This is a genomic window from Cryobacterium sp. HLT2-28 (assembly GCF_004402495.1).
Classification (GTDB): Bacteria; Actinomycetota; Actinomycetes; order Actinomycetales; family Microbacteriaceae; genus Cryobacterium; species Cryobacterium mannosilyticum.
On the sequence record NZ_SOFH01000008.1, the window covers coordinates 112,930 to 228,272 of the forward strand.

General features: G+C 67.9%; 102 protein-coding genes and 2 tRNA genes (2 of these 104 only partly in view). 43 read left to right on the forward strand and 61 right to left on the reverse strand.

The features are described 5' to 3' along the window. A protein-coding gene (locus E3O48_RS03600) for a PAC2 family protein (protein WP_241982382.1) crosses the window boundary here: on the forward strand, window positions 1-921 show its 3' portion. Its footprint begins 33 nt before the window's first position; only the last 921 of its 954 coding nucleotides appear in the window; the start codon falls outside the window, past its left edge; the stop codon is at window positions 919-921. 73 nt (window positions 922-994) lie between these two features. Here the strand turns inward: E3O48_RS03600 and mshC are convergent, their stop codons facing one another. The 3 genes from mshC to E3O48_RS03615 are packed head-to-tail and all read right to left on the reverse strand — an operon-like array spanning window position 995 to window position 4,490. Next, the gene (mshC, locus tag E3O48_RS03605; protein ID WP_134537342.1) at window positions 995-2,278 is read right to left on the reverse strand and encodes a cysteine--1-D-myo-inosityl 2-amino-2-deoxy-alpha-D-glucopyranoside ligase; all 1,284 of its coding nucleotides are present in this window, start codon (window positions 2,276-2,278) and stop codon (window positions 995-997) included. 13 nt (window positions 2,279-2,291) lie between these two features. Then, window positions 2,292-3,146 carry an undecaprenyl-diphosphate phosphatase gene (locus tag E3O48_RS03610; protein ID WP_134537343.1) on the reverse strand — a complete coding sequence of 285 codons (855 nt, stop codon included), beginning with the start codon at window positions 3,144-3,146 and terminating at the stop codon, window positions 2,292-2,294. A gap of 18 nt (window positions 3,147-3,164) precedes the next feature. Then, the gene (locus E3O48_RS03615; protein ID WP_134537344.1) at window positions 3,165-4,490 is read right to left on the reverse strand and encodes a M20/M25/M40 family metallo-hydrolase; all 1,326 of its coding nucleotides are present in this window, start codon (window positions 4,488-4,490) and stop codon (window positions 3,165-3,167) included. Between the two features lie 116 nt (window positions 4,491-4,606). On the opposite strand from E3O48_RS03615, the gene E3O48_RS03620 reads away from it, so the two are divergent. From E3O48_RS03620 to E3O48_RS03650, 7 genes are all read left to right on the forward strand, one after another. Beyond that, a tRNA-Leu gene (locus E3O48_RS03620) sits at window positions 4,607-4,689 on the forward strand. Window positions 4,690-4,903: 214 nt separating this feature from the next. After that, window positions 4,904-5,665: an SDR family oxidoreductase gene (locus E3O48_RS03625; RefSeq protein WP_134537345.1), complete on the forward strand. Its 762-nt coding sequence runs from the start codon at window positions 4,904-4,906 to the stop codon at window positions 5,663-5,665. A gap of 117 nt (window positions 5,666-5,782) precedes the next feature. Next, entirely contained in the window at window positions 5,783-6,760 is a 978-nt protein-coding gene (locus tag E3O48_RS03630; RefSeq protein WP_134537346.1) for a DUF2332 domain-containing protein, read from the forward strand. Between the two features lie 163 nt (window positions 6,761-6,923). Then, window positions 6,924-7,391, forward strand: coding sequence for a nitroreductase family deazaflavin-dependent oxidoreductase (locus tag E3O48_RS03635; RefSeq protein ID WP_198413022.1), 468 nt, complete (start codon window positions 6,924-6,926; stop codon window positions 7,389-7,391). Window positions 7,392-7,494: 103 nt separating this feature from the next. Beyond that, the gene (locus E3O48_RS03640; protein WP_134537347.1) at window positions 7,495-8,499 is read left to right on the forward strand and encodes an NYN domain-containing protein; all 1,005 of its coding nucleotides are present in this window, start codon (window positions 7,495-7,497) and stop codon (window positions 8,497-8,499) included. Window positions 8,500-8,583: 84 nt separating this feature from the next. Then, entirely contained in the window at window positions 8,584-9,555 is a 972-nt protein-coding gene (locus E3O48_RS03645) for a metalloregulator ArsR/SmtB family transcription factor (protein WP_134537348.1), read from the forward strand. An 86-nt stretch (window positions 9,556-9,641) separates the two neighbouring features. Further along, entirely contained in the window at window positions 9,642-10,058 is a 417-nt protein-coding gene (locus E3O48_RS03650) for an arsenate reductase ArsC (protein ID WP_134537349.1), read from the forward strand. 45 nt (window positions 10,059-10,103) lie between these two features. On the opposite strand, the gene E3O48_RS03655 is transcribed toward E3O48_RS03650, so the two are convergent. From E3O48_RS03655 to E3O48_RS03665, 3 genes are all read right to left on the reverse strand, one after another. Further along, window positions 10,104-10,913, reverse strand: a complete 810-nt coding sequence (locus tag E3O48_RS03655) for a hypothetical protein (RefSeq protein WP_134537350.1) — start codon at window positions 10,911-10,913, stop codon at window positions 10,104-10,106. Continuing rightward, entirely contained in the window at window positions 10,910-11,560 is a 651-nt protein-coding gene (locus E3O48_RS03660; RefSeq protein ID WP_134537351.1) for a SatD family protein, read from the reverse strand. The genes E3O48_RS03655 and E3O48_RS03660 overlap by 4 nt, the downstream gene beginning before the upstream one ends. A gap of 168 nt (window positions 11,561-11,728) precedes the next feature. Beyond that, window positions 11,729-12,547 (reverse strand): bacteriorhodopsin-like, encoded by an 819-nt coding sequence (locus tag E3O48_RS03665; RefSeq protein ID WP_174774745.1) that lies wholly within the window; start codon window positions 12,545-12,547, stop codon window positions 11,729-11,731. Between the two features lie 217 nt (window positions 12,548-12,764). Between E3O48_RS03665 and E3O48_RS03670 the strand changes: the two genes are divergently transcribed. Continuing rightward, on the forward strand, window positions 12,765-13,550 hold the full coding sequence (locus tag E3O48_RS03670; RefSeq protein ID WP_134537352.1) for a GNAT family N-acetyltransferase: 786 nt from the start codon (window positions 12,765-12,767) through the stop codon (window positions 13,548-13,550). Between the two features lie 140 nt (window positions 13,551-13,690). Here E3O48_RS03670 and E3O48_RS03675 read toward each other — a convergent pair whose 3' ends face one another. Together E3O48_RS03675 and E3O48_RS03680 are read right to left on the reverse strand one after the other, a co-directional pair. Continuing rightward, the gene (locus E3O48_RS03675) at window positions 13,691-15,028 is read right to left on the reverse strand and encodes a class I SAM-dependent methyltransferase (protein WP_134506513.1); all 1,338 of its coding nucleotides are present in this window, start codon (window positions 15,026-15,028) and stop codon (window positions 13,691-13,693) included. Beyond that, complete coding sequence (locus E3O48_RS03680; protein ID WP_134537353.1) at window positions 15,025-16,401, reverse strand: FAD-binding oxidoreductase; 1,377 nt, start codon at window positions 16,399-16,401, stop codon at window positions 15,025-15,027. Before E3O48_RS03680 ends, E3O48_RS03675 begins: the two co-directional genes overlap by 4 nt. A 231-nt stretch (window positions 16,402-16,632) precedes the next feature. On the opposite strand from E3O48_RS03680, the gene E3O48_RS03685 reads away from it, so the two are divergent. The 3 genes from E3O48_RS03685 to E3O48_RS03690 all read left to right on the forward strand — a co-directional run bounded on the left by E3O48_RS03685 (window position 16,633) and on the right by E3O48_RS03690 (window position 20,479). Beyond that, complete coding sequence (locus E3O48_RS03685) at window positions 16,633-18,249, forward strand: isocitrate lyase (protein WP_134506517.1); 1,617 nt, start codon at window positions 16,633-16,635, stop codon at window positions 18,247-18,249. 232 nt (window positions 18,250-18,481) lie between these two features. Continuing rightward, window positions 18,482-18,637: a hypothetical protein gene (locus E3O48_RS17535; RefSeq protein ID WP_166788605.1), complete on the forward strand. Its 156-nt coding sequence runs from the start codon at window positions 18,482-18,484 to the stop codon at window positions 18,635-18,637. Window positions 18,638-19,108: 471 nt separating this feature from the next. After that, on the forward strand, window positions 19,109-20,479 hold the full coding sequence (locus E3O48_RS03690; protein WP_134537416.1) for an MFS transporter: 1,371 nt from the start codon (window positions 19,109-19,111) through the stop codon (window positions 20,477-20,479). Here the strand turns inward: E3O48_RS03690 and E3O48_RS03695 are convergent. Next, a complete protein-coding gene (locus E3O48_RS03695) occupies window positions 20,476-22,782 on the reverse strand; it encodes an MMPL family transporter (protein WP_134537354.1) in 2,307 nt (768 codons plus the stop codon). The two genes, E3O48_RS03690 and E3O48_RS03695, sit on opposite strands and share 4 nt — an antisense overlap. Before the next feature lie 289 nt (window positions 22,783-23,071). Between E3O48_RS03695 and E3O48_RS03700 the strand changes: the two genes are divergently transcribed. After that, complete coding sequence (locus tag E3O48_RS03700) at window positions 23,072-25,591, forward strand: FAD-dependent oxidoreductase (protein ID WP_134537355.1); 2,520 nt, start codon at window positions 23,072-23,074, stop codon at window positions 25,589-25,591. An 81-nt stretch (window positions 25,592-25,672) separates the two neighbouring features. Here E3O48_RS03700 and E3O48_RS03705 read toward each other — a convergent pair whose 3' ends face one another. Beyond that, a complete protein-coding gene (locus E3O48_RS03705) occupies window positions 25,673-26,035 on the reverse strand; it encodes a hypothetical protein (RefSeq protein WP_134506523.1) in 363 nt (120 codons plus the stop codon). A gap of 58 nt (window positions 26,036-26,093) precedes the next feature. Here E3O48_RS03705 and E3O48_RS03710 point away from each other — a divergent pair, with 58 nt between their 5' ends. Both E3O48_RS03710 and E3O48_RS03715 read left to right on the forward strand, forming a co-directional pair. After that, the gene (locus E3O48_RS03710; protein ID WP_134506525.1) at window positions 26,094-26,306 is read left to right on the forward strand and encodes a hypothetical protein; all 213 of its coding nucleotides are present in this window, start codon (window positions 26,094-26,096) and stop codon (window positions 26,304-26,306) included. A 22-nt stretch (window positions 26,307-26,328) separates the two neighbouring features. Next, window positions 26,329-27,204, forward strand: a complete 876-nt coding sequence (locus E3O48_RS03715) for a hypothetical protein (RefSeq protein WP_134537356.1) — start codon at window positions 26,329-26,331, stop codon at window positions 27,202-27,204. Here the strand turns inward: E3O48_RS03715 and E3O48_RS03720 are convergent. Then, a complete protein-coding gene (locus E3O48_RS03720; RefSeq protein ID WP_134537357.1) occupies window positions 27,201-28,136 on the reverse strand; it encodes a DnaJ domain-containing protein in 936 nt (311 codons plus the stop codon). The two genes, E3O48_RS03715 and E3O48_RS03720, sit on opposite strands and share 4 nt — an antisense overlap. A gap of 132 nt (window positions 28,137-28,268) precedes the next feature. Here E3O48_RS03720 and E3O48_RS03725 point away from each other — a divergent pair, with 132 nt between their 5' ends. After that, entirely contained in the window at window positions 28,269-28,916 is a 648-nt protein-coding gene (locus E3O48_RS03725) for a DUF1345 domain-containing protein (RefSeq protein ID WP_241982383.1), read from the forward strand. Window positions 28,917-28,919: 3 nt separating this feature from the next. Here the strand turns inward: E3O48_RS03725 and E3O48_RS03730 are convergent, their stop codons facing one another. The 3 genes from E3O48_RS03730 to E3O48_RS03735 all read right to left on the reverse strand — a co-directional run bounded on the left by E3O48_RS03730 (window position 28,920) and on the right by E3O48_RS03735 (window position 30,744). Then, window positions 28,920-29,765, reverse strand: coding sequence for an SMP-30/gluconolactonase/LRE family protein (locus E3O48_RS03730; RefSeq protein WP_134537358.1), 846 nt, complete (start codon window positions 29,763-29,765; stop codon window positions 28,920-28,922). A 6-nt stretch (window positions 29,766-29,771) separates the two neighbouring features. Continuing rightward, window positions 29,772-29,936 (reverse strand): hypothetical protein, encoded by a 165-nt coding sequence (locus E3O48_RS17540; RefSeq protein WP_166788606.1) that lies wholly within the window; start codon window positions 29,934-29,936, stop codon window positions 29,772-29,774. Between the two features lie 94 nt (window positions 29,937-30,030). Continuing rightward, a complete protein-coding gene (locus tag E3O48_RS03735) occupies window positions 30,031-30,744 on the reverse strand; it encodes an SOS response-associated peptidase (protein ID WP_134537359.1) in 714 nt (237 codons plus the stop codon). Window positions 30,745-30,882: 138 nt separating this feature from the next. Between E3O48_RS03735 and E3O48_RS03740 the strand changes: the two genes are divergently transcribed. The 6 genes from E3O48_RS03740 (at window position 30,883) to E3O48_RS03765 (ending at window position 38,914) form a co-directional block, all read left to right on the forward strand. Beyond that, complete coding sequence (locus E3O48_RS03740; RefSeq protein WP_174774746.1) at window positions 30,883-31,686, forward strand: slipin family protein; 804 nt, start codon at window positions 30,883-30,885, stop codon at window positions 31,684-31,686. A gap of 31 nt (window positions 31,687-31,717) precedes the next feature. Next, window positions 31,718-32,458: a hypothetical protein gene (locus E3O48_RS03745; RefSeq protein WP_134537360.1), complete on the forward strand. Its 741-nt coding sequence runs from the start codon at window positions 31,718-31,720 to the stop codon at window positions 32,456-32,458. A gap of 2 nt (window positions 32,459-32,460) precedes the next feature. Beyond that, a complete protein-coding gene (locus tag E3O48_RS03750; RefSeq protein ID WP_241982384.1) occupies window positions 32,461-34,053 on the forward strand; it encodes a DNA polymerase Y family protein in 1,593 nt (530 codons plus the stop codon). 60 nt (window positions 34,054-34,113) lie between these two features. Beyond that, window positions 34,114-37,539 (forward strand): error-prone DNA polymerase, encoded by a 3,426-nt coding sequence (locus E3O48_RS03755; protein WP_134537361.1) that lies wholly within the window; start codon window positions 34,114-34,116, stop codon window positions 37,537-37,539. A 71-nt stretch (window positions 37,540-37,610) separates the two neighbouring features. Then, window positions 37,611-38,462, forward strand: a complete 852-nt coding sequence (locus E3O48_RS03760) for a DUF3097 domain-containing protein (protein ID WP_134537362.1) — start codon at window positions 37,611-37,613, stop codon at window positions 38,460-38,462. Window positions 38,463-38,710: 248 nt separating this feature from the next. Then, on the forward strand, window positions 38,711-38,914 hold the full coding sequence (locus tag E3O48_RS03765) for a cold-shock protein (protein ID WP_035840308.1): 204 nt from the start codon (window positions 38,711-38,713) through the stop codon (window positions 38,912-38,914). 152 nt (window positions 38,915-39,066) lie between these two features. On the opposite strand, the gene E3O48_RS03770 is transcribed toward E3O48_RS03765, so the two are convergent. After that, window positions 39,067-39,546: an Lrp/AsnC family transcriptional regulator gene (locus tag E3O48_RS03770; protein ID WP_134506540.1), complete on the reverse strand. Its 480-nt coding sequence runs from the start codon at window positions 39,544-39,546 to the stop codon at window positions 39,067-39,069. A gap of 118 nt (window positions 39,547-39,664) precedes the next feature. On the opposite strand from E3O48_RS03770, the gene E3O48_RS03775 reads away from it, so the two are divergent. After that, the gene (locus tag E3O48_RS03775; RefSeq protein WP_241982385.1) at window positions 39,665-40,879 is read left to right on the forward strand and encodes a PLP-dependent aspartate aminotransferase family protein; all 1,215 of its coding nucleotides are present in this window, start codon (window positions 39,665-39,667) and stop codon (window positions 40,877-40,879) included. Window positions 40,880-40,901: 22 nt separating this feature from the next. Here the strand turns inward: E3O48_RS03775 and E3O48_RS03780 are convergent, their stop codons facing one another. Next, a complete protein-coding gene (locus tag E3O48_RS03780; protein ID WP_134506544.1) occupies window positions 40,902-42,716 on the reverse strand; it encodes a DEAD/DEAH box helicase in 1,815 nt (604 codons plus the stop codon). A 57-nt stretch (window positions 42,717-42,773) separates the two neighbouring features. Here E3O48_RS03780 and E3O48_RS03785 point away from each other — a divergent pair, with 57 nt between their 5' ends. After that, entirely contained in the window at window positions 42,774-43,235 is a 462-nt protein-coding gene (locus E3O48_RS03785; protein WP_134537364.1) for an SGNH/GDSL hydrolase family protein, read from the forward strand. Between the two features lie 20 nt (window positions 43,236-43,255). Here E3O48_RS03785 and E3O48_RS03790 read toward each other — a convergent pair whose 3' ends face one another. After that, the gene (locus tag E3O48_RS03790; RefSeq protein WP_134537365.1) at window positions 43,256-44,494 is read right to left on the reverse strand and encodes a D-alanyl-D-alanine carboxypeptidase family protein; all 1,239 of its coding nucleotides are present in this window, start codon (window positions 44,492-44,494) and stop codon (window positions 43,256-43,258) included. Further along, a complete protein-coding gene (locus tag E3O48_RS03795) occupies window positions 44,485-45,324 on the reverse strand; it encodes an RNA methyltransferase (protein WP_134537366.1) in 840 nt (279 codons plus the stop codon). The genes E3O48_RS03790 and E3O48_RS03795 overlap by 10 nt, the downstream gene beginning before the upstream one ends. 117 nt (window positions 45,325-45,441) lie before the next feature. Here E3O48_RS03795 and E3O48_RS03800 point away from each other — a divergent pair, with 117 nt between their 5' ends. Continuing rightward, on the forward strand, window positions 45,442-46,293 hold the full coding sequence (locus E3O48_RS03800) for a Sir2 family NAD-dependent protein deacetylase (RefSeq protein WP_134537367.1): 852 nt from the start codon (window positions 45,442-45,444) through the stop codon (window positions 46,291-46,293). Window positions 46,294-46,326: 33 nt separating this feature from the next. After that, on the forward strand, window positions 46,327-46,926 hold the full coding sequence (locus E3O48_RS03805) for a histidine phosphatase family protein (protein WP_134537368.1): 600 nt from the start codon (window positions 46,327-46,329) through the stop codon (window positions 46,924-46,926). On the opposite strand, the gene E3O48_RS03810 is transcribed toward E3O48_RS03805, so the two are convergent. Beyond that, a complete protein-coding gene (locus tag E3O48_RS03810) occupies window positions 46,914-48,011 on the reverse strand; it encodes a glycosyltransferase family 1 protein (protein WP_134537369.1) in 1,098 nt (365 codons plus the stop codon). The genes E3O48_RS03805 and E3O48_RS03810 overlap by 13 nt on opposite strands. Beyond that, window positions 48,008-48,907, reverse strand: a complete 900-nt coding sequence (locus E3O48_RS03815; protein WP_134506566.1) for an alpha/beta fold hydrolase — start codon at window positions 48,905-48,907, stop codon at window positions 48,008-48,010. The genes E3O48_RS03810 and E3O48_RS03815 overlap by 4 nt, the downstream gene beginning before the upstream one ends. 109 nt (window positions 48,908-49,016) lie before the next feature. Here E3O48_RS03815 and treS point away from each other — a divergent pair, with 109 nt between their 5' ends. Both treS and E3O48_RS03825 read left to right on the forward strand, forming a co-directional pair. Beyond that, complete coding sequence (gene treS, locus E3O48_RS03820) at window positions 49,017-50,714, forward strand: maltose alpha-D-glucosyltransferase (RefSeq protein WP_134537370.1); 1,698 nt, start codon at window positions 49,017-49,019, stop codon at window positions 50,712-50,714. 70 nt (window positions 50,715-50,784) lie between these two features. Further along, on the forward strand, window positions 50,785-51,471 hold the full coding sequence (locus E3O48_RS03825; protein ID WP_134506570.1) for a 3'-5' exonuclease: 687 nt from the start codon (window positions 50,785-50,787) through the stop codon (window positions 51,469-51,471). A gap of 109 nt (window positions 51,472-51,580) precedes the next feature. On the opposite strand, the gene E3O48_RS03830 is transcribed toward E3O48_RS03825, so the two are convergent. The 3 genes from E3O48_RS03830 to glgA all read right to left on the reverse strand — a co-directional run bounded on the left by E3O48_RS03830 (window position 51,581) and on the right by glgA (window position 54,004). After that, entirely contained in the window at window positions 51,581-51,832 is a 252-nt protein-coding gene (locus tag E3O48_RS03830) for a type B 50S ribosomal protein L31 (protein WP_134506572.1), read from the reverse strand. A gap of 157 nt (window positions 51,833-51,989) precedes the next feature. Beyond that, window positions 51,990-52,772, reverse strand: a complete 783-nt coding sequence (locus E3O48_RS03835) for an ABC transporter ATP-binding protein (protein WP_134506574.1) — start codon at window positions 52,770-52,772, stop codon at window positions 51,990-51,992. Window positions 52,773-52,822: 50 nt separating this feature from the next. Further along, complete coding sequence (glgA, locus tag E3O48_RS03840; protein ID WP_134537371.1) at window positions 52,823-54,004, reverse strand: glycogen synthase; 1,182 nt, start codon at window positions 54,002-54,004, stop codon at window positions 52,823-52,825. An 80-nt stretch (window positions 54,005-54,084) separates the two neighbouring features. On the opposite strand from glgA, the gene glgC reads away from it, so the two are divergent. Beyond that, window positions 54,085-55,329: a glucose-1-phosphate adenylyltransferase gene (gene glgC, locus E3O48_RS03845; protein ID WP_134506578.1), complete on the forward strand. Its 1,245-nt coding sequence runs from the start codon at window positions 54,085-54,087 to the stop codon at window positions 55,327-55,329. Next, the gene (gene serB / locus E3O48_RS03850; RefSeq protein ID WP_134537372.1) at window positions 55,326-55,973 is read left to right on the forward strand and encodes a phosphoserine phosphatase SerB; all 648 of its coding nucleotides are present in this window, start codon (window positions 55,326-55,328) and stop codon (window positions 55,971-55,973) included. The genes glgC and serB overlap by 4 nt, the downstream gene beginning before the upstream one ends. Here serB and fabG read toward each other — a convergent pair. Further along, entirely contained in the window at window positions 55,970-56,680 is a 711-nt protein-coding gene (gene fabG / locus E3O48_RS03855; protein ID WP_134537373.1) for a 3-oxoacyl-ACP reductase FabG, read from the reverse strand. The genes serB and fabG overlap by 4 nt on opposite strands. Before the next feature lie 125 nt (window positions 56,681-56,805). On the opposite strand from fabG, the gene E3O48_RS03860 reads away from it, so the two are divergent. Genes E3O48_RS03860 through E3O48_RS03870 form a run of 3 tightly spaced genes read left to right on the forward strand, consistent with a single transcriptional unit; the run spans window position 56,806 to window position 58,159 of the window. Next, the gene (locus E3O48_RS03860; RefSeq protein ID WP_241974483.1) at window positions 56,806-57,096 is read left to right on the forward strand and encodes a DUF3099 domain-containing protein; all 291 of its coding nucleotides are present in this window, start codon (window positions 56,806-56,808) and stop codon (window positions 57,094-57,096) included. After that, entirely contained in the window at window positions 57,093-57,320 is a 228-nt protein-coding gene (locus E3O48_RS03865) for a hypothetical protein (RefSeq protein ID WP_134537374.1), read from the forward strand. The genes E3O48_RS03860 and E3O48_RS03865 overlap by 4 nt, the downstream gene beginning before the upstream one ends. Next, window positions 57,317-58,159, forward strand: a complete 843-nt coding sequence (locus E3O48_RS03870; protein ID WP_134537375.1) for an SURF1 family protein — start codon at window positions 57,317-57,319, stop codon at window positions 58,157-58,159. The genes E3O48_RS03865 and E3O48_RS03870 overlap by 4 nt, the downstream gene beginning before the upstream one ends. A gap of 65 nt (window positions 58,160-58,224) precedes the next feature. On the opposite strand, the gene E3O48_RS03875 is transcribed toward E3O48_RS03870, so the two are convergent. From E3O48_RS03875 to sufB, 7 genes are all read right to left on the reverse strand, one after another. After that, window positions 58,225-59,823 carry an ABC-F family ATP-binding cassette domain-containing protein gene (locus E3O48_RS03875; protein WP_134506588.1) on the reverse strand — a complete coding sequence of 533 codons (1,599 nt, stop codon included), beginning with the start codon at window positions 59,821-59,823 and terminating at the stop codon, window positions 58,225-58,227. 95 nt (window positions 59,824-59,918) lie between these two features. After that, window positions 59,919-60,545, reverse strand: coding sequence for a TetR/AcrR family transcriptional regulator (locus E3O48_RS03880; protein ID WP_134537376.1), 627 nt, complete (start codon window positions 60,543-60,545; stop codon window positions 59,919-59,921). A 173-nt stretch (window positions 60,546-60,718) separates the two neighbouring features. Then, window positions 60,719-61,048 carry a metal-sulfur cluster assembly factor gene (locus tag E3O48_RS03885; RefSeq protein WP_134506592.1) on the reverse strand — a complete coding sequence of 110 codons (330 nt, stop codon included), beginning with the start codon at window positions 61,046-61,048 and terminating at the stop codon, window positions 60,719-60,721. 4 nt (window positions 61,049-61,052) lie between these two features. Then, entirely contained in the window at window positions 61,053-61,817 is a 765-nt protein-coding gene (sufC, locus tag E3O48_RS03890) for a Fe-S cluster assembly ATPase SufC (RefSeq protein WP_134506594.1), read from the reverse strand. 83 nt (window positions 61,818-61,900) lie between these two features. After that, on the reverse strand, window positions 61,901-62,227 hold the full coding sequence (locus E3O48_RS03895; RefSeq protein ID WP_134506595.1) for a non-heme iron oxygenase ferredoxin subunit: 327 nt from the start codon (window positions 62,225-62,227) through the stop codon (window positions 61,901-61,903). 2 nt (window positions 62,228-62,229) lie between these two features. Continuing rightward, a complete protein-coding gene (sufD, locus tag E3O48_RS03900; RefSeq protein WP_134537377.1) occupies window positions 62,230-63,399 on the reverse strand; it encodes a Fe-S cluster assembly protein SufD in 1,170 nt (389 codons plus the stop codon). Window positions 63,400-63,480: 81 nt separating this feature from the next. Then, window positions 63,481-64,899: a Fe-S cluster assembly protein SufB gene (gene sufB / locus E3O48_RS03905; protein ID WP_134506599.1), complete on the reverse strand. Its 1,419-nt coding sequence runs from the start codon at window positions 64,897-64,899 to the stop codon at window positions 63,481-63,483. A gap of 268 nt (window positions 64,900-65,167) precedes the next feature. Between sufB and E3O48_RS03910 the strand changes: the two genes are divergently transcribed. Continuing rightward, on the forward strand, window positions 65,168-66,109 hold the full coding sequence (locus tag E3O48_RS03910) for a heme A synthase (protein ID WP_134537378.1): 942 nt from the start codon (window positions 65,168-65,170) through the stop codon (window positions 66,107-66,109). Here the strand turns inward: E3O48_RS03910 and E3O48_RS03915 are convergent. Genes E3O48_RS03915 through E3O48_RS03935 form a run of 5 tightly spaced genes read right to left on the reverse strand, consistent with a single transcriptional unit; the run spans window position 66,106 to window position 70,753 of the window. Beyond that, the gene (locus E3O48_RS03915; RefSeq protein ID WP_134537379.1) at window positions 66,106-67,098 is read right to left on the reverse strand and encodes a glycine betaine ABC transporter substrate-binding protein; all 993 of its coding nucleotides are present in this window, start codon (window positions 67,096-67,098) and stop codon (window positions 66,106-66,108) included. The genes E3O48_RS03910 and E3O48_RS03915 overlap by 4 nt on opposite strands. A gap of 44 nt (window positions 67,099-67,142) precedes the next feature. Beyond that, window positions 67,143-67,889 carry an ABC transporter permease gene (locus E3O48_RS03920; protein WP_134537380.1) on the reverse strand — a complete coding sequence of 249 codons (747 nt, stop codon included), beginning with the start codon at window positions 67,887-67,889 and terminating at the stop codon, window positions 67,143-67,145. Then, complete coding sequence (locus E3O48_RS03925; RefSeq protein WP_241974485.1) at window positions 67,886-69,190, reverse strand: ATP-binding cassette domain-containing protein; 1,305 nt, start codon at window positions 69,188-69,190, stop codon at window positions 67,886-67,888. The genes E3O48_RS03920 and E3O48_RS03925 overlap by 4 nt, the downstream gene beginning before the upstream one ends. Next, window positions 69,183-69,824 (reverse strand): ABC transporter permease, encoded by a 642-nt coding sequence (locus E3O48_RS03930; RefSeq protein WP_134537381.1) that lies wholly within the window; start codon window positions 69,822-69,824, stop codon window positions 69,183-69,185. The genes E3O48_RS03925 and E3O48_RS03930 overlap by 8 nt, the downstream gene beginning before the upstream one ends. Before the next feature lie 8 nt (window positions 69,825-69,832). After that, window positions 69,833-70,753 carry a heme o synthase gene (locus E3O48_RS03935; protein ID WP_134537382.1) on the reverse strand — a complete coding sequence of 307 codons (921 nt, stop codon included), beginning with the start codon at window positions 70,751-70,753 and terminating at the stop codon, window positions 69,833-69,835. A gap of 298 nt (window positions 70,754-71,051) precedes the next feature. Here E3O48_RS03935 and tkt point away from each other — a divergent pair, with 298 nt between their 5' ends. Genes tkt through pgl form a run of 6 tightly spaced genes read left to right on the forward strand, consistent with a single transcriptional unit; the run spans window position 71,052 to window position 79,275 of the window. After that, on the forward strand, window positions 71,052-73,145 hold the full coding sequence (tkt, locus tag E3O48_RS03940) for a transketolase (RefSeq protein WP_134537383.1): 2,094 nt from the start codon (window positions 71,052-71,054) through the stop codon (window positions 73,143-73,145). Window positions 73,146-73,203: 58 nt separating this feature from the next. Beyond that, window positions 73,204-74,337 carry a transaldolase gene (gene tal / locus E3O48_RS03945; RefSeq protein ID WP_134506612.1) on the forward strand — a complete coding sequence of 378 codons (1,134 nt, stop codon included), beginning with the start codon at window positions 73,204-73,206 and terminating at the stop codon, window positions 74,335-74,337. Continuing rightward, window positions 74,334-75,941 (forward strand): glucose-6-phosphate isomerase, encoded by a 1,608-nt coding sequence (locus E3O48_RS03950; protein WP_134537384.1) that lies wholly within the window; start codon window positions 74,334-74,336, stop codon window positions 75,939-75,941. Before tal ends, E3O48_RS03950 begins: the two co-directional genes overlap by 4 nt. 60 nt (window positions 75,942-76,001) lie before the next feature. Beyond that, window positions 76,002-77,543: a glucose-6-phosphate dehydrogenase gene (gene zwf / locus E3O48_RS03955; protein WP_134506616.1), complete on the forward strand. Its 1,542-nt coding sequence runs from the start codon at window positions 76,002-76,004 to the stop codon at window positions 77,541-77,543. After that, entirely contained in the window at window positions 77,540-78,508 is a 969-nt protein-coding gene (locus E3O48_RS03960) for a glucose-6-phosphate dehydrogenase assembly protein OpcA (protein ID WP_134506618.1), read from the forward strand. The genes zwf and E3O48_RS03960 overlap by 4 nt, the downstream gene beginning before the upstream one ends. Further along, complete coding sequence (gene pgl, locus E3O48_RS03965; protein WP_134537385.1) at window positions 78,505-79,275, forward strand: 6-phosphogluconolactonase; 771 nt, start codon at window positions 78,505-78,507, stop codon at window positions 79,273-79,275. Before E3O48_RS03960 ends, pgl begins: the two co-directional genes overlap by 4 nt. 118 nt (window positions 79,276-79,393) lie before the next feature. Here pgl and E3O48_RS03970 read toward each other — a convergent pair whose 3' ends face one another. The 17 genes from E3O48_RS03970 to E3O48_RS04050 form a co-directional block, all read right to left on the reverse strand. Next, window positions 79,394-79,762 carry an RNA polymerase-binding protein RbpA gene (locus E3O48_RS03970; RefSeq protein WP_134506622.1) on the reverse strand — a complete coding sequence of 123 codons (369 nt, stop codon included), beginning with the start codon at window positions 79,760-79,762 and terminating at the stop codon, window positions 79,394-79,396. 118 nt (window positions 79,763-79,880) lie between these two features. After that, window positions 79,881-80,132 carry a preprotein translocase subunit SecG gene (gene secG / locus E3O48_RS03975; RefSeq protein WP_134506624.1) on the reverse strand — a complete coding sequence of 84 codons (252 nt, stop codon included), beginning with the start codon at window positions 80,130-80,132 and terminating at the stop codon, window positions 79,881-79,883. 130 nt (window positions 80,133-80,262) lie between these two features. Beyond that, window positions 80,263-81,063: a triose-phosphate isomerase gene (tpiA, locus tag E3O48_RS03980; RefSeq protein WP_134537386.1), complete on the reverse strand. Its 801-nt coding sequence runs from the start codon at window positions 81,061-81,063 to the stop codon at window positions 80,263-80,265. Next, complete coding sequence (gene pgk / locus E3O48_RS03985) at window positions 81,054-82,268, reverse strand: phosphoglycerate kinase (RefSeq protein WP_134537387.1); 1,215 nt, start codon at window positions 82,266-82,268, stop codon at window positions 81,054-81,056. The genes tpiA and pgk overlap by 10 nt, the downstream gene beginning before the upstream one ends. A 12-nt stretch (window positions 82,269-82,280) precedes the next feature. Continuing rightward, window positions 82,281-83,285 (reverse strand): type I glyceraldehyde-3-phosphate dehydrogenase, encoded by a 1,005-nt coding sequence (gene gap, locus E3O48_RS03990; protein ID WP_134537388.1) that lies wholly within the window; start codon window positions 83,283-83,285, stop codon window positions 82,281-82,283. An 86-nt stretch (window positions 83,286-83,371) separates the two neighbouring features. Further along, window positions 83,372-83,998, reverse strand: a complete 627-nt coding sequence (locus tag E3O48_RS03995; RefSeq protein ID WP_134506632.1) for a superoxide dismutase — start codon at window positions 83,996-83,998, stop codon at window positions 83,372-83,374. 105 nt (window positions 83,999-84,103) lie between these two features. Then, window positions 84,104-85,084 carry a DNA-binding protein WhiA gene (gene whiA, locus E3O48_RS04000; RefSeq protein WP_134506923.1) on the reverse strand — a complete coding sequence of 327 codons (981 nt, stop codon included), beginning with the start codon at window positions 85,082-85,084 and terminating at the stop codon, window positions 84,104-84,106. Between the two features lie 91 nt (window positions 85,085-85,175). Beyond that, window positions 85,176-86,051: an RNase adapter RapZ gene (rapZ, locus tag E3O48_RS04005; protein ID WP_134506634.1), complete on the reverse strand. Its 876-nt coding sequence runs from the start codon at window positions 86,049-86,051 to the stop codon at window positions 85,176-85,178. 65 nt (window positions 86,052-86,116) lie between these two features. Beyond that, window positions 86,117-87,991, reverse strand: coding sequence for an excinuclease ABC subunit UvrC (gene uvrC / locus E3O48_RS04010; RefSeq protein WP_134537389.1), 1,875 nt, complete (start codon window positions 87,989-87,991; stop codon window positions 86,117-86,119). Window positions 87,992-88,010: 19 nt separating this feature from the next. Continuing rightward, complete coding sequence (gene uvrA, locus E3O48_RS04015; protein WP_134537390.1) at window positions 88,011-90,878, reverse strand: excinuclease ABC subunit UvrA; 2,868 nt, start codon at window positions 90,876-90,878, stop codon at window positions 88,011-88,013. A gap of 133 nt (window positions 90,879-91,011) precedes the next feature. After that, window positions 91,012-93,075 carry an excinuclease ABC subunit UvrB gene (uvrB, locus tag E3O48_RS04020; protein WP_134537391.1) on the reverse strand — a complete coding sequence of 688 codons (2,064 nt, stop codon included), beginning with the start codon at window positions 93,073-93,075 and terminating at the stop codon, window positions 91,012-91,014. Window positions 93,076-93,084: 9 nt separating this feature from the next. Continuing rightward, window positions 93,085-93,711, reverse strand: a complete 627-nt coding sequence (gene coaE / locus E3O48_RS04025) for a dephospho-CoA kinase (RefSeq protein WP_134537392.1) — start codon at window positions 93,709-93,711, stop codon at window positions 93,085-93,087. Window positions 93,712-93,945: 234 nt separating this feature from the next. Then, the gene (rpsA, locus tag E3O48_RS04030) at window positions 93,946-95,403 is read right to left on the reverse strand and encodes a 30S ribosomal protein S1 (RefSeq protein WP_134506644.1); all 1,458 of its coding nucleotides are present in this window, start codon (window positions 95,401-95,403) and stop codon (window positions 93,946-93,948) included. 195 nt (window positions 95,404-95,598) lie between these two features. After that, window positions 95,599-97,275 (reverse strand): DUF885 domain-containing protein, encoded by a 1,677-nt coding sequence (locus E3O48_RS04035; protein WP_134537393.1) that lies wholly within the window; start codon window positions 97,273-97,275, stop codon window positions 95,599-95,601. Between the two features lie 9 nt (window positions 97,276-97,284). Beyond that, window positions 97,285-98,640, reverse strand: a complete 1,356-nt coding sequence (locus E3O48_RS04040) for a cell wall metabolism sensor histidine kinase WalK (RefSeq protein ID WP_134537394.1) — start codon at window positions 98,638-98,640, stop codon at window positions 97,285-97,287. 9 nt (window positions 98,641-98,649) lie between these two features. Continuing rightward, the gene (locus E3O48_RS04045; RefSeq protein WP_134537395.1) at window positions 98,650-99,348 is read right to left on the reverse strand and encodes a response regulator transcription factor; all 699 of its coding nucleotides are present in this window, start codon (window positions 99,346-99,348) and stop codon (window positions 98,650-98,652) included. A 71-nt stretch (window positions 99,349-99,419) separates the two neighbouring features. Further along, window positions 99,420-99,752: a PepSY domain-containing protein gene (locus tag E3O48_RS04050; protein WP_198413023.1), complete on the reverse strand. Its 333-nt coding sequence runs from the start codon at window positions 99,750-99,752 to the stop codon at window positions 99,420-99,422. A 211-nt stretch (window positions 99,753-99,963) separates the two neighbouring features. Between E3O48_RS04050 and E3O48_RS04055 the strand changes: the two genes are divergently transcribed. Next, entirely contained in the window at window positions 99,964-100,788 is an 825-nt protein-coding gene (locus E3O48_RS04055; protein ID WP_134537396.1) for a hypothetical protein, read from the forward strand. A 15-nt stretch (window positions 100,789-100,803) separates the two neighbouring features. Here the strand turns inward: E3O48_RS04055 and polA are convergent, their stop codons facing one another. Beyond that, entirely contained in the window at window positions 100,804-103,485 is a 2,682-nt protein-coding gene (gene polA, locus E3O48_RS04060) for a DNA polymerase I (RefSeq protein WP_134537397.1), read from the reverse strand. Window positions 103,486-103,542: 57 nt separating this feature from the next. Here polA and E3O48_RS04065 point away from each other — a divergent pair, with 57 nt between their 5' ends. Then, entirely contained in the window at window positions 103,543-103,968 is a 426-nt protein-coding gene (locus E3O48_RS04065; RefSeq protein ID WP_134537398.1) for a hotdog fold thioesterase, read from the forward strand. A gap of 67 nt (window positions 103,969-104,035) precedes the next feature. Here the strand turns inward: E3O48_RS04065 and E3O48_RS04070 are convergent, their stop codons facing one another. Then, complete coding sequence (locus tag E3O48_RS04070; RefSeq protein WP_134506658.1) at window positions 104,036-104,641, reverse strand: ANTAR domain-containing response regulator; 606 nt, start codon at window positions 104,639-104,641, stop codon at window positions 104,036-104,038. 38 nt (window positions 104,642-104,679) lie between these two features. On the opposite strand from E3O48_RS04070, the gene E3O48_RS04075 reads away from it, so the two are divergent. After that, window positions 104,680-104,765 (forward strand) — tRNA-Leu (locus E3O48_RS04075). A gap of 204 nt (window positions 104,766-104,969) precedes the next feature. Here E3O48_RS04075 and pyk read toward each other — a convergent pair. The 6 genes from pyk to trpB all read right to left on the reverse strand — a co-directional run. Further along, window positions 104,970-106,415 (reverse strand): pyruvate kinase, encoded by a 1,446-nt coding sequence (pyk, locus tag E3O48_RS04080; protein ID WP_134537399.1) that lies wholly within the window; start codon window positions 106,413-106,415, stop codon window positions 104,970-104,972. Between the two features lie 111 nt (window positions 106,416-106,526). Continuing rightward, window positions 106,527-107,984: a glutamate synthase subunit beta gene (locus tag E3O48_RS04085; protein ID WP_134537400.1), complete on the reverse strand. Its 1,458-nt coding sequence runs from the start codon at window positions 107,982-107,984 to the stop codon at window positions 106,527-106,529. Further along, window positions 107,977-112,554: a glutamate synthase large subunit gene (gene gltB / locus E3O48_RS04090; RefSeq protein WP_134537401.1), complete on the reverse strand. Its 4,578-nt coding sequence runs from the start codon at window positions 112,552-112,554 to the stop codon at window positions 107,977-107,979. The genes E3O48_RS04085 and gltB overlap by 8 nt, the downstream gene beginning before the upstream one ends. A gap of 116 nt (window positions 112,555-112,670) precedes the next feature. Further along, a complete protein-coding gene (gene lgt / locus E3O48_RS04095; protein ID WP_370249104.1) occupies window positions 112,671-113,642 on the reverse strand; it encodes a prolipoprotein diacylglyceryl transferase in 972 nt (323 codons plus the stop codon). 111 nt (window positions 113,643-113,753) lie between these two features. Continuing rightward, on the reverse strand, window positions 113,754-114,563 hold the full coding sequence (gene trpA / locus E3O48_RS04100) for a tryptophan synthase subunit alpha (RefSeq protein ID WP_134537402.1): 810 nt from the start codon (window positions 114,561-114,563) through the stop codon (window positions 113,754-113,756). After that, a protein-coding gene (gene trpB, locus E3O48_RS04105) for a tryptophan synthase subunit beta (RefSeq protein WP_134506668.1) crosses the window boundary here: on the reverse strand, window positions 114,560-115,343 show its 3' portion. 428 nt of this gene lie beyond the right edge of the window; the window shows 784 of its 1,212 coding nt (coding positions 429-1,212); its start codon lies off the right edge, out of view; its stop codon occupies window positions 114,560-114,562. The genes trpA and trpB overlap by 4 nt, the downstream gene beginning before the upstream one ends.

Below are 115,343 nucleotides of genomic sequence, written 5' to 3' on the forward strand. Positions count from 1 at the left end.
CTCCTAGTGGTGGCGTTCGAGGGCTGGAACGACGCGGGCGAGGCCGCCACCGGCGCGGTGGGCACCCTGAAGGGCCTGCTCGACGTGTCCCCCCTCGCGGAGATCGACCCCGAGACCTACTTCGACTACCAGTTCAACCGTCCGACCATCTCCACCGGCGAGGACGGCATCCGGGTGCTCGAGTGGCCGAGCGCGATCATGTACGGGCCGACCAGCCCCGGTGAGTCAGCCGTACCGCTGGCCGTCGATGCCCAGTTGCGGGTGAGCGGCACGAACGCCGGGAACATCTACCTGCTCCTCGGCACGGAGCCCTCGCGCAGTTGGAAGAGCTTCGCGTCGGAGATCCTGGACGCGGCCCTGGCCGCGGACGTGGGCGGGATCGTGTTCCTCGGCGCGATGCTCGCGGACGTGCCGCACACCCGGCCGATCTCGATCTTCGTGTCCAGTGACAACCCGCAGGTTCGGGCCGAGCTGCAGATCGAACGCAGCTCCTACGAGGGCCCGGTCGGCATCCTCAGTGTGCTCGCGATCGCCGCCGAGGCGTTGGGCATCCCCACCCTGTCGATCTGGGCATCCGTGCCGCACTACGTGCACAATGCGCCGTCGCCCAAGGCCATACTGGCCCTGATCGACAAGCTCGAGGAGATCATCGATGTGGTCATCCCGCGGGGTGACCTCGTCAACGAGGCCGCGGAGTGGCAGAGCGGGATCGATGTGCTCGCGGGCGAGGACGAGGAGATGGCGGCGTACATCGCCCAGCTGGAGCAGGCCAGGGACACCGTCGATTCCCCGGAGGCCAGCGGCGAGGCGATCGCCCAGGAGTTCGAGAAGTACCTCCGCAAACGCGGCGACGGACGGGACGGCCGCGCGGATGGTCGAGCCGACGGACGGCCGGGCCCCGAGGGACCCCGCCAGCCCTGAGCCGACGGCTGCCGGGCGGAGCCGGGGCGAGCCTGCAGGGCCAGGCCGGAGAAGTCAGGCCGGTGAAGTCAGGCTAGAGTGCCACGCCGAGCAGCGCGTCCACGGCCAGGGCCACCGATGCCGGATTGTCGACGGCCTCGGCGGCCGCGGCGGCGTCGAGCACAGCGAGGGCACCCGGGGTGTCGAGGTCGGCGACCAGCGCAGCACGGAGCTCGTCGATGACCGCGCGGGCATCCACCGGACCGGGTCGGGCTCCACTGCCGAAGGCGGCGGTCCACTTCGTCAGCCGGGTGGCCGCGGCGTCCAGGTGCGCGTCGGTCCATTCCCAGTCGCTGCGATAGTGCTGGGCGAGCAGGGCGAGCCGGATGGCCCGCGGGTCGACTCCGGCGGCTCGGAGCCGGGAGACGAGCACCAGATTGCCGAGGGACTTGCTCATCTTCTCGCCCTGGTAGGCGACCATTCCCGTGTGGCTGTACACCCCGGCGAGCGGATGCCCGGAGAGCGCCGCAGCGTGCCCGGCGCTCATGTCGTGGTGCGGGAAGACCAGATCGCTGCCGCCGCCCTGCACCGTGAAGTCCGTGCCGAGTTCCTTGAGCGCGATCACGGAGCATTCGATGTGCCAGCCGGGCCGCCCTGCGCCGACCGACGACGGCCAGGACGGTTCGCCGGCCCGCGCGGCGCGCCAGAGCAGCGGGTCGAGCGGGTCTCGTTTGCCCGGGCGCTCGGGGTCTCCCCCACGCTCCGCCGACAGGGCGAGCATCTCGGGCCGGGCCAGGTTGCTCTCCTCGCCGAGGGTCCACGGTGCCAGGCGTTCCGCCGCCGCGATGTCGAAGTAGATGTCCGAACCGGCGGATCCGATCGTGCCGAACCTGGTGGTGTCGACAATGGAATCGCTGGTGGGTACCGCGTAGGCGATCCCGGCATCCCACAGCTGCGCCACGGCCGCCGCGATCTCATCGATCACTTCGGTGACGGCGACGTAGTCGTTCGGCGGGATGATCGCCAGCGCCTCCATGTCGGCGCGGAAGAGTTCGACCTGGGACGCGGCGAGTTCGCGCCAGTCGACGCCGGTCGCGGTCGCGCGTTCGAGCAGCGGGTCGTCGACGTCGGTGACGTTCTGGGCGTAGTGCACCCGGTAGCCGGCGTCGAGCCAGACCCGCTGAAGCGTGTCGAAGGCCAGGTAGGTCGCCGCATGGCCGAGGTGGGTCGCGTCGTACGGGGTGATGCCGCAGACGTAGAGCCGGGCCGCAGCGGACGGTTTCGCTTCCACGAGGGTCTCCGTGGCCGTGTCGTACAGCCACGGTGCGCCCGACTGGCCGGGGAGTTGCGGGATCTCGGGTCGTTGCCAGGCGCGCATTGAACCAGCCTAACTAGGCGGCGATGGTGTTGGTGGCCAGCAGGCCGAACAGGACGAGGCCGAGCGCGATCCGGTAGATCACGAACGGGAGGAAGCTGCGCTTGGAGATGTAGTTCATGAAGAACCCGATCACGAACAGGGCGACGACGAAGGCGATGACCGTGGCGACAAGGGTTTCGAACGGGCCGAAGATCTCGGGGGTGCAATTGGTCGCGGCGGGGAGGCAGGGCTTCGCGATCGACTTGTACATCTGGTAGAAACCACTGCCCAGGACCGCGGGGATGGCGAGCAGGAAGGCATACCGGGCGGCGGCGCGCCGCTCGTAGCCCATGAACAGCCCGGCGGTGATCGTGCCGCCGGAGCGGGACACCCCGGGGATGAGTGCGAGGGCCTGGGCGAAACCGTAGACGACGCCGTGGCGGACGGTGATGTCCTTGAGCCGGCGCTTCTTGGCGCCGACGTAGTCGGCGATGCCGAGCAGGATGCCGAAGACGATCAGCACGGTCGCGGTGATCCAGAGGTTGCGGAGCGAGGACTCGATCTGGTCCTGGAAGAGCAGCCCGAGAACGATGATCGGCAGGGAGCCGAAGATGATCAGCCAGCCCATCCGGGCATCCGGGTCTGTGCGCGGCACCTTGCCGAGGAGTGAGCGGAACCACTGGCCGATGATGCGCACGATGTCGCGCCAGAAGAAGAGCACGACGGCGGCCTCGGTGCCGATCTGGATGATCGCGGTGAACCGCGACCCCGGGTCGGCCCCGGTGCCGAGGAACTCGCCCACGATGCGGATGTGGGCGCTCGAGGAGACCGGGAGGAACTCGGTCAGCCCCTGGACGAGGCCGAGGATGATCGCGTTGATGAGATTCACGTGCCGCTCGCTTCGCTGTCAGTAGTTCGAAAGCAGATCGGTCAGGACCTGCCTGCCAAACACTAACGCGTCGAGCGGGACCCGCTCGTCGACTCCGTGGAACATGGCCGGAAAATCAAGATCTGCTGGGAGTTTCAGCGGGGCGAACCCGTAGCCTTTGATGCCCAGTGTGCTGAGCGCTTTGTTGTCGGTTCCCGCGGAGAGCAGGTACGGCAGCACGGGCGCGCCCGGGTCGTGCCGACCGAGCGTATCGACGACGGCGTCGACCAGCGGTCCGCCGAACTCGGTTTCCAGGCCGATGTCGCGGTGCATGATGACGATTTCGATGTCGGGCCCCACGAGCTCGGCCACCTCGGCCAGCACCTTGTCCTCGTCGCCGGGGAGGGTGCGGATGTCGATGAGCGCCTCCGCCCGGTCGGGGATGACGTTGTGCTTATAGCCGGCGTGCAGAACAGTTGGATTCGTCGTGGTGCGCAGGCTGGCCTGGATGAAGCCGGACGCCGTGCCGGTGGCCAGGGCCAGTTCGTCGGGGCCGACGCGCTGCGGGTCGACGCCGAGCACCCTGGCCAGTTCGGCCAGCAGCGCGCTGGTGGTGTCGGTGAGCCGGATCGGCCATTCGCGCCTGCCCACCCTGGCCACGGCCTCGGCCAGCCGGGTGACCGCGTTGGCGTGGATCAGGCGGGATCCGTGGGCCGCCTCGCCGCGCGCGATGAGCTTGATCCAGATGAGAGCTTTCTCACCCGTTTGCAGCAGATAGGCGCGCTGGCCGCCGAGGGTGATCGAGTAACCGCCGACCTCGCTGATCGCCTCTGTTGCCCCCGTGAAGAGTTCCGGATGCGTGTCGACCAGGTAGTGCGAACCGAGCACTCCCCCGGCCTCCTCGTCGGCGAAGAAGGCCACGACCAGGTCCCGGGCCGGCTGCCGGCCCGAACCGAGGATGTCCTGCAGTGCGGCGAGGATCATCGCGTCCATGTTCTTCATGTCCACGGCTCCGCGGCCCCAGAGCAGGCCGTCCTTGATGACGCCCTCGAACGGGTCCACCGACCACGCCTCAGGGTCGGCGGGGACGACGTCGAGATGACCGTGCACCACGAGGGCCCCCCGGCTCGAATCGCGACCGGGAACACGGGCGACGACACTCGTGCGGCCTGGTTCGGAGTCGAACAGCTGCGGGGCGAGGCCGAGGGCGCGGAGGTTGGCGGCGACGTACTCCGCGGCATCAGTCTCGCCGTTGGAACGGCCCTCCCCGTAGTTGGTCGTGTCGAAACGGATGAGGTCGCGGGCGATCTCGGCCGTCAGGTCCAGACGGGCGTCAGCCGGGGTGTTCTCAGCGGAGGAAAGCATGGCCTTCACGCTACCGGGCCGTGCCCGATACCGGGGACGGCGGGCGCGGCCTGAGGTCCCTGAAATCCGTGCTAGATTATCTATTCGGCGGCCGGACAACGGCAGCCGAAGCACCAGCCCGGGTGGCGGAATGGCAGACGCGCTAGCTTGAGGTGCTAGTGCCCTTATGGGCGTGGGGGTTCAAGTCCCCCCTCGGGCACAGAGAGAGGTCCGGAGTATTCCGGACTTCCGTTTGGGAAATAGGCCGGACAACCGATATCGGTTGTCCGGCCTTTTTTTGCCCAAAACCAGGTGCCGAGACCCCTCGCGATCACCGAGTGCCACTCGTGTTCCATGATGAACGCCCGGGCAGGTGTGTTCCGCGGCGTTCGAGGTTCGAATCCTGGCATCGGGTATGAGCGCATACTGGCGGGATGCACACGGAACCAGGGGCACGCGGTCTAGCAGTCATTACCGGCGGGAGTCGTGGAATCGGTTCCGCCACCGCGATTGCGGCGGCACACGCCGGCTGGTCAGTGCTCCTCACCTATCAATACGATGAGCAAGCAGCCGTCAAAGTCGTCGAGACGATTCACGCCAGAGGCGGTCTCGCGTCCTTCATCCGCGCAGACATGGCGAACGAGCACGACATAGCGGCGATATTCGAGGCCGCAGACAGGCTCGGCACGGTCACGGCGTTCGTCGCCAACGCCGGACTCGCAGCCTCGCAGTCGAGAGTCGATGAGCTCACCGCTTCACGCATAAGAGAACTACTCGCGGTCAACGTAGTGGGCCCCGTCCTAGGCTGCGGCCATGCAGTGCGGCGGATGTCCACTCTTCATGGCGGTGCGGGTGGCAGCATCGTCTTGGTCTCCTCAACGGCCAGTCGGCTGGGGGCACCAGGTGAGTACGTGGACTACGCCGCATCGAAAGGGGCAATCGACACTCTCGGCATTGGTTTGTCACGTGAAGTCGCAGATGAGGGCGTCCGCGTGAACGTCGTTCGGCCCGGAGTCATCGACACGGAAATGCACGGACGAAACGGTCGCCCGGACCGGGCGACGGACATGGCCCACACCATTCCGATGAAGCGAGCCGGACATCCTGCGGAAGTCGCTGCTGCGATCGTCTGGCTACTCGGCGACGACGCAAGCTACTGCACCGGAAGCATTCTGGACATAGCGGGAGGCCGCTAGACCAGGTGCGGATTGCTTCTGTCAGTCGCTCTCGTAGAGATCCCGATCAAAGGGTGACTTCTGACCTTTGATTCGGGTGGGAATGGCGGCGGTCCCTCTCCCGCTAGCCTTGGGGGCATGGATGCTGTTGCCGACTACTACGGTCGCTTTGCGGCGCTCGAAGCCCGCGGCAGCTCAGCCATCTTCGAAGACTGGGCTCTGGGAATTGCCGGGGACGTGGAGGTTCGATCCCTCATCGCACACCTGCCCCGACCCAAGCAGCAAGCCAATCTCGTCTTCGCCGCCTCCCGATCCAAGGGGGCACCCCTTGCCGAATATGACGTGTTCCGGGAGTGGTTGCTGTCGAGGTGGGCCGAGGTGGTTCCAGTGGTTCTGGCTCGGTCGACCCAAACGAATGAGGCCGCCAGGTGTGCGACCCTGCTCCCGCATATTGCCTCCATCAGCGGCCCGGTTGCCCTGCTCGAGGTGGGTGCTTCAGCCGGCCTGTGTCTTTACCCCGATCGCTACAGCTACCGGTATCACTCCGCCGGCACCCTTCACAAGGTCGACCCGAAGGATGGCCCGAGCTCCGTCGTCCTCGACTGCGACCTGAGAGGAGCGCTTGACGTGCCAATCCGATTGCCGGATGTGTTCTGGCGAGGTGGAGTGGACCTCAACCCGATCGATGTCACCGATATCGACAGCCTTAACTGGCTCGAAGCATTGGTCTGGCCCGAACATGATGAGCGCCGAGCTCGACTCCGTGCGGCGGCGCGAATCGTTGCCCAGGATCCTCCTCTGCTGGTGGCCGGTGATTTGAACGCCGAGGTGGCCAACCGTGCGGCACAGGCACCTGACGACGCCACCCTCGTGGTCTTCCACAGTGCGGTCCTGGCCTACCTCGAGGTGGAGGACCGCGACCGCTTCGTCGACCAGGTGTCAGCCCTCGATGCCGTTTGGTTGAGCAATGAGGGCGTAGCCGTGCTCCCCGAACTGGCTGCGCAACTCCCCACTGGGATCGCGGTGAACGGCGATTTTGTGCTCGCGAAGAACGGCGTTCCGGTGGCGCTCACCGCACGGCACGGCCAGTACTACCGTGCGCTCCCTACGACATAGCGCCACTCTGCGCTGTGGCGCGCGAATGCTAACATCGGCCTGTCGGCCGGCCGGCTCTGCGGCGCAGCCGCGGGACGGGTGTCAGCCGTCAACGCTGGAGAGGTTCACCGCTCATGCCCGAATTCATCCACATCACCCGCTCTCAGCCCCGGGACGACCGGCCATGATTCGTGAAGACTCCCTACGGCGCATGTACGCCGGCGGCCGCCCGAACCGGTGGGCGCGTTTTCTGAACCGGATCAGCTCGATGGTGTTCTCGCTCGGCATCGTCGGCCACGGCGCTGTGAGCATCGAGACTGTCAACCCGAAGTCGCGCACCCTGCTCACCCTGCCGCTCGTGATCGCCCGCTTTGACGGGAATGAGTACGCGGTCTCGATGCTGGGACAGGGTTCACGATGGGTGCGCAATGTGCGGGCCGCGAACGGAAACGCCGTCATCCACGCGGGGCGCAGGCGACCGGTGCTGCTTGACGAGGTGCGAGCGGATGCTCGCGCGCCGATTCTCAAGGCCTACCTGGCGCAGGCTCCCGGGGCCCGGCCGCACATTCCGGTCGATCAGTCGGAGCCGGTCGCGGCGTTCGAGGCCATTGCAGCCGACTTCCCGGTGTTCCAGATCCGCGATGCCGAGTGAGCGCTCACCCGGCGCCCCCGAGTTGCCTTCGCGACGTTGCTCGCAGCAGACTAGAGGTACCGGATCGCTACTGAGTCTTCCGCCCGCGGCTGAGGAGCTCCCCATGACTGAACCCAACGACGCACGCGTCGGCCTCTACATCGACTTCGACAACATCGTCATCTCTCGCTATCAGCAGTTGCACGGGCGCAACGCCTTCCAGCGCGACGGCATCCGCGATTTCGACAAGTCCAGCCGGGATGCCGACCCTGAGATCGCGGCGAAGCTCGCCGCCGCGACAGTCGACTTCAACGCCATCATCGACTTTGCCGCATCATTCGGCACCCTGGTCGTCAACCGCGCATACGCCGACTGGTCGGTTCCCGTCAATGCGAGCTACCAGCGCCAGCTCATGTCCCGGGCGGTGGACCTGACCCAGTTGTTCACCACGACCACCCGGGGAACCAAGAACGGGGCCGACATCCGTCTGGCCGTCGACGTGGTCGAAGACCTCTTCCGACTGCCGGACCTCACCCACGTGATCATTATCGCCGGGGACTCCGACTACATCGCCCTCGCCCAGAAGTCGAAGCGCCTCGGCCGTTTCGTGGTCGGCATCGGTGTCGCGGGGTCGACGAGCACCTCGCTTGCGGCCGCGTGCGACGAGTTCGAGGACTACTCCTCGCTGCCCGGAGTCGACAAGTCCGCCGCCGAGGCAGTGGAGAGGCCCAAGGCGACCAGGAAGGCCGCTGAACCCGCCGAAACGGCACCAGAACCGACACCCAGCAAGGCCCGCAAGCTCACGACGATTCCCATGTTCTCGCACACCGAGGATGCGCAGTTCGACGAGCCGGAGACCGGCGACGACATCGACCCGCAGACACAGGCGACGGAGCTCCTCGTGCGCGCGCTGAAGATCGGTCACGCCAAGGCCGACGCCGACGAGTGGCTCAACACGGGCACGATCAAGAACCAGATGCGCCGGATGGACCCCGCCTTCAACGAAAAGCCGCTCGGCTTCCGTTCCTTCACCGATTTCCTCGCCTCGCGCGGCGATCTGGCCGAGCTGCAGGAGGACGGCCCTCAGCGGCTCATCCGGCTGCGTCCTGAGGCAGAAAGTCGACGCTAGGCCTCGATTCGGCACGATTGAGGGCGCCGATCGCGCCACCCTCGAACCCGGTCGGCGCAAACAGCCCCGATTAGACTCACCAGCATGCCCATTCCCGCTCGCGACGTCGACGGCCGGCTCGCCGCGTCACGGGTGGCGGGCGGGGATGCCGCACAGGGCATCGCCCGTCGGCTGAAGGTCCTGGCCGACCCGACCCGGGTGCGACTGCTCGGCCTGGTCGTCGACAGTCCCGGTGGGCGCGCTCTCGTCGGCCGGCTCGCCACCGAACTCGGTCTCCGACAGCCGACCGTCAGCCACCACATGCGAGTCATGGTCGACGAGGGCCTCCTGGAGCGCGAGAAGGACGGCCGGGTGGTCTGGTATTCCATCGCCCCGGGCCGGCAGGCAGAGGTAGCCGAGGTGCTGCTCGCGGACGGGGGCGCGGAGCCAGTTCCGCCGGCACCCGCAGTGCTGCACCGCATCGCCGACGACCTCGCAGTCCGATTCCGCGGGGTGTTCTCGCCGGAGACGATTGACCGCTACGTCACAGAGAGCTACGCCCTTCTGGCCGAGCGGGCCCGCCTCACCCGCTTTCTGCCGTCGCTCACCAGCAGATTCGCCGGCGACCGACTCCAAGCCCTCGCCGCCGTTGAGAACCGGGTCACCGACGACGCGCCCGAGATATTGTTCGTCTGCGTGCAGAACGCCGGGCGTTCCCAGATGGCGTCGGCGATCCTTCGATCCCTGGCCGGGGAGCAGGTGCGCGTGCGGACCGCCGGTTCCCAGCCGTCGGAGTTCGTGAACCCGCTCGTGGTTCGCGCGCTGGACGAGATCGGCATTCCCCTCGCGGGCGAGTACCCCAAGCCGCTCACCGACGAGGTCATCCGCGCCGCCGACTACGTGATCACCATGGGTTGCGGAGACGCGTGCCCGGTCTACCCGGGTCGGCGCTACCTGGACTGGGACCTGGCCGACCCCGTCGGACTCCCCCTGTCCGGCGTGCGGGCCGTTCGCGACGACATCAGTCTGCGCGTCCGGGGCCTGTTGGCCGAGATCCAACGGAGGGCGCCAGACTGAACGGCAGCTGAACCTTCCGTCCCGCGGTGCGCGATCCATAGATGCTCGTCTATGCTTTTAGTCATCTCCGACCGAAGGACTCACCCATGACCGACAAGCCCACTGTTCTCTTCGTCTGTGTCCACAACGCCGGCCGCTCGCAGATGGCAGCCGGCTACATGACCGCCCTGTCCCAGGGCCGGGTCGAGGTGCTCTCCGCCGGGTCAGCGCCCAAGGACCAGATCAATCCCGTCGCGATCGAGGCCATGGCCGAGGAGGGTATCGACATCGCCCATAACGTGCCGAAGATCCTCACCACCAAGGCCGTCAAGGAATCGGATGTCGTGATCACCATGGGCTGCGGCGACACCTGCCCGATCTTCCCGGGCAAGCGCTACGAGGACTGGGAACTCGCCGACCCGGCCGGCCAGGGCATCGAGTCCGTGCGCCCGATCCGCGACGAGATCAAGGCGCGCATCCAAGCGCTGCTCGCCGAGATCCTCCCTGTCCTGCCCGCAGACTGACCGCATTAGTGCATGACTGATATCAACGGAATATGAGTCAGGCCCTTATGTCGTCGCCGGGCCCAGCCGGATCAGCATCACCACAAAAGCCACCAGTGCCCAGCTGGCGAAACTGCCCACGAGAAAATACTCGGCCTTCGAGCCGCCCGGGTCTCTCGATATCTCGGGAAAGCGGATGATGCCTTTCGCCGCGACGATCGCCGCTATCGCCGTGAATGCTCCCGCGAGCACGAGGGCGAGCAGGAAGACGCGCTCGAGCGGGCCGATGAAGCGGCCTCCCTTCAGCTCGACGACGACCTCTGTCGGCGCGTCGGCAGCGGAAGAGCGCGATGGAGGCCGCCGCCAGGACCGGCCACGTGTGCCCGGGCGACTGGCCGCGGACGGGGCGGGGGCGACGCTCGTCGACCTCTCGCCGTGCAGCGCGAGCCGTACGATGACGTTTGACGTCTCGATCAGGAAGAGTGCTCCGCCCACGACGAGGGCGAATGAGGTGAACGACACCGCGTGGAGTGACGCATAGGGCAGCGCGGCGTACCAGCCGGGGAGCAAGCCGCTGGGTCGGGAGAGCTCCGGACCCCAGACGAACGCGACGATCGCGGTCGCCGCCAACACCCCCACTGCCCAGAATCCGGCACGGTGACTGCCGTCCGACTCGCCCGTGGAGATCAGCCAGCCGATGACCGCGACCACTGCGATGAGCGACCACCACCACTCCTGGCCGCTGCCGGTCGCTGCGAGCACGAACGACGCGATGCCCACCGATGCCGCGAGCCACAGGCGTCGCCTGCTTCCCGAACGGGCTCGCGCAAGATCGGCGACACCGAGGGATCCGAGGAGGGCGGCGAGCAGGATCACCGCTCGACCTCCAGTAGAAGGGCTTCACTCGCCAGGAGTGCGTTGGCTCCATTGCGGTTCAGGTTCTGAGACACCGCCGACTGGGTGATCCCTTCCTGCTCGGCGAGGTCGCCCTGCGTCGCGCCGAGCAGGTGACCCAGCAGCAGCCGGCGGGCGCGCGGGTTCATCGACCCGACGATGTGGTCGCGTGCAAGAAGGTAGGCGTTCACGAGAGCCTCGTCGGGAGTTCCGGTCTCTGAGGCCGCACGAAACCAGGTGCGCACAAAGCTGAGTTTCGAGTACTCATGTCGTCGCGCCTCATCGATTGCCTCCCTCGCGGACCACCACGCGGAACCATCCTGCACCAGACCAGCGACACCGGAGCCGATCGTGGTCACCTCGCCTCTGCCGATGCCGAAGCGGCAGTCCACGCCGTCGGGCAGGCAGAGCCGAGAGAGGAGGGTCGCCCGGGTCGCGTCTCCGAGGGAGGAGTACACGGCCTGGAATTCGTCGCCGATCGTAGCCGCGAGCGGCTGGCGTGCCGCGATGATCCCGTTGACCCGGCCGAAGGCATCCTGAATCTCCTGTTGCAGCGCACGCCGGTCATCGTGCGAGCGAGACTTCGAGACGTCGACGATCACGGCCCATGAATCGGATGCGGTGTTCATAGCATAAGCGTATACCTTATTCTCAGTTTTTATAAGACTGCGACTTATGCAAAACGCACTGCGCACTGGGCATCACCGGGGATTCGGCCGACACGAACGTCCGCGACACTCCTATTCGGCGTCGCGGGCCCGCGCCGACTTGGGCGAAGGCACGCTGCTCCGGGGCGCTCAAGCCCGCACCTCGCGAGCCTCGTCCACCGACAGCTCCCTGACGGCGAACGAGTCGTCGTCTGCGAACGACTTCATCCGGGCGATCCGGTAGATGATCAGGCCGTAGAGCACCTTGGCGAGGATGTCGGCGATCGAGTAGCCGAGCTGTTTCCCGACCCAGGCATCCGCCCCGTCGAGACCAAGCAACGGCAGGAGGTAGGCGATCGGGTAGACGCCCCAGGTCAGGAGGAGGAGCAGGCGGAGCTGGCTGATAGTCCTGCGCACGCTCGCCGGCTGACGGTCTAGCGAGCGGGTCAACTCGACGAAGAGCACGTACAGAATGTACGCGAACGGGATGGTGGAGAGCAGGCCGAACAGGCCGCGAAGACCGTTGTCCCCGGTGATCTCACCGGGGTACCCGAGCGCGATCATCAGGGCCGATGCCGGGATGAGTCGGGTGAGGAGACTCGTCTGCACTCGACGGGCAAGGGCGAGCACTGCGATCAGTTCGAGGAGGAGCAGCGGCACGGTCAGCAGCCAGTCGACATAGCGGTAGCCCTCGTTGAAGCCGGCGCCGGCGACCTGCAGGTAGTCCCCGCGCCCGCCGACGGCGTCTGTCACGAAGGCGGCCTTGAACGAGTCGAAGATGCGGAAGTAGTGGTACGCGGCAATGCCGCAGACGATCGCCGCCACGGTCATCGCCTGCCGGTACCTCGGCAGCACGCGGGTGAGGCTGACCAGCATGAAGATCGACGCGAAGAGCTGCGCCGCGATCACGAGGGAGAAGATGTTGTAGACGGTGTCGTACTGGGACTGGGTCAGCGAATCGGGTATCACGGTGTCCTCCGGGTAGCGAAACGATCGTCGAGCGGCGCGGTGTGAACTCGTCCTCAGCGAATCGGATTGAGTGAGATCTACGTCTCTTGTGACAACTAGTTCTCGATCCGTTGCCCTCTTGGATGCACCCCCTCACACATCGAAGAGCTCCCGACCCGCCAGGGTCTCCAGTCCGACGACGTTGCGGCGGGGTCCTGGAGCTGCCAGCATGAACTCGATGACCAGCTCCGCGGAATACCTCCAGGCCTACGATGACCAGCTTCGAACCGACGCGGAAACGCCCGGCGCCCTCAGCGTCACCCGGCTGGGCCCGTTGCGCCTCGTGACGTTCGCCGGCGGTCGCGGCTTTGTCACCTACCGGGATCTCGGCCCGGCAGACGGCTCGCTGGCCGAGCTGGTCGCGGGTGCCCTCGATCACTACCGTGCGGACCCACAGATCACCCGCGTCGAATGGAAGACCCGGGGCCACGACCACGCGCCCGGATTGCACGGAATACTGCTGCAGAACGGGTTCGAGCCGGAGGAAGCCGAATCGATCATGATCGGTCCGCTCGAAGGCCTGTGCACGGATGCCCCCGTGCCGGACGGTGTCACCGTGCGGCGAGTCGCCGCCGAGGTGGAGGTGCGTGCCATGAGTGCGATGGCGGACGAGGCGTTCGGTGAGAGTGTCGACACTCGCATGGCTGACGCGTTGCTCAGGCGCCTCGCCCGCGACGACGGCATGGAGCTCTGGGTGGCCGAGGCGGATGGCCGGATGGTCTGCGGGGGCCGACTCGAGCCGGTGCCCGGCACCGACTTCGCCGGCATCTGGGGTGGCGCCACCCTCAAGGCCTACCGAGGCCGAGGCATCTACCGTGCGGTGACGGCAGCTCGGGCCGTGTCCGCTCTCGCCTCAGGCAAGAGATTCGTGCACAGCGACTCGACCGAGGATTCGCGTCCCATCCTCGAACGTTCCGGCCTGATCAAGGTGTCGACGACCACGCCCTACAACTGGACGCGCTGACCTCGGCGTCAGGGAGGCAAGCCTGTACTCTCACGTCACGAACGTGCACGATCTACGGGCACGGGTGGCCGTGCTGACGTGGGCGGAACTTGCGAGACGTCCGCGACGGAAGCCAGGGCGATCGACGGGTTCGTCGCGATTCAGGGATTCCACCACGGCCGCAGCGGCAGATCACCGACCCGGCCACCGTCACCGGGTTTGACCGCCAGCACCTGGTGCAACTGGATACCGCCGGTCTCGAACGCGAGCCGTGACCCGGCCATGTAGAGTCCCCACACCTTCGCTGTGGGCAGTCCCGCCTCGGCCACCGCCTCGTCCCAATGCTCGACGAGGTTGGCGCACCAGTCGCGCAGCGTCATCGCGTAGTGCTGGCGCAGGTTCTCCTCGTGCACCACCTCCAGCCCGACATCCTGGGCTGCGCTGATGATGCGGCCCGAGCCGGTGAGTTCCCCGTCGGGAAACACGTAGCGGTCGATGAACCCGCGGGTGGACGCCTCGGATCGGTTGTCCGGCCGGGTGATGCAGTGGTTCAGCAGCAGCCCGCCGGGGCGCAGCCGGGATTGCAGGAAGGCGAAGTACGCCGGGTAGTTGCGCACTCCGATGTGCTCGAGCAGCCCGATCGACGACACGGCGTCGAAGCCGGTCTCCGCGATGTCGCGGTAGTCGCCGAAGCGGACCTCGGCCAGCCCGGACAGGCCCTGCTCCGCGATTGCCCGTTGTGCCCAGGCGGTCTGCTGTTGCGACAACGTCACGCCGGTGGCTGTGACGCCGCGGCGGGCTGCGTAGCGCACCATGCCTCCCCAACCGCACCCGACGTCGAGCAGCCGGTCGCCCGGCTTCAGCCGCAGCTTTTCGAACACCAGCCGGTACTTGTTCTCCTGGGCCTCGTCCAGCGAGGCGTCGGGATGCGGGTAGCACGCGCAGGTGTAGGTCATCGAGGGCCCAAGCACCCACTCATAGAAGGTGTTCGAGACGTCGTAGTGGTGGTGGATCGCTTCGGCGTCCCTCGTCCTGCTGTGCCGGAGCCCCCCGGCGACGCGGCGCCAGCGGGGCGGTGCCTCCTCCGGCGGCGGTGCGATCGGGCGCAGGTGCAGGGCGCCGATGGAGCGGATGATGTTGGCCGTCACCCGCGGCGGTGGCAGCGTGAAGACCAGCTCACCGGCGAGTGCCTTGAGGAGTTCGTAGGGGTCGCCGGGATGCACCCCGTGGACCTCGAGGTCTCCGGCGATGTAGGCGCGGGCGAGACCCAGATCGCCGCGGCCGGTGGCCAGGTAGGTTGTGCCCCGCGGCGTCTTCAGGTCCAGTCCGAGCGGGGCGTCGGACGGACCGGCCGCGCTCCCGTCATAGGCGGTGAATCTCAGCGGGAGCCGCCCGCCGGCGAGGATCTCCAGGATCTGGGCGAGGGTGAGCTTCCCTTGAGTGCCCGGCCTCGCTGCCTGGCCTGACTCCTCCGGCAAGAGTTCCTTGAATGTGGTCATCGTCGTTGCACCGCCTTCGCATAGAGGTCGAGGAGACGTGAATCGGGGTCGTACCGCTTCTTCACGGATTGATAGGTTTCCGCGCCATAGAGGTCGTCGAATTCCTCCGGAGTGTAATAAGAGTCGGAATACAGGGACTTGTGCCCGTGGAACTCGCTGACCTTCCGTTCGATCAGACGGTTCGTCTCCCCCTCGGTCGACCCCACCGGCACGGTCGACCAGAAGCCGACGTTGACGTAGGTCTGCTGGGGTCGGATCGGGTAGAGCGGCCAGCCGCCGCCCTGCAGCCGTAACGGGCACAACCAGATCGGCGTGATCGGCACGGTGGCGAGGAACCAGTCGAGGAACTCCGCACTCCGCTCGATCGGCACCTCGACGTCTTGCACGACCCGCTCGCGTGCCGGCCGGCCGGCCAGTCGCTCGACGCGGTCGCCGATGTGGAATCGCTGTTCGTAGCGCATCAGCGTGCCGTAGAAGCTGCTGCGCCGAAGCGGTCGAGGCCAGAGCCGGCGGATCATCGGACGCTGCACGCCGAACGCTTCCGAGCACCAGAACCAATCCGTGTCCCACCGCCAGAGGTAGTCGTGGATGGTGAGCCGGTCCTTCCTGACACCGTCACCGTGCTGGATGGAGCGGTAGTAGATCTGTTGGCCGGTGTAGTCGCTCACCGGTCCGGGTGCCGCCGTCTGCGTGCCCACGCAGAGGTAGCTCTCGTCGGCGCTGAACACCACGCCGTCGAGGTAGTCCACGCGGTCGCCGTCCACCGCCCGGGTCGCAATGATGCGCCCCGTCGCCGTGACCAGGTCGGTGAGCGTGTGGAACCGCAGATGCCGGAGTGCGACATACGGTTCGACCGGTTCCAGCGCGATGCGCAGGCGCACCGCATAGCCGAGCGTGCCGGACGAATTGGGGAAGGCCCGGTAGAGGTCTTCGTGCTCACGGGGCGAGGCCGTGACCACCTCCCCCGCGCCGGTGAGGATGTCCATCTCCAGCACCGACTCGTGCGGCAGCCCGTTGCGGAACGACGTGGACTCGATGCCGAGGCCGGTGACCGCGCCGCCCAGGGTGATCGTCTTGAGTTGCGGCACCACCAGCGGCGCCAACCCGTGTGGCAGCGTCGCGGCGACGAGGTTCTCGTACGTGCACATGCCGCCCACGTCGGCGGTCCGCGCTTCTGGGTCGACCGCGATGACGCCCGTCAATCCCGAGGTGTCGAGACCCCTGGTGGTCGGTTTCGCGCGAGACCGGAACAGATTCGAGGTGGGCTTGGCCAGCCGAACGGATGCCGCAGGCGGCACCGCCCGATAGCTCGCCAGGAGGCGCTCCACGCCTGCGGCGTGAGCGGTCCGTGCGCCGATCGCGGGAGTGGACACGCCTCCACGCTAGTCCTCGGTCGCATCCGCCGCATCCGCCCGGCGCGACCCTGCCCGCACTCACCGATTCGAGCGACGAGGTTCTTCTCGTGCGGAGAAGAAACGCGAAAGTTCTGCCGCGAACTCTGAAGAAGACCCGTTGTCCGTGCCGCATTCTTCATATAGCAGTCGAAATCGGGCCGCAGATCCAGCCGTCCATGCCCCGAACAATTCAACGTCGAAGGAATGCACATGACCAACTACCAGAACGACATCGAGTCCATCGAAGCGCTGAAGCGCAATGTCGGTCGCAGCTGGGATGCCATCGACCCGGAGTCGGTCGCCCGCATGCGCGCACAGAACCGATTCAAGACCGGCCTCGAGATAGCCCAGTACACCGCCGACATCATGCGGAAGGACATGGCGGAGTACGACGCCGACTCCTCCGTCTACACGCAGTCCCTCGGCGTGTGGCACGGCTTCATCGGCCAGCAGAAGATGATCTCGATCAAGAAGCACCTGAAGACCACCAACAAGCGCTACCTGTACCTGTCCGGCTGGATGGTCGCCGCGCTGCGGAGTGAGTTCGGCCCGCTGCCCGACCAGTCCATGCACGAGAAGACGGCCGTTCCCGCGCTGGTCGAGGAACTTTACACCTTCCTCCGTCAGGCCGACGCCCGCGAACTGGATCTCCTGTTCACCGGCCTGGACGCTGCCCGTGCCGCCGGCGACGACGCCGCGGCCGCGGCCATCCAGGAGCAGATCGACACCTACGAGACCCACGTCGTACCGATCATCGCGGACATCGACGCCGGCTTCGGCAACCCCGAGGCGACGTATCTCCTGGCCAAGAAGATGATCGAGGCCGGCGCCTGCGCCATCCAGATCGAGAACCAGGTCTCGGACGAGAAGCAGTGCGGCCACCAGGACGGCAAGGTCACCGTGCCCCACGAGGACTTCATTGCGAAGATCAACGCCGTGCGCTACGCGTTCCTCGAACTCGGCGTCGACAACGGCATCATCGTCTCCCGCACCGACTCGCTCGGTGCCGGCCTGACGCAGAAGCTCGCCGTGACCTACCAGCCCGGCGACCTGGGTGACCAGTACAACTCCTTCCTCGACGTCGAAGAAATCACCGAAGCCGAACTCGGCAACGGCGATGTCGTGATCAAGCGAGAAGGGAAGCTGCTGCGCCCGAAGCGCCTGGCCAGCAACCTGTTCCAGTTCCGCCAGGGAACCGGTGAGGCCCGCTGCGTGCTCGACAGCATCACCTCGCTGCAGAACGGCGCCGACCTGCTCTGGATCGAGACGGAGAAGCCGCACGTCGCCCAGATCGCCGGAATGATGAACGAAGTGCGCAAGGTGATCCCGAACGCCAAACTGGTCTACAACAACAGCCCGTCGTTCAACTGGACCCTCAACTTCCGCCAGCAGGCCTACGACTCTCTGGCCGCCGAGGGCAAGGATGTCTCGGCGTACGACCGGGCCAAGCTCATGAGCGTCACCTACGACGACACGGAGCTCGGCCGGATCGCCGACGAGAGCATCCGCACCTTCCAGCGCGACGGCTCGGCCGAGGCCGGCATCTTCCACCACCTCATCACGCTGCCTACCTACCACACGGCGGCGCTCTCCACCGACGATCTGGCCAAGGGGTACTTCGCCGACCAGGGCATGCTCGCCTATGTCAAGGGCGTGCAGCGTCGGGAGATCCGCGAGGGAATCGCCACGGTCAAGCACCAGAACATGTCCGGATCCGACATCGGCGACAACCACAAGGAGTACTTCGCCGGCGAGGCCGCGCTGAAGGCCGGTGGCAAGAACAACACGATGAACCAGTTCGAGGAACCTGTCCTGAGCAGCCGCTGATTCGACGCCGCGTGTTGAGGTGACACCGAAGAAGCCCCAGTCGGAAGACTGGGGCTTCTTCGGTGTGCCGGCGACCGGGAAGCGGCTGATGCCCGAGCCGTCGACGATGAGGCCCAGGAAATCACCACGGGTTTTGTTGACTTCCCGGACTTAACCACATAGCGTCCCTTTAGCCAGTTGAGTCGCCACCGACATCGCACCACTGGTCCATCCCCCAGCCGAGATCGGGCACATGAATTCAGAATCTTCACCCCTTGCCAGTGTTTCGGCGCACGCCGATCACCAGGACACCAGCGACCTGACCGACGAGTTCCGGCGCCGGCAGCTCAGCCTGTTCCGCGAGCGGCAGAACGACCTCGACTCCGACGACTCGATCTCGGCCCACTAGGCTCCGGCTCCGCGCAAGGCCCGACACGGGCCACGCCGAAAGCATCTGGCGGCTGGCCCTCCCACGTTCGGGGGCTGATCGAGGTGGGCACCCGGTCGCACGGCTGCATGAGGAAGTCTGTGAATTCTGATCGATCGCGACGGCGGCAACCGGGCTCCGCCCCGCCCCGCGGCACCTGTATGCTCGAACCAGACTTCCGTGAGCGGCTTTGCTGTGAACGGACGAGCGCTGGTTGAGACAGTGCATGAGGCCCCGGCGTTCGTCGCCGGGGCCTTTCTCGTGCCGGGCGCGGTGCCCTGCCTACTTGCGGGCGAGCACCACCGCCGCATTCGGGTTTCGGCCCCGAGGGGAATGCCGCGGCGCATCCGGTGCTTGCAGTGAGGGTGGGCGCCGGCCCCGGACGGATGGGTGCCAGTGAGTAACGTCGATGTGGGTTTCCGCTCCGAGCGCGGCCCTGTGCTGATCGCACTGATGCTGACCACCGGGCTGGTGGCGATCGACGCGACCATCCTGGCCACGGCGGTGCCGACGATCGTCAAGGACCTCGGCGGATTCGCCCAGTTCCCGTGGCTGTTCTCGATCTACCTGCTCGCCCAGGCCGTGTCGGTCCCGGTCTACGCGAAACTCGCCGACACCCTCGGCCGCAAGCCGATCGTGCTCGTCGGCATCGGACTGTTCCTGCTCGGCTCGGTGCTCTGCGGACTGGCCTGGAGCATGCCCGCGCTGATCGCCTTCCGCGCGATCCAGGGCCTCGGCGCCGGCGCCGTGCAGCCGATGGCCGTCACCATCGCGGGCGACATCTACACCGTTGTTGAGCGCGCCAAGGTGCAGGGCTACCTGGCCAGCGTCTGGGCCGTCTCCTCTGTGGTCGGGCCGACCCTCGGCGGGTTGTTCTCCCAGTACCTGTCCTGGCGCTGGATCTTCTTCGTCAACATCCCCCTCTGCGTCCTGGCCGCCGTGATGCTGCTCCGCGCGTTCCACGAGAGCGTCGAGCCACGCCGCCACCGGATCGACTACCTCGGCGCCGGGTTGCTCACCGGCGCGCTCAGCCTCCTGATCCTGGCGGTGCTCGAGGGTGGTCAGGCCTGGGCCTGGAACTCACCGGCGAGCATCGGCGCGTTCGGCCTGGGTGCCGTCCTGCTCGTCGGTTTCGGGTTCGCCGAGCGCCGGGCCGCCGAGCCGGTGCTGCCCCTCTGGGTGTTCCGACGGCACCTCCTGCTCAGCAGCGCCCTGGTCTCGGTCGGTGTCGGCGCGATCCTGATCGGGCTCACCTCGTTCGTGCCGACCTACCTCGAAGGGGCACTCGGAACCGCGCCGCTCGTCGCCGGCCTCGCCCTCGCCGCCCTGACCATCGGCTGGCCGATTTCGGCGTCGCTCGCCGGTCGCCTCTATCTACGGATCGGGTTCCGCAACACCGCCCTGATCGGCATGGTGCTGGTCATGCTCGGGGTCGTGGCGCTGGCTGCCACCTCGGGCTCACCATCGGTCTACATCGTGGCGGCCAGCTGTTTCGTGGTGGGGCTGGGACTCGGCCTCGTGGCGACGCCGACACTGATCGCCGCCCAGTCCAGCGTGGAATGGGATGAACGCGGGGTGGTGACCGGGGCCAACCTGTTCTCCCGTTCGGTGGGCAGCGCGGTCGGGGTCGCGATCTTCGGGGCGGTCGCCAACGGCATCTTCCTGGCCGCCGGGCCGACCGCTTCTCGCGCCTCGACGGCGTATCCGGCCACTGTGGAGGCGGCATCCGGAGCCGTGTTCCTCGCCGTGGTGATCACTGCGGTGTTCACCGTGGCGGCCGCCGTGTCGATGCCGCGGACGCCGCCGCGGAACCGCCCGGTCTAGTCGCGCAGTCCGAACCGGGCGTGCAACGGATGCATCCAGCCCGGCGCCCACCAGAGGATCCGCTCCAGCGACGTCATCACCGAGGGCACCAGCACGGCGCGCACGAGGGTGGCGTCCAGGAGCACCGCAACCGCCAGCGCGATGCCGATCTGCTTCATCTGCATCAGGTCCCCGGTGGCGAACCCGGCGAAGACGAGCACGATGATCAGGCCGGCCGAGGTGATGATCCTGCCTGAGCTCTGCAGGCCAGTCTCGATCGCCAGCCGCGTGCCCTCGCCCTGATCGTGGTGTTCCTTGATCCGCGAGAGCAGGAACATCTCGTAGTCCATGGCCAGACCGAAGCCGAAGGTGAGGACGAGGGTCAGCACGAGCGGGTCGACGCCCGAGATGGTGGCCGGGTCGAAGTTGAGCACCCCCGAGAGGTTGCCCTCCTGGAAGCCCCAGACCAGCACTCCCACCGAGGCTCCGAGCGAAACCGTGCTGATGACCAGGGCCGTGACCGGGATGACCACCGACCCGGTCATCAGGAACAGAAGCACGAACGTGGCGACGGCGATGATGAGAGCCGCCCACGGCGCACCGCGCTGGAGCGAGTCGGTGTAGTCCACCGACGCAGCATCCGAGCCGCCCACCCAGTTGGTGAACGCGGGCCGGTCGGCCCGGATCTCCCGCACGACCGCCGGCCCCTTGTGGGTGTCGACGCTGACCCGGGAGACCCAAAGGCCGTTGACCTGTGCCGGCGGGGCGGCGTCGGTGACGTGCGGCAACGCCCGGACCTGACCAGCCCAGGCCGCGGCGGAGGCTTCGTCAGTGTCGGAGACCAGCTGTACCTTCGCCCCGGTGGCCAGCGGGAAGTGGTTGTTCAGGGTGGTCACGAAACCGTACTGGCTGGACGACCTGGGGATGGCGTCCGAGCCGCTGTTCGTGACGTTCATGCCGAGCACGGGGCTGCCGAGCAGGAGCAATGCCGCGATCCCGACCAGGGCGATCAGGGCCGGGGCTCGCTGCACACCCCGGGTGAGCTTGGAGAAGACACCTTCCTTGGGCGCCACGTCGCCGAACCGGGTGAGGAGTCCGCCCAGGCCGGGCATGCGGGTCAGCAGGCCGGGCTGCAGCAATCGCTCGCCGAAGTACCCGAGCAGCGCCGGCACGAGCACGAGCGCCGTCAGGATGGCGATCAGCACGACCGAGACGGCGCCGACTGCGATGGCACGGATGATCGTGGGCTCGAAGACGAGCAGGCCCACGGTGGCGATGGCGAAGGTCAGCCCGGAGAAGAGCACCGTTCGCCCTGCCGTGTCGATGGTGATCCCCACCGCCTGGAGCATGAGTTCGTGGCGGTCATGCCTGCTCTGACCGTCGTGCTCATCCCTGCCACGGTGCGCCGGGGCATCCTGCGCCCCGTCGGCCGGCCGCGGTGCTGCCGGCGTGCGCAGAACGAGCGCCCGGAACTCCTCCCGGAAGCGGCTGACGATGAGCAGGCCATAGTCGATGGAGAGACCGAGGCCGATCACCGTGATGACGTTGAGCACGGTCGTGTCGATGTCCATCAGGAAACTGAAGCCGTACAGCGTGCCGAGGGCGCCGACGATGGACGCGATCGCACCGATCAACGGGATGCCGGCCGCCAGGAACCCGCCGAAGATGAGGAGCATGACCACGAGGGCGATGGGAAGGGAGATCAGCTCCCCCTTCTGCAGGTCGGCCTCGGCGACGGCGACGAGCGAGTCCACGAGCAAGGGGGTGCCGCCCACCTCGACAGTCGCATCGGGCGCGGCCTTCCTCAGGTCGAGGGCGGCCGCCTCGAGCCGGGCCTGGACGGGCGTGAGCACCGCGTCGCTCAGCCGGCCGTCGCTCGTGGACATGGCGACGTTCAGGAGCAGCCCCCGGCCGTCCGCTGCGAACAGCGGCGCCGCGGCGGGGTTCGGCTGGCCGCTGGGCAGCGGCGGGATCTCCAGGGGGTTGACCACCCCGGTCACGCCGTCAATCTTCCTCAGGTCCGCCGCGGCCTCGGCGAGGATCGTGGCCGGCCCGGGCTCACCAGCCTGGGCCGGGGAGAGCGCGACGCCATAGATCAGCAGCGACAACGACTCGGTGTCCGTGTTGCCGGTGCCCTGGAGCAGTTGCTCCGCCTCGCTGACCTCGCCCTTCACCGTGGGGCCCGCGCTGGAGAGCCGCTGGAACAGGGTCTCCCCGGCGACCCCGCCGAGCGCTGTCGCGACGAAGACGCCGAGCAGGGCGGCCCAGGCGATGAGCACGATGAAGCGGTGGCGGGCGATGAAGACCCCGAGAGTGCGCAGCATGGTCAGTCGTCCTTCGGAAGTGAGCGGCTATCGCCAAAGTACTCCCCCGGGTCAGGGCGTGGGTGCTGAGTTCACCATGCCTTCGTTCCTTCGGCGGTTGTGACCCGGCGGGTGCGGATGCGGCACTCACGCGGCCATCAAAGCACGCAACGGGGCCGTACGCCCGCCGAGTGTCGATTCGGCCCTCCGGCCGGTCGAGGTGTAGCCTCAGCACTAGACCCCAACATACCCTTGGGGGTATCTGCCGGGTTGGCCCTGTCGCTGATCCGGCCAACCGAAAGGCACTTCCATGAAGATCGTCGTCGTTGGCGGGGTCGCCGCTGGCGCTTCAGTCGCCGCGCGTGCTCGCCGTCTGGATGAGTTCGCTGAAATTATCGTGCTCGAACGGGGCCATCACGTCTCCTTCGCCAATTGTGGCCTGCCGTACCATATCGGCGAAGTCATCACAGATCGCAGCCGCCTCCTCTTACAAACCCCGGAGAGCCTGCGTGAATCCCTCGACATCGATGTGCGGGTCGGGAACGAGGTCACCGCCATCGACAGGGCGGCGCAGACCGTTTCGATCCGTGAGGTCGACAGCGGACGCGAATACGTCGAACATTATGATGCCCTTGCCCTCTGCACCGGCGCCGAACCGCTGCGCCCTCCGCTGCCGGGCATCGACCTGCCGGGCGTGCACGTGCTGAGGCGGATCGGCGACATGGACGTGATCAAGGCGCAGCTCGACGCCGCGATCGCGCAGGCCGCCACCGGCGCACGCGGACCGGTCAGGGCCGTCGTGATCGGCGCCGGTTACATCGGGCTCGAAATGGCCGAGAACCTCAAGCACCGCGGCGCACTCGTCGACGTTGTCGAGATGAGCGACCAGATCCTCCCCCCGCTCGACCATGAGCTGTCGGTGCCGGTGGAGCACCACCTGCGGAGCAGGGGGATCACCCTGCACCTATCCACGGCGGCCGCCGCGTTCACCGAACGGAAGGGCGGCGGGCTGAACGTCGAACTGACCGACCTGTCCGTGCTCGAGGCCGACCTGGTCATCCTCTCCGCCGGTGTGCGCCCGAACACCCTGCTCGCCAGGGACGCCGGGCTGGAGCTCGGCCCGCGCGGCGGAGTGACCGTCGACACGCACATGCGCACCTCCGACCCGCACATCTGGGCCGCGGGCGACTCCGTCGAGACCCCCCACACGGTGCTGCCCGGGCAGTGGCTCGCCCCGCTCGCCGGCCCGGCGAACCGGGAGGCCCGAGTGGCCGCCGAGAACATCTGCGGCCGCACGACCGAATACCGGTCCACCCAGGGCACCTCGATCGTGAAGGTGTTCGACATGGTCGCGGGCGGCACCGGCGCCACCGAGCGCCAGCTGCTCGCCGCCGAGGTTCCCTACCGGGCGGTGCACGTGCACCCCTCCGGGCACGCCGGGTACTACCCCGGCACGGCCATGATGCAGCTGAAGGTGCTCTTCTCCCCCGACACCGGCCGAATCCTCGGCGCCCAGGCGGCCGGCTTCGACGGGGTGGACAAGCGCCTCGACGTGCTCGCCACCGCCCTCCGCGCCGGCCTGACCGTCTACGACCTCGAAGAACTCGAGCTGGCCTACGCCCCGCCATTCGGCTCGGCCAAGGACCCGGTCAACATGGCCGGCTTCGTCGCCGGCAACGTGCTCCGTGGCGACCTCACCCTCTGGTACGCCCAGGACTACCCCGAGGCGACCCGCGGCACCCGACTGATCGACGTGCGCACTCCGGAGGAATTCTCGATCTGGCATCTGCCGGGGGCCGAGAACGTGCCGCTCGGCGACATCCGTTCGGCCAGCGAGGCCTGGGACCGGACGGCTCCGTTCCGGCTGTACTGCGCGGTCGGCTTCCGCAGCTACCTGGCCTACCGTGCGCTCGTGCAGCGCGGCTTCACCGACATCGCCACCCTCTCCGGCGGGTCGGACACCTTCCGCTCCTGGCACGAGGTCAAGCCGGACAGTGACGAACCACCCCTGCCGATGACCGCCTACGCGGAATCCGTCGACATTCGTGCGGCTGCCGCGCGGTCGACGGCGCTCAGCCAGGGCACCGGGCTCCGGGTGGACCTGGACTGCTCGGGACTGGCCTGCCCCGGGCCGATCATGAAGCTCTCCGACAAGATGAAGTCACTCACCTCGGGCGACGAGCTCGTCGTGCACGTCTCGGACCCCGGCTTCGCCAGCGACGCACCGGTCTGGGCCAGGCGAAACGGACACCAGCTCCTCGCGATCGAGCCCGAGGGCTCCGGCTACGTCGCGACCATGCGCAAGGGTGGGGCGGCCTCCGCGGCGAGCACCTCGGCCATCACGCCGGCGGAGCCCCGGCCCGGCAAGACCTCGTTCGTCGTCTTCTCCGGCGACCTCGACAAGGTCATCGCGGCCTTCATCATCGCCAACGGCGCGATCGCCATGGGCGAGGAGGTGTCGATGTTCTTCACCTTCTGGGGGCTCAACGCCCTGCGCCGTATCGATCCGCCCAAGCGCGAACGCAAGCTGATGGACAAGATGTTCGCGACCATGATGCCCTCCAGCGCCGGGAGCATGCCGTTGTCGCAGATGAACATGCTGGGCGCCGGCGCGGCCATGATCAAGAAGGTCATGAAGGAGAACGCGGTAGCCTCCCTGCCCGAGCTGATCGCGTCGGCCCAGGCCGGCGGCGCGCGGCTGATCGGCTGCACCATGACCATGGACCTGCTCGGCATCGCGCCGTCGGACCTGATGGACGGCGTCGAACTCGGCGGAGTCGCCACTTTCCTCGGCGAAGCGGCGGAGTCGACCACCACCCTGTTCATCTAGCCGCGGACGGTTCCGTCGACGATGGTGGTCGGGGCCCCAGGACCGCGCCAGCGCCGGGCGGGGCTGGGCGGGGAGCCCGGGTTATGGGGCCTCGTCGACGATGCCGATGAACCGGGTCCCGATCCCGTCCACCTCGGTGCGGCTCATGCCGTCGGCGGGATCGGGCAGCTCGTCCGAACCGTGGTAGTCGCAGGTCAGGTAGGTGAAGGCCGGCCACCACTTCTTCGGGCGTGCCGCCTCGGAGAAACCGCAGACGTCACAGCTGAGCTCCACCCAGACCGGCTTCTTCCCGGTTCGATTGGCACGCGACTGCACCAGCCAGGCCGGGGGGTTGCGCTCGATCTCGCTCAGCTCGGCCTCGGTCATCCGCGACGGGAGCTCGTGCCGCTGCGCCATTTCCAGCGGAATATCCAGCCGCAGGGCGGCCATACGTCTCGTAATCATCTCCATCAAGGATAGGCGCTGCCTGCGACCGCGTGTAGCCCAGGAGGCGCCGTCCGGGGTGCCCCGGACGCAGCGGGCGGACACGGGTGGTGTCGGCCGGGTCACCGTTGACATCCCCGACGCCGCCCTGGATTTCCAACCGGGCGGCGACGACCGGGTGCACCTGAGAGCCACCGGCCGCTGCCTCGGGGCGCAGCCTCGCCTCACCGCGACGACGGAGCATCGTCGCGGAGACGAGGTAGGCAGCCCTGCGGCCGCCGTGGCGCTCTGACGACGCGTGGAACAATGGGCACATGCCCGAACCTCTCTCCCCTCTTGGACTCCTGCTCGACGTGGACGGGCCGATCGCCAGCCCGGTTACCCGCACCATCGCCACCCCGAGCATCATCACCGACCTGATCACCCTGGCCGGCGCCAACGTTCCGATCGCGTTCGTCACCGGCCGGTCGGTCGCGTTCATCCGGGACCAGGTCGTCGTTCCCCTCCGCGCGGCGGGGCTGCCCGGGACGATGCGCATGTACGGCGTCTGCGAGAAGGGCGCCGTCTGGTTCCCGATCACCGCCGACGGCATCGGCGAGGTCGTCGTCGATGACTCCGTCGCCCTCCCCGCCGAGGCCGTCGAGACCCTGCGCCGGCTGGTGGCCGACCGGTTCGCCGACACCATGTTCTTCGACGAGACGAAACAGGCGATGGTCTCCGTCGAGCAGCGCACGGATGCCGACCACGCCGTCTACCAGGCCGCCGCCGCCCGGTTCAACGAGGCCGCGTTCTCGGCGCTCACCGGTCTCGGCCTCGGAGTGCGGTTCGGCGATCGCGTCGTGCCCGACGCGGACGGCGCCGTACCATTCCGGATCGACCCGACGATCATCTCGACCGACATCGAGTCGGTCACCCTCGACAAGGACCGGGGCGCCGAGCGCGCGCTCGCCTTCTTCGCCCAGTCCGGGCCGCTCCCGAGCGTCTGGCGCTCGGTCGGGGACTCGCGCAGCGACTACCTGATGGCCGACCACCTGCACGCGGCAGGCTATGACGTGTCCCACGTCGACGTGCGGCCGGCCGACGGCATCCTCGACCGCCCCTACCCGATCATCGTCGAGGGCGACCTGATCCACGACGAGGCCGGAGCGCAGTTCCTCGGCTTCTGGGTGGACAAGCTCGGACTTCGCTAGTCCGCGATGAAGCGGATGCCGTCCTGCAGACGGCTCCGCAGCTCGAACACCTTCTCGAAGCTGCCTCGCTCCATGCCGGGCAGGCCGTCGCGGAGCAGCCCGACCAGCCGTGACCGGGGGACGGTGATCACGGTGGGGCGCCGCCCGCGACCCGGAACCGTCAGCGGCTCCGCGACGGCGTCGTCGGGCAGCACGATCACGATCGCGGTGAACCGCACCCGGAGCGACCTGGCCAGGGCGCGGGCGGCAGCCGTGAAGTCGTCGACGGGGTGGTCTTCGTCGTGGAGGGCCTCGCCGACCAGCTCGCCGCGCCGCAACTGGACGGGTGCGCCCCAGTCTTCGGAGAGCACCCCGAACAGCCCGGCCGGCCCGAGCACGACATGGTCGATCTTGTCGACCTGGCCGCCCGCGGCAACGTCATGCCAGGCCGTGAAGCCGATGCCGAGTCCGCTGATCTGCTGGGCGGTGACCTCCTCGGCGAGGGCCTTCGCCAGGCAGTGACGGATCTCCCGCGGGGCCGACCGCACGAGCGCCGGCGCGTAGGGGTCCTCAATGGTGGTGCCACGGCCGGCCCACTCGCGCAGGAGGTCGAGGTAGCGCTGCCGGGCCAGCCCGCCCGGGTGGCCGTACATCCTCGCCTTGACCCCGGAGCGGGTGGCCTGGCCGGCGGTCTGCGCCGAGGCGTGGGCGGTGCGAACGGGCGGCTCACCGGAGTCCGGGTAGCGCCGGCGGTCGTAGGCGGCCCGGCTGTCCGGCGTGCCCACCCGTTCCCAGGCCACCTGCACCGCGTGGAACTGCACGGCGCTGCCGCCGACGTCGGGGTGCGTCTGGCGGAGCAGGCGGCGGTAGGCGCGGCGAAGTTCGTCGGCGCTCGCCGACGGCGTGACGCCCAACACCTCATATGGTGAAGCCGCGGCCGGGCTTTCAGACATCCTCGCGGTCACTTTCAGGCTCAACGGTCGATTTTCCTGTGTTCACCCTACCGATGGTTGCTGGAATCTCGCCGCACGCGCCACGCTGCCGCCCAGCGGCACCCCCGCCGGTTTTTGTGGGACGATCAGCGGGTGAAGCCCATCGGAGTCCTGAAGGTCCACCGTTCGAGCACCCGCCTGGTCGTGATGGCCGTGCTGGGAATCGCGGCCGCGGTGCTGACCGGCCTCTCCGGCGACTGGGCGCTGGCGCCGATCGCCGGCTGGGGCGTGGCCTGCGTCACCTACGTCACCTGGGTCTGGCTCACGATCGCCCCGATGGATGCCGCCACGACCGCCGGCCATGCGACGCGGGAAGACCCGTCGCGAGGGGTCGCCGACCTCCTCATCGTGCTGACCAGCCTGGCCAGCCTGGGCGCGGTCGCGTTCCTGCTGCTGGAGACCCGGACCACCGCCGGCCAGCAGGGCATCCAGGCCGGGGTGGCCGTGCTGAGCGTCGCGTTGTCCTGGGTCCTGCTGCACACGCTCTTCACGCTGCGGTACGCGTCGCTGTACTACTCCGGCGTCGACGGCGGGGTCTCCTTCAACCAGACGGCACCGCCGAGTTACGGGGACTTCGCCTATCTGGCCTTCACCCTGGGGATGACCTTCCAGGTGTCGGACACGAACATCGAGGACCATTCGGTGCGGATGACCGCGCTCCGCCACGGCCTGCTGTCCTACCTCTTCGGCTCGGTCATCCTGGCGACCCTGATCAACCTCGTCGCCGGGCTCCTGCGCTGACGCTCAGCCGGCGAACTCCCGAACGGGCCGTCCGGTGACCCCCACGTCGGCCACGAACAGGGAGCCTGCCAGGGAGTCTTCCCCGGGGACCAGGTCCTCGCGCGACGTGGTGATGAACAGCCGGTCGAGCAAGGGACCACCGAACGTGCAGGCGGTGACCCGGTGCGCACCGACCTCGACGACTCCGTCGAGGATGCCGTCCGGCGTGTAGCGCCGCACGGCCCCTCCCGCGTAGAGCGCCACCCAGACGCATCCCTCGCTGTCGACGGTCAGTCCGTCGGGGTAGCCGGCGTCGGCGGGGATCTCAGCGAAGGTGCGCAACCCGGTCAGGCCGGATTCAGCGTCGTAGTCGAAGACGGCGACCCGGCCGGTGGAAGTGTCGTTGTAGTAGGCCAGGGAACCGTCCGGGCTCCACTCCAGCCCGTTGGAGATCGTCAGGTCCTCCTGGACCACGGCGACCCGGCCGTCGGCCTCGAGCCGGTACAGCGACCCGGCCCCTGCCCGCTGGTCCCAGGCCATCGAGCCGCAGTAGAACCGGCCGTGCGGGTCGCAGCCGCCCTCGTTCATCCGCATGCCGGGGCCACTCCACAACGGGTCGTGCCGGGTCAGGTCACCGGCGGCGTCCTCGAGGGCGAACCCGCGTTCGAGGGCGATCACCGCGCCGCCCGACGCCCGGGGTCGCAGCGCAGCCACGAACGGGCCGACGTTGCGGCGGTTGACCGTGTCGCCGTCGAGCGACAGGATATCGCCGGCGAACATGTCCACCCAGCGCAGGCCGCCCCAGGCGTCCGACCAGACCGGACCCTCGGCGTGGAAGGCGACCGGGTCGGTGAATTGCTCGGCGAGCACGGCGGTCTAGTCGCGGAGCAGCTGGACCGGGATGTACACGGCGAGTGCGACGCAGAGAATTCCGGCGAAGAAGATCGGCAACTGGCCGGCGGTCACCGCGAAGGCGAGACCGAAAAGCCAGAATCCGAGGATGAAAATCGCCATGGCGACGATGAAGGCGACGACGTTCATGGGGGTGGTCCTCTCGAGCGGTGCCCGCACAGGTTCGCCGGGCCGATGAGTCGAGCGTACCGGCTGGACGACCCGGGGAGGGAACGTGCGGCGGTCAGCCCCCGGTTCGAGCGCCGACAGGTTCGATCAGCTCGGGGCCGTTCCCCGTCACCGGGGCAACCTGATGGAAGCGGAGCGCCGCGCTCGGCTCCCGGGACGCGTCGACGGCCGCGTCGACGAGGGCCTGGTCGCCGACAGTGTGCGGGTCGAGCCACTGGTCCCAGCATTCCTCGGGAAGCACCACCGGCATCCGGTCGTGGAGGCCGCGCAGGGGGCCGTCCGCGTCGGTGGTGAGGATGGTCGCCGTGAGCACCCAGCGCGCCGGATCGTCGGCGGCGAGGACAGGATTGCGCCACCACGAATAGAGGCCGGCGAACGCGAGCGGCAGGCCGTCATCCGAGTGGACGAAATAGGGCGTCTTCTCCGTGCCGACCGTGTGCCACTCGAAGTAGCCGGTCGCTGGGATGAGCGCGCGGCCGGACGCGACCGAGGCACGGAAGGTGGCCTTCTCCGCCGCCGTCTCGGCGCGGGCGTTGAAGGTGGGGTAACCGAGGGCGAGTTCGGTGGAGAAGGACGGCACGAGGGACCAGCGGGCGGATTCGAGGCGGCGCACGACGGACCCGGACTTCGCCGATTCGACCACGATCAGAATCTGCTCGGTCGGTTTGATGTTCCAGGAGGGCTCAGGGAGGTTCTCGCCCTCATGCGGGGCGTCGAACATGGCGGCGAGGTCAGGCGCCGTATCCGTGATGATGAATCGCCCGCACATAGCGACAGGCTACTACCGCCGCTGCCGGTTGCCGCGCGCCGGGGCACTGGCGGGCGCGCGCCGGGGCACTGGCGGGCGCGCGCCGGCGGGAGCAGAATCGGAGCGTCGGCGCCGGTGCGCCGCGGAGGAGAGCTCCCCATGGTCGTGTTCATCGTGGTTCTGGCGGTCGTGCTCGTGCTGGCGCTCATCGTCGCCGCGAATTCGATCCGGGTGATCAAACAGTACGAAAAGGGCGTAGTGCTCCGGTTCGGTCGCCTAATCGGCACGCGCCCGCCCGGCCTGACCTTCATCATCCCGTTCGTCGACGTGCTGCACCGGGTGGCCCTGCGGATCGTGACCCTGCCGATCCAGTCCCAGGGCATCATCACCCGGGACAACGTCAGTGTGGGGGTGTCCGCGGTCGCCTACTTCCGGATCGTCGACCCCGTGAAGTCGGTGATCGCGATCGAGAATGTGCACGCCGCGATCGACCAGATCGCCCAGACCACGCTGCGGAAGGTCGTCGGCCAGCACACCCTGGATGAAACCCTCGCCGAGACGGACATCCTCAACGTCAACATTCGCGAGATCCTCGACGTGCAGACGCTGGACTGGGGCGTGGAGGTCACCCTCGTCGAGCTCAAGGACATCCTGCTCCCCGACTCGATGAAGCGGGCGATGGCCAGGCAGGCCGAGGCCGAACGGGAGAAACGGGCGAAGATCATCAACGCCGAGGGCGAGTCCCTTGCCGCGGCCGCACTCGGCGACGCATCGGACACGATGATGGCCCACCCGCTGGCCCTGCAGCTGCGGAACCTGCAGAGCCTCGTCGAGATCGGGGTCGACAAGAACACCGTGGTCGTCTTCCCGGCGCCCCTGATGAGCACAATCGGTGAACTCGGTGCCTTCCTGGCCCGCGAGGCGGCCGCGGCGACCGGAAACGCCGCCGAGAAAGACCATTGACTTAATCGAAGATACGTTCGATTATATTGGTGTGTCCAGTGCAACCGCCACCTCCTCGTCACCGTCCGGTCGCGCGCCTGCGTCCGGGCTCCAGGACCAGATCGACGCGATGCAGGCCACGCGACTCGGCGGCCTTCTGCCGACCCTGCCGGCCCTGGCCGGACTCTTCCCCGGCGGAGGGCTGCGGCACGGGTGCGTCTACACGGTACCGAACTCCACCGCGCTGGTGATGGCGCTCCTCGCCGCCCCGTCGCGGGACGGCGCATGGTGCGGGGTCGTCGGCCTGCCCGACTTCGGAATCGAAGCAGCCGCGGGCCTCGGAATCGCCCTGGACCGCCTCGTCCAGGTTCCGCGGCCCGGTGATCGCTGGCTGGCCGTGACGGCCGCACTCGTGGACGCCCTGCCGGTCGTGGCCGTGCGCCCGCCGGCCCCGGCCCGCTCCGCGGATGCCGCCCGCCTCGCCGCGCGGCTCCGCCAGCGCGGCGGTGTCCTCCTCGTCGCCGGACCCTGGACCGCGTGCGAGGCGGAGCTGACCATCGCGGCACGGCATTGTGAGGGGCTGGGCCCTGGCCATGGGTCCCTGTCCGGGATGAGCGTCACCGTCGTTGCCGCGGCCGGGCACGGCGGAGGAATGACGCGAAAGGCCTCGGTGGTCCTCGCGGGTGGTGGGCCGCACCCCTCGAACGACGCGGCCGGGCTGCCCCACCTGCCGGCAGGCCGGTCCGGGGCTGCGTGGGACGAGGCCGGGTTCCTGCGGGAAGGGACAGGCTGACCGTGGCCGGGCCTGAGCCTCCGCCGACCCTGTCCTCACCCTCGAGGACGATCGTGCTCTGGTGCCCGGACTGGCCTGTCGCCGCCGCCCGCGCGGAGACCGGTCTCCCCCGCGATGCGCCGCTGGCCTTGATCTCCCAGGGAACGGTATTCGCCTCGTCGGCGTCGGCGCGGGCTGACGGGGTGCGGCGCGGGCTGACGCTCCGCGAGGCGCAATACCGGTGCGGAACCCTCGTCGCGCTGCCCCACGACCCGCGGCTCGACGAGCGGGCGTTCGAGCCCGTGCTGGCCCGACTCGAGGAGGTCGCCCCCGGCGTGGCGACGATCCGCCCAGGCACCGGCGCCGTGCGGGCCCGGGGTCCCGCCCGGTACTACGGCGGTGAGGAGCCGGCCGGGCAATCCATGCGTGACGCTGTCCTCGACCTCGGGGTCGCCGATGCCCGGGTCGGCATCGCCGACGGGCCGTTCGCCGCTGAGCAGGCCGCGCGGAGCGCGCAACGGGCGGAGGTCCGGGCGGTGCCGCCCGGACACTCATCCGGCTTCCTGGCCGGAATGCCGGTCGCCCTGGTCGTGGACGCGCGGCTGACCATGCTGCTGCGCCGCCTGGGCGTGCACACGCTGGGCGACCTCGCCGCCCTTCCCGCCGCGCAGGTCGCGCAGCGGTTCGGGCCCGCGGGCCTGGCGGCGCAGGCGCAGGCCCGCGGCGTCGATCCGGCACCCTTGCCGGCCAGGGTGCCGCCCCCGCAGCGCGACCTGCTGCTCCGGTTCGAGCCTCCCCTCGACCGGATCGACCAGGTCGCCTTCGCGGCGCGCGCGCCGGCCGACAGTTTCGTCGACGGCCTCGCCGGCGCCCACCTGGTCTGCACGACCCTCCGGGTCGAGGTCGGCCTGGACTCCGGCCGGATGCTCGGCCGCAGCTGGCGGCATCCGCGCTGGTTCGACGCCGCCGACGTCGTCGACCGGGTGCGCTGGCAGCTGCAGGGCAGCGGGGCCGGCGATCCCGGGCTCGACTCGGCGGTGTGCTGGCTCCGGATCCTCCCGGAGGAGGTCGACGGCGCCGGCAACCACGAGCCGGGGCTCTGGGGCTCCGGACCGGACGAACGCATCCATCACGCCCTGTCCCGGGTGCAGAGCCTGCTGGGGCACGAGGGGGTGGTCACGGCCGTGGTCGGCGGCGGCAGGCTGCTCGCCGAGCGCCAGGTCTTCGTCCCCTGGGGCGATGCGCCGGCCGGCCCTCGCGCCGGGCCGGCCGGGGCCGCCGCTGCCCCGTGGCCGGGGAGCCTGGCGGGGCCCCTGCCGGCAACCGTGTTCCGGGAACGACGACCGGTCGGCCTGCTCACCCAGGACGGGAGCCAGGTCGACGTGGACGAGCGCGGTCTCCTCCCGGCAGATCCCGTACAGTTCTCCCCCTCCGGGCAGAAAGACGACCTGCGATCGGTGGCCGCCTGGGCCGGTCCCTGGCCCGTGCATGAGGGCTGGTGGCGACCCGGAGGCGGGCGCCGGGTCGATCGCGTGCAGATCGTCGACGCCGACGGCGCCGCCTGGCTGCTCCACTTCGACGACCGGCGCTGGTGGGCGGAGGCCCACTATGACTGAGCGACCCTGGCCCCTCACGTCGTTCAGGCCCCGCGGCCTGAATCCGGAAGGACAACCCTGATGGGATGGAGCAACCCGCCGATCTCCTGGTCGGAACTGGAGCGCCAGCTCTCCGACCGGCGCCGCCCGACCGGAACACCAAGTGGCGCCGACGGCGGCGACAGCCCGGCGTGGTCGCGGCGAAGAGCGCCCTACCGCCCCGACGGGGAACCGGCCGTCGCGGCACGGCCGACCGCAGACTCAACGCCGTATGCCGAGTTGCACGCGCACTCCAGCTTCAGCTTCCTCGACGGCGCAAGCTCCCCGGAACAGCTCCTCGAAGAGGCGAATCGGCTCGGATTGACCGGGCTCGCCCTGACGGATCACGACGGGCTCTACGGGGTGGTCCGCCTGGCGGAGACTGCCGAGAGTTACCCCGAGGTCGGCACGGTCTTCGGCGCGGAACTGTCCCTCGGGCTGCCCGGTCCGCAGAACGGGATCCCCGACCCGGCGGGCACCCACCTCGTCGTGCTCGCCCGAGGCCAGACCGGCTACCACCGGCTGGCCGGAGCCATCACGGAGGCACAGCTCGCCGGCGACGAGAAGGGGCGGCCGGTCTACGACCTCGAACGACTCTCAGAACAGTCGGCCGGCCACTGGGCAGTCCTGACCGGATGCCGCAAGGGCGCCGTTCGGGCTGCCCTGGCGACCGGGGACCGGACCGCCGCGGCCGTGGAATTGACCCGGCTGGTGCGGCTCTTCGGCCGGGAGAACGTCCACGTCGAGTTGTTCGACCACGGCAACCAGCTCGACTCCAGCACGAACGACGCCCTCGCCGCGCTCGCCGAACGGGCCGATCTGCCCCTGCTGGCCACGAACAACGTGCACTACGCCAGCCCCGACCAGGCCCGGCTGGCCGCCACCGTCGCCGCCGTGCGCGCCAGACGGAGCCTGGACGACCTCGACGGCTGGCTGCCCGCAACCGCCGGCGCCCACCTGCGCAGCGGCGACGAAATGGCCGCCCGGTTCCGCCGCTATCCCGGTGCGGTCGCGAACACGGTCCCGCTGGCCAGGGAACTCGCCTTCTCCCTTCGCCGGGCACGGCCTCGCCTGCCGCGCCAGGATGTGCCCGAGGGACACACCCCCATGAGCTGGCTCCGCGCCCTGGTCAGGGCGGGGGCGGCGCGCTGTTACCCGGGCCTCAACGACAACGTGCGAGAGCGGATCGAGAAGGAACTCGCCGTGATCGAGGCCAAGGACTTTCCCGGCTACTTCCTGATCGTGCACGACATCGTCCAGTTCGCCCGCAGCCGCGGCATCCTCTGCCAGGGTCGCGGTTCGGCCGCGAGCTCCGCCGTCTGTTTCGTGATCGGGATCACAGCCGTGGATTCGATCTTCTACCGGCTGCCCTTCGAACGCTTCCTGTCCAGTCTCTGCGACGAGGAACCCGACATCGACGTCGACTTCGACTCGGACCGCCGGGAGGAGGTGATCCAGTACGTCTACCGGCGCTACGGACGGTTGAATGCGGCCCAGGTTGCCGATGTGATCACCTACCGGCCGAAATCCGCGGTCAGGGACGTCGCCCGCGCCCTGGGCTACAGCACCGGGCGCCAGGACGCGTGGGCGAAGCAGGTGGAGCGGTGGGGAGAGGCCGTGGCGGGCGTCGACCACGATATCCCCCCGCTCGTGTCCGACCTGGCCGAACAGCTGCTGGCCGCGCCGCGCCATCTCGGAATCCACTCCGGCGGGATGGTGCTCACCGACCGGCCCGTCGGCGAGGTCTGCCCGATCGAGCCCGCCCGGATGGACGCGCGCACCGTTCTGCAGTGGGACAAGGACGACTGCGCCTGGATGGGCCTGGTGAAGTTCGACCTGCTCGGGCTCGGGATGCTGGCCGCCCTGCAGTACACCTTCGACCTCGTGCGGGAGGAGCTGGGCGAGTCCTGGGGCCCGTCGTCCATCCCCCGCGAGGAGCAGGGTGTCTACGACATGCTCTGCCGGGCCGACTCGGTCGGGGTGTTCCAGGTCGAGAGCCGCGCCCAGATCGGCACCCTGCCGCGGTTGCAGCCTCGCCGGTTCTACGACCTCGTCGTTGAGATCGCCCTGATCCGGCCCGGTCCGATCCAGGGCGGGGCGGTGCATCCGTTCATCCGGCGCAAGCTCGGCCAGGAACCGGTGACCTACCTGCACCCCAGGCTCGAACCGGTGCTCGAGCGCACCCTGGGCGTGCCCCTGTTCCAGGAGCAGCTCATGCAGATGGCCATGGCCGTCGGTGGCTGCACCGGCGAGCACGCCGACCTGTTGCGCCGGGCGATGGGCTCCAAGCGCGGGGTGGAGAAGATCTCCAGCCTCAGGGCCCGCCTCTACGCGGGAATGGCGTCCAACGGCATCACCGGCGAGGTGGCCGACTCGATCTACGCCAAGATCGAGGCCTTCGCCAATTTCGGTTTCGCCGAAAGCCACTCGATCAGCTTCGCCCTGCTCGTCTACTCCAGCGCCTGGCTCCGGCTGCACTACCCCGCCGCTTTCCTCGCCGCGCTCCTGCGCGCCCAGCCGATGGGGTTCTATTCCCCCCAGTCGCTGGTGGCGGATGCCAGGCGGCACGGAGTCCAGGTGCTCCCACCCGACATCCTCAGGTCAGAGCCCGACGCGTCGCTGGAACGCCGTGCCGGCGCCGGGGGCGGGAGCACGCCGGGAGCGGGCGGGCGCCCGGCCTGCCTGCACCCGGAGCAGCCCCCGGTCGGCCCCTTCGACCGGGCCGTTCCTCCCGACTTCCGCGAGCACCGGCGCGACGGGGCGTTCAATGTGCGGTTGGGGCTGGCCGCGGTCACCGGGATCGGCCAAGATCTCGCCCGCACGCTGGTCGCCGAACGTGCCGAGAATGGGCCGTACCGGTCGATGACGGATCTCACCCGCCGGGTCAGACTGAGCACCGACCAGCTCGAGGCGCTCGCCACCGCAGGCGCGTTCCAGGGGCTGGGCCTGGACCGCCGCGCCGCCCTCTGGACCGCCGGCGACGCGGCCCGGGAACGATCCGGTTACCTCGCCGGCACGTCCGGGTCGGTCCAGCCGCCGCTGCTGCCGCTTCTCACTCCGACCGAACAGGTGGTCTACGACCTGTGGGCCACCGGCATCTCCCCCGACGACCACCCGATCCGGCACGCCCGCGCGTCCCTCGCCGCCCGAGGCGCCGTGCCGATCGACGCCCTGCCGCAGCGCGAAAGCGGCCGCCGCCTCGAAGTGGGCGGCGTCGTGACGCACCGGCAACGCCCGGCGACCGCGGGCGGGGTCACCTTCATCAACCTGGAGGACGAGACCGGGACCCTCAACGTGATCGCCGGCCTCGGCGTCTGGAATCGGTTCCGCCGGGTCGCCCGGGAATCACCGGCCCTCATCGTGCGCGGCATCCTCGAGCGCTCTCCGGAGGGTGTGACCAACCTGATCGCCGACCGGTTCGAGCCGCTCACCGTCTCCGCGCCCACGACCTCGCGTGACTTCCGCTAGCGTCGATCGAGGCGGAATCCGGCGCCAGGGCCAACGGTCCCGGGCCGGCAACGGGAATGGACGACCGAGACATGCACGATGGCAATCCCCAGGACCGGTACAGCGCGGATGTGCTGCGGCCAGGCTGGCGCGAGGTGGGTCGCACCGTCATCCCGTCCCAGGACGCCACCGCCGGTCTCGTCGTCGAAGAGGTCGCCACCGGCTTCTGCGGCGCCGTCATCCGGATCGAGAAGAGCGTCGTCACGCTGGAGGACCGTCACGGCAAGTTGCGCCTGTTCCCCCTCGGCGGCGGCTTCCTGATCGACGGCCGGCCGGTGGTCCTCGCCGCCCCCGCCCGCGCGGCATCCCGGAAGCCCGCCCGCACCGCCTCCGGCTCCCTGGCGGTGTCGGATGCCCCGGCCCGGGTCGCCCGCGGCAGCCGGATCTTCGTCGAGGGACGCCATGACGCCGAACTGGTCGAGAAGGTGTGGGGCGCCGACCTCCGGATCGAGGGCGTCGTCGTCGAGTACATCGAAGGCGTGGACAACCTCGAGGAGCTGCTTGCCGAGTTCAAGCCGGGGCCGACCCGCAAGGTCGGGATGCTGGTCGACCACCTCGTCGCCGGTTCCAAGGAGAGCCGGATCGCCGATGCCGTGGCGCGCGGGCCGTACGGCCGTCATGTGCTCGTGGTCGGGCATCCGTACGTCGACGTCTGGCAGGCGGTCAAACCCGAGCGCCTGGGGCTCACCGCCTGGCCCGACATTCGCCGCAGCATCGAGTGGAAGCACGGGATCTGTGAGGCCCTGGGCTGGCCCCACGAGGACCAGGCGGACATCGCCCGGGCCTGGCAGCGGATCCTCGGCCGGGTGCGGACCTTCGCCGACCTCGAGCCGCAACTGCTCGGCCGGGTCGAACACCTCATCGATTTCGTGACCGTGGATTAGTGAAGGCCCCGCCGGCTTTGTGCCTGACTTTCAGGAAACGTAACGCTTTAGCCTCGAATTCTCACAGAAAACAGTTTGCACGGGGCGACGTGGGCTAGTGTTATCTCAGTAGTTGTAGTGCTTGCACGTCTCAATACGCGGTGACTTCGGTTCCCGCGGCGTATTCCTTTCGGAAGCGGACGACGAATACCGCGACGAACGGCCTCGAAAGTCGAGGTCCTTCTAACACTCCTGGAGGAGTTTCAAAAATGGCAACAGGTACCGTGAAATGGTTCAACGCTGAAAAGGGCTTCGGCTTCATCGCTCCCGACGACGGAAGCGCCGATGTCTTCGCGCACTACTCCGCGATCGCATCGAACGGCTACAAGTCGCTCGACGAGAACCAGAAGGTCGAGTTCGAGGTAACCCAGGGCCCCAAGGGTCCCCAGGCCGAGAACATCCGCGCCCTCTAAATAACAGCCACATAAGCTGCTTCAACGCTCCCCGCTTCGGCGGGGGGCGTTGTTTTTTTTGCGCCATGCAGACGACCCCGGGTCAACCCGGGTCATCCCCCTCCTTCCTGACGGCACAATCGTAGCGTCAGGTGCTCGTCGACCGGCTGCGGCTACTTGACCAGGTCCTGCCAGCCGTCCCCGTCGACGTACTCGAAGATCAGGTTGGTCTCGGTGTGGGCCACGGCCGGATGCTCCGCGAGATGTTCCAGCACGAAGTCACGCAGGTCGGAGGCATCCGCCGCAGCCACGTGCAGCAGGTAGTCGTCGGCTCCGGCCGTGTGGAACAGGCCGATCACACCGGGCCAGTGCGGCGCCGCATTGCGGAAGTCGTCGATCTGCACCCTCGCGTGCTTGACCAGCCGCACCGAGATCAACGCCTGCAGGGAGGCGCCGAGCGCGGCCAGGTCGATGTTCGCCCGGTAGCCGCGGATATGCCCGAGTTGTTGCAGGCGGCGCAGCCGAAGGGACACGGTCGACTCGGCGACGCCGATCTCCGCCGCCAGGGCGGCGCCGGAGGCCCTCGCGTTGACCGACAGGGCGCGGAGGAGCGCCCGGTCGACCCGGTCGATTTCGGATTTCTTCGGTTCCATGGACCCACTCTTTCCTTGACGAGCAGTTTATGCGACAATCCCCGTCCAGACGGAAGACCCTGCAGGAGGGCTTGTGTGCGGACACAGAATCTGTTTTGGTCTGAGGATGATGCCAACGATGCCGCACCTGGAAACCATTGCCGTGCACGCCGGGATGGACGGCCTGACCGAGGCGGGGATGCATGTTCCCGGGATCGATCTGTCGACGACGAACCCGCTCACCGGGGTCGAGTCCGGCGGCGATTCCTATGAGAACCTCGCCACGGGCGGCACCCTGGTGCCGGGCGAGTCCGCCGTCTATCAACGGCTGTGGCAGCCGGGCGTCGCCCGGTTCGAGACGGCGCTGTCCGCCCTCGAGCGGGCGGAGGGCACGGTCGCCTTCGCCACCGGGATGGCCGCCCTGGCTGCCGTGCTGATCGCCACCGTGGCCGCCGGCAAGCCGCACGTGGTGGCCCTGCGACCGATCTACGGCGGAACCGACCATGTACTGGCGACGGGACTGCTGGGCACGAGCGTGACCTGGGTCGACGCGGCCGGGGTGGGCGCGGCCATCCGGGCCGACACCGGGCTCGTCATCCTCGAGACGCCCGCGAACCCGACCCTGGAACTGACCGATATCCGGGCGGTGGCGGATGCCGCCGGCGACGTTCCCCTGCTGGTCGACAACACCTTTGCGACGCCGGTGCTGCAACGGCCGCTCGAATCAGGGGCGACCCTGGTGCTGCACAGTGCGACGAAGTTCCTCGGCGGCCACGGTGACGCGATGGGCGGAACCGTGTCCGGTCCGGCCGACTGGGTGGTGCGCCTGCGCCAGGTGCGCGCCCTGACCGGGGGGATCCTGCATCCGTTCGGGGCGTACCTGCTGCACCGGGGGCTCCGCACCCTGCCGGTGCGGGTTCTCGCCCAGCAGGCCACCGCGGCCGAGATCGCCGGGCGGCTCGTCGGGCACCCGGCACTCGCCCGGGTGTACTACCCCGGCCTGCCCGGCCAGGACCCGCAAGGCCTGCTGAATCGGCAGAGCACCGGGGCAGGATCGATCATCGCCCTCGACCTCGCCGACGGGTTCGACGCGGCCGTTCGCTTCACCGAGGCCTGCCGGCTGATCACCCACGCGGTCTCGCTCGGCGGGGTCGATTCGCTCGTGCAGCACCCTGCCTCGCTGACGCACCGACCGGTCGAGGCCGGTGCCCGGCCCGCTGCCGCCGTCGTGCGGCTGTCGATCGGGCTTGAGCACGTCGACGACCTGATGTCGGACATCCTGGCCGCGCTGGACGTGGCCGGCGATGTTGCGTTCGACCGCGCGGTCCGGATTCCCCACGAAGCCGTCGTCTGAGTCCCCGTACACCTGAGTGAGGTCAGCTGCGACCGAGGCGGCGGCGCAGCAGGTCGATCCGTTTCTGCAACTGAGTGACGCTGGCCTGCGCGACCGCTGGACCGCCGCACTCGCGCCGGAGTTCGGCGTGCACCATGCCGTGCGGTTCACTGGCGAGTTTTGACCACATGCCGACCAGGCTGGCGAGCAGGGTGCGCTGTTCCTTCAGCGTGCGGTACAGCGGCGGCGGTTCCTCCGGCGTGATCTCACCGGTCACAGGGTCTTTGCGCCGGTCCGTCGACCGCTTGGCCTGGCGGGTCTGCCGTTGGCGGAGCAGTTCGGAGACCTGTTCCGGCTCGAGCAGGCCCGGGATTCCGATGAAGTCGAATTCCTCGTCGGTCCCGGGCTCGGCCAGCTCACCGAACTCGTCGCCGTTGAACATGACCATGTCGAAGGTGGCCTGCGAGTCGATGGCTTGCCAAAGGAACTCCTCGCCGAGCTCGTCGGAGCCCTTCTCCTCCTTGTTCGCGGCGGCGACCATGGCGTCTTCGGGGTTGTACATCCCGTCGTCACCGTCGTCGCGGTTGCTGCGGTCGAGGGCGTGGTCCCGCTCGAGTTCGAGCGCGTTGGCGAGGCTGAGCAGGCCCGGCACGTTCGGCAGGAAGATCGACGCGGTCTCACCGCGGCGCCTGGCCCGCACGAACCGGCCGATCGCCTGGGCGAAGAACAGCGGGGTGGACGCGCTCGTCGCGTAGACGCCCACGGCCAGCCGGGGCACGTCGACGCCCTCCGACACCATCCGCACGGCCACCATCCACCGCCGGGTGTTGTGCGAGAACTCGTCGATCCGGTCGCTGGATTCCTTCTCGTCGGAGAGCACGACCGTGACCGGCTCCCCCGAGATCTCCTCGAGGATGGTGGCGTAGGCGCGCGCCGTGGTCTGGTCGGTCGCGATGACGAGTCCGCCGGCGTCGGGGATGCCGTGGCGCACCTGGGTGAGCCGGGAGTCGGCCGCGCGCAGGACCGCCGGGATCCACTGCCCGGTGGGCTCGAGGGCGGTGCGCCAGGCCTGCGAGGTGATGTCCTTGGTGTTGCCCTCGCCGAGCTTCGCCTCCATCTCGTCGCCGGCCCTCGTGCGCCACTTCATGTGTCCGGCGTAGACCATGAACATGACAGGGCGCACCACGCCGTCCTCGAGGGCGCGGCCGTAGCCGTAGTTGTAGTCGCTCTGGGACAGCCGGATGCCGTGCTCGTCGGGCAGGTAGCTCACGAACGGGATCGGGGAGGTGTCGGAGCGGAACGGGGTGCCGGTCAGGGACAGCCGGCGGGTGGCCGGCTCGAAGGCCTCCCGGATCGCGTCGCCCCAACTCAGCGCGTCCCCGCCGTGGTGCACCTCGTCGAGGATGACCAGGGTGCGGCTGGACTGGGTCAGTTCACGGTGCAGGGCCGCTCGGCTGGCCACCTGGGCGTAGGTGACTGCGACGCCGTGGAAGTGGCTGCCGTAGCGCCCGTTCGCGTTCTTGAAGCTCGGGTCGAGCCGGATGCCCGCCCGGGCCGCGGCATCCGCCCACTGGCGCTTGAGGTGCTCGGTCGGGGCGACGACGGTGATCCGGTCGATCAGCCGCCTGGCCTTCAGCTCGGCCGCCAGCCGCAGGGCGAAGGTGGTCTTCCCGGCGCCCGGCGTGGCCGCGGCCAGGAAATCGCGCGGCTGGTGCACGAAATACGCTTCGAGAGCCTCGGCCTGCCAGGCCCGCAGCTTGTTCGCCGTGCCCCAGGCGGCGCGCTCAGGGAAGGACGGGGACAGGTGTTCGGCTGCACTCGTTCCCTGGATTGGTCCGAAGGCAGGCAAAGTAGTCACTCCCTAAAATCTAGCAAGGTGCGCCGACAGTTTGGTACGAGCGGGGACAATGGACGCATGACGACGCCGAAGCACCCGTGGTCCCGCTACGTCGCCGTCGGCGATTCCTTCACCGAGGGGGTGGGAGATCCGGAACCGGCCAGCCCCGGCGGGCACCGCGGCTGGGCCGACCGGGTAGCCGAGGTTCTCAGCCAGGGCACCGAGGATCTCGCCTACGCGAACCTCGCGGTCCGCGGGAAGCTGATCGGCCAGATCATCGACGAGCAGATCGAACCGGCTCTCACGCTGCACCCCGACCTGATCACGGTCTCCGCCGGCGGCAACGACGTGCTCCGGCCCGGCTCCTACCCTGACCTCATCGCCGCCCGGTGCGAAGAGGCCGTGAGCCGGCTCGCCGCCGGCGGCGCGACCATCGCGCTGTTCCCGTGGGTGCTCCGGCGGATCCGGCACCAGTCCTCCGGCGACCACGTGCTGCCCAAGCGTCCTGAGGCAGGGCCGTTCAGCCGTACCCCGGCGTAACGGACCGGCCGGCCCGGTTCCTACTTCTCGGCGGCGGCCAGTTCTCCGGGATGGCTGAACCGCCACTCGGGGCCAGGGTCGCTGATGGTCTTGTCAAGCACGAGGGGCACACTGATGGTCTTGCCGCCCACGGCGAAGTCGACCGCGCCGACCGTGTCGCCGGCGTCACCGAGGGTGATCGGACGGGCCGTGGCCGCGGCGGTGACCGGCGTGTCCGACCAGACGAGAACGGATGCCGCCTTCGCGGCGACCGCGCGGCTCTCCTGACCCCACTTGGTGTCGTAAGAGGCGTACGCGGCGCCCTTGCCGGTCAGGGTGACTTCCCGGAACCCGGGCTTCACGCTCTCGATCAGTGCGGAGATGGAGGCGTTGAGTTCAGTGTGGTCCGTGCCGCCGAGCACGACGCCGACCAGGGTGATTATCTCGGAGCCGACGGCGAATTCCGCGGAGAAGAGCAGGCAGGCCCCGGCCTCGTCGGTGGTGCCGGTTTTCAAACCGGTGACGCCGTGCTTGCCGAGGAGCTTGTTGGTGTTGGTGACGGTGCCGATGGTGGGCAGGTCGGCGGTGCGTTCGGACACGATCGAGGCGAGGGCCGGGTCGGCGACGACGAGTTTGCCGATCTCGATCAGGTCGGACGGGCTGCTCTTGCTGCCCGGGGAGAGTCCGCTCGTGTCCGTTACGTCCGTGTGCTCCAGGCCGTGCGCGGCAAGCCAGTCGTGTGCCGCGGCCAGGTAGGCATCGACCGAGCCGAAGGCCCAGACCGCGAGGGAGATGCTGTAGTTGTTCGCCGAGGGAAGCAGCATGGCCTCCATGGTCTGGCGCTGGCTGAGGACCATCCCGGCGGAGACGGGGGCGACGGACCCGTTCTCGGCGATCACGTCGTAGTAGATGTCGACGTCCTTGTCGGTGAAGGTGATCTCGGGTCCGGCCTCCTTGCCGGTGAGGGGCTTCTTGTCGAGCACGACGAGCGAGGTGATCATCTTGGTGATGCTCGCGATCGGCACGGTGCCCTGCTCTCCGCCGGAGCCGAGCACCCCGTCGTAGCCGACCGCGCCGATGGCGCCCGAGCCTTCGCCCGGCCAGGTCAGCTGGGCTGCGGGCTGGGTCAGCGCGGCCGGCTGGCTGAGGCTCGCGGCGACCTCGGGGACCGGGGCCAGGCCGGTGCCGGCGAGGTAGCCGACGCCGCCCAGGACGACCGCGAGTACCCCGATCGCGGCGAGGCGACGACGGCGGAAGGTTTGGCGTCGGGTCAGCGGCATCCGTCAATTCTACCGTCGGCCGGCGCCGGGACGCGCAGGGCGTACAGGGCGACGGCGCTGGCGGAGGCGACGTTGAGCGAATCGACGCCGTGCAGCATCGGGATCGTGACGACCGTGTCGGCGGCGGAGATGGCCAGGGCGCTGAGCCCGTCGCCCTCGGTGCCGAGGATGAGGGCGAGGCGCTCCGGCGGGTCCGCGGCGAACCGGTCCAGGCTCACCGCAACGTCCGACAGGGCCAGGGCGGCGAGGTGGAAGCCGGCGGCGTGAAGCAGCGGTGCGGCCTCACCCCACTCGGGCAGTCGCGTCCACGGCACCTGCAGCACGGTTCCCATGCTGACCCTGACGCTGCGCCGGTAGAGCGGATCGGCGCAGCGCGGGGTGATCAGCACCGCGTCGGCGCCGAGTCCCGCGACCGAGCGGAAGATCGCCCCGACGTTGGTGTGATCGACGATGTCCTCGAGGATGACGATGCGCCGGGCATCCCGGATCAGGTCGGCGACCGCGGCCAGGGGCGGGCGGTGCATCGCGGCCAGGGCACCCCGGTGCAGGTTGTACCCGGTCAGCTTCTCGAGGACGGCCGCCTCGCCGACGTAGACGGGCACGTCGGGCCACTCCGCCAGTAACGGGAGCACATCGGGCAGCCACTGCTCCTGGACGAGCACGGAACGCGGCTGGTGCCCGGCCGCCAGAGCCCGCACGATGACCTTGCTGGACTCGGCGATATAGAGGCCCCCCGCCGGTTCGGCGACACGCCGCAGCGCGACATCCGTCAGCCGGGCGTAGTCGGCAAGACCGGGCAGGTCGAGGTCGGTGATGTGAACGATCTGCACAGCGATGGCGCCTTTCGAGGGAATGAGCGACTCCAGCCTGTCAGGTCCGACAGCCGGATCCGTCACCCACACCAAAACCCGCGAGTTTAGACTCGGAGGGACAGAGGATGGAGCACCATGACCACCGAGACGATTCCGGTCTCCGACGCGGTCGCCGCCGAGGCACTGGACACCGTCGCGGAACTGCTGCGCGGCAAGCAGACCGCCGTGCTCACCGGCGCCGGGATGAGCACCGATTCCGGCATCCCCGACTACCGGGGCAAGGGCGCGCCGGTGCGCACCCCGATGAATTTCCAGACCTTCGTTGGGGACGAGCGGGCGCGGAAACGCTACTGGGCGGGCAGCCACTTCGGCTGGCATCGGTTCCGCGCGGCCGAACCGAACCTCGGCCACCGGTCCCTGGCGCGGCTCGAGCAGCATGGCGCGATCTCCGGGGTGATCACGCAGAACGTCGACGGCCTGCACACGAGGGCCGGGTCCCGGCACGTCGTCGACCTGCACGGGTCGATGGACCTGGTCGTCTGCCTCGCCTGCGGCCAGGCGTTCGGCCGGGACAGCGTCGCGGCCCGCCTCGAGAAGGACAATCCGTTCCTCGGCGTACCCGATGCCGTGCGGGTGGCGCCCGACGGGGACGCCGAAGTCGCCGACGTGGAGAGCTTCGTCATCCCCGCCTGCACCGTCTGCGGTGGCATGCTCAAGCCCAACGTCGTCTTCTTCGGGGAGCTGGTGCCGACCGTCAAGTTCACCGAGGCGACCGCCCTCGTGGCCGGAGCTGAGGCCCTCGTCATCGCCGGGTCCTCCCTGGTGGTGAATTCGGGCATCCGCCTGCTTGAACAGGCCAGGCGTCGCAAACTACCGATCGTCGTCATCAACCGCGGAGTCACCAAGGGAGACGGCCGGGCGTTGATTAAGCTGGAGGCCGGGACGTCGGAGACTCTCGCGGGCCTCGCGGCCCGTCTGGTCGGCTGACCCCCGGTCCATGCGGATGACGAAACGGCGGCAATGACCAGACTCTCGATAGTGCGCCACGGGCAGACCGAGTGGAACCTGCGCACCAGGATCCAGGGCAGCACGGATATCCCGCTCAATTCGACCGGACGGGCCCAGGCCGCGGAGACGGGCCTGCGGCTGCGCAGCCGGCACTGGGACGCGATCGTGACGAGCCCGCTCGACCGGGCGCACGAGACGGCGCGGATCATCGCCGGTGAGCTCGAACTGGCGCAGCCGGAGGTGGTCGAGGCGCTCACCGAACGTCACCACGGCCAGATCGAGGGGCTCACGTTCGCCGAACGGCAGTCCCGCTTCCCCAATGGGGTCGCCGTGCCCGGACTGGAGACGCGCCAGGAGGTGCTGGACCGGGTGCTGACGGCGCTCGGCCTTGTCGCCGCGGCCCGGCCCGGCCAGTCCGTGCTCGTCGTCTGTCACGGCGGCGTGATCGGCACCCTGATCCGCGACAGCACCGGCGGTGAACGGCCCCGCCACGACGAGATCATCGCCAATGGGTCGGTGCACGACTTCGTCTGGCACGACGGCCGGCTGCAGCTCGAGTACTTCGATGCGACCGTACGCACCCTCGCCGAGAACACGCACTACACCGGCTGAGGCCCCGAAACCCGCTCAGTGCGGCGCGGCGCGGCAGTGATCAGCTCCAGGAGCCTGCGGGCCGAATCCGCCCAGGTGAACCGGGCCGCCGTGGCGACGGAGAGCCGTGAACGTTCGGCCCACTCCCCCGGCCGGTCGAGCCGGGTGATCGCCGCGGCGAGGGCGTCCGGGCTGGCCGGGTCGAAGTACAGCGCCGCGTCTCCCCCGATCTCGCGGAAGATGGGGATGTCGCTGACCACGACCGGGATCCCCTGGCTCATCGCCTCGACCAGCGGAATCCCGAAGCCCTCGTCCAGGGAGGCGGTCACCAGCGCCGTCGCGCTGCGGAGCACCGCCGAGTACTCTGTGTCGCTGGCACCGTCGTGGAAGACCAGCCTCGCCTGGGGGGCGAGCTCGGTGAGGCGGGCGCGTTCGGACTCGCCGACCCGGCTCATCAGGTGCAGTTCGTGCCCCGGCAGCCCGGCCACGGCGCGAACGAGCGTGTCGACGTTCTTGTAGGGCATGAACGAGCCCATGTAGACGAGCCGACCCGTTTCGGGCGTCGTGCGCTGCACAGGAGCCGCACTGAGCGCGCCGGCCGCGTTGGGAACCACGGTGACGGGCCGGTGGGTGAGGTGGTGGTCCCGGATCAGGTCGCGGGTGGTCGCCGAGACCGTCACGATGGCGTCGGCCCGGTTCAGGAGCAGCCGTTGCGGCCACCAGGCCAGGTGGTACAGGCGCCAGAGCAGGCGGACCGCGGCCGGGAAGTCGCGCGGCGGGGTGCGGTTGCGGTAGTAGATCAGGTCGTGCACGGTGAGGATCAGCCGGTACCGGCGGCCCCAGGACCCCATGGTCTGCATGGGGCTGAACACGACGTCGGGATGCAGCCGGTTGACCTGGCGGGCGACGAGCGGTTCACGGATGCTGGTGGGGCCGCTCACGAGCTGCCAGGGCAGGGCCGGCAGGAGGGCGAGCTGCCGGTGGTCGCTGATCAGCATGATCACGGGGTGCAACTTGCCCAATTCGGTGACCAGGCCCGCGGTGTACCGGCTGATGCCGTCGTGCCGGTCGAACCGGGTGTACCGGCAGTCGAAGACGATCTTCATTCCGGAGACTCCTGGGCGAGGAAACGGCGGATCTCATCCGCGGCCTGGGCGGGAACCTCATAGTGGATCAGGTGGCCGACATCGGGGATCACCCGCAGGCTCGCGTTCGGGAAGAGCGCCTGCAGCCGGTGCTGGGCCGCCACGGGGGTGATGTCGTCCTTGTCGGCGGCGACGAGCAGGGTGGGCTGCGGGATGGCGGCGGCGAATTCGCTGACGTCGGAGCCGACCGATGCGGTGAACGCCTCGAGCACGACCGAACGGTCGGCGAACGCGGAGAAGTACCGGTCGTGCTGGTTGTGGATCCAGCGGCGGAGGTCCCGGTCGCCGGTCTTGGCCATCGTGATGCTCATCACCCGCACGATCACGCGGTTGCGGAGCAGGGCGAAACCGAGCCGCTCGGGCAGTTTCGCCGCCGCCCAGTAGTAGAACACGGCCAGCCGGGTCAGGATGCCGCGCGGCCCGGAGAGCGCGGGCGCGGCGATCGGGTTGACCAGCACGACCTCGTCGGCGGTGAGGCCGCCCGCGATTGCGGCGGCCACGATGATCGAGCCGAACGAGTGCCCGAGGATGACCGTGCGCCCCGGGATCGCCAGGACGTCGACGAGTTCGGACAACCAGCGGCCGTAGCCGGCGATGTCGTGCCGGATCGGGGTCAGCGGTCCCGATTCGCCGAAGCCGGGCAGGTCCGGGGAGATGATCCGGAAGCCGGGGAGCTGTGCGACGACGGGCTCCAGGCCGTGGTGGTCGCCGCGGAACCCGTGCACCATCACGATCGTGGTGGCCGCTGCCGGATCGCCGTACTCCCAGTACCGGGTGTCGCTTCCGAGCACGGCCACGGTGTGCACGGTCACGGGAATCCGGGCGAGCAGTTCGTCATACGGCGAAGGAACGTTCATCAGACCCAGTTTAGGGCTGACTCTCCGATCGGGCTGGACAGACCCGGCACCGGTGAATCTAGACTCGTGCTGTTCCCGTCGATCAGAGCCCGGGGCCGGAAGGAATCCTGTGAGCTTCACCGCACCCATCCAGCTTCCCGGTCTCACCCTCGATCCGCGCTGGTATCGCCGCGCCGTCTTCTACGAGGTCATGGTCAGGTCATTCGTCGACAGCAATGCCGACGGCTCCGGCGATCTCGCCGGCCTTATCTCCAAGCTCGACTACCTGCAATGGCTGGGCATCGACGCTCTCTGGATTCCGCCGTTCTTCTCCTCCCCGCTGAAGGACGGCGGCTACGACGTGTCGGACTACCGCTCGATCCTGCCGGAGTTCGGCACGCTCGAGGAGTTCAAGGAGCTGGTCACGAAGGCCCACGAGCGCAATATGCGCATCGTCATCGACCTGCCGCTGAACCACACCTCCGACCAGCACGACTGGTTCCAGCAGTCCAGGGACAACCCGGACGGGCCGTACGGCGACTACTACGTGTGGAGCGACAGCGACGACAAGTACCCGGACATCCGGATCATCTTCACCGACACCGAGGAGTCCAACTGGGCCTTCGACTCCGCCCGGCGGCAGTTCTACTTCCACCGGTTCTTCTCCCACCAGCCGGACCTCAACTTCGAGAATCCGGCCGTGCACGAGGCGATCCACGAGGTCGTCCGGTTCTGGCTCGACCTCGGCGTCGACGGGTTCAGGCTCGACGCGATTCCGTACCTGTACGAGTCGGAGGAAGGAAACGGTGAGGGCGAACCTCCCACCCACGAGTTCGTCCGGAGACTGCGGATGCTGGTGGACCGGGATTACCCGGGACGGATCATGATCGCGGAGGCGAACCAGTGGCCGCGCGAGGTGGCGGCGTTCTTCGGCACCGACGCGGAGCCGGAATGCCACATGGCCTTCGACTTCCCGGTGATGCCGCGCATCTTCTATTCCCTGCGCTCCCAGCGGGCCGACGAACTCGTGCGCGTCTTGTCGGAGACGACGGACATCCCCGAGTCGGCGGGCTGGGCCGTCTTCCTCCGCAACCACGACGAGCTGACGCTGGAGATGGTCAGCGAGGAATACCGCCAGGCCATGTACGGCTGGTACGCCTACGACCCACGGATGCGCGCGAACATCGGCATCCGCCGCAGGCTCGCCCCACTGCTGGACAACTCCCGGCGCGAACTGGAGCTCGCCCACGCCCTCTTGTTCGCCCTGCCCGGCAGCCCGTTCCTGTACTACGGCGACGAGATCGGGATGGGCGACAACATCTGGCTGCCCGACCGGGACAGCTCACGCACGCCGATGCAGTGGACGCCCGACCGGAACGCCGGATTCTCCGCCGCCGACCCGGGCAAGCTCTACCTGCCGCTCGTGCAGTCGCTGGTCTACAACTACACCCAGACGAACGTGGAATCCCATCTGGCCCAGTCGGGGTCGCTGCTGCACTGGATCCGCAACGTCATCCATGTGCACAAGCTCCACCCGACATTCGGCCTGGGCATGATCCGGGTGCTGGCCACCGACCACGAGTCCGTGCTCGCGTTCACCCGTGAATACGCCGGGTCCGGCACGAATTTCGGCGACCAGCCGGAGACGGTCCTCTGCGTGTTCAGCTTCTCGCACAACCCGATCGCGTTCCGGATCGACGACCCAGACCTGGCCGGCACGCGCCTCTACGACATCTTCGGCGGTGCGGTGTTCCCGAGCTTCGATGACGCGGGCGTGCTCACCCTGGCGCTCGGGGCGCAAAGCTTCTACTGGCTACACTGCGGGTAGCGGCTGCCCGGCGGGTGGTAGTGATTGCTCGGCGGCCGGCAGTGACGGTGGTCGCCCGTAGGCTGTGCCCATGAGCAATTGGAGCGACACCCTGGCCGTATTCGACCTCGAGACCACCGGCATCGACGTGGAGACGAGCCGGATCGTCTCGGCGACCGTGGCCGTCATCGACCGGGCCGGGGAGGTGCTCGAGCGGGTGGACTGGCTGCTCGACCCCGGCATCGAGATCCCGGCTCAGGCCACGAATGTGCACGGCATCACGACCGAGTACGCGGCGGAGAACGGGCGTGAGGCCGCCGAAGGGGTTGCCGAGATCGTGGCGACCATCCGCGAGCACCTCGGCCGCGGCCTTCCCCTGGTGGCCTACAACGCGCCCTACGACCTCACTCTGCTCAATCGGGAGTCGCTGCGCCACGGCGTCTCTCCGCTGGTGGCGCCGTCGCCGGTCGTCGACCCGCTCGTGATCGACAAGGCGGTCGACCGCTACCGCAAGGGCAAGCGCACCCTGGAGGTGACCAGCGCGTTCTACGGCGTTGCCCTCGATGACGCGCACGATTCCGGCGCGGATGCGATCGCGGCCGGCCGGGTCGCGCAGGCGATTGCGCGCTCCCACGCGGCCAAGCTCCCGGTCACCGTCTCCGAACTGCATGACCTGCAGGCGAAGTGGTCGCTCGAGCAGGCCGAGAGCTTCCAGGCCTACATGCGCCGCGAACGCGACCCGGAGTTCGTCGCATCCGGCGGCTGGCCGGAGCGCTGACCGGGGCCGCTGACCCGGACGGCTCAGAATAGAAAAGGCGACCAGCCTTGGCTGGTCGCCTTCACTATTGCGTCGCGGCGAGTCGCCGCGAGGCTGGGGGGGCGGCTGGCTACTTGCCGAAGCCCTTGTACCGCGAGTTGAACTTCTCGACCCGTCCGGCGGAGTCCATGATGCGCTGCTTACCGGTGTAGAACGGGTGCGACTCGGAGGAGATTTCCACGTCGATGACCGGGTAGGTGGCGCCGTCTTCCCAGTCGATGGTCTTGGAGCTGGAGACCGTCGAACGGGTAAGGAACGTCGCACCCGACGCGAGGTCGCGGAAAACCACGGGAGCGTACGTGGGGTGAATGTCAGACTTCATGAAGACTTCCTTATTGCTGTTCGATTGGTGAGGTGCGCTTCGATGGCGAGAACAGTCTCGTCAGGTGCGGCAGAAAAGCTAGCTGGTCGTAGGACCGACTGTCGAGTTTAGCAGAACCAGGCCACGGCGGCGGCCATTCCGTCGGGGTTCGGGCTGGTCAGGCCGCACGGGCGCTGAAGCGCCCGTCGGTTTCGCGCAGTTCGATCGGCAGCCCGAACGCTTCGGTGAGGGCCTCGGCAGTGAGGGCCTCGGCGAGGGGGCCTGCGCTGACCACCCGGCCGGCGGACAGGAGCAGCACGTGGGTGAACCCGACCGGGATCTCTTCGACGTGGTGGGTGACCATGATGATGGCCGGTGACTTCGGTTCGCTCGCGAAGCCGCCGAGCAGGCGAAGCAGTTCTTCACGGGCGCCGAGGTCGAGGCTGGCCGCCGGTTCGTCCAGGAGCAGAACCTCGGGATCGGTCATGATCGACCGCGCGATCTGCACGCGCTTCTGTTCGCCGTCGCTGAGCGTGCCGAACTTCCGGTCCGCGAGGTGGTCGAGTCGCCATTCGGCGAGGACGCGCTGGGCGCGGCGCTCGTCGATCGTCTCGTACTCCTCATTCCACCGCCCCGTCACCGAGTAGGCGGCCGTCATGACGACGTCGAGGACCTTCTCGGTGGCAGGAACCTTGCGGGCCATCGCGGTGGATGCGAAACCGATCCGGGGGCGAAGCTCGAACAGGTCCGTCCCGCCGATCGGCTCTTCGAGCACTTCGGCCCGACCGCTCGACGGGTGCATCAGGGCGGCCGCGATCTGCAGCAGCGTGGTCTTGCCTGCGCCGTTCGGGCCGAGGATCACCCAGCGCTGATTGTCTTCAACACTCCAATTCACTGAGTCGAGGATGGTTGTGCCAGCCCGGACGACGGAGACGTCGGTGAAGTGAAGAACGTTGACCATACAGCCATGTTATCTGCCGTCGCCGGGCGCCGGGCACGCCCCGGCCGGTGCTAGAGCAGGGAGGCGTAGATCTCCCGGGTGCGGGTGGCGATCTGGCTCCAACTGAACATTTCCTCCGCGCGGACCCGTCCGGCGCGGCCCATCCGCGCCGCGAGTCCGGGATCGGACAGCACCTCGGTCAGGGTCCTCGCCAGGTCGGCGACGAACCGGTCAGGGTCGATCGGCGTGCCGGTGCCGTCGGTTGCCTGGTCGATCGGCACGAGGCGGCCGGTGACGCCGTCGGCGACGACCTCGGGGATGCCGCCGGTGGCGGTTCCGACGACGGGCAGCCCGCAGGCCATCGCCTCGAGGTTGACGATGCCGAGCGGCTCGTACACCGACGGGCAGACGAAGACAGTTCCAGCGGTGAGTACGGCCGCGAGCTCGTGCTGCGGGAGCAGCCGGTCGATCCAGACGACGCCGGTGCGCTCGCGCTGCAGGGCTTCGACCCCCGCGGTGACCTCGGCGAGGATCCCGGGAGTGTCGGGTGCGCCGGCGCAGAGGACCAGCTGCACGTCGGCGGGGAGGGCCGCGGCCGCGCGCAGCAGGTACGGCAGGCCCTTCTGACGTGTGATCCGGCCCACGAAGACCACGGCGGGCCGGTCGGGGTCGATGCCGAGGGCTCGCACGATGTCATGGTCGACGGTGGGCCTCCACCGGTCGAGGTCGATGCCGTTGTAGACCGTCTGCACCCGGGCCTCGTCGAGCGACGGGTAGCTGCGGAGGATGTCGCGGCGCATGCCGTCGCTGACGGCGATCACGGCATCCGCGCCCTCGAACGCGGTGCGTTCGATCCAGCTGGACACCCGGTAGCCGCCGCCCAGTTGTTCGGCCTTCCACGGCCGGAGCGGTTCGAGGCTGTGCGCGGTCACGACGTGCGGCACGCCGTGGAGCAGCTTGGCGATGTGGCCGGCCCCGTTCGCGTACCAGGTGTGGGAGTGCACGATGTCGGCGCCCTGCACGTCCTGGGCCATCTGCAGGTCGACGCCCAGGGTGGCCAGCGTGGCATTCGCGTCTTTGAGCTGGGCGGGGACGCCGTAGGCGAACGTGTCGGCGGCGTCACGTGGCGCACCGAAGCATCGAACGACGACGTCGATGTCCGTGCGCAGGGCGCGCACGAGCTCGGCGACGTGCACGCCGGCTCCGCCATAAATCTCCGGGGGGTACTCCTTGGTCAACAGATCCACTCGCATGCAGTAAAGCTAGCGCAGCCCGACCCAGGACACACCCATCCGTGCTGGTCCAGTGCTCCGGATAGCCCTACTGTAAGGGTATGGAGTCGAAGAAGATCTTTGGAATCGTGCTTGCCGGCGGCGAGGGAAAACGGCTGATGCCGTTGACCGAGGACCGCGCGAAGCCGGCAGTGCCGTTCGGCGGCCACTACCGGTTGATTGACTTCGCGCTGTCCAATCTCATCAACTCCGGGCTCACCCAGATCGTGGTGCTCACCCAGTACAAGTCGCACAGCCTGGACCGCCACGTTTCGCAGACCTGGCATGTCTCCGGCGGCCTGTTCAACTCTTATATCGCCTCGGTGCCCGCCCAGCAGCGGCTCGGCAAACGCTGGTTCAGCGGCTCGGCCGACGCGATCCTGCAGAGCCTGAACCTGATCCACGACGAGAAGCCGGACATCGTCGTCGTCGTCGGCGCCGACCACGTCTACCGCATGGACTTCAGCCAGATGATCGCCGCCCACATCGCCTCCGGGGCGCAGGCCACCGTCGCCGCGATCCGGCAGCCGATCGAACTCGCCGACCAGTTCGGCGTCATCGAGGTCGACGCGGCCACGCCGGACCACATCCGGGACTTCCGTGAGAAGCCCAAGGATGCCGTCGGCCTCGCCGATGCCCCGCACGAGGTGTTCGCCTCGATGGGCAACTATGTCTTCAACGCCGACGCGCTGATCGAGGCCGTTCTCCGCGACGGCGAGCGCACCGATTCCAGCCACGACATGGGCGGCGACATCATCCCGGACTTCGTGTCCCGCGGCGAAGCAGGCGTGTACGACCTGCAGCGCAACGTGGTGCCGGGGTCGACCGACCGCGACCGGTACTACTGGCGCGATGTGGGAACGATGGATTCGTTCTTCGAGGCCCACCAGGACCTGATCAGCGCGCTTCCCGTCTTCAATCTCTACAACCAGAAGTGGCCGATCTTCAGCCAGCAGCTGAACTCGCCGCCGGCGAAGTTCGTCCGGGACGTGCACGGCGCCCTCGGCACCATGATCGACTCGATCGTCTCCCTCGGTTGCGTCATCTCCGGGGCGCACATCGAACGCAGTGTGCTCGGCCCGTGGGCCGCGATCGACTCCGGCGCCCAGGTGGTGGACTCGATCGTCTTCGACCGGGTGCAGATCAAGCCGGGCGCGATCGTGCGCCGGGCGATCCTCGACAAGGACGTCATCGTCGGTGCCGGCGCCCAGATCGGCGTCGACCGCGACCGCGACCTGGCCCGGGGTTTCAGCGTCACCGATTCCGGCATCACCGTGGTCGGCAAGGGCGTGCACGTACAGCCGTGACCGATCCCGTTCGATTCCTCGTTGTCCTTGATGCCGATTCCACCCTCATCGAAAACGAGGTCATCGAGTTGCTGGCGGATGCCGCCGGTTCCCTCGAACTCGTCGCGGCGGTCACCGAACAGGCCATGCGCGGTGAGATCGACTTCGCCGAGAGCCTCCGGGCGCGGGTGAAGACCCTGGCCGGGCTGTCCACCGGGGTCTTCGAGGAGGTCGGACGGTTGATCCGGCCGACGCCGGGGGTGCACGACCTGATCGCGGGCCTGCACGCCCACGGCTGCAGCGTCGGGGTGGTGTCCGGGGGTTTCCATGAGGTCCTCGACCCTCTCGCCGCCCGGTTCGGCCTCGACCACTGGCGGGCGAACCGGCTGGAGGCAATCGACGGCCGGTTGACCGGCGGCCTGGTCGGTCCGATCATCGATGCCAGGGCCAAGGCGGCCGCCCTCACGGAGTGGGCCGCGGCCGAGTCGCTGCCCCTCCGGCAGACCGTCGCCGTCGGGGACGGCGCGAACGACCTGCTGATGATGCACGCGGCAGGCCTGGGCATCGCCTTCAACGCGAAACCCGTGGTGCGGGCCCGGGCCGACCTGGCGATCGACGTCTGCGACCTCAGCCAGGTGCTGCCCGTGCTCGGCCTGCGCGGTTAGTGTCCCATGCCCAATCCGCCGTCGACGGGGATGACCGCGCCGGAGATGTAGGCGGCATCGTCGCCGGCCAGCCACGTCACCACCCGGGCGACCTCGCCGGGGGTGGCGAAACGACCGGCCGGGATGCTCTTCTTGTAGTCGGCCTGTTGGGTCTCGGACAGTTGCGCGGTCATGTCGGTCTCGATGAAGCCGGGCGCGACGACGTTCGCCGTGATCCCCCTGGCCCCGAGTTCCCGGGTGACGGACCGGGCGAGCCCGATCAGGCCGCTTTTGGACGCGGAGTAGTTTACCTGCCCGGCGGAACCGTACAGGCCGACGACACTGGAAATCAGCACGATCCGGCCGAAGCGGCCCTTGAGCATCCCCTTGGATGCCCTCTTCACAACCCGGAACGCGCCGCTGAGGTTGGTGTCGATCACGGAGGTGAAGTCGTCCTCGGTCATCCGCATCAGCAGGGTGTCGCGGGTGATGCCCGCGTTGGCGACGACGACCTCGACCGGGCCGAGCGCGGCCTCGATCTCGCTGAACGCGGCGTCGATCGACGCGGCGTCGGTGACGTCCGCGCGCACGGTCAGGCTGCCCTCCGGCCCCTGGCCCGAGCGGGCGGTCACCGCCACCCGGTGTCCCTGCTTGACGAATTCCTCGGCGATGGAGAAGCCGATTCCTCGGTTTCCCCCGGTCACGAGAACGGTCCGGACAGTCGTCATGGGGTGGTCCAATCTTTTCCCAGCGAACGGACAGCCGCGCGCACGTAGATTTCAGTTTACGACGTCCTTGTCGGTCGACGAGACGTAGGCTTATCAGGCGGATCTTTAGCCGGCTGACCGGAGCGATGGCATTCATGAAACAGCAGTCGATCACCTCTTTACCTCCGTCACCGGAGGCGGAGCGACGCGCCCGGATGATCAAGTATTCGGTGGCCATGGGCATTCGGATGATCTGCATCGTGCTCATGCTGTTCGTGCACGGCTGGTGGCTGCTCGTCTGCGCCGCCGGGGCCATCCTCCTGCCCTACTTCGCCGTCGTCGTGGCCAACGTGCACGGTGGCGCCCAGGCGGGCACAGTGGTTCGGCCCGGCGCGATCGAGGTCTACCGCAAGCCGGACGAGAGCGGCCCGCAGTGATCGGACTCGGCACCGACCTGGAGACGGCGACCTGCTCCCGGGCCGGCTGCCGCTCGGATGCGATCTGGCGACTGGACTGGCGCAATCCCCGCATCCACACGGGCGACCGGTTCAAGACCTGGCTCGCCTGCGACCTCCACGTCGACTACCTCAGGGAGTTCCTGGCGGCGCGCGACTTCCCGCTCACGGTTGCACCCCTGTCTGCCGAGACGGACCAGGCGTGATCGGCTGGAAGTTCGCGTTCACCCGGCGCTGGGCCGGCTACCTCGCGCTCACCATCCTCTTCGCCGCGATCTGTGCGGGACTGGGAACCTGGCAGCTCGCCCGCCGGGCCGAGGCCCTGGCCGAGATCGTCAAGGTGGACGCCAACTTCGACTCCGAGCCGATCCCGCTGGAGCAGGCTCTGCCCGACCGCCAGTCCTTCGCCGAGTCCCAGAAATGGCTGCCCGTCGTAATCACCGGGACCTATCTGAAGGCCGACGAACTGATCGTGCGGAACCGTCCGCTCAACATCCACCCCGGCTTCGAGGTGCTCACGCCGCTTCGCCTGACGGACGGCACCGTCTTCATCGTCGATCGCGGCTGGCTGCCGACCGGCGACACCCCGGAGGCGCCGGCGTCGGTCCCCGAGGCGCCCGACGGCGAGGTGACCGTCGTCGCCCGGCTGAAGGCCGGCGAACCCTCCCTGGCCGGTCGTTCGGCGCTCGGGAACCAGATCGCCACGATCAACCTCACCGAGGTGCAGGGCCGACTCGGCCTCCCGACCTACACCGGCGCCTACGGCCTGATGAAGTCGGAGGACCCGGCGCCGGGAGAACGCCCGGTGGCGGTCACCCGGCCGGCGCGGGACGAGGGCCCGCACCTGTCCTACGCGTTCCAGTGGTTCGTCTTCGCGCTGCTCGCGTTCGTCGGACTGGGCTGGGCCATTCGCCAGGAGTTCCGGTCGGTCAACGCCGACGACCCGCAGGAACGCGCCCGGGCCCTCGAACGGGCCAGACGGCAGGCCGCGAAGCCGCGCAGCGACGCCGAGGTCGAGGACGACCTGATCGACTCCCCGCGCTGATCCTGCCTGGCACGCACGGCATCCGGCTCAGGATGCCATGCGCCCGGCAGGTCAGGCCAGGGTGATCAGGCCAGGGTGATCAGGTCGAGGTAGTCCTTGTTCCAGTGGTCCTCAGTGCCCTCGGGCATGATCAGGACCCGCTCGGGGTTGAGGGCTTCGACGGCCCCCTCATCGTGGCTGACGAGCACCACAGCACCGCTGTAGTGGGCGAGGGCGTCAAGGATCTCCTCACGGCTGGCCGGGTCCAGGTTGTTGGTCGGTTCGTCCAGGAGCAGCACGTTGGCGCCGGACACGACGATCATGGCGAGGGCGAGCCTGGTCTTCTCTCCACCGGAGAGCACCCCGGCCGGCTTGTGCGAATCGTCGCCGGTGAACAGGAACGAGCCGAGGACCCGCCGTGCCTCCATCTCGGTGATGTTGGGCGAGGAGGAGACCATGTTCTCGAGCACACTGCGCTTGACGTCGATCGTCTCATGTTCCTGCGCGTAGTAGCCGATCCGCAGGCCATGGCCGGGTTCGATCCGTCCGGTGTCCGGTTTGTCCACGCCGGCGAGCATGCGCAGCAGAGTGGTCTTGCCGGCGCCGTTGAGGCCGAGGATGACAACCTTGGAGCCGCGGTCGATGGCGAGGTCCACGGCAGCGAAGATTTCCAGCGAACCGTAGCTCTTGGACAGATCGGTCGCCATCAACGGAGTGCGGCCGCACGGCGCGGGCTCGGGGAACCGCAGCTTGGCGACGCGGTCCACCGCGCGCACGGCGTCGAGTCCGGACAACAGCTTCTCAGCGCGGGCCACCATCTGGTGGGCGGCCGCGGCCTTGCTTGCTTTGGCACCGAACTTGGCGGCCTGCAACTGCAGCGTGGACGCCTTCTTCTCGGCGTTGGCGCGTTCCTTCTTGCGGCGGTCCGCGTCGGCGACGCGCTGGCGCTGGTAGTTCTTCCAGTTCATGTTGTAGATGTCGATGACCATGCGGTTGGCATCGAGGTAGAAGACCCGGTTGACGGTGTCACCGACAAGTTCGATGTCGTGGCTGATGATGATGCAACCGCCGCGGTAGCTCTTGACGAACTCCCGCAGCCAGACGACGGAGTCGGCGTCGAGGTGGTTGGTCGGTTCGTCGAGGATCATCGTCTCGGCGGCCGAGAACAGGATCCGCGCGAGTTCGATCCGGCGCCGCTGACCACCGGAAAGGGTCTTCAGCTGCTGGTCCAGGATGCGGTCGGGAAGGTTGAGGTTGCTGGCGATCGACGCGGCCTCCGCCTCGGCCGCATACCCGCCGAGCGCGTTGAACTGGTCGGTGAGCGTTCCGTAGGTGCGCATCGCCTTCGCCGCGACCTTGGGATCGGTGCTTCCCATGTCGAGTCCGGCCTGGTTCAGCCCCAGGGAGATCGTGCCGAGGCCGCGGGCGTCGAGGATCCGGGTGCGGGCGAGCATCTCCGGGTCACCGGAGCGGGGGTCCTGGGGCAGGTAGCCGATTTCACCGGACCGGTCGATCTGGCCCTTGGTCGGCACGGTCTCCCCCGCCAACGTCTTCGTCAGGGTGGTCTTGCCCGCGCCGTTTCGGCCGACCAGACCGATCTTGTCGCCGGCGGAGACCCGGAAACTGACGTCTTCCATGAGCACGCGCGCCCCAACTCGGATCTCGAGATTTTGCACACTGAGCACAGCAATAGTCCGTTCACGGGGGTTGTGGGAGTCTCCGGCCCAACCGGGCCAGCTATCCAGTATATTTGTTCGCCCGTCTCCGCGCGCGCGCGAAGCTAAGACAGCGCCGCGGAGAGCGTTTTTTCGACCCAGTCCCGGTAGGCCGCGCCGGACCAGCCGAGATCGAGAACCAACGACCGGTACACCTGCGGGTGCCCGATCGCCCAGATCGCGGCCGCAGCCTCGTGGTCGCTCAGGCCCGCTCGCAGACCGCGGAGTCCGCGCAGCGTGGACGCGGCCTCGCCATAGTGGTAGAGGCGCTGTGACGAGCGCCGCAGTTCGAGTTTCGCCACGTCCGGGTCGACGCCCGCGGCCTGAAGGATCACCCGGTGCACGCCCGCGGTGCGGGTGTTCGCCTCGACGATCCCCGCCGCAAGGATGCGGATGACCTCGCCCGCCGACCGGGCGGGCGCCGCCGGTCCCGGTCCGGCAGCGGCGACAAGACCCGGTGCCTCCGTGGCGGCGGTGCGATCGAGCACCGCCGCGAGCAGGTCGGCCTTGCCGCCGACGGAGTTGTAGACGGTCTGCACTGCGACACCGGCGTTCGCCGCGATCGCGGCGATCGACGTCGGAATGTACCCGCGTTCGAGCATCAGCCGCTGGGCGGCCTCGACGATCACCTCTCGGGTGGCCGCGCCCTGCCTCGTGCGCCGCGTTGCCGGTGAATCAGGCGAATTCTCCATGACATTAGAATAGCATTCCACTCACTGGAATGGCGATCCAATACGCATCTTTGGAGGTCACTGCCTCGAGGCGTCGGCCCCCGGACGACAGAACGGATGTCCGTGCAGCCAGGCTGCGCGGACATCCGTTGTGTGTGCACTCCGCGCCGCCGGCCGGGGCGGGAGGCCGTGCGCTAGATCGAGAAGCCGAGGGCGCGCATCATGTCGCGCCCGTCGTCGGTGATCTTCTCCGGGCCCCACGGCGGCATCCAGACCCAGTTGATGCGGAACTGGTCGACGACGCCGTCCAGCGCCTCGGCGGTCTGTTCTTCGAGCACGTCGGTCAGTGGGCAGCCCGCGGAGGTCAGTGTCATGTGGATGATGAGAGCGTCGTTCTCGTCGTCCCAGCCCAGGTCGTAGATCAGGCCGAGGTCGACGACGTTGATGCCCAGCTCGGGGTCCATGACGTCTTTGAGCGCTTCTTCGATTTCGTCGAATCGCGCCGGTGTCAGCGATGAAACCATGCTTTTAGCCTACGTTCGATTCGGTCAGAAAGCGATCGTAGCCCTCGTCCTCGAGCCGGTCGGCGAGTTCGGGGCCGCCCTGTTCGGCAATCCGTCCGTCCACGAACACGTGCACGAAGTCGGGCGTGATGTAACGCAGGATGCGGGTGTAGTGCGTGATCAGGAGCAGTCCGAGGCCGGTGTTCTCCTTGGCCCGGTTGACGCCCTCCGACACGATCTTGAGCGCGTCGACGTCGAGACCGGAGTCGGTCTCGTCGAGGATGGCGAACTTCGGCTTGAGCAGTTCGAGCTGGAGGATCTCGTTGCGCTTCTTCTCGCCGCCCGAAAAGCCCTCGTTGACGTTGCGCTCGGCGAAGCTCTTGTCCATCCGAAGGCGCGCCATCGACTCGCGGACGTCCTTGATCCAGGTGCGGATGGCCGGGGCCTCTCCGTCGATCGCGGTCTTGGCGGTGCGGAGGAAGTTCGTGACGGTGACGCCGGGGATCTCGACCGGGTACTGCATGGCCAGGAAAAGGCCGGCCCGGGCGCGCTGGTCCACGGTCATGGTGGTGACCTCTTCGCCGTCGAGCAGGATCGAGCCACTGTCGACCTTGTACTTGGGGTGGCCGGCGATCGTGTACGCGAGGGTCGATTTGCCCGAGCCGTTGGGGCCCATGATGGCGTGGATTTCGCCCTCTTTGATGGTCAGGTCGACCCCGCGCAGGATCTGCTTGGTGCCCTGGTCGGTCTCGACGCTGACGTGCAGGTCTTTGATCTCAAGAACAGACATGGATTCGCTATCTCTTTCATTCTCCGGCACTGGGACCGGTACGTTGGGGTGGCTGGTGGCCACTGGGTCGGAACTCGACCAGGTCAGACGGGCACGATGACGGACGGGTCGATGTAGACATCGCCGTCGATCAGGTCGACCTTGAAGACCGGTACCGGTTCGTAGGCCGGCAGGTTCAGGGGCTTGCCCGTTTTGAGGGAGAACTTGGAACCGTGGGCCCAGCATTCGACGGTGTCGTCTTCGACGAATCCCTCGGACAGGGAGATGTCCCCGTGCGTGCAGGTGTCGCCGATGGCGAACACGTCCCCGGCTGCGTCGCGGACGACCACGATGGGCACCCCGTCGATTTCGACCTTGACGGCCTCATTCGGTTCGAGCTCGTCGAACGCGCAGATTTTCGTGGACGCCATGGTTACTTTTCCTCTGTTCCGCGGAGTTCCGCTTCGATCGCTGCCTGGAGCCGGTCCTCGAGTGGTTTGGACCCGATTTGCTGCACGATTTCGCTGAGGAAGCCGCGCACGACGAGCCGGCGGGCCTCATCCTCGGTGATGCCGCGGGACTGCAGGTAGAAGAGCTGCTCGTCGTCGAAGCGTCCGGTTGCGCTGGCGTGGCCGGCACCCTTGATGTCGCCGGTCTCGATCTCCAGGTTCGGGATCGAGTCGGCGCGGGTACCTTCGGTCAGCACGAGGTTGCGGTTCTGCTCGTAGCTGTCGGTGCCGGCCGCCGTGCGGCCGATCAGCACGTCGCCGATCCAGACGGTGCGTGCGCCCGTGCCCTGCAGCGCGCCCTTGTAGGTCACCCGGCTGCGGCTGTTCGGCGCGTCGTGGTTCACGTAGACCTGCTGTTCGAGGTGCTGCCCGGCGTCGGCGAAGTAGAGCCCGAGGAGTTCCGTGTCAGAGCCGGGTCCGGCCAGGCGCACGGACGGGTTGACCCGCACGATGCTGCCGCCGAGCGACACCACGATGTGCTTGAGGCGCGCGTCGCGTCCGATCGAGGCGAAGTGGTTGGCCAGGTGCACCGCACCGTCGTTCCATTCCTGGAGGGTCACCACGGTGAGGTTCGCAGACTCGCCGAGGATGATCTCGACGTTCTCGGTGAGGCGCGCGTCCCCGACGTTCTCGAGGATCACGACCGCCTGGCTGAACGGCTTGGCTTCGATGATGGTGTGCGCGCCGCGAGGCGCGGAGCCGAGGTGGGCACGGGTGACCGTGATCTCCTTCGCCTCCTCGCCGCCGACCGTGATCGCCAGGGCCTGGTCGAAACTGCTCCAGGCGTTGGCGGCGGCGCGTTCCTCCGGCGCTCCGGCGGTGCCGATCCGGGAATCATCCCGGTCGACCCAGACGACGGTGATGTCGGCGGCCGGGGTGGACTCCACAGGGTAGACGGAACCGTCCAGGTCACCGCCCGTGAGGTCGGTGAACTTGGCGACCGGCGAGAGCTTCCAGACGGCCTCGCGCCCGGTCACCGGCGCGAAGTCCGCGACGTTGACGCTCTTGAAACGGTCGGATCGGGTCTGGACCGGCACGAAACCGAACCGCCCGTCCGAGTGTTCCTTGATTCCGTGCTGCTCTTCGGTGGGCATTGCTTCGGTTGTTGGCACCGTGGGGGTCACTGCCGATTCTTGTGTGGGTGGGGCGTGTGTAGGTGTGGGGGCGGCGGACATTTAGCCGACGGATCCTTCCATGCCCATTTCAATGAGCTTGTTGAGTTCGAGGGCGTACTCCATCGGGAGTTCCCGGGCGATCGGTTCGATGAAGCCGCGCACGATCATGGCCATCGCCTCGTCCTCGGGCATGCCGCGGCTCATCAGGTAGAACAACTGCTCTTCGCTGACCCGGGAAACCGTGGCCTCGTGGCCGAGCTGCACGTCGTCGACCCGGATGTCGATCGACGGGTAGGTGTCGGAGCGGGACTGGGTGTCGACCAGCAGGGCGTCGCAGCGCACCGTGTTCGCGGAGTGGTGCGCGGTGGCATCCACTCGCACCTCGCCTCGGTAACCGGAACGGCCGCCGCCACGGGCGATGGACTTCGAAACGATCGACGACTGGGTGTACGGCGCCATGTGGATCATCTTGGCGCCGGCGTCCTGGTGCTGACCGGGTCCGGCGAAAGCCACCGACAACGTCTCGCCCTTGGCGTGCTCGCCCATCAGGTAGATCGACGGGTACTTCATGGTCACCTTGGACCCGATGTTGCCGTCGATCCATTCCATCGTGGCACCCTCGGCAGCCGTGGCACGCTTGGTGACGAGGTTGTAGACGTTGTTCGACCAGTTCTGGATGGTCGTGTACCGAACGCGGGCGTTCTTCTTCACGATGATCTCGACGACCGCGGAGTGAAGCGAGTCCGAGGAGTAGATCGGGGCGGTGCAGCCCTCGATGTAGTGAACGTAGCTGCCCTCGTCGGCGATGATCAGGGTGCGCTCGAACTGGCCCATGTTCTCGGTGTTGATCCGGAAGTAGGCCTGCAGCGGGATCTCGACGTGCACGCCGGGCGGCACGTAGACGAAGGAGCCGCCGGACCAGACCGAGGTGTTCAGCGCGGCGAACTTGTTGTCGCCCGAGGGGATGACGGTGCCGAAGTACTCCTGGAAGATCTCCGGGTGCTCCTTGAGCGCTGTGTCGGTGTCCATGAAGATGACGCCCTGGGCTTCGAGCTCTTCGTTGATCTGGTGGTAGACCACCTCGGACTCGTACTGCGCGGCGACGCCGGAGACGAGTCGCTGGCGCTCCGCCTCGGGGATGCCGAGCTTCTCGTAGGTGTTCTTGATGTCGTCGGGCAGGTCATCCCAGGTCTGGGCCTGCTTCTCCGTGGAGCGGACGAAGTACTTGATGTTGTCGAAGTCGATGCCGGACAGGTCGGCACCCCAGGTCGGCATGGGCTTGCGCTCGAAGAGTTCGAGGGCCTTCAGCCGACGCTTCAGCATCCAGGCAGGCTCGTTCTTGAGCTTGGAGATGTCGGTGACAACCTCCGGTGAGATGCCACGGCGGGCCGATGCGCCGGCCGCGTCGGAGTCGGACCACCCGAATTCGTAGACACCGAGCCCCGCGAGTTCGGGGCGGTCGAGCAGGACGTCAGACATATATACCTCTTCTCCCACCCACGGCAACCCGGATATTAGTCCGGTCATTCCCGGTCTGGTCTTCCGAAGGAGACCCGGCGAGGGAACGGGTTGTGTGGGCGGCTACGTTGCGTACCTAAGATGTTTAAGGACGACGTGGTTCTCAGCCTCGGTTGTGTCAACCGCGGCCCGGCCGCCCAGGAAACACCTAATTCTACAGGTTAGCGGTGGGATTAGTAGTGCGATCCGGCGTTTTCACATGTGCCACAGCGAAGAGGAAGCAGAACCGGTGAAACGGATTTCGGAATGGTTGCCCACGAGCGTTGACAAACGGGTTCGAGTGGTGGCCTGGATCTACCTCGCCGCCCAGATTCTTCTCGTGGGCACGGGAGGCCTGGTGCGGCTCACCGGTTCCGGCCTCGGGTGCCCGACCTGGCCCCGGTGCACGGACGCCTCCTTCGTCAACACGCCCGAAATGGGCATCCACGGTGTGATCGAGTTCGGCAACCGACTGCTCGGCGTCGTGCTGGGGCTGGTCGCGATCGCCGCGTTCCTGGCGGTCGTGCGACTGCGCCGGTCGCGTCCCGACCTGTTCTGGCTTGCGCTCATCGCCGGCCTCGGCATCCCCGCGCAGGCGGTCATCGGCGGAGTGAGCGTACTCGTCCAGCTCAACCCGTATGTGGTCGGGCTGCACTTCGTCATCTCGGTCGCCCTCGTCGTCCTCTGCACGATCTTCCTGCACCGCGTCTACACCGGAAACCCACACCGGATGCCGGCCGTCCCCGGGTGGTTCCGGTTCCTCGCGTACTCCACGGGCGCGCTCATCCTGGTCACCATCCTCGTCGGGATCGTCACCACCGGTTCTGGCCCGCACGCCGGCGATGCGAACGCGCCGCGCAACGGCCTCGACTCCGAGCTGCTCCAGCACGTGCACAGCTGGCCGGCCTATGCCACCCTTGCCCTGACGATCGCCCTCGTGATCGCCTCCGTCGCCCTGGCGCTCCCGCCGCGAGGCTGGGCCGTGCTGCTGCTGATCATCGAGGCCGGCCAGATCGGCGTCGGCCTGCTCCAGGCGAACATCGGGCTCCCGCCCGCGCTGGTCGGCATACACATGGTGCTGTCCTGCGTGCTCGCGGCGGCGATGACCGCGGTCCTGCTGAACCTCACCGTGCCGTCTGCGATTGCGTCGCCGGCGTCCGGCCCGCTCGCGGAGAGCGCCGCCGCCCGTTAATCGGGATCGGTGATGAATCCCCTGGCCTTCATCCAGGCGAAGGCGACGTCGGCGGGTTCTTCACCGTCGACGTCGACCTTGCGGTTGAGGGACCTGAGCACCTTGTCGGTGAGAGCAGGCGTGATCTGGTCGAAGACATCCGCCAGCTCCGGGTGCTTCGTCAGGGTGTCGGTGAAGTACACGGGGGCCACGTTGTAAGCCGGGAAGAACGCCCGGTCGTCGGTCAGCACGGTCAGGCCGAGGGAGTCGATACGGCCGTCAGTCGTGAATACCTCGCCGAAGTTGCAGTCCCCCTTGTCGGTGGCGCTGTACACCGCGCCGCCGTCGTAGATTCCCACGTTGGCGTCCGGGACGCCGGCCGCTCCACGCTCGAGCCCGTAGGTTTCGAGCATCGGGTTGAAGCCGTCGGAGCGGGAATTGAATTCCGCCTCGACGCAGAAGGTGCGTTCCGCCACGGGAAGCGCCGCGATCTGCGACATCGTGCTGATTCCGCCAAGAGCCGCGGCCGCCTCGCTGCGGATGGCCAGGCCGTAGGTGTTGTTCATCGGGGCGGGACTGCCCCAGGTGAGCCCGTTCGCCAGATCGGCGTCGTGCACGGCCTTCCACTGGGCCGCCTGGTCGGGGATGCCCTCGGACCGGGCGAGGTAGGTCAGCCAGGCCGTGCCGGTGTATTCCCACATGAAGTCGGCCTGGCCGAGGGCGAGGAGTTCACGCGCGGGCTGGCTTCCGGGCAGGTTGCTCAGGTCCGTGACCTCGAACCCGGCGGCCTGTGCGGCCAGCACCGCGATCTTCCCGAGGATGAGTTGCTCGGTGAAGTTCTTCGAGGTGACCGTGAGTGACGCGTTCCCGAGTCCGGGGATCGGCCGGATGGTGCCCGGACCGACGGCAGGCACATAGGAGGTGGCCGGCGAGAGTCCGCAGCCCGTCAGGGCGAGCCCGGCGACCAGAAGAGTTGCCGGCGCGACCAGACGTCGTCGTCGATTCGTCATGGTTCGGCCCTTCTCGTGTATCAGCGTGGTGGAACGGAGGGTCATCAGAGGCCCTTCGGCCGGGCGAGTTGTTCGACGACGCGGCCGAGCCAGTCCACCAGGAGGGCGAGGAGCGCCACCAGCAGCGAGCCGGTCACGAGCACGGCGGTGAGCTTCAGGTTGACCCCGGTCGTGATCAGGATGCCGAGTCCACCCCCGTTGATGAACGTGGCGAGGGCCGCGGTTCCGACCAGCAGGACCATGGCGGTGCGGATGCCGGCGAGCATGACCGGTACCGCGAGGGGGAGTTCTACGCGCACCAGCACGGTGACGGCGCTCATCCCCATCCCCCGGCCGGCCTCCACCAGCCGGGCGTCCACCTGCTGGAGCCCGACGATCGTGTTCCGCAGCACCGGCAGCAGTGCGTAGAGCACGAGACCCATGGTCGCCGCCCAGAAACCGAACCCCAGCCAGAATGCGAGGAGCACGACCAGCCCGATTGCGGGGGCGGCCTGACCGATGTTCGCGGCGGTGAGCACCGGACCGGTGAACCGCCGCATCGCGGTGCGCGTGAGGGCGATCCCGAGGGGCACCGCGATCAGCAGCACGATCACGGCCGCGACGAGGGTGAGCTGCAGGTGTTCGACCGTGTAGCCCCACAGGGCGGCCGGGGCGAGCGTCGTCAGCTCGGTCTTCGACAGGTTCGCCGTGGCCAGCCAGCCCGCGAGGCCCAGCCCGGCGGCGACGATCCCGGCCAGCTGCAGCGCCAGGCCGCGCCAGGCGGTGCGGCCTGGCGCGGGGGCCCTGCTCATGGCGCTGCCGGGGCGTCGCCGGCCGCAACCACCGGACCGGGACTGTCGGCGGGAGCACCGTCGTCACTCTCGTCGCCGGCGGCTATTGCGCTGAAGATACCCGTGTTCAGCCCGACGGGGGCATCTGTGGAGTCCAGCGCCGCCGCATCCTGAGACCGGCCGATCGCGTCCATTACGGTCTTGATGTCGATCACGCCCTTGAACACGTCACGGCGGCCCGTCACGAGTGCAGCCCCGGCGCTGGACACGAGCATCGTGTCGAGCGCGTCGCTGAGCGTCGCCCTGCTCCCCACGACGGGCAGGGCCGGATCCGGCGTCGAACCGATCGTCCCGAGCCGGCCGAGCTTACGGCGGGAAAGCCATTGGATGGGACGCTCGCGCGAGTCGACGACCACCGCATGGCCGTGCCCGGCGGCGACAATCCTTGTCAGGACGTCCCGCGCCTGCTCGCCCGGACGGGCGAGCACCGCCTCCTCCATCGCGACATCGGCGACCCTCGTCAGCGTGAGCTGCTTCAGCCCGGCCCCTGACCCGATGAAGTTCTCGACGAACTCGTTGGCGGGGTTGCCCAGGATCCGTTCCGGCGTGTCGTATTGCACGAGCTGGGCGCCCTCGTCGAAGATCGCAATCCAGTCGCCCAGTTTCACGGCCTCGTCGAAGTCGTGGGTCACGCAGACGATGGTCTTCTGCAGCTCGTCCTGGATGTTGATCAGCTCGTCCTGCAGACGGAGGCGGGTGATCGGATCCACCGCCCCGAAGGGCTCGTCCATCAACAGCACGGGCGGATCCGCGGCGAGTGCCCGGGCGACGCCCACGCGCTGCTGCTGGCCGCCGGAGAGTTCCTTCGGGAACCGGTCCCGGTACTGCTCAGGGTCCAGTGATACAAGCTCGAGCAACTCGTCGACCCGCGCCGCGATGCGCTCCTTGCTCCAGCCGAGCATCCGGGGCACGATGCCGATGTTCGTGGCGACCGTCATGTGCGGGAACAGGCCGCCGGCCTGGATCACATAGCCGATTCCCCGACGGAGCCGGTCGCCGTTCATCTGCGTGACGTCGTCGCCGTCGACGACGATCCGACCCTCGGACGGTTCGATGAGTCGATTGATCATCTTGAGCGTCGTGGTCTTGCCGCAGCCGGATGGGCCGACCAGCATGACCGTCTTGCCCGCAGGGATCTCCATGGTGAGGCCGTCGACGGCCGGCCTGGCCTGGCCGGGGTAGCGCTTGGTCACGTGGTCGAGCAGGATGCCGACCCCGGTCACGACGGTGGCGGCCGCTCTGGTCGGTGTTTGTTCAGGCACGGATACCTCGCGGGATGGTCAGGCGGCCGAGGCCGACGAGCAGGAGATCAAGGATGAGGGCCAGGATGATGACCCCGACGACACCGGTGACCACGGATTCGAACGAGTTGGCGCCGCCGAGCCGGGAAAGACCGGAGAAGATGAACCCGCCGAGGCCCGGGCCGAGCGCGTACGCCGCCACCGCGGCCACGCCCATCACCATCTGGGCCGAGACCCGGATACCGGTCAGGATGATCGGCCAGGCCAGCGGCAGTTCGACCTGGACCAGGGTCCTGAACCGGCTCATGCCGATCCCCCGTGCCGCCTCGACCACGGTCGGCGCGATACCGGACAGACCGACGACGGCATTCCGGAGGATGGGCAGCGTCGCGAAGAACGCGACCACGATGACGGCCGGGAGCACACCGAAACCGAACGGCGAGATCAGCACGCCGATCAGGGCGAAGGACGGGATGGTCAGGCCGATGGAGGAGACCGAGTTCACGACACCGGTCAGCGCACGGCTGCGGTAGACGAGCGCGGCGATGACCACGGCCAGCACGGTCGCCAGCACCAGGCACTGCAGGACGAGGCTGAAGTGCTGCCAGCTGGAGAACAGGATCTGCTCATACCGGTCGCCCAGGAAATCCAGCATGGCGAGCCTTAGAAGGGCAGGAGCGGGTCGACGCCGACGGCGACGAACAGAAGCGTGAGGTACACGATCGAACCGTGGAACACCCGCATCGGCGACACGTGTTCGTTCCGGATGGCGAGGCTGTACAAGCGGTGCGTTTCGTAGACGAACCAGCCGCCGGTGACCAGCGCCGTGAACGCGTAGACAAGCCCCATATCGGCGATCGGGATGAGCAGAAGGGAGCAGGCGACCGTGGCCCAGGCGTACAGGATGACCTGCAGTCCGACCTGGCTGCGGCCGCGGATGACCGCGAGCATCGGCACCCCGGCGGCCTGGTACTCGCTGCGGTACTTCATCGAGAGCGGCCAGTAGTGCGGCGGGGTCCACAGGAAGATGATCAGGAACAGGATGAACGGGGGCCAGGACAGGTCGCCGGTGACCGCAGCCCAGCCGATCAGGACCGGCATGCAGCCCGCGATGCCGCCCCAGACGATGTTCTGCGCGGTCCGCCGTTTGAGAACCAGCGTGTAGAAGACCACGTAGAGCAGGATGGCGCCGAGCGACAGCAGGGCGGCGAGCCAGTTGGTGAACACCCAGAGCCAGACGATGGACACGGCGCCGAGAACCCACGCGAAAACGAGGGCCTGACGGTCGCTCAGCTCCCCCGTCACCAGCGGACGGTTCTTGGTGCGGTCCATCACCCGGTCGATGTCCCGGTCGATGTAGCAGTTGAAGGCCCCGGCCGATCCGGCGCTGAACGCACCGCCGACCAGGGTCGCCAGGACCAGCCACAGGCTCGGGATGCCCTGCTGCGCCAGGAACATGGTCGGCGCGGTCACGACGAGCAGGAGTTCGACGACCCTCGGCTTCGTCAGAGACAGATAGGCCAGGAACGTGCGCCGGAATGAGCGGGTTCCGCTCACGGTCGGGGTCGAGACGGGTCCGGGCATGACTCCTCTTACGCTGTGCATTGTGAGACGAGTCTAGGCGATCCGGCCGTGAGAACAGGCAGGGGCGCTCCGGACCGGGGCATCCGAGGTTCGGTGCCATACGCCGTCACAACGCTCGGCCGTTTCTCGACGACTGCATATACTGGGGATGCTCGCCAATCTCGGTGCATGCGCGGATCCACCGAAGTCGGGCCTCTGCCGCAACGCTTGGATGACGTCGATGTCCACGGGCGCGCTCAATCCAATGGGTGCGGGTTCACGACAACCTGCCCCTTTGTCTACGAAGGGTCAAGACCAAGTGGCAGCACTGCAGTGGGATTCGATTGACAACAAGGCGGTCGACACGGCACGTCTGCTCGCGGCCGACGCCGTCGAGAAGGTCGGGAACGGGCACCCGGGGACGGCGATGAGCCTCGCCCCCGCCGCCTACCTGCTGTTCCAGAAGGTCATGCGCCGCGACCCTGCCGACAACGAATGGATCGGCCGCGACCGGTTCATCCTCTCGGTCGGACACAGCTCCCTCACGCAGTACGTGCAGTTGTACCTCGGCGGTTACGGCCTCGAACTCGACGACCTCAAGGCCCTTCGCACCTGGGGTTCGAAGACGCCGGGCCACCCCGAATACGGTCACACCGACGGTGTCGAGATCACCACGGGCCCGCTCGGCCAGGGGCTGGCCTCCGCGGTCGGCTTCGCCTACGCCTCTCGTTTCGAGCGCGGCATGTTCGACCCGGAGGCGCCGGCCGGCACGAGCCCGTTCGACCACTTCGTCTACGTGATCGCCGGCGACGGCGACCTGCAGGAAGGCATCACCAGCGAGGCGTCCTCGCTGGCCGGCCACCAGCAGCTCGGCAACCTGATCGCGATCTACGACAGCAACCAGATCTCGATCGAGGACGACACCAACATCGCCTTCACCGAGGACGTCGCTGCCCGCTACGAGGCCTATCACTGGCACGTGCAGACGGTCGACTGGAAGAAGACGGGCTCCTATGTTGAAGACGTGCAGGCGCTCAACGACGCGATCGAGGCCGCCCAGGGCGTCACCGACAAGCCGTCCCTGATCATCCTGAAGACCATCATCGGCTGGCCCAGCCCGAAGAAGCAGAACACCGGCAAGATCCACGGTTCGGCGCTCGGCGCCGACGAGCTGGGGGCCGTCAAGGTGATCCTCGGCTTCGACCCGGAGCAGACCTTCGAGGTGGCCGACGAGGTCATCGAGCACACCCGCAAGGCGCTCGTCCGCGGCGCGGCCGCGCACTCCGACTGGGATGCCGCGTTCCTGGCGTGGGCAGAGGCGAACCCCGAGCGCAAGGCGCTGCTCGACCGGGTACTTTCCGGTGAACTCCCCGAGGGCGTCGAAGCGGCCCTTCCGGTGTTCGAAGGCGGCACCGAGGTGTCGACGCGCGCGGCATCCGGCAAGGTCCTGACCGCGCTCGGCGCCGTCATCCCCGAACTCTGGGGCGGCTCGGCCGACCTCGCCGAGTCGAACAACACCACCATCGGCGGTGCCGCCTCGTTCATTCCCGGCGAGCATTCCACCCACGAGTGGACGGGCAATGAGTACGGCCGGGTGCTGCACTTCGGCATCCGTGAGCACGCGATGGCCGCCATCCTCAACGGCATCGTGCTGCACGGAAACACCCGCCCCTTCGGTGGCACGTTCCTCATCTTCAGCGACTACATGCGCCCAGCGATCCGGTTGGCCGCGCTGATGAAGGCCCCCTCGATCTTCGTCTGGACGCACGATTCCGTCGCCCTCGGCGAGGACGGTCCCACCCACCAGCCGATCGAGCAGCTTGCGACCCTGCGCGCCATTCCCGGCCTCGACGTGGTCCGCCCCGGCGACGCCAACGAGGTGTCCTGGGCCTGGAAGACGATCCTTGAACGCCGGAACGGTCCGGCCGGGATCGTCCTGACCCGCCAGAACATCCCGGTGTTCACCCGCGGCGACGGCGACGCAACCGGCGACGTCCTCGCCTCGGCCCGGAACGTGGCCAAGGGCGCGTACATCCTGGCGGAGGCGGCCAACGGCACACCCGACGTCATCCTGATCGGCACCGGTTCAGAGGTGCAGCTGGCGCTGGCCGCCAGGGAAGCGCTGAAGGCTGAGGGCATCAACGCCCGCGTCGTGTCGGCGCCGAGCCTCGAATGGTTCACGGAGCAGTCAGCGGAGTACCGCGAGTCGGTCCTTCCGAAAACCGTGACGGCCCGGGTATCGATCGAGGCGGGAATCGCGTTGACCTGGGACAGGTACGTCGGCGATCGCGGCCGCAGCATCTCCATCGAGCACTTCGGCGCGTCGGCGGATTACAAGACCCTGTTCCGCGAATTCGGTATCACGACGGAGGCCGTCGTCGCCGCCGCCAAGGATTCACTCGCCGCCCTCTGAGCTCGTCGACGGCGCCCACCCCCACACCTGAATCACCCGCTTCACTAGGAGAATCACTATGACCGAGAACACTCCCCTTGCCCAGCTATCCACTGCCGGCGTCAGCATTTGGCTCGATGACCTGTCCCGCGAACGCATCGTTTCCGGCGGCCTGCAGAACCTGATCGACACGAAGAACGTCGTCGGTGTGACCACCAACCCGACCATCTTCGCCGGCGCCCTCAGCAAGGGCGACGCGTACGTGGAGCAGGTGGCGGCCCTCGCCGCCGCCGGCGCCACCGTGCAGGAGGCCGTCTTCGAGATCACGACCGACGACGTCCGGGCCGCCAGCGACATCTTCCGCCCCGTCTACGACGGCACCCGCGGCGTCGACGGCCGGGTCTCGATCGAGGTCGAGCCCGGCCTCGCCCACGACGCGGCCGGCACGGTCGCCCAGGCTGAGGAACTCTGGGCCAAGGTGGACCGTCCCAACGCCATGATCAAGATCCCGGCGACCATCGAGGGTCTCGACGCGATCACCGCGACCATCGCGCAGGGCATCAGCGTGAACGTCACCCTGATCTTCAGCCTCGAGCGTCACCGCCAGGTCATCAACGCCTACCTGTCCGGCCTGGAGAAGGCCCGCTCGGCCGGCCTCGACCTGTCGACGATCCACTCCGTGGCCTCGTTCTTCGTGTCGCGCGTCGACACCGAGATCAACCAGCGCCTCGAAGCCATCGGCACGGATGCGGCCCTCGCCCTCAAGAGCAAGGCCGGCGTCGCCAACGCCCAGCTGGCCTACGAGGTCTTCGAACAGGCCTTCTCCAGTGAGCGCGCCCTCGGCCTTCTCGCTGCCGGCGCCAACAAGCAGCGCCCGCTCTGGGCGTCCACCGGCGTCAAGGACCCGACCCTGCCGGACACCCTCTACGTGACCAACCTGGTCGCACCAGAGGTCGTCAACACGATGCCCGAGAAGACGCTCGAGGCGACGCTCGACCACGGTGTCATCCCCGCCGACTCGGTCACCGGCGCCTACGACGAGGCCAACGCCGTACTCGACGCTCTCGCGAACGAAGGCGTCTCCTACGTGGACGTCACCCAGGTCCTCGAGGCGGAGGGTGTCGCCAAGTTCATCGTCTCCTGGAACGAACTCCTCGAAACCGTTTCCGTCGCGCTCGACGCCGCGAAGGCCACCGCGGGAGCAGCACTGTGAGCTTCCGCATCTCGGTCAGCGGCGCGGCCGCCGACGCCGTGCGCAGCACGGTCCCGACCCTCGTCGCCGACATGGTCGCATCCGGCATCACCGCGTTGGACCCTGCCCTCTGGGGCCCGGAAGCCGAGGACGACGCTGCCAAGCGACTCGGCTGGACCGAGTCGGTTTCCGTCTCCCGGCCGCTCATCCCCGAGATCCTGGCGCTGCGCGACGAACTGCGCGCCAAGGGAGTGGACCGGATCGCCCTGGCCGGCATGGGCGGCTCCTCGCTCGCGCCGGAGGTCATCACCCGCACCGCCGGCGTGCCCCTGACGGTGCTCGACTCGACCGACCCAGGTCAGGTCCTCGCCGCACTCGGCGACCATCTTGCCGCCACCGCGCTCGTCGTCTCCTCCAAGTCGGGCTCGACTGCGGAGACCGACAGCCAGCGTCGCGTGTTCGAACGTGCCTTCCGCGAAGCCGGCATCGACCCGGCCGAGCGGATCATCGTCGTCACCGACCCTGGTTCCCCGCTGGACGCGTCCGCGCGCGCCGCCGGTTACCGCGTCTTCAACGCCGATCCCACCGTCGGCGGGCGCTTCTCCGTGCTGACCGCCTTCGGCCTGGTGCCGTCCGGGCTCGCCGGGGTGGACATCAATGAGTTGCTCGACGAGGCCGAGGCGATCTCGATCGCCCTTGCCGTCGACAGCCCGGAGAACCCGGGGCTCATCCTCGGTGCGGCGATCGCCGCGACCACGCCGCGTCGAGACAAGCTCGCGATCGTCTCCGACGGCACCCACATCGTCGGTTTCGCCGACTGGGCCGAACAGCTCATTGCCGAGTCCACCGGCAAACAGGGAAAGGGCATCCTCCCGGTCGTCCTCGGTCTGGCTGCCCCCGAGCTGTCGGAGAACCTCCCCGATGTCCAGGTCGTGCGCCTCGTCGCCGACGCCGGGATGGAGGTCTTCTCTGCCCGAGACGGCGCGGATGAGATCCGCGTCAGCGGAACCCTCGGCGCGCAGTTCCTGGTCTGGGAGTACGCCACCGTCATCGCCGGGCGCCTGATCGGCATCAACCCCTTCGATCAGCCCGACGTGGAGGCTGCCAAGATCGCCACCCGCGGCCTGCTCGACGCCCGCCCGGAACCCGTTCCCGCGGCGTTCATCTCGGACGGCATCGAGGTCAGGGGCACTGCCCACGTGATCGGGGCCGCCAGCGACCTGGCCTCCGCCATCGACGCGCTCCTGGAGGAGCTCGGCCCGGACGGCTATCTGTCCGTGCAGGGCTACGTCAACCGCCTGGCCCTGCCGCAGCTCGCCGAGATCCGCGACCTGCTCGCGGCCCTGTCCCAGCGCCCGGTGACCTTCGGGTGGGGACCTCGGTTCCTGCACTCGACCGGCCAGCTGCACAAGGGCGGCCCGGCCACCGGCGTCTTCCTGCAGATCCTCGCCACTCCCCCCGTCGACCTGGACATCCCGGAGCGCCCGTTCACGTTCGGAGAGCTCATCCAGGCCCAGGCCAGCGGAGACGCGAGCGTTCTGGCCGACCACGGTCGCCCAGTGCTCACGCTCACACTGACCCAACCGGAAGCGAACGTGGCCACACTGTTCGCGGCCCTCCGCTAACCGAAACGCGTCACCCGGCCGGCCACGGCCACGCCGCTGTCCACACCCTGAAGGAGCTGCATGTCCCCGGTGGAAATCACCCCGGAGTTCAATCCCCTGCGATCGCCCTCCGACTACCGCCTGAATCGAATTGCGGGGCCCAGCAGCCTCGTCATTTTCGGCGTGACCGGAGACCTCTCACGGAAGAAACTCATGCCGGCCGTCTACGACCTGGCCAACCGGGGCCTGCTGCCGCCCGGATTCGCCCTGGTCGGCTTCGCCCGGCGGGACTGGGACAACGAGGACTTCATGCAGGTGGTGCACGACTCCGTCAAGGAGTTCGCCCGCACCGAGTTCCATGAGGATGTCTGGGCGCAGCTGGCCGAGGGCATCCGTTTCGTTCCTGGGACGTTCGACGACGACGAGTCGTTCGAACGTCTCAAGGAGACGATCGCGTCGCTCGATGAGGAACGCGGAACGATGGGCAACCACGCGTTCTACCTGTCGATCCCGCCGAAGGCCTTCCCTCAGGTGACCGAGCAGCTCAGGCGGTCCGGGCTGGCGGAACAGAAGAACGGGCAATGGCGGCGTGTCGTGATCGAGAAGCCGTTCGGCAGCGACCTGCAGACCGCGCGCGAACTGAACGACGTTGTCGAGTCGGTCTTCCCTCCCGATTCCGTCTTCAGGATCGACCACTACCTGGGCAAGGAGACGGTCCAGAACATTCTGGCGCTGCGTTTCGCCAACCAGTTGTACGAACCGATCTGGAACGCCAACTACGTCGACCACGTGCAGATCACGATGGCCGAGGACATCGGCGTCGGCGGCCGGGCCGGCTACTACGACGGCATCGGCGCGGCCAGGGACGTGATCCAGAACCACCTGCTCCAGCTCCTGGCCCTCACCGCGATGGAGGAGCCCATCTCCTTCGACGCGGCAGACCTGCGCACCGAGAAGGAGAAGGTGCTCGCGTCGATCCGCCTGCCGGAAGACCTCGCCACCGGCACGGCCAGGGGCCAGTATGCCGGCGGCTGGCAGGGCGGGGAGAAGGTCCTCGGCTTCCTCGAGGAGGACGGCATGGACCCCGAGTCGGTCACCGAGACCTACGCGGCGCTCCGCCTCACGATCGACACCCGTCGCTGGTCGGGGGTGCCGTTCTACCTCCGGGCAGGCAAACGCCTCGGACGCCGCGTCACCGAGATCGCCGTCGTGTTCAAGCGAGCGCCGCAGCATCTCTTTGCGAAGGGCAACACGGCCGACCTCGGCCAGAACGCACTCGTGATCCGGGTGCAGCCCGACGAGGGCGTCACCATTCGCTTCGGTTCCAAGGTGCCCGGTGTCGGCATGCAGGTGCGGGACGTCACCATGGACTTCGGCTACGGCCATGCCTTCACCGAGGCCAGCCCGGAGGCCTACGAGCGCCTGATCCTCGACGTGCTCCTCGGCGACCCGCCCCTCTTCCCCCGGCATGAAGAGGTGGAACTGTCCTGGAAGATCCTCGATCCGATCGAGGAGTTCTGGGCCGAGCAGGGACAACCGGAGCAGTACCGTCCGGGAACCTGGGGCCCGGCCTCAGCCGATGAACTGCTGTCTCGCGACGGCCGACACTGGAGACGCCCATGATCGTCGATCTTCCCGACACCACCACCTCCAAGATCTCCAAGGCCCTGGTCAGGATCCGCGAAGAGGGCGGCGCGGTCGCTCTCGGCCGGGTCCTCACCCTGATCATCGCGTCGACGATGGGCCATGAAGAGGAGGCCATCGAGGCCGCGAACGACGCGTCCCGCGAGCACCCGATGCGGGTCATCGTCGTGTCCACCCAGGCGCTCGATGACAAGGGTCTCGCCACGACAGCACGCATCGACGCGGAGATCCGGGTCGGCGGCGACGCCGGCGCAAGCGAGGTCATCGTGCTCCGCGCCTACGGCGAGGCCGCCAGCGACCCGGAGAGCCTGGTCACCGGCCTGCTGCTGCCGGATGCTCCCGTCGTGGCCTGGTGGCCCGGTGTGGCCCCGGCCGTGCCCGCCGAGTCCCCGCTCGGACGCATCGCCTACCGCCGGATCACGGACGCGTCCGCGCAGCTCGACCCGCAAGCCGCGCTGCATCACCTCTGCACCTCCTATCGCCCCGGCGACACCGACTTCGCCTGGACCCGGCTGACCTTGTGGCGAGCCCAGCTCGCCGCGGTCCTCGACCAGCCGCCCTACCTGCCGGTCACGGCCGTTCAGGTGTCCGGTGCGTCAGATTCCCCGTCGACCGCCCTGCTGGCCGCCTGGCTCCAGTTGCAGCTGCAGGTTCCGGTCAGCTACGAGTTCACCACCGATCCCCTGTCCAGCGGTATCCGCGGCGTGCACCTCACCCGAGCGGCCGGCGTGATCTCGCTCGAGCGGGAGGTGCCCGGCATCGCCACCCTCACTCAGCCGGGCCAGCCGGTGCAGGACCTCACCCTCAAACGGCGCAGTCTCCGCGACTGCCTCAGCGACGAGCTGCGCCGACTCGACCCTGATGAGTTGTATGGTGAGGTCATCACGCGCGGCCTCCCGCACCTTGACGATGTGGTCGCAGATCAAACCGAAGGACGACCGTGACCAACGAACGACGCGTACTCGTACACCCGGACCGGGCCGCCCTCGCGGCGTCGGTGGCGGCTCGATTCATCACGACGGCCGTGGACATCCTGCATGAGCAGGGTGAGATCAATGTGGTCCTCGCGGGCGGCTCCGTCGCCAACGAGGTGCTCGAGGCGATCAACGCCTCCGCAGCCAGGGACACCATCGATTGGGACCTGGTCACCTTCTGGTGGGGTGACGAGCGCTGGGTGCCGAAGAACGACCCCGAACGCAACGAGCTGCAGGCGCGGAACGCACTCCTCGACCACATCGCGGTCCCCGCGGCGAACATCCATCCCTTCGCGGCCTCGGACGAGGGCACCGATCTGGATTCCGCCGCCGCAGCCTACGCGGCCCAACTCGAGGCCGCGTCGATCGAGGGCACTGCCCTTCCGCGCTTTGATATCACGTTCCTGGGCGTCGGACCGGACGGACACGTCGCCTCGCTCTTCCCGCACCAGCCCGGGATCAGGGAGTCGGAGGCGAGTGTGCTCGCCGTGCGGGAATCGCCCAAGCCCCCCGCGGAACGACTCAGCCTGAGCAGGCCCGCCCTCAACTCATCCCGGTGCATCTGGATGGTCCTCGCCGGGCCGGACAAGGCATCCGCCCTCGGGCTCGCCCTCGCCGGCGCGAGCCGTGACGAGGTTCCCGTGGCCGGGATCAAGGGACGCCGATACACGAACTTCTTCGTTGACCGGGAAGCCGCCGCGGAGGTCCCGGAGAACCTCACCGCGTCGACCTTCTGACTGGACTCTGAAGCGGGCTACGCGAGCCGGCCCAAAAGAGCGGCAAGAAAAGAGAGGGCCCCGATATATCGGGGCCCTCTCTGTGTCTTCCGGAACCTGGGACCGGACGGCCGGGATGCTAGTTGGTGGCGGAGAGCTTCCCGCGACGAACCCGCAACTGCTGCAGCGCCTCTTCGAGGAGGGATTCGGCTTCCTCCTCAGTGCGACGCTCCTTCACGTAGGCGAGGTGCGTCTTGTACGGCTCGAGCTTCACCACCGACGGCGGGTTCTCCTTGTCGCGCCCCGCAGGCAGGCCTGATGACGGGCAGTCGATGGTCTCCGGGATTTCGTCGTCCGGGAGGTTCGCCGCGAAGTACCGGACCGTCTCATTGCCGAGGGCGTCCCAGTAGGAAACCCTGATCCGGTCCGCGTGGAAACCGCGGTCCTGCTCACCCATGGGGCCAGCTCCTACACGGGAGCCACGAATTGCGCTGCCACCAGATGCCATGATGTTCCTCCGCTAGAAAGGGGCGTTGAAGCTGATCGGCCGTTTCAGCCAATGTTGACGTGAACGGGTCGTGCAGAATTCGTTCGGCCGGGAATCAACCCCGGCCTCGCGAAGTGGATCAGAGACCCACGCCGAACTTCGTGATCAGTCCGAGGACGACGATGCACGAGATCCACAGGAGTCCCAGGATGACGGTGATGCGGTTGAGGTTTCGTTCGGCGACGCCGGAAGCGCCGAGGTTCGAGGTCACACCGCCGCCGAACATGTCGGACAGTCCGCCGCCACGCCCCTTGTGCAACAGAATGAGCATGGTGAGCAGGAGGCTCGTAATGCCGAGCAAAACCTGCAGCACTACCTGGAGAATACCCACGCGAAACCTTTCACAGTGCGATGGGGCACTTGCCCCACCAAGATCAGTGATAATCATAGCCTGACTCACGTCACAACCCGCCGTCCCCCGATTCGGGGACGGCGGGTTGCCTCAAACGGTGTGACCGGCGCTACAGACCAACGTGCTTCTGAAAACGCACGATGCTGGAGAACTCATCGATGTCCAGGCTTGCTCCGCCGACGAGGGCGCCATCCACATTGGGCTCGCGCATGTAGCCGGCGATGTTGACGCCCTTGACGGAACCGCCGTAGAGGATGCGGGTCTTTGCGGCCACATCTTCCCCGAGGGTGTCCTTCAGCACGGTGCGCAGCTGGGCCGCAACCTGCTCGGCCTGCTCCGGAGTGGCAGCCTGGCCGGACCCGATCGCCCAGACGGGCTCGTAGGCCACGACGATGTCCGCCGCGTTGGAGACGCCGGACAGGGCCGCCTTCAACTGCGCAACCGGCACGGCGCTGGGGCCGTGCAGTTCCAGGTCCGCGGCGGTCTCGCCAACGCAGATGATCGGAACCAGGTTGTGCCGCAGTGCGGCCTTGACCTTGGCCGCGACCTGCTCGTCGTTCTCGCCGTGCAGCGTTCGCCGCTCGGAGTGACCGATCAGAACGTACTGGCACTCCAACTGAGACAGGAATGCGCCGGAGATCTCACCGGTGTAGGCGCCGGAGTCCTGTGCCGACAGGTCCTGCGCGCCGTAGGCGAGCGGGAGCTTGTCAGCGGACACGAGCGTCTGCACCGAACGAAGATCGGTGAACGGCGGGAACACGGCGACCTCGACGGCTGAGAAGTCGTGCTTCGCATCCTTGAGGTTCCATGCCAGCTTCTGCACGAAGGCGATGGCCTGGAGGTGGTCCAGGTTCATCTTCCAGTTGCCCGCGATCAACGGGGTGCGCCGCGGGTAGTCGTTTACTGCCATCCGAGGACCTCCAGTCCTGGTAGGCGCTTGCCCTCGAGGAATTCGAGGCTGGCGCCACCGCCGGTTGAGATGTGACCGAACTGATCGTCCGTGAACCCGAGCGTGCGCACGGCGGCGGCGGAATCGCCACCTCCGACGACGCTCAGCCCATCGACCTCAGTCAGGGCGGCGGCCACCACACGGGTGCCCTCCGCAAACGGTGCGAACTCGAACACGCCCATGGGGCCGTTCCAGAACACCGTCTTCGACGAGCTGATGATCGCGGCGAAGGCCGCGGCCGTCTCCGGCCCGATGTCCAGACCCATACCGGAGGCACCGAATGCGGTGTCCTCGATCGAGTCGGCCGTGGTGATCACGTGCTCAGCATCGGGTGCGAACTTCGCCGCCACGACGACATCCGTCGGGAGGACGATCTTCACACCCAGGCGCTCGGCCTCGACCAGGTAACCGCGGACGGTTTCGATCTGGTCGGCCTCGAGCAGGCTCGCGCCCACCTTGTGGCCCTGAGCCGCGAGGAACGTGTAGAGCATTCCGCCACCGATGAGCAGCGAGTTGACCCGCGGCAGGAGGTGACCGATCACGCCGAGCTTGTCCGACACCTTCGAGCCACCGAGGACGACCGTGTAGGGCGCCTCCGGCTTCTCGGTGAGACGATCGAGGACCTCGAGCTCGGCGGCGATCAGGAGACCGGCGGCGCTCGGCAGGATCGATGCCAGGTCGAACACGCTGGCCTGCTTGCGGTGGACGACACCGAAGCCGTCCGAGACGAGCACGTCACCGAGAACGGCGAGCTCGTTGGCGAACGCAACGCGTTCGGCGTCGACCTTGCTGGTCTCCCCCGGGTTGAAACGGAGGTTCTCAAGCACGACGACGTCACCGTCAGCCAGGGCCGCGACGGCAGCCGTCGCGGACTCGCCGACGGTGTCGGTGGCGAACGCGACCTCGCTGCCCAGCAGCTCAGCCAGGCGTGCTGCGACCGGAGCCAGGCTAAACCTGTCTTCCGGTGCACCCTTGGGTCGGCCGAGGTGAGAGACGATCACGACTCGGGCGCCCTGGACGAGCAGCGCCTTGATGGTGGGCAGGGACGCGCGAACGCGGCCATCGTCCGTGATCTCTCCGTCTTTCAACGGAACATTGAGATCGCAACGGACGATGACGCGCTTGCCGTGGAGCTGCCCCAGTGATTCGATTGTTCGAAGTGTCACCGCGGGCCTCGGTTAGAGGCTCTTGGCGACGAGTTCGGTGAGGTCAACCATGCGGTTGGAGTAGCCCCACTCGTTGTCGTACCAGGACGACAGCTTGACCTGGTCGCCGATGACGCGCAGCAGGCCGGCATCGAAGATGGACGAGTGCGGGTCGGTGACGATGTCGCTGGAGACGATCTCGTCTTCGGTGTACATCAGGATGCCCTTGAGGGGACCCTCGGCTGCTGCCTTGTAGGCGGCCTTGATGGCTTCGACGGTCACCGGGCGTTCCGCGATGACGGTCAGGTCGGTGATGGAGCCGGTGGGAACCGGCACGCGAAGTGCGAAGCCGTCAAGCTTTCCCTTGAGCTCCGGGAGCACGATTCCGAGCGCCTTGGCGGCACCGGTCGAGGTCGGGATGATGTTGACAGCGGCGGCGCGAGCGCGGCGCAGGTCGGAGTGCGGGCCATCCTGAAGGTTCTGGTCGGCTGTGTACGCGTGGATCGTGGTCATCAGACCGGACTTGATGCCGAAGTTGTCGTTGAAGACCTTGGCAAGCGGCGCGAGGCAGTTCGTGGTGCACGACGCGTTGGAGATGATGTCGAACTTGGCCGGGTCGTAGTCCTGCTCGTTGACGCCCATGACGATCGTCGCAACCTCGCCGGTGGCGGGAGCGGAGACGATGACCTTCTTGGCGCCGGCGGTGATGTGCTTGCGCGCGTCGTCAGCCTTGGTGAAACGACCGGTGGACTCGATGACGATGTCGACGCCCAGCGCACCCCAGGGGAGGTTGGCCGGGTCGCGCTCGGCGAGGACCTTAATCGGCTTGCCGTTGACGAGGATCGAGTCGCCGTCAACCGAGACGGTTGCGGCAAGGCGCCCGGTGATGGAGTCATATTTAAGGAGGTGAGCCAGCGTCTTCGTGTCGGTGAGGTCGTTCACGGCGACGATCTCAATGTCGCTGCCCTGGGCGAGGGCGGCGCGAAGATAATTACGGCCAATGCGGCCAAATCCGTTAATACCGATCTTTACAGACACGAATGTCTCCTAATCTTGTGCGCCGAGGCGCGTTTCTTGTGGGTGAACTGGACGGGGTGCCGGCCCCCGCGAGGGGGCCGGTCCTGCTATGAGAGCAGGAGCAGCCCGTTGGTCTTTTCGCGTGCGATCGTGAAGCGTTCCTGGACGTTCGCCCAGTTGACGATGTTCCAGAATGCCTTCACGTAGTCCGCACGCACGTTGCGGTAGTCGAGGTAGTACGCGTGCTCCCAGACGTCCAGCATCAGCACCGGGATCGTGCCGGCGGCGAAGTTGGCCTGCTGGTCGAAGAACTGCTGGATGATCAGACGCTGGCCGATCGAGTCCCAGGCGAGCACAGCCCAGCCGGATCCCTGCACGCCGAGCGCGGTGGCCGCGAAGTGGGCCTGGAACTTGTCGAAGGACCCGAAGTTGTCGTCGATGGCGCTGGCCAGGTCGCCGGTGGGCTTGTCGCCGCCGTCCGGGGAGAGGTTGGTCCAGAAGATCGAGTGGTTGACGTGCCCGCCCAGGTTGAAGGCGAGGTCCTTCTCAAGCTTGTTGACGTAGGTCAACTGCCCGGAATCACGGGCCTCGGCCAGCTGAGCGAGGGCGGTGTTGGCCCCGGTCACATAGGCCTGGTGGTGCTTGCTGTGGTGGAGTTCCATGATGGTGCCGCTGATGCTCGGCGCGAGCGCCGAGTAGTCGTAGGCGAGGGCCGGGAGTGTGTATTCAGCCAATGTGTATCTCCTCTGAATTTGTCGGCGGCAAATGCTCCGCCACCAGTTAGTGAGCGACCTATCTAGTCTACTCAGGTCGCGCTGGCCGCGTGACGAACGGCGGAATCAGGCCTCGTCGAGGTCGGAGGGCAGATCGGCGTCGGTTCCGGGGATTCCCTGGTCCGCTGCCTTCTTGTCCGCCATCGCGAGCAGCCGGCGGATCCTGCCGGCGACGGCGTCCTTGGTCATCGGCGGGTCTGCGTGGTGGCCGAGCTCGTCAAGGCTTGAATCCCGGAAGGAGAGGCGCAACTCCCCCGCGTAGCGCAGGTGCTCGGGAATGTCGGTGCCGAGGATCTCCATGGCCCGCTGAACCCGGGCGCAGGCTGCGACGGCGGCCTGCGCGGACCGGCGGAGGTTGGCGTCGTCGAAGTTGACGAGCCGGTTGGCGGTGGCTCGCACCTCACGGCGCTGACGGAGTGCCTCCCAGTTGAGCACGGTGTCCTGGGCGCCCATGTGCACGAGCATCGCGCCGATCGCGTCGCCGTCGCGGATGACCACCCGGTGGACGCCGCGCACCTCCCTCGCCTTGGCGACCACGCCCAGGCGCCCCGCCGCACCGACCAGGGCCATCGCCGCTTCGTTGCCCGGGCAGGTGATTTCGAGGGCGGCGGAGCGCCCCGGGTCGGTCAATGAGCCGTGGGCCAGGAAGGCACCCCGCCAGACGGCGGCGATCTCTTCCTTCGACCCTGTGGTCAGCCGGTTCGGCAGCCCGCGGATCGGACGCCGCCTGGCGTCCAGGAGACCGGTCTGCCTGGCCAGGGTCTCTCCCCCGTCGAGGACGCGCACAAGGAAGTGACTCGTCCTGCGTAGCCCGGAGGCCGCGATGACGGAGACGTCGCTGCGCACCCCGTACAGCTCGGCCAGGTCCTTGCGAACGCGGCGGGCGAGGAGTGCGGTGTCGAGCTCGGATTCGATGGCGATCCGGCTGGAGATCATGTGCAGTCCGCCGGAAAACCGGAGGATGGTGGCCAGTTCCGCAGCCCGAACCGTGGTCTTCGAAACCTCGACGCGAGCGAGTTCGTCTTTAACGTCGGCCGTGAGTGCCAATCGCTTGTCCATTCTGTTGTCCTGGCCTTGTCCCGGCCGGGAGTTGTTCTGGCTGGGCCCGGTGGCTGTTTCCAGGCACCGTCGGCCGTGGTTATTCTCGTCCGAGGTCGCGGTTTTTGAGACTGACCGCTACCCCGGGAAAGTTCTTGATCCGGCTGGCGATCTCGGCCGACATCGCCACCGAACGGTGCTTGCCTCCGGTGCAGCCGACCGCGATCGTCACGTGGCGTTTGTTCTCGCGCTGGTAGCCGGCGAGGACAGGTTCCAGTGCCGCCGCATAGTTGTCCAGGAACTCCACCGCGCCGGTCTGGGCGAGTACGAAGTCACGGACTTCGGCGTCCTGTCCGGTGTGTGCGCGGAGCTCGGGGATCCAGAAGGGATTCGGCAGGAAACGCACGTCGGCGACCATGTCGACATCCGTGGGCAGGCCGTACTTGAAGCCGAAGCTCATCAGGGTGACGTTGACCCCGGCGGTGTCAGCCGCCGCGAACCGGTCGGTGATCGTCGTGGCCAGTTGATGGATATTCAGGTCCGAGGTGTCGATCACCAGATCGCAGGATTCCCGGACGGCGCTGAGTTTGCTGCGCTCGGCCGAAATCCCGTCGAGGATGGTGCCGTCGCCCTGGAGCGGATGCGGCCTGCGCACCGACTCGAACCGGCGCACGAGCACATCATCCCGGGCCTCGAGGAAGATGACCCGCACGCGGGCGCTCTTGCGCAGTGACTGGACGATCTCCTGGAAATCAGTGAAGAAGCCCCGGCCGCGGATATCGACGACGGCGGCGATCTTCGGCAGGCTGGTGCCGGCCCGGCTGACCAGTTCCACCAGCGGCCGCAGCATCTGCGGGGGCAGGTTGTCCACGACGTACCAGCCGAGGTCCTCCAGCGCGTTGGCCACGGTCGAGCGTCCCGCTCCGGACATGCCCGTCACGATAAGCATCTCCTGCTTGTCGTTCTCCGTTGTCATATTCGCTCTGACGCCTTCGGTTGTGGTGGATATCGCGTGTCCAGCCTACCGACCGGCCGGGGCCTTCAGGCGCGCAAGTGCTGATGGATCGTGGCCGCGAGGCCGGGGCCGATCCCCCGAACCTCGGCGATCGACTCCGCGGAGGCTTCTTTCAAACGCGCCACCGAGCCGAAATGCTGCAGCAGAACCTTGACTCTCGCAGGGCCGAGGCCCGGGATCTCGCCGAGGACGGTGGAGATGTCCCGTTTGCGCCTGGCCCGTTGATGGGTGATCGCAAACCTGTGCGCCTCGTCCCTGATCCGCTGGATCAGGAACAACGCGTCGCTGTTCCTGGGCAGGATGACGGGGTAGTCGGAGTCCGGCAGCCAGATCTCCTCGAGCCGCTTGGCGATGCCGCAGAGGGTGATGCCGGTGACACCCGATTCCCGGAGCGCACGGGCCGCGGCCGTGACCTGCGGCTGCCCGCCGTCGACGATGAGCAGATTGGGCTGGTAGCGGAACTTGCGCCGCTTGACCGGCGTCCCGGCGTCGTCGTCGCCGGGCGCTTCCGTTTCGTCATCGGGGATCAGATAGGCCAGACGCCGGGTCAGCGTGCGGTAAATGGAGTCGGTGTCGTCGGTCGACTCCGGGATGCCGAACCGGCGGTATTCGTCGGTGCGGGGCAGCCCGTCCTCGAAGACGACCATCGAGGCGACAATGTTCGTTCCGCCCAGGTGCGACACGTCGTAACACTCCATCCGAAGCGGCGCTGACGGCATCCCCAGGGCCTCCTGGATGTCCTCCAACGCCTTGGAGCGCGCCACGAAGTCAGAACTTCGCCGGGTCTTATAGAGCATCAGGGCGTGCTTGGCGTTCTGCGTCGCCGTCTCGAGAAGGGCCGCCTTGTCGCCTCGCTGGGCGGCGAGGATCCGCACCCTTCGCCCGGCAATGCCGGCAAGCCAGCCCTCGAGTGCCTCGGCGTCGTCGGGCAGCTCGGGCACCACGATCTCCCGAGGCGGCACGGCATCCCCGCCGTACGCGGTCTGCATGATCGAGTCGATGAGTTCGCTGGTGGACAGATCGAGTTCCTTGTCGACCATCCAGCCGCGGACACCCCGGATCCGTCCGCCGCGCACGATGAACAGCTGGACGGCGGCCGCGAGCTCGTCCTCGTCGAACGCGAACAGGTCGATGTCGACGTTGTCGCGCAGGACGACGGCGCTCTTCTCGAGGACCGCATCGAGGGCGCGGATCTGGTCACGCCGTTTGGCCGCCGTCTCGTACTGCTGTTCGGCCGCGGCGACTTTCATCTCATTGGTCAGCCGGTTGATCAGTTTGCGGTCCTGACTGCCCAGGAAGCTCACGAATTCGTTCACGATGACGCGGTGTTCCTCGATGGTCACCGTACCGGAGCACGGTCCGAAGCACCGCCCGATCTGACCGGCGAAGCAGGGCTTGCCGGACTGCATCGCCCGCTTGTAATTGGCGTTGTTGCAGGTGCGGATCGGGAACGCCTTGAGCATCAGCTCGATGGTGTCGTGCACCGCCCACACCTTCGGGTACGGCCCGAAGTAGCGCGCACCGCGGATGCCGGTGGTGCGGGTGACAAGCGCACGGGGCGCCTCGTCGGCCAGGGTGACCGCCAGGTAGGGGTAGGACTTGTCGTCCTTGAACTGCACGTTGAAGGGAGGATCGAACTCGTTGATCCAGGTCCACTCGAGTTGCAGCGCCTCAACCTCGGTGCCGACGACCGTCCACTCCACGGAATTGGCCGTGGTGACCATCCGCCTGGTGCGTTCGTGCAGGCTGCCCAGCGGCGCGAAGTAGTTGCTCAGCCGGGCCCGGAGGTTCTTCGCCTTGCCGACATAGAGCACGCGTCCGGTTTCGTCACGGAACCGGTACACCCCCGGGCGGGTCGGGATCTCGCCCGCCTTGGGGCGGTAACTCAGCGCGTCGGACATGGCCTCCCCTGGTCTGCGCCTACTGCGCCGCCAGGACCTCCTTGAGGAACTTCCCGGTGTGGCTCTTCTTGACGGTGGCCACATGCTCCGGAGTGCCGGTCGCGAGCACCCGGCCGCCGCCGGACCCGCCCTCGGGGCCGAGGTCGATCACCCAGTCCGCGGACTTGATGACGTCGAGGTTGTGTTCGATCACGATGACGGTGTTGCCCTTGTCGACGAGGCTGTTCAGCACGAGCAGGAGCTTGCGCACGTCTTCGAAGTGCAGCCCGGTGGTCGGCTCGTCAAGTACATAGACGCTGCGGCCGTTGGAGCGGCGCTGCAGCTCCGTTGCGAGCTTGACTCGTTGCGCCTCACCGCCGGAGAGGGTGGTGGCGCTCTGGCCGAGCCGCACGTAGCCGAGGCCCACCTCGACGAGGGTCTTGAGGAATCGATGGATGGCGGAGATCGGCTCGAAGAACTCCGCCGCCTCACTGATGGGCATGTCGAGCACCTCGGCGATGTTCTTGCCCTTGTAGTGCACGGTGAGGGTGTCCCGGTTGTACCGCGCTCCCCCGCATACCTCGCACGCGACGTAGACGTCGGGCAGGAAGTTCATCTCGATCTTGATCGTGCCGTCGCCCGAGCAGGCCTCACAACGGCCGCCCTTGACGTTGAAACTGAACCGGCCCGGCAGGTAGCCCCGCGCCTTCGCCTCGATCGTTTCGGAGAACAGGGTGCGGATCTTGTCGAAGACGCCCGTGTAGGTGGCCGGGTTGGAACGGGGGGTCCGCCCGATCGGAGCCTGGTCGACGTGGATGACCTTGTCCAGGTGGTCGAGGCCGGTGACCCTGGTGTGCCTTCCGGGCAGCTTGCGTGCGCCGTTGAGCCGGTTGGCGAGGACCCGGTAGAGGATGTCGTTGACCAGGGACGACTTGCCGGAGCCGCTGACCCCGGTGACGGCGGTGAAGGTGCCGAGGGGGAAGCTCACCGACACCTTGCGGAGGTTGTTCGCCTCGGCACCGACCACGGTGATCTCACGGGCCGGGTCGATCTCGCGTCGCGTACTCGGCGTGGGAATGACCTTGCGGCCCGCCAGGTAGTCGCCGGTCAGCGACTTCTTGTTGGTCAGCAGGCTCTCGTAGGAGCCGGAGTGCACGACATGGCCGCCGTTGACGCCGGCGCCCGGACCGATGTCGACGATCCAGTCCGCGGTCTTGATGGTGTCTTCGTCGTGCTCGACGACGATCAGGGTGTTGCCGAGGTCGCGCAGGGCCACCAGGGTCTCGATCAGCCGGCGGTTGTCCCGCTGGTGCAGCCCGATGCTCGGTTCGTCGAGCACGTAGAGCACGCCGGTGAGGCCTGAGCCGATCTGGGTGGCGAGACGGATGCGCTGCGCCTCACCGCCGGACAGCGTCGCGGCGGCCCTGGCCAGGTTGAGGTAGTTCAGGCCGACCCGGATCAGGAAGTCCAGCCGGGCCTTGATCTCCCGGAGCACCTGCGCCGCGATGGTCGATTCGCGGTCGGTGAGCTCCAGTTTGTTCATGAAACCGCGGGCGTCGGTGAGGCTGAGGTTGCAGACATCCGCGATGCTCGACCCGTGCACCAGCACGGCGAGGACTTCAGGCTTGAGCCGGGTGCCGGAACAGACCGGGCAGTCGACCTCACGCAGGTACTCACCCCAGCGTGCCCGCTGGGTGTCGGATTCGGCCTGGAGGTACTGGCGTTCGATGTAGGGCACGACGCCTTCGAATCCGGAGGTGTAGCTCATCTCCCGGCCGTAGCGGTTCTTCCATTTCACCTTGACCTCGAAGTTGTCGCCGCGGAGCACGGCGTTCTGCACCTCGGCGGGCAGCTCGCCCCAGGGGGTGTCGAGGGAGAAGTCGAGGTCGCGGGAGAGCCCGTCGAGGAGCTTCTCGTAGTACTGGAAGAGGCCCTTGCCCTGGGTGGTCCACGGCAGCACGACGCCGTCGGCGATGCTGAGCTCCGGGTCGCCGAGCAGCAGGTCGGCGTCGACGGACATGCGCGTGCCGAGCCCGGAGCACTCGGGGCAGGCGCCGAACGGCGCGTTGAACGAGAAGGTGCGCGGTTCGATCTCGGTCAGTTGCACGGGGTGGTTGTTCGGGCAGGAGAGCTTCTCCGAATAGCTCTGCCAGGCGTCGTCGCCCTCGCCGTCGACGTAATTGATCTGCACGATGCCGTCGGTCAGCTTGAGCGCCGTCTCGAGGGAGTCGGTGAGCCGGCTGAGCAGTTCCGGCCCGGCAACGAGCCGGTCGACGACCACGGAGATGTCGTGCTTGATCTGCTTCTTGAGCACGGGCGGCTCGTTGAGCTGGATTTGCGTGCCGTCGACGATCGCCCGCGAATAACCGCCGGCGGCGAGTTCCTTGAACAGGTCGACGAACTCGCCCTTCTTCTGCGACACGACGGGGCTGAGCACCTGGTAGCGGATGCCGGCCTCCAGCTCCATCAGCTGGTCGGCGATCTGCTGCACGGTCTGGGCCTGGATGACCTCACCGCAGACGGCGCAATGCGGCACACCGATCCGCGCCCACAGCAGTCGCATGTAGTCGTACACCTCGGTGATCGTGCCGACCGTGGACCGTGGGTTGCGGTTGGTGGACTTCTGGTCGATCGAGACGGCCGGGCTGAGCCCCTCGATGAAATCGACGTCGGGGCGGTCGACCTGGCCGAGGAACTGGCGCGCATAGGCGGACAACGACTCGACGTAGCGGCGCTGGCCCTCCGCGAAAATGGTGTCGAAGGCGAGCGATGACTTGCCCGACCCGGACAGGCCGGTGAAGACCACGAGGGAATCCCGAGGGATCTCCAGGTCCACGTTGTGCAGATTGTGCACCCGTGCGCCGCGAACACTGAGTTTTGACCCGGACTCTACCTTGGAAATTGACACCGTTCGAGTCTATGCAGTGCCGCCCACACTCCGGTGCGACATCACCACGCCCTGAGCGAACACATGTTCGACAGTGCGCGTTTTCGCCGGGCCGTTGCCGAGCACCAACCCGAGCGCCAACCGTTCGATGCGGCTAGATGTGGCCGGCCTTCTCCATCTGGCGCAGTTCGCGCTTCAGCTCGGACACCTCGTCTCGCAGGCGCGCCGCGAGTTCGAACTTGAGTTCCCCGGCAGCCTCGAGCATCTGACCGTTCAGGTCCGCGATGATCGACTCCAGGTCGTTGGCGCCGTTGGCCGCCAGGCCCTGGCGGCGAGGCGTCGGGGCGCTCCCCTTGCGCCTGTCGGAGCGGCCGGCCAGAAGCTCGGCGGTGTCCGCCTCCTCACGGGCGAGAACCTCGGTGATGTCCGCGATCCGCTTGCGGAGGGGGGTGGGGTCGATCCCGTGCAGGGTGTTGTAGGCCACCTGCTTCTCACGGCGGCGGTCGGTTTCGTCGATGGCGCGTTCCATCGAGGCGGTGAGCCGGTCGGCGTACATGTGCACCTCGCCGGACACGTTGCGGGCGGCGCGGCCGATGGTCTGGATGAGAGAGGTCGCCGAACGGAGGAAACCTTCCTTGTCGGCGTCGAGGATGGCGACCAGCGACACCTCCGGCAGGTCGAGACCCTCCCGCAACAGGTTGATTCCGACGAGCACGTCGTAGACGCCGGCACGGAGTTCGGTGAGCAGTTCGACCCGGCGCAGGGTGTCGACGTCGGAGTGCAGATAACGCACCCGCACTCCGGCCTCGGTGAGGAAGTCGGTGAGTTCCTCGGCCATTTTCTTGGTCAGGGTCGTGACGAGCACCCGTTCGTTGCGCTCGACCCTCTTGTGGATCTCCTCGAGGAGGTCGTCGATCTGCCCCTTGCTGGGCTTCACGACGATCTGCGGGTCGATCAGCCCGGTCGGGCGGATGATCTGCTCGACGACGCCGTCGGCGATGCCCATCTCGTACTTGCCGGGGGTCGCGGACAGGTACACGGTCTGGCCGACCCTGCCCTTGAACTCACTGAACTTGAGCGGCCGGTTGTCCAGGGCGCTGGGGAGCCGGAAGCCGTGTTCGACGAGGGTGCGCTTGCGCGATGAGTCCCCCTCGTACATGGCGCCGATCTGGGGCACGGTCACATGCGACTCGTCGATGACCATCAGGAAGTCGTCGGGGAAGTAGTCGAGCAGGCAGTGCGGCGCCTCCCCCGGCTGCCGGGCGTCGATGTGCCGCGAGTAGTTCTCGATCCCGGAGCAGAAACCGATCTGCTCCATCATCTCCAGGTCGAAGGTGGTGCGCATCCGCAGCCGCTGGGCCTCGAGCAGCTTGCCCTCCCTCTCGAGCTGTTCGAGACGCTCGGCCAGCTCTTCCTGGATCGTGCCGATGGCGCGCTGCATGACCTCGGTGCTGGCGACGTAGTGCGATCCGGGGAAGACGGAGACGGAGTCGAGCTTGCGCACGATGTCGCCGGTCAGCGGGTGCAGGCTGTAGAGCGCCTCGATCTCGTCGCCGAACATCTCGATCCGGATCGCGAGTTCTTCGTACATGGGGATGATCTCGATGGTGTCGCCCCGCACCCGGAAGTGGCCCCGGGAGAAGTCGACGTCGTTGCGCTGGTACTGCATGGCGACGAACCGGCGGACGAGCCAGTCCCGGCTGACCTTCTGGCCGACTTGCAGGGCGATCATCGCCTCGAGGTAACCCTCGGGGGTGCCGAGGCCGTAGATGCAGGAGACGGTGGACACGACGATCACGTCGCGCCGACTCAGCAGCGAGTTGGTGGTGGAATGCCGCAGCCGCTCCACCTCCGCGTTGATCGACGAGTCCTTCTCGATGAAGGTGTCGGTCTGCGGAACGTAGGCCTCCGGCTGGTAGTAGTCGTAGTAGGAGACGAAGTACTCGACGGCGTTGTTGGGCATCAGCTCACGGAACTCGTTCACCAGTTGCGCGGCCAGGGTCTTGTTGTGCGCGAGCACCAGGGTGGGGCGTTGCACCTGCTCGATCAGCCAGGCGGTCGTCGCGGACTTTCCGGTTCCGGTGGCACCGAGCAGCACGATGTCGGTCTCTCCGGCGTTGATCCGGCCGGCCAGCTCGGCGATCGCGGTCGGCTGGTCACCGCTGGGGGTGTACTCGCTCACGACCTCGAACGGATGTACAGAGCGCGTGGGTTCCATGACTCCAGTCTATGGAGCACCACTGACAGTCGACTCGGCGGCGGCCCGCACACGGCGCCAGAGATCGTCGACCTGGGCCAGGGTCTGGCCGAGAGTGCCGGTGGTGTCGATGACGACGTCCGAGACGGCCAGACGCTCGGCGTCGCTGGCCTGGGACCGGATCCGGCGCTTGGCTTCCGCCTCGGGCATCCCGCGGAGGTCGACCATCCGCTGCACCCGGGTTGCCTCGTCGGCCTGGGTGACCACGATCAGGTCGAACGGGTGGTCGACGGCGGCCTCCACCAGCAAGGGGACGTCGTAGACGACGACCGCGTGCGGGTCCCTCTCCGCGGCCTCGCGGATCATCAGGTTCGACAGGGAACGAACGGCCGGGTGCACGATCGAATTGAGCAGGGCGAGGGACGCAGGGTCGGCGAAGACGACGGCCCCCAGCGCCGCCCGGTCGAGGCTGCCGTCCGGCGCGATCACCGAGGGGCCGAATGAGCGGGTGATCTCCTCGAGGGCTGCGGTGCCGGGCTCCACCGCGACCCGGGCGAGGCGGTCGGCGTCGATGTGCACGGCGCCGAGTTCGCTGAGCCTGCGCGCCACGGTGCTTTTTCCGGATGCGATCCCGCCGGTCAGTCCAATCAGGTACACCCGTGCAATGCTAACGTCCCGCGGGGCGCTCAGCGGCCCGGGTTACCCGTGCAGTCCACCGCTGACGCGGATAGGTGATGGTGACCGGCGTCGTCGAGTCGTCGGCCGGCACGGTGTCGGTCGGGACCGGATCTGTCACGTGCGGGAACAAAACAGGCCGGACCCCGAAGGGCCCGGCCTGGTTCAACCGGACGGCACCGTGCAGGTGCCGTCCGGCGGGGTGGAGATTCGCTGCTAGTTGGAGCTGGAGAGCTTCTCGCGCAGAGCGGCGAGGGCCTCGTCGTCCGCGAGGGTGCCGGCGCCGGCGGTCTCGCTGGAGAAGGAGGAACCTGCTGCGGACGGGACATCGCCGGGGGCGATGATCTCGTCGTTGGCGGAGGCCACCTGCTTCTTGTGGGCTTCCCAGCGAGCCTGGGCTGCAGCGTAGTCCTGCTCCCACTTCTCGCGCTGGGTTTCGAAGCCTTCGCGCCACTCGTTGGTCTCCGGGTCGAAGCCCTCAGGGTACTTGTAGTTGCCCTGGTCGTCGTACTCGGTGAGCATTCCGTAGAGTGCCGGGTCGAACTCGGTGCCCTCGGGGTCGACACCCTCGTTGGCCTGCTTGAGGCTCAGCGAGATGCGGCGACGCTCGAGGTCGATGTCGATGACCTTGACGAAGACCTCGTCGCCGACGGAGACGACCTGTTCGGCGAGCTCGACGTGCTTGCCGGAGAGCTCGGAGATGTGGACCAGGCCCTCGATGCCCTCGGCGACGCGAACGAACGCGCCGAACGGGACGAGCTTGGTGACCTTACCCGGTGCAACCTGGCCGATGGCGTGGGTGCGGGCGAAGACCTGCCACGGGTCCTCCTGCGTCGCCTTGAGCGACAGCGACACGCGCTCGCGCTCGAGGTCGACCTCGAGGATCTCGACGGTGACTTCCTGACCGACCTCGACGACCTCGCTGGCGTGCTCGATGTGCTTCCAGCTGAGCTCGGAGACGTGAACCAGACCGTCAACGCCGCCCAGGTCGACGAACGCACCGAAGTTGACGATCGACGAGACGACGCCCTTGCGGACCTGTCCCTTCTGGAGGTTGTTGAGGAACGTGGTGCGGCTCTCGGACTGCGTCTGCTCGAGCAGGGCACGGCGGGACAGCACGACGTTGTTGCGGTTCTTGTCGAGTTCGAGGATCTTGGCCTCGATCTCCTGGCCCAGGTACGGGGTCAGGTCGCGAACGCGGCGCAGCTCGATGAGCGATGCGGGAAGGAAGCCACGGAGGCCGATGTCCACGATGAGGCCACCCTTGACAACCTCGATGACCGAACCGGTGACAACGCCATCCGACTCCTTGATCTTCTCGACGTCGCCCCATGCACGCTCGTACTGAGCGCGCTTCTTGGACAGGATGAGACGGCCTTCTTTGTCTTCCTTCTGAAGAACGAGGGCCTCAACCAGGTCGCCGACCTTGACGACCTCAGAGGGGTCAACGTCGTGCTTGATGGAAAGTTCGCGGGAGGGGATGACACCCTCGGTCTTGTAGCCCACGTCGAGGAGAACCTCGTCGCGGTCGATCTTCACCACGGTGCCTTCGATGAGGTCGCCGTCGTTGAAGAATTTCAGAGTCTTTTCGACCGCGGCAAGAAAGTCTTCAGCAGATCCAATGTCGTTGATGGCGACCTGCTTGGGTGCCCGTTCGGTCGTTGCGATTGTCATGTAGTAGTTGCTCCAGGATGGACATAGATCGGGCCACACGCAGAAAGGATTTCAGGGTTGCGCACCGCGCATGGCAGCGGATAGTTCGTCACAAACGTGACAGTCAACCTTAGCTGTTTGCGGAGGGGCGCGGCAACTTCACTCGAACCGGCCGGAACCGGTGACGAGCCCGGTCTCGCCACCGGTTCGCAGGCCCTAACCGAGCATCGCCGAACGCAGCGTGTCGAGGCCGACCCCGCCGAGGTCCAGGGCCTTGCGGTGGAATTCCTTGATCGAGAACGCGTCGCCCTCCTTCTCACGGGAGGTGTCGCGCAGCTCTTCCCAGATCCGCTGGCCGACCTTGTAGGAGGGTGCCTGGCCGGGCCAGCCGAGGTAACGGTTGACCTCGAACTTCACGAAGCCGGCGTTCATGTTCACGTTCCGGCGGAGGAAGTCGAACGCGTAGTCCGCCGTCCACGGTCCGGAACCGTCCGGGAGCTGCTTCTCCAGGTGCACCCCGATGTCGAGCACGACGCGGGCGGCGCGCATCCGCTGCCCGTCGAGCATGCCGAGGCGGTCGGCCGGGTCGTCGAGGTAGCCGAGCTGTTCCATCAGGCGTTCGGCGTAGAGGGCCCAGCCCTCGGCGTGGCCCGAGGTGCCGGCCAGCTGACGGCGCCAGGTGTTCAGTTTGGCCCGGTTGTAGACGGCCTGGCCGATCTGCAGGTGGTGCCCGGGGATTCCCTCGTGGTAAACGGTGGTGAGTTCGCGCCAGGTGTCGAATTCGGTGACGCCGACGGGGACGGACCACCACATCCGGCCGGGGCGGGAGAAGTCGTCGGTGGGTCCGGTGTAGTAGATCCCGCCCTCCTGGGTGGGGGCGATCAGGCACTCGAGCCGTTTGATCTCGTCGGGGATGTCGAATTGGGTGCCGGAGAGTTCGGCCACGGCGCGGTCGCTGGTCTCCTGCATCCACTTCTGCAGCGCCTCCGTGCCGTGCAGTTTGCGGCTCGGGTCGGTGTCGAGGTGGGCGATCGCCTCGAGCACGCTCGCGCCCGGCTTGATCTGGTCGGCGATGCTCTCCTGCTCGGCGACCATCCGGGCCAGTTCCTCCACGCCCCAGTCGTAGGTCTCGTCGAGGTCGACGGTGGCGCCGAGGAAACGGCGGGACTGGAGCGCGTACAGCTCGCGGCCGACCGCGTCCTTCTCGGGTGCGGCGCCTTCCAGCGTGCCGCCGAGGAATTCGGCGAGCGTGCCGTAGGCAGCGGCGGCGGCGCGCGCCCCCGCGGCGAGGCCGGTGGCCAGCGAGGCCGGCAGGCTGCCGGATTCCAGGCTCGCCTCCGCGGCGAACCGGGCGAAGAAACCACCGTTCGCGGCGTGGCGTTTCGCCTGGCCGGCGACCTCGCGCACCTGGCGCCTGGCCGGCATGATCCCCTGGCGCATTCCCTCGCGGAGGGTCTGGAGATAGCCGTCCATTGCCGCGGGGACACTGCCGAGGCGGGCGGCGATGTTCTCCCAGTCGTCGACGGTCCTGGTCGGCATCAGGTCGAAGATCTCGCGGATGCCCTGAGCCGGCGAGGCGATCACGTTCAGGTCCCGCAGCTGGAGTCCCGCGTCGTGGCTCTCCAGGTCGAGGGCGAGCGAGCTGCGCAGGTCGGTGCGGGTGACGACGTCGACGTCGTCGGCGACTGGTGCCGCATCGAGGAGGGCGATGACCTTCTTCGCCTCGAGCCGGCGGCGCTCGTCGCCGGCGGGCGAGTAGTCCCCGAACCGGCCGTCGCCCTCGGTGCGGCCGATGTAGGTCCCCACCGTCGGGTCGAGGTCGACGAGGGTATCGACCCAGTCCTCGGCGATCCGGTCGATCGGGGTCGGAGTGCGCTGAAGCTCGTGTGTCATGGCCCGAGCCTAGGACACCGGGGACCGCGCCGTCTTCCCCCCGATCGGCAGGGTCACCACGAACCGCGCGCCCGGCCGGTGAAGCGGGTCGATCACGATCGCCCCGCCGTGGGCGGCGACGATCTCCCTGGCGATGGCCAGGCCCAGGCCGCTGCCGCCTTGGGACCGGGCCTCGTCGACCCGGGCGAACCGTTCGAAGACGCGGCCCTGCTCTGCGGCCGGGATTCCCGGTCCGTCGTCCGCGACGGTCAGTTCGGCCTGGCCGCCGACCTCGCGCAGGCTGACCACGATCTGGGGGCCGCCGTGCTGCGCCGCGTTGTCGAGCAGGTTGCGCACCACCCGGGCGAGCCGGTCGCGGTTCCCCCGGACCTGGGCACCGGACACCCGGCTGACGTCGACCGAGACCGATTCGGTGCCGCGCATCCGGCATGCCTCGGCCATCACGACGTCGTCGAGGTCGACGAGGTCGCCCACGCGTGGTTCCTGCGCGTTGTCGGCGCGGGCGAGCAGGAGCAGGTCGTCGATCAGCCGTTGCAGGGTGTCGGCCTCGTCGAGCACGCTCTGCCGGGTGGCTGCGGCGTCCGCCTCCTCGGGGTGCGCCCGATCGACCTCGAGCTGGGCGCGAATGCGGGCCAGCGGCGTGCGGAGCTCGTGCGACGCGTCCGCAACGAAGCGCCGCTGCCGGGTGTCGGCCGTTTCCACCCGTTCGAGCATCTCGTTCATGGTGCGCGCGAGCCGGGCGATCTCATCCTGGGTCTTCGGTTCGGGCACCTTCCGGTTCAGGGTGGAGCCGGACACGCCCGCCACCCGGCGGCGAATGGCCTCGACCGGTCGGAGGACCCGACCAACCAGCAGCCAGACCACTACCGCGAGGAGCAGTGACGCGGCGGGAACCGCGATCAGCAGGCCCCTGAGGAGAGTGTCGACGCTGTCCTGCACGTCGTCCAGGGGTGTGCCTACGAGCACGCGGAGGCCGTTCCTGGTCGTGGCGAGCAGCCGGAAGTCCGGGCCGGGACTGGACCGCATGGTCTGGAATCCGTCGCCGGATCCGGGGCTTCCGGCCAGTCTGGCGTCGGCGAGGGAGTGGGCGGTGGCGGCGATCTCCCGGCCGGCGGCATCCGTGACCCTGGCGAAGGATTCGTCGTCACCCTGGCCGGAGATGACGGCCGGCAGCGTTCCGGCGTCGACGATGGCGATGATCGCCCTGCTGTGTCGGCGCAGGTTCTCGTCGACGTTGTCGGTCAACACCGACCGTTGGGCGGTGACGAGGGCCCCGCCGGTGGCGACCAGGACGACGAGCACGGCGAAGGTCGCTGCGGCGGTGATCCGCCAGCGCACACTGCCGATCAGCCAGGTCGCCCGCACTGCGCCTGCCTATCGAGCCTCGGGGCTGCGTGGCCCCGTGCCTGCAGCCAGCCGATAGCCCGCACCGCGCAGGGTCTCGATCGTGGCGTGACATTCGTGGTGTTCGAGCTTTCGGCGCAGTCGGGCGACGTACACCTCGACGATGTTGGGGTCGCCGTCGAAGTCGTCGCTCCACACGCCGTCCAGGATGTGCTGTTTGGACAGCACCTGGCCGGCCCGGTGCACCAGGAAGTGCAGCACGTCGAACTCGCGGGAAGTGACCGTGAGCTCCGTCTCTCCGACCCACACGCGGTGGTAGAGCGGATCGATCCGGAGGTCGGCGACCCGGCTCGGCGGCGGAGTCGCCGAGCCGCTCCGCCGGATCAGGGCGTGCAGGCGCGCCACGAGCACGGGGAAGGAAAACGGCTTCACCAGATAATCGTCCGCGCCGGTGTCCAGAGCCTCGGCCTCGTCGAGGTCACCGTCCTTCGCGGTGAGCATGAGAATGGGTGTCCAGTTGTCGACCGCGCGGAGGTCGGCGCAGACCAGGAACCCATTCCGGCCCGGCATCATGATGTCCAGGACGATGGCGTCGTAGCTGCCCTCGCTCGCTCGCCAGAGTCCGTCGATTCCGTTGCGTTCGACGTCCACAATGAACCCCTCGGCGCGGAGGCCGCGCCCGACGGCGGCCGTGATCTTCTCATCGTCGTCGACCAGGAGCACTTTCATGGGACGCCCTTCCTGCCGGATCCTTCCGGGCGGCCGCCGGCTGCGGCCGCCCGGTGAAGTACGGCTTCGGCTCAGCCCTCGGCGCCGCCCTTCGGCACCAGGACCACCTGGAATGCCCGGTCAAGCTGCACATCGACTTCGGTGCCGTCGTCGAAGGTCACTTCGACCTCATAGTAGCTCTCCTCGTCGCCGACCTCGGTCTCGGTGACCCGGCCTTGACCGGTCTCGGCCAGGGCCGCCGCGCTCGCCTGGGCGAGTGCCGGGCCGGTGATGGCCGTCTCCGAGTCGCCGGGTCCGGTGTCCGCGGCGTTCGCGGCCGGGAGGGCACCCACCACACCGAGGCCAGCCAGAGTGGCGAGTCCTGCGATGGCTGCCTTGTGGGTCGTCTTCATCTTCTTCTTCATGGCTTCTCCTTGCCTGTTGGATCGAGCGCGCGTCGCCCGATCCCGATCACGGTAGGAGACGGATGCTGACTCCACCCTGAACGATGCCCGGGCGTCGATTCGCGATCGTTCAGGGTGGGTTCAGAACCGACGGCGCACGCTGGGTGTCGGCGGGACGCATCCGTGCCGCCCCATCGACGCAAACCGATGACAACGCTTAGAGGAGGCCGTAATGAAGGAAGAAACGAACCGGGCCCGGCGCCCCCTCGCCGTTCTCGCCGCCCTCGGTGGCACCGCGGTGCTGCTGTCGGCCTGCTCGACGATCGTCGGGACCACCGAGCCGACGGCGACCGGGCGCGACCGGGCGCTGCCCCTGGGCAGCGAGAAGGTGACGCTCGACCCGAAGGATTTCTCGGTCGAGATCACCAACCGGTACTGGCCGATGAAGCCGGGAACCCGGTGGACCTACCGGGAGAGCGACGGCAGTGGTGGCGTCCTCGATGTTGTCGTCACCGTGACCGGCGACACCAGGAAGATCGCGAACGGCGTCACGGCGCGGGTGGTGCGGGACACGGTGTCCCAGGGCGGGGCGATCGTCGAGGACACCATCGACTGGTACGCCCAGGACTCGCAAGGGGCGATCTGGTACCTCGGCGAGCAGACGGCCGAGTTCGAGAACGGCGTGGTCACCTCCACCGCCGGGTCGTTCGAGGCCGGGGTCGACGGTGCGCAACCGGGGATCGTCCTCCCGGCCGAGCCGCTGCCCGGCCAGAAATACCGGCAGGAATTCTACCGGGGCCAGGCCGAGGACAACGGTGAGGTCGTCAGCGTCACGGAGATGGCCACCGTCCCCCTGGGACACTTCACTGAGGTGCTGCTCACCCGGGACACGATCACGATCGAACCGGATGTGCTGCAGTACAAGCTGTACGCGCCGGGCGTCGGCCCGGTGCTGATCCTGGACGTGGCGGGCCCGTCTGCCGGTCGCGAGGAACTGATCAGCGTGACGGTGGTGCCGTCGGACACCGGAACGGGGCCGCTGGGCGAACCGCGGTAGGGCAGGTGGGCCCGGTCAGTGCGCGGCGGCATCCCAGTTCGCGCCTCGGCCGACCTGCACCTCGAGCGGCACGAGCAGGTCGGCCGCCGTCTCCATCCGGTGGGTCACCACGGCGCGGAGGGCGTCCCATTCCCCGGGCGCGACCTCGAAGATCAGTTCGTCGTGGACCTGCAGCATCATCCGGGACTCGAGGGCGCCCTCGGCAAGGTCGTCGGCGATGCCGTTCATCGCGATCTTCATGATGTCGGCGGCCGACCCCTGGATCGGCGCGTTGAGGGCCGCGCGTTCCGCGTTCTCGCGGAGCACCCGGTTGGCGCTGTGCAGTTCGGGGAAGGGGCGCCGGCGGCCGAAGATGGTGGCGGTGTAGCCGTCGAGCTTGGCCTGTTCGACGACATGCCTGAGGTAGTCCCGCACCGCGCCGAACCGGGCGAAGTAGTCACCGATCAGCTGTTTGGCTTCCTTCGTGTCGATCCGGAGCTGGCGGGACAGCCCGAATGCGCTCAGCCCGTAGGCGAGGCCGTAGGACATCGCCTTGACCTTGGTGCGCATCTCGGGGGTGACGTCGGCGGGGGCGACGCCGAAGACGCTCGCGCCGACGAACCGGTGCAGGTCCTCGCCGGCGTTGAAGGCCTCGATCAGCCCGGCGTCCTCGGAGAGGTGCGCCATGATGCGCATTTCGATCTGGGAGTAGTCCGCGGTGAGGAGGCACTCGCTGCCGGGCCCGGCGTGGAAGGCGGCGCGGATGCGGCGGCCCTCTTCGGTGCGCACGGGGATGTTCTGCAGGTTGGGGTCGGTCGACGAGATGCGCCCGGTGGCCGTGCCGATCTGCACGTAGTTGGTGTGGATGCGGCCGGTCGCGTCGATGGCCTTGTCGAGGGTCTCCACGATCTGGCGCAGCTTGGTCGCGTCGCGGTGCTGCAGGAGCAGGTCGAGGAAGGGGTGCGGGTTGCTGGCCTGCAGGTCGGCGAGGGCGCCGGCATCCGTGGAATACCCGGTCTTGTTCGCCCGGGTCTTCGGCATCCCGAGCTGGTCGAACAGCACCTCCTGGAGCTGCTTGGGCGACCCGAGGTTGACCTCGCGGCCGATCTCGGCGTAGGCGCCCGCGGCCAGGGCGGCGGAGCGTTCGCCGAGTTGGGCGGACAGCGCCGACAGCTCGTCGTGCGAGACGGCGACCCCGGTCAGTTCCATGTCCACGAGCGCGACCAGGGTGGGCATCTCAATGCCCGTCAGCACCCGCTGGGAGCCCTCGTCGAGCTGCGCGGCCAGGACCTGGGCCAGGCGGACGGTGTACCACGCCTGCATGGGGACTCCCCCGGCCTCGGCCTCGTCCGGCACGAGCTGGTTGGGGTCGTGCACGGGGAGGGTCTCGTCGAGATAGCGGGAGACCAGGTCGGTGAGCGTCTTGTCGGGGCCGCCCGGGCGCAGCAGCCAGCCGGCGATGAGGGTGTCGGCAGCCAGGCCGGTGAAGGCCAGGTTGCTGCGGCGCAACGCCTTGATCTGGTTTTTGGCGTCGTGCATGATCTTGGGCGAGTCGCTGGCGAGCCATTCCTCGAGGGGGAGGTAGTCGGTGCGGCCCGGCTGCCAGGGCAGGTTGACGGTCTCGGTCGGGCCGGCCAGGCCGAACCCGATCGCCTTGCCGTCCTGCACCTCGACGCACAGGCCGACGCCCTCCGGCGAAGCCGCCACGGCCCGGCCGATCCAGGCGCCGAGTTCCTCGTCGAGCAGGTCCTGGGCGGCGGGCGCCGTCGGGGCGGGGACGGTTTCCGGGGCCGCGGCCGGAGTCGGGGCGGAGTCACCCTCCACGGGCCCACCCTCGAGCTTGATCACCCGCTCGAGCAGGGTCTTGAATTCGAGCCGGCCGAAGATCTCGCGCACGGCCGGTTCGTTGATCTGGCCGCGGGCCAGGTCGGTGATCTGCACGGGCAGGTCGAGGTCGGTCACCAACCGGTTCAGCCGGCGGTTGCGGATCGCGTTCTCCTTCTGCTCGCGCAGGTTGTTGCCGACGACGCCCTTGATCTCCTCGGCGTGTTCGAGGATCCCGTCGAGGCTGCCGTACAGTCCCAGCCATTTCACGGCTGTCTTCTCGCCGACCTTGGAGATGCCGATCAGGTTGTCGCTGGTCTCGCCGACCAGCGCCGCGACATCCGGATACTGGGCCGGCTCGATGCCGTATTTCTCCATCACGCGCTCCGGGTCGTACCGGGTCAGTGCGGACACGCCCTGGCTGGCCGGATAGAGCAGGGTCACGTTGTCGTTGACGAGTTGGATGGTGTCCCGGTCGCCCGAGACGACGAGCACGTGGTACCCCTCGGTGGTGCCGCGCACGGACAGGGTCGCGAGGATGTCGTCGGCCTCGAAGTCTTCCTTCGTCAGGGTCGTGATGTTCATCGCGGCGAGGGCGTCCTGGAGCAGCGGGACCTGGCCGATGAATTCGCTGGGAGTGCTGGCCCTGGTGCCCTTGTAGTCGGGGTACTCGCGGGTGCGGAAGGAGAACCGGGAGATGTCGAAGGCCACCGCGATGTGGGTGGGCTTCTCGTTGCGCAGCAGGCTCAGCAGCATCGAGATGAACCCGTGGATGGCGTTGGTGTGCTGCCCGTCCCGGGTCTGGAAACTGTCGACCGGGAGAGCATGGAACGCCCGGTAGGCCAGAGAATGGCCGTCGATGATCATCAGGGTAGGCTTTTCGGAATCCAACACAGAGACAGCCTACAAGCGTCGTCAGACGCGGGCAGGGTGCGGCGACCAAAGGTGATCATGATCGAGAAGACCGAAGACGCGTTGGCCTGGGTTCAGGAGCGCGGGGCAGGCAGCCTGGCCGAGAAGATGGGGATCGAGTTCGTCGAGTTCACGATCGAACGGGCGATCGCGCGGATGCCTGTCGAGGGCAACACCCAGCCGGCGATGCTGCTGCACGGCGGAGCCTACGTGGTGCTGGGCGAGTCGCTCGGGTCGATGGCGGCCAACCTGTACGCCGGTCACGGGCGTCTCGCGGTGGGCATCGAGATCAATGCCAGCCACACGGGGTCGGCCACGTCCGGCTATGTCACGGGCGTGTGCACGCCGCTGCATCTGGGCCGCACGCTGACCACCCACGAAATCGTCGTCACCGACGATCGGGGCCGGCGCTGTTCGACCATCCGGATCACCAACCTGATCAAGGAACTGCCGGCGTCTGCATAGACGCAACGCAGGCAACCCGTCCACCCACGGTTTGCCTGCGTGTCTCGCTCAGAGTTGTGAGTGTCGCCTATTTCTTGGCGGAGAGCTGCTCGATGATCGCCTGGGCGACGTCGTGCATGGTGAGGCGACGGTCCATGGAGGCCTTCTGGATCCAACGGAACGACTCCGGCTCGGAGAGGCCCATCTTCTCGTTGAGCAGGCCCTTGGCCCGGTCGACGAGCTTGCGGGTCTCGAAGCGCTCGACCAGGTCGGCGACCTCGGCCTCGAGCGTGATGATCTGGCTGTACCGGGAGAGGGCGATCTCGATCGCCGGGAGCAGGTCGTTCGGCGTGAACGGCTTGACGACGTAGGCCAGCGCGCCGGCCTCGGTCGCCCGCTCGACGAGCTCTTTCTGGCTGAAGGCCGTGAGCAGCACGACCGGCGCGATGTGCGCCTTGGTGATGCGTTCGGCGGCGGAGATGCCGTCGAGGTGCGGCATCTTCACGTCCATGATCACCAGGTCGGGCCGCAGCTCGGTGGCGAGGGCGACGGCGGTTTCGCCGTCGCCGGCTTCGCCGACCACTTCGAATCCGGCGTCGCGGAGGATTTCGACGATGTCGAGGCGGATGAGGGACTCGTCTTCGGCCACGACAACGCGGCGAGGAGGAACTGGGGTGGAATCTTGGTCGGTCACGGGTCAAAGCCTACGGTATTCTGATCCAGGTGTTGTGAGCCGGTGTGGCGGAATGGCAGACGCGGAGCACTCAAAATGCTTTGTTCGAGAGGACGTGTGGGTTCGAGTCCCACCACCGGTACCAACACCCCCGCATCACCCCTCGCTCTCCCCCGGCGTCCCTGACGATTCCGCGGTTTGGCGAGAGTACGCAAATTCGCCCCTTCAGCTCCACCGGAGGGGCGTTTTCTGCACTCTCGCGGCCGGGTCAGGGCTGAGGGGAGCAGCGGGGACGGAAAAGCCCCGCCGTCCGGCTGGGCCGGGCGGCGGGGCTTTCTCCGGGAACGAACTAGTTCTTGGCGTAAGCCGGGTGAACCTCGTTGTGCGCGTCACCGACGCGGTGTACACGGATGTCGTTCGTGGAGCCGGCGATTCCGGGAGGGGAACCGCTGATCACGACAACCTTGTCACCGAGCTGGGCCAGACCCTGGCTGAGCAGGATGTCATCCACCTGTCCGAACATGGCGTCGGTGTGGGTGACCCGATCGACCAGGTAGGTCTGGATGCCCCAGCTGAGGGCAAGGCGACGACGGATGCCGGGCTCCGGGGTGAAGGCCAGCATCGGGATCTTCGAGCGCAGGCGGGACATCCGTCTGGCCGAGTCGCCTGACTCCGTGAAGATGCAGAGGAACTTCGCCTCGACGAACTCGGCTACCTCGATGGCGGCGAGGGTGATCGCCCCACCCTGGGTGCGCGGCTTGTTCGTCAGCGGGGCAATGCGCTCCAGGCCGTGGTCCTCAGTCGACGCCACGATGCGCGCCATGGTCTGGACCGTGACGACGGGGTACTCCCCGACGCTGGTCTCGCCGCTGAGCATGACCGCGTCAGCACCGTCGAGCACGGCGTTGGCCACGTCGGACGTTTCCGCGCGGGTCGGGACCGGGCTGTGGATCATGGATTCCAGCATCTGGGTGGCCACGATGACCGGCTTGGCCATGCGACGAGCGAGCTCGACCGCCTGCTTCTGCACGATCGGCACGGCTTCCAGCGGCAGTTCGACGCCCAGGTCGCCACGGGCGACCATGATCGCGTCGAACGCGTCGACGATGCCTTCGAGGTTCTCGACGGCCTGCGGCTTCTCGATCTTCGCGATCACGGGGACGCGGCGGCCTTCTTCAGCCATGATCTCGTGCACGCGGGTGATGTCGGCGGCGTCACGGACGAACGACAGTGCGATCAGGTCCGTTCCGAGCCGGAGGCCCCAGCGCAGGTCGGCCTCGTCCTTTTCGGACAGGGCCGGCACGTTGACCGCGACGCCGGGCAGGTTGATGCCCTTGTTGTTGGAGACGGGGCCCGCGACGACGACCCTGGTGGTCACGACGGTGTCGTTCGTGGCAACGACCTCCACCTTGACCTTGCCGTCGTCGATGAGGAGGAAGTCCCCGGCCTTGACGTCCTGGGGAAGGCCCTTGTACGTGGTGCCGGAGAGTTCCCGGGTACCGACGACCTCTTCGATGGTGATCTTAAAGATGTCGCCGACGGCCAGTTCGTAAGGGCCGCCTTCGAACTTGCCGAGACGGATCTTCGGCCCCTGCAGGTCGACCATGACCGCGACGGCACGGCCGGAGTCATTCGCCGCCTTGCGGACATTCGCGTAAACGCCCTCGTGGACTTGGTAGTCCCCATGGCTGAGGTTCATCCGGCAGACATCGACGCCCGCATCGATGAGCGCTCGAATTTGATCGTAGCTGGATGCTGCCGGCCCGAGGGTGGCGACGATTTTGGCGCGTCTCATACTGAAAATTCTCCGGTTTCCGCGCTTTTTTGGCGCTGTGGTGCTTTCGTGGGGTCAGAGACCACGGGGTGGTGGGTCTCTTGGGTGGTGATCACTTGGGTGTCGGACCAATCAGATTGCGAAGGCATGGTCGGTCGGTTTGACCGGAGCAGGCAGTAAGGTCTCACCTTCGAGGTAACGATCGACGGCGGCTGCCGCAGCCCGGCCCTCGGCGATCGCCCATACGATGAGCGACTGGCCGCGACCGGCGTCTCCGGCAACGAACACTCCTTCGTGACTGGTCTGGTAGTTGCCGCCACGTTCGACATTACTCCGGTCGTCGACCGGCAATTGCAGCTGCGCGGTGAGGTCGCGGGATTCCGGCCCGGTGAATCCGAGGGACAGAAGCACGAGATCCGCGGGGATCTCCCGCTCGGTGCCCGCCTTGGGTACGCGGCGCCCATCGAGGTACTCGGTCTCGGCGACCCGGATCGCGCGCACCTCGCCGGCGTCGTTCGCCAGGAACTCGATCGTCGACGCGAGGTACTGCCGGCTGCCGCCCTCTTCGTGGGCGCTCGACACCTCGAACAGCGTCGGCGACAGCGGCCACGGCTGTTGCTCCGGGCGGCTCGTGCCCGGCTGCTTGCCGATCGCGAGGTTGGTGACGGATGCCGCGAGCTGCCGGTGCGCGGTGCCGATGCAGTCGGCGCCGGTGTCGCCGCCGCCGAGCACGACCACGTGCTTGCCTTCCGCGGTGATCTGCTGGTCGACGGTGTCGCCGGCCCCGACCTTGTTCTGCTGGACCAGGTACTCCATCGCGAAGTGCACCCCGGGCAGGTCCCGCCCGGGGATCGGGAGATCGCGGGGCACCATGGCGCCGGTGGCGATCACCACGGCGTCGTACCGGGCCCGCAGGGCGTCCCAGGTGATGTCGACGCCGATGTTGACGCCGGCCCGGAACCGGGTTCCTTCCGCGGTCATCTGCGCCAGACGCGACTCGAGGTGCTTCTTCTCCATCTTGAAGTCCGGGATGCCGTAGCGGAGCAGCCCGCCGATCCGGTCGTCGCGTTCGAAGACCGCGACGGTGTGGCCGGCGCGGGTGAGCTGCTGCGCCGCGGCGAGCCCGGCCGGGCCGGAGCCGACGACGGCGACGGTCTTGCCGGTGAGGCGCCCCGGCGGCTGGGGCTGCACCCAGCCGTTGGCGAAGGCCTGGTCGATGATGGACACCTCCACCTGCTTGATCGTGACGGCGGGCTGGCTGATGGCCAGAACACAGGCGGATTCGCAGGGTGCCGGGCACAGCCGGCCGGTGAACTCGGGGAAGTTGTTCGTCGAGTGCAGGCGTTCGATCGCCTGCCGGCCCTCGTCCCGCCAGGTGAGGTCGTTCCACTCGGGGATCAGGTTGCCGAGGGGGCAGCCCTGGTGACAGAACGGAACGCCACAGTCCATGCAGCGGCCGGCCTGGCGCTTCAGCTGCGCCGCGTCGCCCTGCTCGTAGACCTCTTTCCAGTCCATCAGGCGCACGGAAACGGGACGACGGGCCGGGGTTTCCCGCTCCGTTGTTTTCAGGAAGCCCTTCGGGTCAGCCATTGGTTACCTCCAGAATGCGGTTCCAGACAACGTCGCCGTCGGGGTCGAGACCCTCGGCGACAGCATTCTGCCTGGTTGCCAGCACGGCCGCGTAGTCCCGCGGCAGCACCTTGACGAATGTGGACATGGTTCTTTCACGGTCGGCGAGCAGCCGGGCCGCGAGCGGTGAATCGGTGTGGGCGCGGTGCTGTTCGAGCAGGTCGCGCACGATCTCCTGGTCGGCGATGCCGAGCGGCGACATGGTCAGTTCCCCGGTTTGCAACGCCTGGAAGTTGACGTTGTCGCTCCGGAGGTCGTAGATGTACGCGGTTCCGCCGCTCATGCCGGCCCCCAGGTTGCGCCCCGTCTCGCCGAGGATCACCGCGAGCCCGCCGGTCATGTACTCGAGGGCGTGGTCGCCGACGCCTTCGACGACGGCGGTCGCGCCCGAGTTGCGCACCAGGAACCGCTCCCCCACGATGCCGCGGATGAACATGCTGCCCTGGGTCGCGCCGTAGCCGATCACGTTGCCGGCGATGACGTTCTGCTCCGCGGGGAAGAGGCTGCGCCGGTCGGGGCGCACGATGATCTGTCCCCCGGAGAGGCCCTTTCCGACGTAGTCGTTCGAGTCGCCCTCGAGCCGCAGGGTGATCCCGCTCGGCAGGAACGCACCGAAGGACTGGCCGGCGGATCCGGTGAGGGTGACGTCGATCGAACCGGCCGGGAGACCCTGTTCGCCGTGGCGCACGGTCACCTCGTGTCCGAGCATCGTACCGACCGCCCGTTCGGTGTTGCGGATGGGCAGCTCGATGGCGATCCTGCCGCCGTTCTCGAGCGCGCTGGCGCTCCGCCGGATGAGCTCGTTGTCGAAGTGCAGTTCCAGCTCGTGCTCCTGCGGGCGGCCGGATTGCCGCGGCTCACCGGCGGAGAAGTCCGGTCCGACCAGGATCGGCGACAGGTCGAGTCCGGATGCCTTCCAGTGCGAGAGAGCGCCGTCCACGTTGAGGATCTCCCGGTGCCCGATCGCCTCCTCGAGACTGCGGAAACCCAGACCGGCGAGGTACTCGCGTACCTCCTGGGCGATGAACTCGAAGAAGTTGATCACGTATTCGGCCTTGCCGGTGAAACGCTTCCGCAGCTCCGGGTTCTGGGTGGCGACGCCGACCGGGCAGGTGTCCAGGTGGCAGACGCGCATCATGACGCAGCCCTCGACGATCAGCGGGGCGGTGGCGAAGCCGAACTCCTCGGCGCCGAGCAGCGCGCCGATGACAACGTCCCTTCCGGTCTTGAGCTGACCGTCGACCTGCAGCACCACCCGGTCGCGCATGCCGTTGAGCATGAGCGTCTGCTGGGTCTCGGCGAGGCCGAGTTCCCACGGGGTTCCGGCGTGCTTGAGCGAGTTCAGCGGGCTGGCGCCGGTGCCGCCGTCGTGGCCGGAGATCAGGATCACATCGGACAGGGCCTTGGCGACGCCGGCCGCGACAGCGCCGATGCCGGACTGGCTGACCAGCTTGGTGTGGATCCGCGCCTGGGGGTTGGCCCGTTTGAGGTCGAAGATCAGTTGTTTGAGGTCTTCGATCGAGTAGATGTCGTGGTGCGGCGGCGGCGAGATCAGACCGACTCCCGCGGTGGCGTGGCGGGTGCGGGCGATCCACGGATACACCTTCGTCGGCGGCAACTGGCCGCCCTCGCCGGGCTTGGCTCCCTGGGCGAGCTTGATCTGGATGTCGTCGGCGTGCGAGAGGTACATGCTCGTCACGCCGAACCGGCCGGACGCGACCTGCTTCACGGCGCTGCGCCGCTCGGGGTCGATCAGCCGGTCGAGGTCTTCACCGCCCTCGCCGGTGTTGGACTTGCCGCCGAGGCGGTTCATCGCGATGGCGAGCGTCTCGTGGGCCTCCGGCGAGATGGAGCCGTAGCTCATTGCTCCGGTCGCGAACCGCTTGACGATCGACTCGACCGACTCGACCTCGTCCAGCGGCACAGGGTGGCGCTTGCTGGTGTCGAAGGTGAACATGCCCCGCAGCGTCATCAGGCTCTCGGCCTGGTCGTCGACGAGTTTCGTGTACTCGCGGAAGATGTCGTACCGGCGGGTGCGGGTGGAGTGCTGGAGCCGGAAGATGGTCTCCGGGTTGAACAGGTGCGGTGACCCATCCCGGCGCCACTGGTACTCGCCCCCCGTGTTCAGGCGCTCGTGCGCGGTGACGGCGGCATCCTGCGGATAGGCGGAGGCGTGACGGGCCTCGTTCTCCGCGGCGATGACATCGATGCCGACCCCGCCGAGCTTGCTGGTGGTTCCGGTGAAGTACTGGTCGATGAATTCCTGGCTGAGGCCGACGGCCTCGAACGTCTGGGCTCCCGCGTACGACGAGACGGTGGAGATGCCCATCTTGGACATGATCTTGAGCACACCCTTGCCGAGGGCCTTGATCACGTTGCGCACGGCCTGTTCGGGCGTTCCGGACGTGATGTGGCCGCTGCGGACGAGGTCCTCGCAGGTTTCCATCGCCAGGTACGGGTTGACCGCGGACGCACCGTAGCCGATCAGGAGGGCCACGTGGTGCACCTCGCGCACATCGCCGGCCTCGACCACGATGCCGACCTTCATCCGGTTCTCGGTGCGGATCAGGTGGTGGTGCACGGCGGCGATCATCAGCAGGGACGGGATCGGCGCGAAGTCCTTGTTGGAATCACGGTCGGACAGCACGATGAACATCGCTCCGGCCTCGATGGCCGCGTCGGCCTCCAGGCACATCTCGGCGATCCGGGCGGACAGGGCGTCGGGCCCGTCGTCGAACCGGTAGAGCCCGCGGATGGTGGTGGTCGTGCGACTGCCCGGCGCGGTGTCGATGTGCTGGATCTTGGCCAGCTCGTCGTTGTCGATCACCGGGAAGTCGAGGACGACCTGCCGGGCGTGCTCCGGTCCGGCCGAGAGCAGGTTGCGCTCCGGGCCGAGCCCGAGCTTGAGCGAGGTGACGACCTCTTCCCGGATCGAGTCGAGCGGCGGGTTGGTCACCTGCGCGAACTGCTGGGTGAAGTAGTCGAAGATGAGCCTCGGCCGGTCGCTGAGCACCGCGATCGGGGTGTCGGAACCCATCGCTCCGAGCGGTTCCCCGCCGGTGCGCGCCATCGGCGCGAGCAGGACCCGCACCTCTTCCTCCGTGTAGCCGAAGGTGCGCTGGCGGCGCACGACGGATGCCGGCGGGTGCACGATGTGCTCCCGGTCGGGCAGGTCCTTGAGGTTGATCCGGCCCGCGTCGAGCCAGGTTCCCCACGGTTCGCTGGCGGCCAGGTCGGCCTTGATCTCGTCGTCCTCGATCAGTCGCCCGGCGACGGTGTCGACGAGGAACATCTTGCCGGGGCGGAGCCGGCCCTTGCGCACGACGCGGGCGGGGTCGATGTCGAGCACGCCGATCTCGCTGGCAAGTACGACGAGTCCGTCATCGGTGATCAGGTAGCGGCCGGGGCGGAGTCCGTTGCGGTCGAGGGTGGCGCCGACCAGGGAACCGTCGGTGAAGACGATCGCGGCCGGCCCGTCCCACGGTTCCATCAACATGGAGTGGTACTCGTAGAAGGCGCGGCGTTCCTCGTCGAGGTCGGTCTGGTTCTCCCAGGCCTCCGGCACCATCATCATGACGGCGTGCGGGAGGGAACGCCCGGACAGGCTGAGCAATTCGACGACCTCGTCGAACGAGGCGGAGTCGCTTCCGCCCGGGGTGACGATCGGCAGCAGCGGGGCCAGGTCGCCGAGCAGTTCGGATTCGAGTTGGGACTGGCGTGCCTGCATCCAGTTGCGGTTGCCCTGCACGGTGTTGATCTCGCCGTTGTGCGCGATCATCCGGAACGGCTGCGCGAGCGGCCAGGACGGGAACGTGTTCGTGGAGTACCGGGAGTGCACCAGTGCCAGCTTGGAGACGAACCTGGGGTCGGAGAGGTCAGGGTAGAACGGTTCCAGCTGAAGGGTGGTGACCATGCCCTTGTAGACCATGGTGCGGCAGGACAACGAAGCGAAGTAGATCTCCAGCTCTCGTTCGGCGCGCTTCCGCAGCCGGACCGCCTGGCGGTCCAGGGCGATGTCGCCGAGGGTCGACCCGGCGTCGTCGGTTCGTTCGCTCTGCACGAAGAGCTGCTGGATCGCCGGCATGGCGGCCCTGGCCAGGTTCCCGACCTCGTCGGGACGCACGGGGACCTCGCGCCAGCCGAGGATCGTGAGGCCTTCTTCGCGCACGATCCGCGCGATCTCACGCTTGATCTTGCTGCGGGAGGTCGGGTCGGTGGGCAGGAAGACGTTGCCGACGGCGTACCGTCCGACCGCGGGGAGGGAGAAGTCCGTGACGGAGCGGAGGAAGTCGTCGGGGATCTGGGTGATGATGCCGGCGCCGTCGCCGGTACCGGCATCCGAGCCCACCGCGCCGCGGTGTTCGAGGTTGCGGAGCGCGTCGAGGGCGAGCGTGATGATGTCGTGGCCGGCCGTGCCGCGCAGGGTGGCGACCATGGCCAGACCGCAGGCGTCCCGTTCGTCGGCAGGGTTGTACAGCCCCTGGGGCTGCGGCACGCTGCTGAAGCGCGAGAAGAGGGGTGTGTGCGGCATGGGACCGTCCTCACGAAGTGACTGGCAAGTGGGGACGACGCTGGCCCGCTGAAAGTGGTCTGGTGCGCGGCGGCCCATGATACCGGGTGACAAGCCGTAGCGGGTTTTCCCTGGGGCTAAAGGCGCGAGTTGCTGGTGCTTGTGGCTGCAACCTCGCCTGATCCGGTGGGTTCGACGGCGTCATCACCGTGATCCTCGGTATCCGAATCAAACTCTTCAGATTCTACCTCAGCATCGGGTCCCTTCCATTCGCGGCCGGGTCGGTAAGCGCTGACGGGGGTCCCGGTGTGGCGGCGGCTCTGCACGATGAGGATGACCAGGCCGATCAGGATCGCGGCATACGCGGCCCAGACGTTGGTACGGATCCCGAAGTAGATCTCGCTCGGGTCCACCCGGATCGACTCGAAGAAGCTGCGCCCGAGGCCGTACCAGATCAGGTAGACGCCGAAAGCCTTGCCCCAGCGCAGGGTGAGCCTGCGTTCGAGCAGGAGGATCACGGCGACGCCGATCACGTTCCAGATCATCTCGTAGAGGAAGGTGGGGTGGAACAGGGTGCCGGCGGGCAGCCCGACCGGGTAGGCCGGGTTGGTGGTCTCGATCTGCAGACCCCAGGGCAGGGTGGTCGGCAGGCCGAATAGTTCGTGGTTGAACCAGTTGCCGAGCCGCCCCATCGCCTGGGCGACGAGCATGCCGGGCGCCAGGGCGTCCGCGAAAGCCCAGAACCGGATGCCGGACAGCCGGCAGCCGATGTACGCGCCGACGGCTCCGCCGAGCAGCGCCCCGAAGATGGCGTTGCCGCCCTCCCAGATGTACAGGGTGCGGAGCAGGTCGGCGCCGGCATAGAAGTAGTCGCCCGGGTGGGTGAGCACGTGGTAGATCCGCGCCCCGACGATGCCGAGCGGGACGGCCCAGAGGATGATGTCGAGCACCACGCCCGGTTCGCCGCCCCGGCTGGTCAGGCGGCGCGAGGTCAGCACGGTGGCGGCGATGATCCCGGCCAGGATGCAGAGGGCGTAGGCGTGGATCCTGAACGGTCCGACGTCGAAGAAGCTCCACTCCGGGCTGGGGCTCGGGATGCTCAGCAGAATAGACACCTGGTATTACCTTTCATCGTGACGACTCACTCCGGGTTGGCCGAAACCGGTGGTCGGCCCCGCAAAACTGTCGAGGCGTCGAACGACCGCCTCGGTCAACATACCTCAGACTGCGGGTCGGATGTCCCTGGCCCCGGCGGCGAGGTCGCGGGCGAGCGCCGCGACGGCGGGGACTCCCCCTTCGGCGAGGGCCTTCACCAGCGCGGAGCCGACGATGGCGCCGTCAGCGTAGCCGAGGATCTCCCGCACCTGGCTGGGGGTGGAGATGCCGAGCCCGACACAGGCACTCGTCGACCCGACCGCGCGCAGGCGGTCGATGAGAACCCGGGCCGCCGAGTCGACGTCGCTGCGGGCGCCGGTGATCCCCATCGTGGAGACGGCGTAGACGAAGCCGCGGCTCGCCTGCACCGCCTGCTCCAGCCTGGCGTCGGAGGAGGACGGTGCGGCGAGGAAGACCCGGTCGAGGCCGGTGCGGTCGCTGGCCGAGAGCCAGTCCGCGGCGTCGTCGGGGATGAGGTCGGGCGTGATCAGCCCGGCACCGCCGGCGGCCTGGAGGTCGTCGGCGAACCGGTCGACGCCGTACTGCACGATCGGGTTCCAGTAGGTCATCACCAGCACCGGGGCATCCACCTGGGCGGTGATCGCCGCGACGGCCTCGATGCCGTGGCGTAGCCGGAAGCCGCCCGCCAGGGCCTGCTGGGTGGCCGCCTGGATGACCGGGCCGTCCATCACGGGGTCGGAGTACGGCAGGCCCAGTTCGAGGATGTCGACACCGCCGGCGACGAGCGCGACGGCCGCGTCGATGCTTTCGGACAGGGTCGGGAAGCCGACCGGCAGGTAGCCGATCAGGGCACCGCCGCCCTGTTTTCGTCGCAGGGCGATGGTCGATTCGACTGTGCTCGTCGTCGTCGTCATAGCTGTGCCGCGCCCTCGTCGAGCAGGTCGAAGTATCGGCCCGCGGTTTCCATGTCCTTGTCGCCGCGGCCGGAGAGGTTCACCAGAATGGTGGCGTCCGGTCCGAGCCGTTTGCCCAGATCGAGGGTGCCGGCGAGAGCGTGTGCCGACTCGATCGCCGGGATGATTCCCTCGGTGCGGCTGAGCAGCCGCAGGGCGCTCATCGCCTCGGCGTCGGTGATCGGCAGGTAGGTCGCCCGGCCGATGCTGGCCAGCCAGGAGTGCTCCGGGCCGACGCCCGGGTAGTCCAGGCCGGCGGAGATCGAGTGCGACTCGACGGTCTGGCCGTCCTCATCCTGGAGCAGGAAGCTGCGGGCGCCGTGCAGGATGCCGGGGCGCCCCTTGGTGATAGTGGCTGCGTGCCGGAGGGTCTCCGCGCCGTCGCCGCCGGCCTCGTAGCCGTACAGGGCCACGTCGGCGTCGTCGAGGAACGCGTGGAAGATGCCCATCGCGTTGGACCCGCCGCCCACGCAGGCGGTGACCGCGTCGGGGAGGCGCCCGGTCAGGTCGAGGACCTGCTGGCGGGCCTCCTCGCCGATGATCTTCTGGAAGTCGCGCACCATCGCCGGGAACGGGTGCGGGCCCGCGACCGTTCCGAAGATGTAGTTGGTGTTCTCGACGTTGGTCACCCAGTCGCGCATGGCGTCGTTGATGGCGTCCTTGAGCGTGCGGGAGCCGGTCGTGACCGGCACCACCTCCGCGCCGAGCAGCCGCATCCTGGCCACGTTGAGGGCCTGGCGT

Coding starts and splice junctions, on each gene's coding strand:
- mshC (WP_134537342.1), bottom strand. CDS start 2,278: ATGCGCGCCTGGCAACGACCCGAGATCCCGCAACTCCCCGGCCAGTCG.
- E3O48_RS03615 (WP_134537344.1), bottom strand. CDS start 4,490: ATGCTTTCCTCCGCTGAGAACACCCCGGCTGACGCCCGTCTGGACCTG.
- E3O48_RS03625 (WP_134537345.1), top strand. CDS start 4,904: ATGCACACGGAACCAGGGGCACGCGGTCTAGCAGTCATTACCGGCGGG.
- E3O48_RS03630 (WP_134537346.1), top strand. CDS start 5,783: ATGGATGCTGTTGCCGACTACTACGGTCGCTTTGCGGCGCTCGAAGCC.
- E3O48_RS03635 (WP_198413022.1), top strand. CDS start 6,924: ATGATTCGTGAAGACTCCCTACGGCGCATGTACGCCGGCGGCCGCCCG.
- E3O48_RS03640 (WP_134537347.1), top strand. CDS start 7,495: ATGACTGAACCCAACGACGCACGCGTCGGCCTCTACATCGACTTCGAC.
- E3O48_RS03645 (WP_134537348.1), top strand. CDS start 8,584: ATGCCCATTCCCGCTCGCGACGTCGACGGCCGGCTCGCCGCGTCACGG.
- E3O48_RS03650 (WP_134537349.1), top strand. CDS start 9,642: ATGACCGACAAGCCCACTGTTCTCTTCGTCTGTGTCCACAACGCCGGC.
- E3O48_RS03660 (WP_134537351.1), bottom strand. CDS start 11,560: ATGAACACCGCATCCGATTCATGGGCCGTGATCGTCGACGTCTCGAAG.
- E3O48_RS03670 (WP_134537352.1), top strand. CDS start 12,765: ATGACCAGCTCCGCGGAATACCTCCAGGCCTACGATGACCAGCTTCGA.
- E3O48_RS03675 (WP_134506513.1), bottom strand. CDS start 15,028: ATGACCACATTCAAGGAACTCTTGCCGGAGGAGTCAGGCCAGGCAGCG.
- E3O48_RS03685 (WP_134506517.1), top strand. CDS start 16,633: ATGACCAACTACCAGAACGACATCGAGTCCATCGAAGCGCTGAAGCGC.
- E3O48_RS17535 (WP_166788605.1), top strand. CDS start 18,482: ATGAATTCAGAATCTTCACCCCTTGCCAGTGTTTCGGCGCACGCCGAT.
- E3O48_RS03690 (WP_134537416.1), top strand. CDS start 19,109: ATGCTGACCACCGGGCTGGTGGCGATCGACGCGACCATCCTGGCCACG.
- E3O48_RS03695 (WP_134537354.1), bottom strand. CDS start 22,782: ATGCTGCGCACTCTCGGGGTCTTCATCGCCCGCCACCGCTTCATCGTG.
- E3O48_RS03700 (WP_134537355.1), top strand. CDS start 23,072: ATGAAGATCGTCGTCGTTGGCGGGGTCGCCGCTGGCGCTTCAGTCGCC.
- E3O48_RS03705 (WP_134506523.1), bottom strand. CDS start 26,035: ATGATTACGAGACGTATGGCCGCCCTGCGGCTGGATATTCCGCTGGAA.
- E3O48_RS03715 (WP_134537356.1), top strand. CDS start 26,329: ATGCCCGAACCTCTCTCCCCTCTTGGACTCCTGCTCGACGTGGACGGG.
- E3O48_RS03720 (WP_134537357.1), bottom strand. CDS start 28,136: ATGTCTGAAAGCCCGGCCGCGGCTTCACCATATGAGGTGTTGGGCGTC.
- E3O48_RS17540 (WP_166788606.1), bottom strand. CDS start 29,936: ATGAACGTCGTCGCCTTCATCGTCGCCATGGCGATTTTCATCCTCGGA.
- E3O48_RS03735 (WP_134537359.1), bottom strand. CDS start 30,744: ATGTGCGGGCGATTCATCATCACGGATACGGCGCCTGACCTCGCCGCC.
- E3O48_RS03740 (WP_174774746.1), top strand. CDS start 30,883: ATGGTCGTGTTCATCGTGGTTCTGGCGGTCGTGCTCGTGCTGGCGCTC.
- E3O48_RS03755 (WP_134537361.1), top strand. CDS start 34,114: ATGGGATGGAGCAACCCGCCGATCTCCTGGTCGGAACTGGAGCGCCAG.
- E3O48_RS03760 (WP_134537362.1), top strand. CDS start 37,611: ATGCACGATGGCAATCCCCAGGACCGGTACAGCGCGGATGTGCTGCGG.
- E3O48_RS03765 (WP_035840308.1), top strand. CDS start 38,711: ATGGCAACAGGTACCGTGAAATGGTTCAACGCTGAAAAGGGCTTCGGC.
- E3O48_RS03770 (WP_134506540.1), bottom strand. CDS start 39,546: ATGGAACCGAAGAAATCCGAAATCGACCGGGTCGACCGGGCGCTCCTC.
- E3O48_RS03775 (WP_241982385.1), top strand. CDS start 39,665: ATGCCGCACCTGGAAACCATTGCCGTGCACGCCGGGATGGACGGCCTG.
- E3O48_RS03785 (WP_134537364.1), top strand. CDS start 42,774: ATGACGACGCCGAAGCACCCGTGGTCCCGCTACGTCGCCGTCGGCGAT.
- E3O48_RS03790 (WP_134537365.1), bottom strand. CDS start 44,494: ATGCCGCTGACCCGACGCCAAACCTTCCGCCGTCGTCGCCTCGCCGCG.
- E3O48_RS03800 (WP_134537367.1), top strand. CDS start 45,442: ATGACCACCGAGACGATTCCGGTCTCCGACGCGGTCGCCGCCGAGGCA.
- E3O48_RS03805 (WP_134537368.1), top strand. CDS start 46,327: ATGACCAGACTCTCGATAGTGCGCCACGGGCAGACCGAGTGGAACCTG.
- E3O48_RS03810 (WP_134537369.1), bottom strand. CDS start 48,011: ATGAAGATCGTCTTCGACTGCCGGTACACCCGGTTCGACCGGCACGAC.
- E3O48_RS03815 (WP_134506566.1), bottom strand. CDS start 48,907: ATGAACGTTCCTTCGCCGTATGACGAACTGCTCGCCCGGATTCCCGTG.
- E3O48_RS03825 (WP_134506570.1), top strand. CDS start 50,785: ATGAGCAATTGGAGCGACACCCTGGCCGTATTCGACCTCGAGACCACC.
- E3O48_RS03830 (WP_134506572.1), bottom strand. CDS start 51,832: ATGAAGTCTGACATTCACCCCACGTACGCTCCCGTGGTTTTCCGCGAC.
- E3O48_RS03835 (WP_134506574.1), bottom strand. CDS start 52,772: ATGGTCAACGTTCTTCACTTCACCGACGTCTCCGTCGTCCGGGCTGGC.
- glgA (WP_134537371.1), bottom strand. CDS start 54,004: ATGCGAGTGGATCTGTTGACCAAGGAGTACCCCCCGGAGATTTATGGC.
- glgC (WP_134506578.1), top strand. CDS start 54,085: ATGGAGTCGAAGAAGATCTTTGGAATCGTGCTTGCCGGCGGCGAGGGA.
- fabG (WP_134537373.1), bottom strand. CDS start 56,680: ATGACGACTGTCCGGACCGTTCTCGTGACCGGGGGAAACCGAGGAATC.
- E3O48_RS03860 (WP_241974483.1), top strand. CDS start 56,806: ATGGCATTCATGAAACAGCAGTCGATCACCTCTTTACCTCCGTCACCG.
- E3O48_RS03880 (WP_134537376.1), bottom strand. CDS start 60,545: ATGGAGAATTCGCCTGATTCACCGGCAACGCGGCGCACGAGGCAGGGC.
- E3O48_RS03885 (WP_134506592.1), bottom strand. CDS start 61,048: ATGGTTTCATCGCTGACACCGGCGCGATTCGACGAAATCGAAGAAGCG.
- sufC (WP_134506594.1), bottom strand. CDS start 61,817: ATGTCTGTTCTTGAGATCAAAGACCTGCACGTCAGCGTCGAGACCGAC.
- E3O48_RS03895 (WP_134506595.1), bottom strand. CDS start 62,227: ATGGCGTCCACGAAAATCTGCGCGTTCGACGAGCTCGAACCGAATGAG.
- sufD (WP_134537377.1), bottom strand. CDS start 63,399: ATGCCCACCGAAGAGCAGCACGGAATCAAGGAACACTCGGACGGGCGG.
- sufB (WP_134506599.1), bottom strand. CDS start 64,899: ATGTCTGACGTCCTGCTCGACCGCCCCGAACTCGCGGGGCTCGGTGTC.
- E3O48_RS03915 (WP_134537379.1), bottom strand. CDS start 67,098: ATGACGAATCGACGACGACGTCTGGTCGCGCCGGCAACTCTTCTGGTC.
- E3O48_RS03920 (WP_134537380.1), bottom strand. CDS start 67,889: ATGAGCAGGGCCCCCGCGCCAGGCCGCACCGCCTGGCGCGGCCTGGCG.
- E3O48_RS03930 (WP_134537381.1), bottom strand. CDS start 69,824: ATGCTGGATTTCCTGGGCGACCGGTATGAGCAGATCCTGTTCTCCAGC.
- E3O48_RS03935 (WP_134537382.1), bottom strand. CDS start 70,753: ATGCCCGGACCCGTCTCGACCCCGACCGTGAGCGGAACCCGCTCATTC.
- tal (WP_134506612.1), top strand. CDS start 73,204: ATGACCGAGAACACTCCCCTTGCCCAGCTATCCACTGCCGGCGTCAGC.
- zwf (WP_134506616.1), top strand. CDS start 76,002: ATGTCCCCGGTGGAAATCACCCCGGAGTTCAATCCCCTGCGATCGCCC.
- E3O48_RS03960 (WP_134506618.1), top strand. CDS start 77,540: ATGATCGTCGATCTTCCCGACACCACCACCTCCAAGATCTCCAAGGCC.
- E3O48_RS03970 (WP_134506622.1), bottom strand. CDS start 79,762: ATGGCATCTGGTGGCAGCGCAATTCGTGGCTCCCGTGTAGGAGCTGGC.
- tpiA (WP_134537386.1), bottom strand. CDS start 81,063: ATGGCAGTAAACGACTACCCGCGGCGCACCCCGTTGATCGCGGGCAAC.
- rapZ (WP_134506634.1), bottom strand. CDS start 86,051: ATGACAACGGAGAACGACAAGCAGGAGATGCTTATCGTGACGGGCATG.
- uvrC (WP_134537389.1), bottom strand. CDS start 87,991: ATGTCCGACGCGCTGAGTTACCGCCCCAAGGCGGGCGAGATCCCGACC.
- uvrB (WP_134537391.1), bottom strand. CDS start 93,075: ATGGAACCCACGCGCTCTGTACATCCGTTCGAGGTCGTGAGCGAGTAC.
- rpsA (WP_134506644.1), bottom strand. CDS start 95,403: ATGACAATCGCAACGACCGAACGGGCACCCAAGCAGGTCGCCATCAAC.
- E3O48_RS04035 (WP_134537393.1), bottom strand. CDS start 97,275: ATGACACACGAGCTTCAGCGCACTCCGACCCCGATCGACCGGATCGCC.
- E3O48_RS04045 (WP_134537395.1), bottom strand. CDS start 99,348: ATGAAAGTGCTCCTGGTCGACGACGATGAGAAGATCACGGCCGCCGTC.
- E3O48_RS04050 (WP_198413023.1), bottom strand. CDS start 99,752: ATGAAGAAGAAGATGAAGACGACCCACAAGGCAGCCATCGCAGGACTC.
- E3O48_RS04055 (WP_134537396.1), top strand. CDS start 99,964: ATGAAGGAAGAAACGAACCGGGCCCGGCGCCCCCTCGCCGTTCTCGCC.
- E3O48_RS04065 (WP_134537398.1), top strand. CDS start 103,543: ATGATCGAGAAGACCGAAGACGCGTTGGCCTGGGTTCAGGAGCGCGGG.
- pyk (WP_134537399.1), bottom strand. CDS start 106,415: ATGAGACGCGCCAAAATCGTCGCCACCCTCGGGCCGGCAGCATCCAGC.
- E3O48_RS04085 (WP_134537400.1), bottom strand. CDS start 107,984: ATGGCTGACCCGAAGGGCTTCCTGAAAACAACGGAGCGGGAAACCCCG.
- gltB (WP_134537401.1), bottom strand. CDS start 112,554: ATGCCGCACACACCCCTCTTCTCGCGCTTCAGCAGCGTGCCGCAGCCC.
- trpA (WP_134537402.1), bottom strand. CDS start 114,563: ATGACGACGACGACGAGCACAGTCGAATCGACCATCGCCCTGCGACGA.